The sequence below is a fragment of the Streptomyces africanus genome, from assembly GCF_030816955.1.
Lineage (GTDB): Bacteria > Actinomycetota > Actinomycetes > Streptomycetales > Streptomycetaceae > Streptomyces > Streptomyces africanus.
Genome location: NZ_JAUSYP010000001.1, coordinates 106,680 through 220,830, shown reverse-complemented (window position 1 = coordinate 220,830; position 114,151 = coordinate 106,680). Strand labels below are relative to the sequence as shown.

Genomic DNA, 114,151 nt, shown 5'->3' with positions numbered 1-114,151 from the left:
TGAGCTTGGGCCTGGACTTGGATCTGGTCGGCAGCATCGACCGCCGTCCCGTCTGCGGAGGCCGCCGGACTCGGGTTCCGGCGTGCGCGCAGGGCCCGGACCACCATGTAGACGCGTATCGCGGTGAACAAGAGGAACACCATGCCGATACCGGCCGCGACCCGATCGTGATCGTGAACGGCGAGATACATGATGCGTACGCCGAGAACGGATCCGACCGCGATGAGCAGGGGCTCGCGGACCCAGAATGGCAGGAGACGGAAGAGGAAACCGAGCATCTGGTGATCTCACCAGGCCACGATCACATTCACCGTGGTGGAAGCCACAGTTCCGGGCACGTGCCGGTGCTGATCGGAGGTCAGCCGCCGGTGAGGTGTGCCGTGAGGTGGGTCGTGCCCGCGGACACGGCGAGAAGCGTGCCGAGCGCGGTCCGCTCCGCGGACGCCGGCGATCCGGTGTCGCCGGGTTCCGCCCGCGCTCCGACCAGCAGCACCCGCCACGGCCCGGGCGCCCCCTCCGCGGCGACCGTGACCGTGTCACCGTGGCGAGTCGTCCGGAAGACGGCCGCCGAGCCGTCCCGGGCGCCCCGGTCTGGGATCCGTGTCGTGACCGTCGCACCGTCGACGGGCGTGTGGACCCGCAGTGTCACCCCGTGCGCCCAGTCGTACTCCGCCGCGTCGTCGCAGTCGCCGTAGGGGATGACCGAGCCGGGCCGGGCCAGCAGGGGCAGGCTGTCGTAGCCGTACCGCTCGCGCCGCCAGCCCGGCCCCTGGACCTGTTTCCCCGACAGCAGGTGCGTCCAGGTGCCGTCGGGGACGTAGTAGTCGACGACGCCGTCGGCCGAGAACACGGGGGCGACGAGCAGGTCGTCGCCGAGCATGTACTGCCGGTCGAGGGTGTGGCAGGCCGGGTCGTCGGGGAACTCCAGGACCATCGCCCGCATCATCGGCGTGCCGCGCTCGGCGGCCTGTTGTGCCGCGCGGAACAGGTAGGGCATGAGCCGGTGCTTGAGGCGGGTGAAGTCGCGGGTGACCGCGACCGCTTCCTCGTCGTAGTCCCACGGCACCCGGTACGACTTGCTGCCGTGCAGCCGGCTGTGCGACGACAGCAGCCCGAACTGCACCCACCGCTTGAACACCTCGGGCGTCGGCGTGCCCTCGAAGCCGCCGATGTCATGGCTCCAGAAGCCGAACCCGGACAGGCCCAGCGACAGCCCGCCGCGCAGCGACTCGGCCATCGCGCCGAAGTGCGACTCGCAGTCGCCGCCCCAGTGCACCGGGAACTGCTGTCCGCCCGCCGTCGCCGAGCGGGCGAAGAGCACGGCCTCACCGGCGCCCCGGGCCTCGCTCAGCACCTCGAAGACCGTCTCGTTGTAGAGCTGCGTGTAGTAGTTGTGCATGCGCTCCGGGTCGGAGCCGTCGTGCCAGACCACATCGGTCGGGATCCGCTCGCCGAAGTCGGTCTTGAAGCAGTCGACGCCCTGCGCGGTGAGAGCGCGCAGCTTGCTCGCGTACCACTCGCGCGCGTCCGGGTCGGTGAAGTCGACCAGGGCCATGCCGGCCTGCCACAGGTCCCACTGCCACACGTCGCCGTCGGCCTTGCGGACCAGATAGCCGTGCCGCTTGGCCTCCGCGAACAGCGGGGACTTCTGCGCGATGTACGGGTTGATCCACACCGACACGCGCAGGCCGTGCTCCTCCTTCAGCCGCCGCAGCATGCCCTCCGGGTCCGGGAACACCTCCGGGTCCCAGGTGAAGTCGCACCACTGGTACTCGCGCATCCAGAAGCAGTCGAAGTGGAAGACGCCCAGCGGGATGTCGCGCTCGGCCATCCCGCGCACGAACCGGTTCACCGTCTCCTCGTCGTACGAGGTCGTGAACGACGTCGACAGCCACAGCCCGAACGACCAGGCGGGCGGCAGGGCCGGGCGGCCGGTCAGCGCCGTGTAGCGGTCCAGGACGTCCTTGGGCGTCGGACCGTACACGACGAAGTACTCCAGCGACTGGTCCTCGACGCTGAACTGCACCTGCCCGACGGCCTCCGAGCCGACCTCGTAGCTCACCTTGCCCGGGTGGTTGACGAAAACGCCGTAGCCGCGATTGCTGAGGTGGAAGGGGACGTTCTTGTACGCCTGCTCGCTCGCGGTGCCGCCGTCGGCCTGCCAGATGTCCACGCTCTGGCCGTTCTTCACGAACGGCGTGAACCGTTCGCCGAGCCCGTACACCAGCTCGCCGACGTCGAGCGTGAGCTGCGCCAGCGAGTGGTGGCTGCCGTCGCCCAGGACCGCGAAACCGGTGCCGCGCGCCGTCGCCGAGGTGAGGACGCGACCGTCCGCGGTGAAGTCCAGCCGCCACGGGGCCGCGGTGTCCACCCGCAAGGACAGCTCCCCGGCCGTGAGTTCCAGCAGCGAGCCCTCCCGGGTGACCCTTGCCGCGTGGCCGGGCTCGGTGCGCAGCGCGAACTCCGGGCCGCGCTCGGCGGCGCCCGCGTGGTGGGTGGAACGGATGCCGATCACGCCTTCGGCGGGGGACCAGCACTCGACGGTCAGCAGCGGGCTGTTGAGGGTCTGGCCGCGGCGCGTCACGTGCCGCACGGGCGCGTAGAGCGTGCACCGGTCCTCGTCGACGCGGACGTCGGCGACCTCCGCGGCGTACGACGCCTGGACCCCTTCGCGCATCATCCAGTAGCCGTCGGTGAACTTCATCGGGGGTCCTCACCAGGGGTGGTACGGGCGCGGTGGGCGGCGATCAGCCGCTGATACCAGCGGTAGCTGTCCTTGGGCGTGCGTACTTGCGTGTCGTAGTCGACCCGGACGATGCCGAAGCGCTGTCCGTAGCCACGGGCCCACTCGAAGTTGTCCAGCAGCGACCACACGTAGTAGCCGCGCACGTCGACGCCCGCGCGCAGGGCGGCTGCCAGCGCGTCCAGATGGCTGCGGAGGTAGTCGATCCGCTCCACGTCGCGGACCCGGCCGTCGGCGTCGACGGTGTCCGCCTCCGCCGAGCCGTTCTCGGTGATCAGGAGCGGCGGCAGCGCGGGGTAGCGCTCGGCCAGGTCCAGCAGCAGATCCGTGAAGGTGTGCGGGACGACGGGCCAGCCCATGGTGGTGTGGCGGACGTCGTCGCGCCAGGTCTCCTCGGCCCGGACGTCGACCGCGGTGCGGGTGGCCGGGTCCGCATCGCGGTACGGGGCATCGGCGACGGTGATCGGCCGGTAGTAGTTGATGCCGACGAAGTCGAGCGGTGCGCCGATGAGGTCGAGGTCGCCGTCGAGGCGGTACGAGCCGTCACCGGAGGGCAGCAACTCGCCCCAGGTCTCGGCTTCGTGCTCCGGGTAGCGCCCGGCGAACAGCGGCTCGAACCACACGTCGTTGTGGAGCGTCCCGACGCGGCGTACGGCGGCCAGGTCGGCGGGGGAGTCCGTGGCCGGCAGCAGCCGGTCGGGGTTGAGCGTGATCCCGACCTCCCGTGCCCCCGCCGCGCGCAGCGCGTGCACGGCCAGCCCGTGGCCGACGAGCAGATGATGTGCGGCGGCCAGCGCGCCGCGGCCCTCACGGGCGCCCGGGGCGTGGGCGCCCGCCGCGTAGCCCACGAAGGCGCTGCAGAAGGGCTCGTTGAGCGTGATCCAGCGGTCCACCCGGTCGCCGAGCCGGGCGGCGACCACCCCGGCGTACTCGGCGAACCGCTCCGCCGTCTCGCGTACCCGCCAGCCGCCCCGCTCCTCCAGGGCCTGAGGCAGATCCCAGTGGTAGAGGGTGGCGGCGGGGGAGATGCCCGAGGCCAGCAGTTCGTCCACGAGCCGGTCGTAGAAGTCGAGCCCCGCCGCGTTGGCGGGGCCGGAGCCGGCCGGCTGGACACGCGGCCAGGCGACGGAGAAGCGGTAGCTGTCCACGCCCAGCTCGCGCAGCAGCGCGATGTCCTCGCGGTAGCGGTGGTAGTGGTCGCAGGCGACGTCACCGGTGGCGCCGTCCGCGACGCGCCCGGGCCGGCGGCAGAAGGTGTCCCAGATGGACGGGCCTCTGCCGTCCTCGTCGTACGCGCCCTCGATCTGGTAACTGGCCGTGGCGGCACCGAAGAAGAAGCCGGCCGGGAACTCGGGGAATTCGGTGGACTCGGAGAGACTCACAGGAAGGCACCTGCCTACTTGACCGACCCGCCGGTGATCCCGGCGGCGATGTACTTCTGGGCGACGACGAGCAGGATCGCGGCCGGTACGGCGGAGAGCACCGCGGTCGCCATGACCGCGCCCCAGTCGCTGACATGCGCGCCGACGAACTGGTAGATGCCGAGCGTGATGGGCTTGACGTCGTCCGTGGTGTTGAGGGTGAGCGCGAACATGAAGTCCGACCAGGCGAAGAGGAAGGTGAACAGCCCCGCAGTGATCAGGGCGTTGCGGCTCATGGGCAGCACGATCCGCACGAACGCGGTGAAGCGGTTCGCCCCGTCCACCATCGCGGCCTCGACGACATCGCTCGGGATCGACACCATGAACGCCCGCAGCAGCACGACCGCGAACGGCAGGCCGAGCGAGGCGTCCGCCAGGATCAGCCCCAGATAGGAGTTGACGAGGTCGAGCTGCGCATAGGCGCTGTAGAGGGCGTTGGCGATGACGATGCCCGGAACCATCTGCGTGATGAGCGTCGCGAAGACGATGCCCTGCCCGCCGCGGAGGCCGAACTGGGCGAGCCCGTACGCGGCCGGCGCGGCGAGCGCGAGGCAGACCACGACGGCGCCGAGTGCGACGACGAAGCTGGTGAGCAGCGAACCGCCCTGGGTGCTGATCGCCGTGTCGAAGTTCTTCAGGGACGGCGAGAGAGGGAACCACTCGGTGGCGGCGATGCTCGACTCGGGCTGGAGGGCGGTGTTGAGCATCCAGTACACGGGGAAGAGCAGCACGGCGAGGATCAGCAGCGCGGCGGCGGTGTTCCACACCGACCGCATACGGAGAAGGTTCGCCGGTCGTTTCATCGGTCGGTTCATCGCCGGTCACTTCCCCTTGCCGAAGTCGGCGCGGTTGGCCCGCAGGTACAGCACGGCGAAGACCGCGCTGATGAGGATCAGGACGTTGCCCACCACGGCGCCCTGGCCGAAGTCGAGCTGAAGGAAGGAGAGCTGGTACGTGACCGTGCCCAGGGTCTGTGTGGAGTCCGCGGGCCCGCCCGAGGTCAGCGCCAGGATCAGGTCGAGGATCTTCACCGTCGACATGAAGCCCAGCACGAGCACGACGGTGATCACCGGGCGCAGCATCGGCAACGTGATGCTGCGGAACGTCCGCCATGGGCCGGAGCCGTCGAGCGAGGCGGCCTCGTACAGGTCGCGCGGGATCTCCTGGAGGCCGCCGTAGAGGATGACCATGTTGAACGGGATGCCGATCCAGATGTTGACCAGGATCGCCGACAGCAGCGCCACACCGGGGCTGCTCAGCCACGGCACGCCGTCCTGCGGGACCAGGCCGATCGCGTGCAGGGCGGTGTTCAGCATGCCGTGGTCCTGGTCGAGGATGCGCCGCCAGACGACGGCGGAGACGACCATGGGCACGAGCCACGGCAGCAGCAGGACGGCGCGCACGAAGCCGGAGAGCCGGAAGCGGCGGGAGAAGAAGACGGCGAGCGCCAGGCCGATGGTGAACTGGCCGAGCAGCGAGCCGGCGGTGAACAGGGCCGTGTGCCACAGGGCGTCGGTGAACAGCTCGTCGGCGAAGACGGCCCGCCAGTTGTCGAGGCCGTTGAACGGGGCCTCGCCGGTGAAGTACGTCTTCGGCGTGTAGTGCTGGAAGCTCATCACGATGTTGCGGACGAGCGGGTAGCCGAAGAAGAGCGCCATGTAGGCGAGCGCGGGAGCGACGAAGAGCCAGCGCAGCAGCCCGCGGCGCAGCGGAGCGCGGCCGGTTGCGGACTTCACCGGGGCGGCGCCGGCGGCGTGCGCCGGGGAGGTGATGGTGGTCATGGCCGGTTCCTCACTTCCCCGCCGAAGCCTGCTGCTGGGCCCGGTGCAGGGCCTGTTCCGGACTGGTCCGGCCCGTCAGCACGGACTGGAAGGCGTTCGCGAGCGCGTCGCCGACGACCGGCCAGCCGGTGCCGACCTTCGCCGTACGGGAGCGGGCGGTGGTGACGAGCTCGGCGAACGCGGCGAGCTTCGGGTTCTGCTGCGCGTACGCCTGTGCGGCCGTGGCGCGGGTGGGCACGTTGTTGACCGACGCGCCCCACTGGAGCTGGTTCTTCTCGGAGTTGAGGCAGTTCAGGACCTTCCCGGCGTTCTTCTCGCGGGCCGGGTCCTCGTCGTTCTTCGGTACGGCCATGACGGTGCCGCCGATGGGCGGCACCGCCGGCTTGCCCGCCTCGGGCACCGGAATGCTCGCGACCGCCCAGTCCACGTTCTTCTGGGCGCTGAGGACCGGCACCTGCCACGGCCCGTTGATCATCATGGCGGCGCGGCCCGCGACGAACTGGTCGTTGACGTCCTGCTGGTTCCAGTTGACGACGGACCTGGAGGCGGAGCCGTCCGCGACCAGGTCCTTCCAGAGCTGGAGCGCGGCCTCGCCCTTGCCGTTGTCCATCTCGGTCTCGTCACCGCCCGCGGACCAGAAGAACGGCAGGAACTGGTAGACGCCGTCCGCGTTCGGGCTCGCGCTGAAGGCCATCCCGTACGTGTCGCCCGAGGTCAGCTTCTTCGCGGCGGCCCGCAGCTCCTTCCAGGTGGTGGGCGGGGCGATGCCCGCGTCCTTGAGGAGCTCGGTGTTGTAGATCAGCGCGAGGGAGTTGACCGAACGGGCGATGCCGTACTGGGTGCCGTCGTACGCGCCGAGGGACTTGGCGCTCGCGGAGAGGCCGGAGGTGTCGACCCCGACCTCGTCGAGCGGGCGCAGGCCCTCGGTCTGCGCGAACTGGGGCAGCTCCGAGCCGTCGAGCTCCAGGATGTCGGTGAGCGAGTCGGACGACGCCATCCGGAGGGCCTTGGAGGCGATCTGGTCGGCGGGCACGCTGATCTGTTCGACCTTCAGGCCGAGCGGCTTGCCGCAGCGGTCGAAGAACCGCTGGTTGGCGGTGTGCTCGGCGGTGTCGGTCGCCGAGTTGAGCACGGTGACGGTGCCCGGGTCGGGCTGCGCGGCACAGCCGGTCAGCCCTGGCGCGACGAGGGCACAGGCAAGGGTGACGGCGAGCGCGGGAACGCGTCCGCGTCTTGTTCTGGTGCGTCCTGCTAAGAACGGCAAGGCTGGTCCTCCGTAACATGTGCGGCTCTGGACATGCGGTGTCCGGCGATGGGGCGTCGCCGGCCGTGCCGTACGGGCGGTCCGAGTGGTCAGCCGGGCGACGGCGGGGCGATGACGGGCCCGGCCATCCGCGGCTGGATCAGGTGGTGCGGCGCACCGGACGGCATGTTCGAGACAGGTGCCGCAAGGGACTCCCGCGCAGTCGATGACCGGCCGTCGCGGCCGGGGCCGATCGCGTCGATGGCGAGCCGGGCCACGGCCGTGGACATCTCCGCGACGGGCAGATCGATCCGCGGCAGATGCCGGATGCCCAGCTCGTCCGGAAGGCTGCCGACGAGCACGACGACCAGATCGCGGGGGACCCGCAACCCGGCCTCCGCCACCGCATCCAGCAGGCGGGGGAGGAGGATCAAGTGCTGGACGACCAGCGCGGTCGGGACAGGCCGCGCGGCCAGCGCCTCGCTCAGCCGGCGCGCGAGGACGTCCGGGTCGCGGTGGGACGGGATCACGCGGACATCGGCCGCGGTCTCGACGGCCGCTCGCCGGGCGCCGTCGAGACCGTGCAGGGCATAGCCGCGGCGCGCGGCGACCTCGTGCTCGGCCGACGAGAGGAAGAGGATCCGCCGGTGGCCGGCCGCGGCCGTCTCGCGCACGGCGAGGGCGACGGCTGCCTCCCAGTCGAGGTCGGTCCAGGGCAGCGCCGCGTGATCGTCGTGACCGAGCAGCGCCCCGGGGAAGCCCAGTTCACGCAGGACCTCGACACGGGGATCGCGGTCCTCGACCGCCATCAGCACCGCGGCGTCCGCGAGCCTGCTGCGGGCCACCCGGCGCAGCCCGCCGACGCCGTCGCTGTCCGTCATCAGCAGCACGTCGTACCCGTGCACCCGGGCGGCGTCGGTGACGTCGATCGCGAACCGCCCGTCGATCGCCCGGTACGCCCCGGGCACGCGCGGCGCGGCCAGCGCGAGCACCCGGGTCCGTGCGCTGCGCAGCGTACGGGCACTCGCGCGCGGGTGGTATCCGAGCTCGTCGATCGCCATCTGCACCGCGCGCCGGGTGTCCTCGGAGATCTTGCGCGACCCGCTCAGGACGTACGACACGGTGCTCGGCGCGACGCCTGCCCGCTCGGCGACGTCCTTGATCGTGGTCATCCCCACCTCCACCCGGCCCCTCCCGGGCCCGCCGGCTTCCTCGAATCCATCAATCGAATCGATTCGACAAACGGGGTGACCTTAAGCACGGGCGGTCGGGAAGGGCAATACCTTGGCGGTCAGGCGATGGAGGCCGATATGACGGCGGACACTGCGAGGTTGCAGGACGCCGTCACCCAGACCGCGGGATGAGGCTCCGCCTCGACCAGCGTCGCACCGAGACGCCCCGGCGTGATCAGGTCCACCACCAGGAACGCCGCGGCCATCATCACCAGCCCCAGCAGCCCGAACGCGGCGGTCGAGACCAGCCCCTTGCCGAAGTCCTCGTACGTCGTCCAGATGGACGTGAACACGATGCCGCCGATACCGAGCAGTGCGGAGCTGAGGACCATGGCGGCGTTGCGATTGCGCTGCTCCCAGATCTGTCGGCCGAGCTTTCCAGGCGTCAGCACGTCGACCAGGACGATGCCGAGGACCAACAGGACCAGCCCCAGGCCGCCGTACGCAGTGGCCCGACCGAATCCGTTGACGATGTCGCTCATGGGGTTGCCGACTCCGAAGGGTAGAGATCGTGAGTGATCGCGGTCAAAGAGAGGCAAAATCTAGTGCATGTGTTCCGCCTGCTGACCGGCGCCCCACACAGCGGAAAGGTGGCCTCGCTGGTGCGGACACCGAGCGACTGGCCACCCGCCGCCTTGAGCCGGTCAGGTCCGTGTGAGAGGTGAAGTTCGAGCGGCTCCGTCGGCACTTCCGTGACGGAGTCCGCTCGGCCGCGCTGACGAGGGATCAGGCCGTGTGCAGCATCAGCCCGTACCGGTTGAGGATCTCGTTGACGGGCTGGTGCCAGGTCTGGCCGCCGCCACTGCAGTTGCCCCAGCCGCCGGAGGTGACGCCCTGGGCCTGGTCGCCGCTGATGAAGGAGCCGCCTGAGTCGCCGGGTTCGGCGCAGACGCTCGTCTTCGTCATCTGGTGGACGGCGCCCTGGCTGTAGTTCACCGTCTCGTTCTTCGCCAGCACGGTGCCGCAGTGCCAGTGAGTGGTGGAGCCGGAACGGCAGATGGAGGCACCCACCGGGGCCTCGGCGGAACCGCGGACGAGCTGGTCGGAAACCGTGCCCCAGCCCAGCACCACCGGTACGGTCCACCAGCCGCTGCCCACGTTCACCCAGGCGTAGTCGTTGTCCGGGAACGACGACCCCTGGAAATTACCGATGTAGGACCGGTCCCAGCCGTACACGGCCGCACTCGGCGAGCCGCAGTGCCCGGCGGTGACGAATCCGCCGTGCACGGAGAAGCCGATGGAGCAGCGGACGTTGCCGGTGTAGTAGGGGTCACCGCCCACGGTGCCGGCAGCGAAAATGCGCGGTGCGGCAGGCGCCTGACGCACTGTCACGGGTCCCGCTTCGCGGGCTCGAGCGAGGAAGGCCCGGACATCGTTGTCGTCCCGGTGCCCGGCGACGGTGTTCACGACGACCTTGTTGGCTTTCGGATCCACGTGCCAACTGGCGACTCCGGCGGGCGCGGACAGCGCGTCGATGCTCTTCTTCGCCGCCTCGAGTTGCCGGGCGTCGTACCGCACGAGGCGTACGGCCGCTCCGGTCGCGCGTACGGCGTCGGCGTGCGCGGCGCGTGTGACGGCGACGGTGAGTCGGCCGCTGTCGGCGTCGAACCAGGAGCCGCCGTAGGCCGAACCGGCCGCGCTACGCGCCTTGCGTTCGACGGCCGTCGCGGTCTTCTCCGCGGCCAGGCGTGCCACGGCTTCGTTCCGCGTCAGCGCCAGGTCACGCTGCATCGCCGACAGGAGCTCGGGGGAGGCCGGTGCTTCGGTGGAGCGTGCGGGAGCATCCGCGGCGGAGGCAGGCAGTGCGCTCGCGGTCGCCCAGGTGCCGAGCAGAAGGAGTGCGGACAGTGCGGTGCGCAGAGTTGTCGTGCGTCTCAAGGGAATGACCCTTCGTTGTTCCAGCAGGGTGGGGGTGGAACAGCAGTGCTTGAGAGCGCTCTCGTGATGTGCGCGGCAGAGCCTAGCCCGTGCTCACATAAAGGTCTATGCCAATTCCGGCCGCGGTTGGGGGCGTGCCCCTATCGCGTCGACTCCTTCCTCCGCACGGGGCCGAGGTGTTGGAGAGCCGCCGTACACCCCGTACTCGCCGGTCGTGCACAGCAGGCGGCCGGCCGGGGTCGTGCTGATCCAGGTGGCGAACGGGTCGCGCGGGCCGTCGTCGTATCGGCGGCGCGGCATGCCGTGGTGCGCGGTCACCGCCGTGAGATCCGCGGTGTGGCGGCCTGCATCGGTACTTCCGCGCCTCGGGCGACTGCCCCAACGCCGGCTGCTCCGGCCCGGACGCGGAGTTGACCGATACCACACCACCCCTTCTCCGCACGGAAGCGATTCCAGACATCCTGCCTGTAACTGCTGCAGGCGGGGGCGGCCGAATTGGCTTGTCCTGCGAACACGTCTCGTCCTAAGGTCAGATCACTTCGACGAGACGTTCCCCAGAAGCACGCCGCAGAGCGGGAACGTCCCACCTCGCTGAGGTGCCGGAGGGGCGGCAGCTCTCTTTGTCGACCCTTCCTTTCGGAGGTCTTCTTCATGAACGTCGGTATCGGTCTGCCCATCGGCGACCCGGCCACCCTGCTCACCTGGGCCCAGCGCGCCGCCGCCGGGCCCTTCAGCACACTCGGCCTGCTGGATCGGCTCGTCTTCCACAACCCCGAACCCCTGGTCGCGCTCGCCGTCCTTGCGGGCGCGACCTCCCGCATCCGCGTCCAGACCGAGGTGCTGCTCGCCCCGCTGCGCGATACCGCCCTCCTCGCCAAGCAGGCCGCCACCTTGGATCGGATGACCGGTGGCCGCCTGGTTCTCGGGCTGGGCATCGGTGGCCGGGACGACGACCACCAGGTCACGGGCATCGACAAGCGCACCCGAGGCCGACGCCTCGACGAGCAGATGGCGGTGATGCGCCGCCTCTGGTCCGGCGAGCCGTACGGCGACGGCATCGGCCCGATCGGCCCTTCGCCTACCCGGCCCGGCGACCCCGAGGTGCTCTTCGGTGGATTCAAGCCCGTCGCGCTGGAACGTGTTGCTCGCTGGGGGGACGGCTTCCTCGCCGCCGCTGCGCCCTCGTGGGCAGGCGGTCTCTTCGACACGGTCCGCACCTTCTGGAAGGAGTACGGCCGCGAGGGCGAACCGCGCATCGTCGCACAGGTCAACGTCGCCCTCGGTCCTCAAGTCGTGATCGACGACGCCCGGGCCAACATGTACGCGTACTACACCTTCACCGGTATGGCCGACCGGATGGTCGCCGGATTACTCACCACGCCCACCGAGATCCGCGATGCGATCGCCCACTTCGCCGACCTGGGCGCCGACGAGGTGATGCTCTACTGCTACGGCCTCGCCCCGAACCAGGTAGACCGCCTCGCCGACGTCCTGTGACGGCTCAAGCGCGCATAATCGAGCGGTCTGAGCAAGTTCCCAGGTGGTCAGTGTCGTCCGCCCGCCCCCTGAGCCACTGGTTCGGGGTGAGCGGGCGGCCGCTCGGTGCCACGTCTTGTCCGCCCCGGAAACCCCGCAACTCTGGCTTCGTTCACGTCAAACAGCAGCGCTTGGCCGCCTGCGCTCGTGCGGGTGGCGGGTCGTGCGGCTGGTGGGGATCGGTGGGCCTTGTCAGCCAGCCGGTGGGGTGAGGCCGGTGCGGTCGAACGGACCGCCGTGCGCGGCGGCGTACGCGATGGCGTCGTTGACGTCATCGAGGTCGAACGAACGGACGCGTTCGGGCCGTCGGCCGGCGCGGACATCGCCGCGCGGTCGGTGGCCTCGTCCCCGGTCAGCCGGACCGGGCGCAGACGCGGACCGAACCGGTCGGCGAGGAGGTCGAGCGCGGCCTGGTTGCGGCCCCGGGCGACCACGCAGCCGGCGCCCATCGCGAGCGCGACCGCGACCGCGCTGCTGCCGAGGTTGCCGGTAGCCCCGCTGAGGAGCAGCGTCTCGCCGGCTGCCAGCCCGCCGTAGGGGATGACGTGCACGCTGAGTGCGGCCCAGCGCGCTGGATCCTCCCCTGCCATGGTGGGCAGCGGGAAGGCGTTCTCCGTCGGCACCCGCATGAGCTCGGCGAACGAACCGTCGTGCAGGTAACGGGCGAGCCGCGCGCCGCCCTCACCGCGCGAGCCCCAGCCCTGAAGCGTCGAAGGGGCCGCCCAGGGCGTCACCCTCCGCTGAGCCGACGACTGCACCAACGGCCCGCTGAATCCGCCTAATTCGCGCAGGATGTCTGTGCCGCGCCGACGGCAGCGCAGCCTATTTCCTTCTTCGGCTCCCGAACCATCGGCGGCGAACGCGTCTCGTCTACAGAGGCGCGCAGCCTGAGACACCTTGAGTCTGAGATACCCGTACAGGTCACACAACCCCGTCCAGCGCGGCCCCGTCCGGCAGTTGGGCTGCGCCGGGCACAAGCTCCGGGAAAGCCCGCCTCAGCTCAGTGCCGACGCGGCATCAGGGCGTCACCACGACAAGATCTGCCGGAGCGGTCGCGTTCACCGTTCCGTCCGCCGTGACCGTCACGTCCAGCCGGGCTCCGCCTACTTGGAGCCTCGTCACCGTGAGCGGGGCGTACGCCGCGGCGAAGGCCGGCGCCAGCGTGACCGTGCCGCCGGGGACGTCCGCGCTCAGGCCGAGGGCCGCTTGGAGCACGAGGAGCGCCGAGGTGGCGGCCCATGCCTGCGGTCGGCAGGACGCCGGATAGGGGGCGGGGTGCGGGCTCTGCCGGCTGCCGTGGCCGGCGAAGAGTTCGGGGAGGCGCGCGTCGAAGGCCGTCGACGCGGTCAGCAGGCCGGCTGCCAGAGAGGCGGCGGCGTCGGGGAATCCGGCCTTGACCAGGCCGTGTACGGCGATGGCCGTGTCGTGCGGCCAGATCGAGCCGACGTGGTAGCCGTAGGGGTTGTAGCCCACCGCGTCGCTGCTCAGGGTGCGCAGGCCGTGGCCTGCGTCGAGGTCGGGTGCGGCGATGCGGGCCGCGAGCAGCGCGCTCTCCTCGGCGTTGAGCAGTCCGGTGCCGAGGAGGTGGCCGAAGCCGGAGGTGACCGAGTCGACCGGCTTGCCGTCGCCGTCGAGGGCCACGGCCGGGTAGGGGCCACGTTCGTCGCTCACCCAGAACCGGTCGCGGAAGCGGGCGGCGAGCCGCTCGGCCCATCCCTCCCACTCGTCGGCTCCCGGGCGGCCGAACGCCCGCAGCAGCGCGGCTCCGCCGAGCGCGGCCTCGTAGGCGTACGCCTGCACTTCGCACAGGGCGATGGGTGCATGGGCGCGGCTGCCGTCGCGGTGGCGGATGGAGTCGTCGGAGTCCTTCCAGCCCTGGTTGGACAGGCCCTGGCCGGTCTGGTCCATGTACTTGAGGAAACCGTCGGCGGCTGCCTGGTCGCGCATCCAGGCGAGCGCGGACTCGGCGTGCGGCAGGAGCAGTTCGACCTCGGCCGGGTCGAGCCCCCAGCGCCAGGCGTCGTGGAGGAGGGTGATCCACAAGGGGGTGGCGTCGACCGTGCCGTAGTACACCGAGGGCAGGGAGAGCCGGTCGCCGAGCTTCAGGTTGTCGCGACGGACCTCGTGCAGGATCTTGCCCGGCTGCTCCTCCGTGGCCGGGTCGGTGACGGCACCCTGTCGGCGGGCGAGAGTGCGCAGCGTACCGGCCGCGAGGTCCGTGCCGAGGGGAAGCAGCATGCGGGCGGCCCACAGGGCGTCGCGCCCGAAGAGCGTCAGGAACCAGGGGGCGCCCGCCGCGAGGAACTGGTCCGGCCGGTCCTTCCGCGACCGCGGGTCGGTCAGGCGCAGGCCGTCAAGGTCGGCGAGGGACTGCTCAAGCCAGCGGTCCAGGCCGCGGTCCGCGCTGCGCAGTCCGGGGATGCTCCACGGCACCCGGTCCGCGGGCGGGGGCGGGAACTGATCGCCGTCGGCGTACGCGGCCGTACAGGACAGCGTCACCGACCACGAGGCGCCGGGGTCCAGCTCGACGTCGTACGACAGCCGTCCGGCCGGCACTTCGAGTACGTCCGGCGCCGGCTCGCTGACCAGGCGGGCGGTGAAGCCGTCGCACGCCCAGGCCAGGCCGATGGCGTCGCTGTCCGCAGCCCGGGGCGGCACTTCCTCGGGAGGGCATCCCGACTTGACCTGGTCCATGGTGGCGAGGTCCGTCCCGGCGGTCACGGTCAGGCGGAGGCGGACCTGCCGGCTGCCCGCGTTGGTGACCTCCAGCCGCTCCTCGAACCGTCCTGCCGTCGTGCCGCGGCGGCGCTGCAGGGCCACGGTCGGGTCGGCGGTGACCTCGCCGAGGCCGCGCAGGACGGCCCGGAACTGCGCACCGTCCGCACCCCGCAGGCCCCCGGCGACCGGCGCCGACGGGATGCCTTCGGCGGCGACGGTGAGGCGGGACAGCGCCCGGCGGTCGCCGTGGTAGAAGCCGTCCGCACCCCCGTTGAGCTGCCCGTCCGCATGCGAGATGACGAGGCTCGGGGCGTGCAGCGTGACGACCGCGTCATGCAGGAACGGCTGCAGGCCCGCGCTCGCGGACGGGTCTGTGGTGACCGAACCGTTGGTGTCCTGGGGGTTGACAGTCGTGTCCAAGGAAGTACAACCTCTCAGCATTCGAACGTTCCAAAGACAGTAAGCACTCTTCAGAGCGATGACAACGGCTTTGGAACGCTAAAACCGAGAACACAAGATCCTCTGCACGTCGGAGAGCCGCATGCCCCGCTCCAGTAAGAACTCCTCGCCCAACGGCGGCCCGGTGACCCTCGCCATGGTCGCCGCCCGGGCCGGGGTCTCGATGCAGACCGTGTCCAACGCGATCAACTCGCCGGACATGCTGCGGCCCGAGACCCTGGAGCGGGTCCGCCGCGCGATCGACGAGATGGGCTACCGGCCCAGCCGGGCGGCCCAGACGCTGCGCAGCGGTTCGAGCAAGCTCATCGGCTACGGCATCCAGCCCACCCCGCCCGGCACCGCGGGCGCGGTGATGGACCGCTTCCTGCACGCCCTGTCGGATGCCGCCGACGAGGCGGGGTACCGGATCCTGCTGTTCGCCTCCCCGCCCGGCGGCCCGAGCCTGGAGGGCTACGAGGAACTGCTGGCCCAGCACGAGGTCGACGGCTTTGTGCTCAGCGGCACCGAGCGCGGCGACCCACGCCAGTCATGGCTGGCCAAGCGGGGCGTGCCGTTCATCGGGTTCGGCCGGATGTGGTCGGGACGGCCCCTCGGCGACTGGGTCGATGTCGACGGCGCCTGCGGCACTGATGCGGCGGTCGAGCACCTGGTGGCCCTCGGACATCGCAGAATCGCCTTCCTCGGTTGGGAGCGCGGCAGCTCCGGCGCGGGGGACGACCGTGCCGAGGGCTGGCTGCGGGCCATGCGGCGGCACGGACTTCCGACCCGTGGCCGGCGCGGGCAGAGCATCGTGAACGACATCGAGGCTGCGCGTGCCGCGGCGAAACCGCTGATCGACGGCGGCGCGACCGCGGTCGTCGCGGCGAGCGACGTGCTGGCCCTCGGCTGCTACCAGACGCTGCGCGAGCGTGGCCTCGCCCCGGGCCGTGACGTCGCCGTGGTCGGCTTCGACGACTCGCCGACCGCGGAGCTGCTCTCGCCGGGCCTGTCCTCCGTCGCCCAGCCGCTGGAGGAGGTCGGCCGGGAGTGCGTACGACTCCTGCTGGCCCGGATCGCCGCCCCCGACTCCCCGCCCGAGCGGCTCCTGCTGGAGCCGTCCCTGATTGTGCGCGACAGCGCCGGCGCGCCGCTGCCCGACCGGGCCTGACTCCCGGCCGACCGGCCTGCCTTCCCCTGTCCGGTCGGTCCCACCCCACGTCGAAACGTTTCTTCTCCTCCACCCCCACACCCCTGGCCCACGGCTTCGTGTGCCCGGGAGGAGCCGCACGCACCACCCCGTAACCCTCGGAGGAAGCATGCCCCACCGCACGGCCGTCGCGGCCCTCGTCACCTGCGCGGCACTCCTTGCCGCCACCGGCTGCTCGTCGAGTTTCGGCAGCGACAAGAAGACCACGCAGGACACCGGCTCCAAGCAGCACCTCACGGTGCTGATCGCCTCCTCCGGTGACGCGGAGACCAAGGCTGTCAAGGCCGCGGCAGCCGCCTGGGCCGAGCAGTCCGGCAACACGGTGACCGTGGACGTGGCCAAGGACATCAACCAGCAACTCGCCCAGTCCTTCGCCGGGCACAAGCCGCCGGACGCCTTCTACGTCGACTCCAGCCAGTTCGCCAACTACGCCAAGGGCGGCTCCCTCTACCCGTACGGCGACCGGATCAAGGACGCCGACGACTTCTCCGCCCAGCTGCGCACCTCCTTCACCTACGACGGGAAGCTGGTGTGCCTGCCCAAGGACACCTCCACCCTCGCCCTGGCGATCAACACCGGCCTGTGGAAGAAGGCCGGGCTGACCGCCAAGGACTACCCGACCACCTGGGCCCAGCTGAAGACGGTCGCCGGCAAGCTGACCAAGGGCAACGTCACCGGACTGGTCATCAACGGCGAGTACGCGCGCATCGGTGCCTTCATGAGAGAGGCCGGCGGCTGGATCACCAACAGCGACCAGACGAAGATGACCGCCGACAGCCCACAGAACACCAAGGCCCTCGACTACGTGCGGTCGCTGCTGAAGTCGGGCTCCCTGAAGTACGCCACCCAGGTCGACACCACCTGGGGCGGTGAAGCCCTCGGCAAGGGCAAGGCCGCCATGACCATCGAGGGCAACTGGCTTACCGGCGGCATGAAGGCCGACTACCCGGACACGAAGTACGCGGTGGTCCCGCTGCCCGCCGGCCCGGCCGGAAAGGGCACGCTCGCCTTCAGCCAGTGCTGGGGCGTCGCCCAGGAAAGCGCCCACCGGACGGCGGCCGTGGACCTGGTGACGTACCTGACCACCAGCGCCCAGATGCTGAAGAACGCGGACTCCTTCGGCGTGATGCCCTCCCGCACCAGCGCCCTCGCCGAGTACGCGAAGAGGAACCCGTCCGCCAAGGCGTGGGCCGACGCCACCGCCTACGCGCAGGGCCCCGTGACCGTCGCCGGCTTCGACAAGGTCCTCACCCAGTTCAACACCGACCTCGCCCAGCTGAACACCGGCGACCCCGAGAAGATCCTCGCCGGCCTGCAGAGCAACGGCGAACAGGCCCTCACGAAGGGCAACTGAACCGCCATGTCCCCGCGTATGTCACCGACCCCCCGCCCGGCTTCCCGCGCGGGCGGGGGTCCCCGTACAGCCGTCCCGCCGGGCGCCCCTGACCCGCCCGGCGGGACGGCGGCCCCGGCCGCGGCGCCCCGCGCCAAGTCCGCCCCGCGAGCGGGGCGCCGCACCGAGGGCGCCTGGGGCTGGCTGTTCGTCAGCCCCATGGTGATCATCCTCGGCCTGTTCCTGGTCCTGCCGATCCTGATGGCGCTGTGGGTGAGCCTGCTGCACTGGGACGGCCAGTCCAACCCCTTCAGCGGCCAGACACAGTTCGCCGGCCTCGACAACTACCGGGCCCTGCTCACCCGGAACGGCCTCGACCGCACCCTCTTCGCCACCTCACTGCGCAACAACTTCTACTACGTGCTGCTGACCGTGCCGTTGCAGACGATCCTGGCGCTCACGCTGGCGCTCATCGTCAACCAGCGCATGCTGCGCGGCCGCAGCGCCCTGCGCACCGCGTTCTTCTTCCCCTCGGTCACCAGCTCCATCGCGGTCTCCACCGTCTTCCTCTTCCTGTTCCAAGGCAGCGGCGCCGTCAACACCGTGCTCTCCTGGATCGGAGTGCGGGGCCCGAACTGGTTCAACGACTCCCGCGGTGTCCTCTCCCTCCTCCTCGGCGGCCTCGGCATCGTCGACACCGGCCACCCCACAGGCGCCCTCGCCGACCACTCCTTCATGGGCCTGTCCTGGTTCGAGTGGCTGTCCGGACCGTCCGTGGCGATGTGCACGATCATCCTGCTCGCCGTGTGGACGACCTCCGGCACCTTCATGCTGATCTTCCTCGCCGCCCTCCAGGACATCCCGCGCGAACTGGAGGAGGCCGCCGCCATCGAGGGCGTCAGCCGCTTCCAGATGCTGCGGCATGTGATCCTGCCCGCGCTGCGGCCCGTGCTCTTCCTCGTCCTGACCCTCGGCCTCATCGGCACCTGGCAGGTCTTCGACCAGGTCTACGTCATGGGCCAGGGCGCCCCCGGCAACACCACCCTCACCCCGGCCTTCCTGTCCTACTCGTCCGCCTTCGACGACGCCGACTTCGGCCAGGGCGCGGCCATCGCCTTCATCCTGCTCACGCTGATCCTGACCATGACCGCCGTCCAGCGCTTCCTCTTCCGGGAGCGCACCCCCCGTACCCGGAGGACCCGATGAGCACCCACTCTGCGGCCGCCCGGGCGCAGGCGAACCCTGTGATGGGCCGCTTTCGGCCACCGCTGCGCATCCTCGGCTACACGACCGTGGCCGCGCTCGGCCTGCTGTACGTCATGCCGTTCGTCATTCAGCTGGTGACGGGGTTCAAAACCGACCCGGACGCGGCGGCCCACCCCCTCGGCCTGATTCCCACCACCCCCACGACCGCCGCCTACCAACGCCTGTTCGGACTCAGCCACGACGGCGACGGCGTGCCGTTCCTGCGCTGGCTGGGCAACTCGGCCTTCGTCACCGTGGTCGTCACCGCCGGACGCGTCCTGTTCAACTCGATGGCCGGCTACGCCCTCGCCCGGCTGCGCTTTCCCGGCCGCACCCTGCTGTTCGGCTTCGTCCTGGCCGTGCTGGCAGTGCCGCCCGTAGCCCTGCTGATCCCGAGATTCCTGGTGCTGAACACCTTCGGGCTCTTCGACACCTACGCCGGCATGATCCTGCCGCTCATGGTGGACGCCGCCGGCATCTTCATCATGAAACAGTTCTTCGAGTCGATCCCCCGGGAAGTGGAGGAGGCCGCCCGCGTCGACGGCGCCGGTGTCTTCCGCATCTTCTGGTCGATCGTCCTGCCCATGGCCCGCCCGGCCCTCATCACCCTGACCATCCTGTCGTTCCAGGGCTCGTGGAACGAGTTCACCCACTTCCTCGTGGCCACCCAGTCCAGCCAATACGAAACCCTCACCACCGGCCTCGCCCGCCTCGTCTCCGGGGGCCTGGGCGGCGGCACCCAGTACCCCCTCAAGCTGGCCGCGGCCCTGCTGGCCACCCTGCCCGTCGCCGCGCTGTTCTTCTGCTTCCAGCGGTACTTCGTCCAAGGCGCCAACGCGGGAGCCGTCAAGGAATAGCCACGCCGAAACGGTGGCTGCGACGGGCCGGCACCGTGTCGGCAGGATGCCGGCCGTCCGGCGCGGCTGTCGGTGATCCGTAGGCGATGTGTCGGGGGCCCCTGGAACCGTGGGCGTCGAGCTGCCTCGCAGGGCAGCCTGAGCCGCCTTCCACAGCAAGGGACCCCCGCCGTCATGTCGTCCACGTCATCCATCACGCCCTGGGATGTTCACCGGCTGCCGCATGCCGATGGCAGCGTCTTTCTGGTCACCGGCGGCAACGCCGGAATCGGGTACTTCGTCGCGGAGCAGCTGTCCGCGACCGGAGCCACTGTCGTACTGGGCAGCCGGAATCCCGCGAAGGCCGACGTCGCCGCGGCCTCGATCCGCTCGCGTGTCCCTGGTGCGCGGGTGCGGACCGTACCGCTGGACCTCGCCGACCTCTCGTCGCTCAGAACAGCGGCGGAAGCACTGGACGTGGACTGCCTCGACGCGGTGGTCCACAACGCCGGCGTCGCGCTCGACGACCCGCCGCGCCGGGAGACCGGGGACGGTCACGAGCTCATGTTCGGCACGAACCACCTCGGGCACTTCGCGCTGACCCACTGGCTGATGTCGCTGTTGTCGGCCGCACCGGCGGCCCGCATCGTGACCATGGGCAGCTTCGCGGCGAAGTCGGAACGGCTCGACCTCGACGACCTGCAGTCCCGGAACGACTACCGGCCCAAGCGCACCTACGGACGCTCCAAGCTGGCGCAGATGCACTTCGGCCTCGAACTCGACCGCCGCTTGCGCGCCGTCGGCAGCACGGTGGCAAGCGTGGTGGTCCATCCCGGCGGGGCGCTGGACTCCCTGACCCCGTCACGACCGCCGGTCCATGTACGGACCGCCGGTGCGCGGCTGCGCGGGGCACCAGCGGCCCTCCTCGTCCAGGGCAAGCACGCCGGCGCATGGCCCGCGGTCCGAGCGGTGCTCGACCCGACGGTGCGCGGGGGGCAGTTGTGGGGACCACGCGCCTTCAGCCTGCGCGGCAAGCCCCGACGTGAACCGGTGTGGAACCACCTCGCCGACACCTCCGTCGCGACGCGGGTGTGGGACGCAAGCCGTGACCTGACCCGCGTCGACCTCGGCTTGTAGTGCGCAGGCACCAGGACAGGTGAGTGGCTGGTCCGGGTGCACCAGGCCAGGACGGCTGCGGGGACGATGCCCGCCAGGGCGCCGGAGGGAAGTGTGGGAGGCGCGCGGGATCTCGCGCATCCCTCTTCTCTCGTGGTGTCTGGAGTGATCAGCAGGTGGCGACTTTTCCGGCGCCGAGTCACAGCAGGCGCTCGACCTGCTGGACGAGCGCTTCCCCCAGGCCAACTCCCAGGGCGCCGAGGCCCGCTTGGCGTTCGCTGCCCCGGACGGGCAGCGGGTGATGGCCGGACAGAACATGGCGGCCATCGAGGACACACTCGGCCCGCTGGACGGGAGCGATCAGGTCGCGTCGACCACCGACCCCCATGAGACCGGCGCCGTCAGCGAGGACGGCACCATCGCCTACTCCACGATCACCTACACCGCGGACGCCGTCGACCTGACCGATCCGACGAAGAGCGCTCTCGAGGACGAGCGGAGGAGGCCGCCGGCCGGGCGGTCGGCACGGCCGGGCCCGCCGTCGGCTTCGCCGGCGCGACCGTCTTCATCGCGCTGGTAGGACTGGGGGTCGCGCTGTTGATCTCCGTACTCGGTCTGCCTACGACCTGCTGTCGGAAGGCTTCGACCCCGATCATGATCAGCGTGTTCGCCGGATTCATCGGGATGAGCAGCCCGACCATCCAGACGATGGGCGTCGGTCTGGCCGCCGCCGTCGCCTTCGACGCCTTCTGGTCCGGATGGCGATCGCACCCGCGGTCCTGGCACTGCTCGGCCACCGGGCCTGGTGGCTGCCTCGTATCCTGAACCGTGTGCTGCCGAATGTCGATATCGAGGGTGAGGCACTGAGCAGGCGTGTCCCTGCCTCCGCGACCGCGCCGGACGCAACTGTGCGGCGGCTCCCCGTCGGCCGGGACTGAGCCGGCCATGACGAAACCGGGTGGCGGTGGTCCGCGACCACGCGGCGCGTGGTGGCGGGAGGCGGCGATCACGGCGACGGCGTTCGCGTTCTGTCTGCTCGGCGGCGTGATGCAGGTCGACGACACGCTGTCGGCGCCGCCCGCTGCCGCGTACGTCATCGCCGTGGTGTCCTGTGCCGTGCTGCCGGTGCGACACCGGGCACCCCTGGCCGCCCTGGCGGCCACGACCGCGGTCGGCGTGCTGGTGCCGCCCCTGGGCCTCCTGCTCACCCCGCTCATCGTGGCCCCCGCCGTGATCGGCGCCTACTCCTACTCACTCGCCGCGCGCACCGAACGGCGCGCGGCGAGCGCGGTGTTGCTCGCTTCGGTGGCGCTGGCCACCTCCATCCCTCTGTTCGAGGACTTCTCATGGAAGGACGCGAGCCGGATGGGAGTGGTGGCGGTGTTCCCGCTGGTGGCCGGCGTACTCGGTCACTCGGTGCGCAACCGACGGGCCTACCTGGCGGCCGTGGAGGAACGGGCCCGGCGGGCCGAGGAGAGCCGGGACAGCGAGGCGCGCCGGAGGGTGGCCGAGGAACGGGTCCGCATCGCCCGGGAGTTGCACGACCTGGTGGCCCATCAGATCACCCTGGCCAACGCGCAGGCCACGGTCGCCGCCCACCTCTTCGACGCCCGCCCGGAGCAGACCCGCAAGAGCCTGAAGGAACTCGTCGAGACCACCGCCGACGCGCTCGACGACCTGCGGGCCACGGTCGGTCTGCTGCGTCAGTCCGGGGACACGGCCACGCCCGCCGAACCGGCACCCGGGCTGTCCCGGCTTCCCACGCTTGTGGAGTCCTTCCGCCGCGCGGGCCTTGAGGTGTCGGTGCACCAGGAGGGCCCGGCCAGGCCGCTGCCGCCGGGAGTGGACCTCACCGCCTACCGCATCGTCCAGGAGGCCCTGACCAACGTGACCAAGCACGCCGGCACCCAGAGCGCCCGGGTCCGCCTCGCCTGGACCCGCGACCGCGTGACCATCACCGTCGCCGACGACGGAGGAGGCACCCGTACGACGCCGAGCGCGTCCACGGGACCGAGCGCGTCCACGATGCCTGACCGGCCGCCCGGCTACGGTCTGATCGGGATGCGTGAACGTGCCACGGCGGTCGGGGGACACCTCTCCGCGGGCAGGCGCCCGGAGGGCGGTTTCCTCGTCTCCACCCAGCTGCCCCTCCCGCCCGTGAAGGACGCGACACGCGACGCTGACAGAGCGACAACCACCGATGGGGGACGGATGGCCGACAAAGCGACAGGCGACGGACGGACCGGCGACGGAGAGGCCGAGGAAACGCCGTGACGCTCAGGGTTCTCCTCGCCGACGACCAGGCCCTGCTGCGCGGCGCCTTCCGCATGCTTCTCGACAGCGCCGACGACATCACCGTGGTCGGCGAGGCCGGCGACGGCCGGGAGGCGGTGAGACTCACCCGCCAACTGCGCCCGGACGTGGTGGTCATGGACATCCGTATGCCCGAGATGGACGGTCTCACCGCCACGTCGGAGATCTGCGCGGACCCCGAACTGCGCGCCAGCCGCATCCTGATCCTCACCACGTACGAGACCGACGAGTACGTCGCCCAGGCGCTGCGCGCGGGGGCCGGCGGCTTCATCGGCAAGGGCATCGGGGCCGAGGACCTGGCGGACGCCGTGCGTACGATCGCCGACGGCGACACTCTTCTGTCCCCCGCAGCGACCCGCTCCCTGGTCGCCCGGTTCCTGGCCACACCGGACAACGCCACGCCGCACCACTCCGAACAGCTCGCCGTCCTCACCCCGCGCGAACGCGAGATGGTGGCCCTGGTCGCGACCGGCCTGTCCAACCAGGAGATCGCCGAGCGGATGTACCTCAGCCCCTTCACCGTCCGCGCCCACGTACAGCGCGCCATGACGAAACTGGAGGCCCGCGACCGGGCGCAACTCGTGGTCATCGCCTACCGGACGGGCCTGGCCCACGCCATCCCCGACGGCGGCACCGACCGCCTGCCGTAGTCCGATACCGGGAGCCCCTCGCGGGACGGTCCGCCACGACCGTCCCGCCCCCTCCGCGTAAGGGAGAAGTCCGCGGGAGTACTAGGTCATCGCAGCGGGGCGAATTCGGGCAGCCTGAGAGCTGAGTGGGCCGGTCGTGCTGTCGCGGAGGGCAGGGTGACGAGGTCACGCAGCATGGTGTTGCGTTGCTCCAGGGCCCGCGCCGTGGTGGGGAACAGCGTGGCCGCACCGTTGTCGACCAGTGCCTGATTCATGGCCACGAACTCGCGCGTGTCGCGTTCGTAGGCGGCGAAGGCCGAGCTGTGGTCCCGGTTCGTGGCTATCCCGTTGGCGAGCATGTAGGCACCGACCAGTGCAAGGCTCGAGCCTTGTCCGGTGAGGAAAGAGGGTGCGTACGCGGCGTCGCCGACGAGCGCGACGCGGCCGCTGGACCAGTGGGGCATGCGGATCTGACCGGCCGTGTCGAAGAACAGGTCATCGGCGTCGCGCATGGTGTTGACCATGGCAGGGACCTCCCAGCCCGCGCCTGCGAAGACCGAGGCGACCAGGTCCCGCTGGGCGTCGGGGTCGCGGAGGGCATCGAACGGCGGTTGCGGTTGGTGGAAGGTCAGGAAGGCGTGCAGCTCGTCGCTGTCCCCGACGGCGTAGAGGGCCGCGGCTTTCCCCGGGGTGTTCCACACCATGACCTCGTGGGAGAGCCCGAAGCTGTTCGGCATGGTGAATATGGCGAAGCAGTACCCGAGGTAGCGGTGGAACTGTTCCTCGGGGCCGAACAGGGTCTCCCGGGTACGTGAGTGCATACCGTCGGCGCCGACCACCAGGTCGAACGTGCGCTGTTGCCCACTGTGGAAGGTGACGTCGACCCCTTGTCCGGACTGGTCGAGAGTGTCGATGGAGTCGCCGAACAGGAATTCCACGTCGTCACGGACCAACGCGTAGAGGATCGCGGCCAGATCCCCACGCCGCACCTCGAGGTCCTGTCCCTCGACCCCGCCCGCAACGGCACGTGGGCTGAGCGAGGCCACTTCACTGCCATCGGGGTCGAGGAAAGTGCAGCGCCGCGAGTCGATGTGCGCGTCCTGCAATTGCGGCAGTATCCCCATCCGCCGGACCACCTCTACCGCGGTACCGCGGACGTCGATCGGGTAACCACCGTCGCGCAGTGCGCCTGCCTTCTCCACCACGGTGACCGCGCATCCGGACCGGTGCAGCCAGTACGCCAACGCGGGCCCGGCGATACTGGCCCCCGAGACCAGAACTGTGCGCTTCGCGGTAGTACTCACGCCCGTCGACAGACCGGTCGGTGTCATGCCTGGACTCCTTTCTTCGTGATACGGACAACGAGCAGGGACAACGCGGCGACGAGGCCGGCCACGGCGAACCCTGTGACGAAAGCCGATTCAGTCGGTCGGCCCGTCATCGGCTCGGCCCCGGCGTCGAGGATCGCGCCGGCGACCTGGGCGCCCAGGGCGACGCCGACCACGCGAGTGACGACGAGCAGGCTGGTGGCGATGCCGATGTCCTTGGTCTCGATGGCGGTGGCGGTGCCGGCGAGCAACGCCGTGGTACCGACGCCCGCGGCGAACGCGGTCAGCACCTTCGCGAGGACGAGCTGCCATTCCGCGGTGTGCAGCGACGCCAGGGCGATCATCGTGGACGCCGTGACGACCGTGCCCACGATGACCACGGCACGCGGACCGAAACGCCGCGCCGCGATCCCGCCGACCGAATCGCTCACCGCCCCGGCGATGGCGCCGGGCAGCAGGAACAGTCCGATGTCGGTGGTGCCGGCTCCGAAGCCGTACCCGTCGCCCGACACCGCCAACAGCTGCGGGAGGAGAAAGAGCACCATCCCGGAACTGGCGGTGATGACGAAGGTGAGCACACACGCGTTCCACATCGCGGGCTTCGCCAGCATGCGCAGATCGACCATCGGCGAGGGTGCCCGGCGCTCGACGACGACCCACCCGGTCGCGAGTGCGGCCACCACCACCGCGATGGCACAGACAACGAGCGACGGCACGCCGCCGTCCCTCGTCACCGTCACGAGCCCGAGCATGAACGCGAGCAACGTGCCACTCAGCAGAACCGTGCCAGGCCAGTCGATCCCGCTGCCCGACGGGATCGGCGGATCATGCGGCATCAGCCGAGCCACGACCAACGTCGTCGCGACGATCGCGATCGTCGGTAGGGCGAACATCCACCGCCAGGACAGGCCTTCCGCGATCGGCCCGGCAAACAGCATGCCCACCATGCCGCCGCCCGTGAACAGCGCGACGACCAGCCCGATGGCCGCTTGCGACTGTCCCGCCGTGAGGTGTTTGCGCACCAGGATGAACGAGAGGGGCAGCGCACCCACCATGACGCCCTGCAACACCTGTCCGAGCAACAACACCGGCAGGTTCGGTGCCAGACCGGCCGTCAGTCCACCCACCGAGACCACGGCCATCAGCCGGACCAGCACCCGCTTTCCGCCGTAGCGGTCGCCGAGTTTGCCCGCGACGGGTGTGATGACCGCGCCGGTGATGAGGAGTGCGTTGCCGATCAAAGCCCCTTCGGCAGGGCTGACTCCCAGCTCACGTTGGAGCAGCGGGAGCGCGGGCTCCACCACTGACTGCAGGGTGCCGAGGGCGAGTGCCAAGATGCCGAGCGCACCGATCGACAGCCACCCGATGCGGACCGGGGAGACCACGGCTTCGGATAAGGACATCCCTTTCACCGGCGCTCCTCCAGCAGTTCGAACACCTTCTGCGAGTCGGTGCCGGACATGGCCAGGACGGCCAGCATCAGGGCACCCAGCCACAGACCACTCACCGGCCGGCGCCGCCGGAAGGCCCACCGTCCGATCCGATAAGGAAAATTCGCCACCTGCTGATCACTCCAGACACCACGAGAGAAGAGGAATGCGCGAGATCCCGCGCGCCTCCCACAGTCCCCTCCGGCGCCCTGGCGGGCATCGTCCCGCGCAGCCGTCCTGACCTGGTGCACCCGGACCAGCCACTCACCTGTCCTGGTGCCTACGCACTACAAGCCGACTCGGGCCGGGCCCGATTAGTGATCACCGGTGCGATGTGGGATCGGATCAAGCCGTTGATGCCGGCGGATCCCGTCCGCGGGCGGGATGGGTGCCGGGACCTGGCCGAGGAGTTCGGCCCGTACGACATCGACTGGACGGTGTCGGTGGATTCCACGGTCGTCCGGGCTCACCAGCACGCTGCCGGAGCGCTCAAGAGGAGCGGCCTACTCGGGCGAGCCCGCCGGTCACGCGCACGGACGCTCCCGCGGCGGGCTGAGCACAAAGGTCCACCTGGCCGCAGACGGCCACGCACGGCCTCTCGCCTTCACCGTAACCGCGGGCCAGGCAGGTGATGCACCCGCCTTCGAGACGGTGATGTCCCGCATCCGCGTGCCCCGCAGGGGACCAGGGGACCGGGCAGCGTCGGACCCGGCCCCTGGCCGTTCTGGCCGACCGCGCGTATTCCTCCGGTGAACTGCGCGGCGAGAAGGTGCCGGTGAAGCTGGACCGGCCGGTCGCCGAGCGCATTGTCCTGGATGCCTTCACGGGCCGCCCGGTGCCGTACAGCCAGTGGCCCAGGACCTCGCGTAGCTGGAGCTGATCCGCCTCTGGTGGCGGATGCCGGCGAACTGCACGGGGGCGCCCGTGCGGTAGCAACCCGACGAGACCTCGCCGGTCAGTCCGGAATCCGCGCCCCGTACGCTCGTCTGTCAACAGGCCGACGTAGACGGAGAAAGAGCGCATGGCAACGGACAGGGACCTACGCGGGCCGGCGGCAGGAGCCGACCGAACGGCCCAGCCGGCCGAGAACGTTCCTCCTCGACGCCGTACGGGCCCGATCCACTGGTTTCTGTTCAACAGCGCGTGCGTAGCGGCCTCGGTGGCCCTGATGTGGTTCGCGCCGGTGATACCCCTGCCGGCCTTCCTGCGCGGCCCGGCCTTCGCCACCTCCGCGCTGGCGATACCCCTGGCGCTCATCCTGGTGCCCGGCGTCCTGCTCCGCCACGTCACGCACAGGAAGCCGCCGAAACCGGCCATCGTGGCGATCACCGTTGTGCTCCCTGCCGCGATCGTGCTGGCGGTCGTCACCCGAGAGGCCGGCGAAGAGCGGGGGCTGGAGAAGAGGGGCCGGTGGACCGAGGCCGTCGTGGTCGACGTCGACAACGGCAATACCGACAAGTGCACGCTCCGCACCCGCGACGGCCGGGAGATCTCACCTCGGATGACGGACGGCTGCGACCCGGACACGGTTGAGCCAGGCGACACGCTGCGCGTGCTGTACGACCCCAAGGGCGCAGCCGGTCCGTTGGAGGGCGAGGACACGGAAGTGGACCTGGACCCCGGCGCGTACAAAGGGGTGATCGGCGGCCTGGCAGCGCTGATCGTCGTGACAGGCACGTGGGGCTGGGCACGGGTGAGTCGGGGGGAGAGGTAGGCGGGAGACACCCCCTGGACACGGCGGTGGGCGGCACGACGGATCGGGCTTGGGATCATGCCAGCCCGGTTGCTGAAGGTCGGCGAGCTGCGCCGCCTGCCCGGGATGCGTACGCGCACCATGACAGCGGATACCCGCACGAGCACGGTCCGGCGACCCACGACGAGTGGCACGAGGTGGGGGAGTACTACTCCTACGCGGACTGGATGCTGGTGCACCACGCCCCAAGCTCGCACCTCACCCTCACCCGCCCGGCGAGGGGTCTGAAGGGGCAGCCTTCCGCCCATGGTTCCGCTCGCCTCAACCGTGGGTGACTCACCAGAGGTAATCGGAGCGTCGGCGTCGCCTTCGCGCCCTTGACGCTCACTCAGTCGCCCGCGATGTCCCCATACGGTCCAAGGTCTGTACTTGTGGGGTGGATTGCGTAGGTGCTGCGAATGAAGGGGCGAAGGTCACAGAGGCGTATCGGTCGTTTTCGGTCTTCGATCTTCACGGAAGGCTCACAAGTTGGCTAAGTTGACCACTGCGTACACGACTTCCGCCGATAGGCAGGTGGTTTCGTGCGCTCTCGGACGGAAGGAGCGCCCTTTTCCATGGCGATGGAACGAACCTCGCGCCCCGGAGTGACCGACTCCGCGGGCAAGGCCGACTCCCTTGGCCCGGAGGCCTTCACTGTCGAGGCCCGGCTCTCGCTGACTGCTGGTGCCCGCGTTGGCGAGTGAGAGCGAAGGGCCGAGCCCTGACGAGGTCCGGCGGCGGATCGACAGCCTCTACGACCGGGCCGAGAGCGACACGGGTACCTTCAACGCGACCCGCTTCGCTGCGATCCCGCGCCAGCGGGGCGCGGGCGCCCGCGGCCGGTCCCAGGGGGAGACGGAGCCCGCGGTCGGAACTCTTGCCCGGCAGTGGTTCGACGCCGCCCGCGCCAAGCTGGGCCCGACCGTGCCGGTGTCGCAGCCGGACAGGAGGTTGCCGGCCCGTCCCGACCGCGCGCCCCAGGCGGCACGGCCCGGGCGCCCGGCGGAACGTCCTGCGGAACCCCGCGCTATCGAAGCGCCCCAGGCGCCCATCGGCGTTGCGGGGGAGTTGACCGGCGGATCAGCCCAGGCACCGGCCACTGGAGTCCTCCCGGAGCTCTCCGGCCGGCGGGTCGCACCGGCTGCGGCGGGCGAGTCCCGGTGGGACGAGAGTGCCTGGCGCGCCGGTGGACAGCCGGTCCTCGGCGACGTGGGGGCGCGACCGCTGTACGAGCCCGCACCAGCGCCTGCCCCGGAGTCCGGTCCACTGCCCGGTCCGCAGTCCGCCGCAACGCTGCCCACCGTCCCGCACCCCACCGCGGGTATGCACCAAGTGGATCTTCCGACGGGCGGGTTGGAGACGTACGGTGCCGGTCCGACGGCCGGCGCGACCGAACCGTATGCCATGGCGGTATCAGCCGATCCCGCCGCGTACTACACCTCCGGTCCACCGGCCGACGTGACCACCGCGACCTATGGCGCCGGTCTGCCGAGCATCCCTGCATCTGCACTGGCGGCCCCTGTTGCGGCGGTGCCCGCCGAGCCGACCACCGCACCCGCCCTCGCTGCACCGGCAGCGGCTGCCGTCCCGACGGGACCGGTTACCTCAACGGCAGTCGAGACTCCGTCCACCACCTTCACGCCCGCTGTCCACGGTGCATCCTGGCTGTCGCCGGACGTCGGCCACAGCACCCAGGCCGAGCGGGTGGTCGCCTTCGCCCGAGCGCAGATCGGTCGGCCCTGTGTGTGGGGCGCGGTCGGGCCGGGATCGTACGACGCCCCCGGTCTGACCCAGGCCGCGTGGAAGGCTGCCGGCGTCACGCTTCCTCGGACGACCCAGGCCCAGTGGGGAGCGGGAGTGCAGGTCTCGCTCGCTGACGCCCAGGCCGGGGACCTGGTCTTCTTCCACGACGACCTCGGTCACGTCGGCATCTGGAGCGGCGACGGCATGCTGATTCACGCCCCGGGCCCGGGAGCGCTCATCCGTGAGGAGTCGGTGTTCTTCGCCGGCCAGTCGGCGATCAAGGGCGCGGTCCGCCCGGCCTGACGCCCCTCTCCGGCCGGTTGCTGCGGCGGGGTCCCACGGGGCCGGGCAGGGCGGCCGTGCCGTGAGGCCAGCCCTCGTCAGGCCGCGTGTGCCTGATCTTCCGTGTCTTCGCGGACAAGGAGACACTCCTGGACGCATGCGTGATGGAGGCGCTCAGCCCGGCCCACGCCCTCGACGAACTCGCTCTGGTGTCCATGGACCAGCCGCTCGTTGCCCGTACGAGTGGATGCCGGACGCCATCTCAGTTGATCTGGTCCGGTTGCTCAGCCTTCCGGATGCCGTCGAGTTGGAAGTGCCAGACGACCGCGATCGGGGAATCGTCCAAGGCCGCGGCCGACGCTTCCGGGCACCAGTGCAACAAGTCCCAGGACACATAGGCCGGGAGTGGGTCCGGGGCGGTGTCGGGATCGAGGGAGTGGCGCGGGCGGCGGGGTTCCTCGCATTGCCGGACTTGGAAGCCCAGTGGAAGGGCTGCGGCGAGGTAGGCGCTGAGCGGGCGGTGGTGCTCGGCGAGGAGGGACGGGCGGCCGTCCGTTCCGCGACGGCGGGCCAGGGTCGGCCGGAGGTAGGACACCAGCAGGTGTGCGTCCGAGATCACGAGGCTTCCGCCAGGGCGCAGGACACGCGCGAACTCCGCCAATACGGCGGCCAGATCGGGGACGTGCGTCAGGGCGAGCGCGCAGACGACGGTGTCGACCGCGTTGTCGGGAAGCGGCAACCGGTGCAGGTCGGCCTCGTGGAAGGCAACGTCTGGCAGGCGCTTGCGGGCCTGGGCGAGCATTTCCGGTGAGGCGTCGACACCGATCACGTCGTGTCCGAGTTCCCGCGGTAGGTGGTATGACGGCCGGTGCCGCAGGCCGCGTCCAGGGCCGTGCCGACGGGCAGGCCGTCCAGGATGCGCCGGACAACGGGCTGCTCAACGTCGATCATCTGGTTGCCAGGGGCGTCATAGTGCGGCGCCCAGGATTGGTAGACGTCGGTCACGCTGATCGTGCCCGGACTGGCCGTGACCCCCTCGGCCTGCGCGAGGGCGGGCGTGTCCAGCAGGGCGCGGATCTCAGCGATCCGGGTTTCGACGAACGCTCGGTCGGCGCTTCCCTCCCTGAAGCCGCGCAGCAAGGCGGCACCCTCAATGCCCAGCAGATATCCCAGGGGACTCAGATAGGTCATCCCACGGACGGTACGGACACATACTCCGACCCCTCCACCGGTTTTCCTGTGCTTCGAGGGATTCCATCGTCAGGCACTGGTGTGGAATTGGCAGCAGGTGGGGCCGACGGCGTCCGTCCCAGCTGTCGGCTCGTCCTCTGCCCGGGCGGGGGCGACGGCGTCGGCGGGCAGCCGCTGACTCGCGAGGCGATGACAAGGTGGCCAGGAAGAACGGGACATCATCTGCGACAAGACGTTCACGGCCGATAAGTCCACTCCGGATCCCCAGTGCGACGAATCGCCCCTTCGCCAAGTCGAAGCAGATCGGCGCCAGCTGGCCATCGAGGCTGGATCGACTGATGACGACCAGCTTCAGGCCGTCCTGAGTGCTCTGTGGTCCGCCGCAGACGTTGAGGGGTGCTTTGGACAGAGAGACCGTGAACCTGAGGAGCAGGATCCCGTGCCGTGCACGGTTGGCTCTCTGATCGAGTTCGGCCACCTTCAGGGTCAGGTCCGTCTGCCGACGGGCCAACTGGTCGTGTGCGGTTGTGTGGCGATCCGCGGCGGTGATGGAAGCAGCGACTGGCTGGCTGCCATCGGGACCGAGACGTGCAAGACCGCTGCCTTCAGCCTCGGGGTCATCGGCTTCGAGGTCTCTGGTTGCACCGACGCATCGACATTGGCAGGAAAGTTGCCGCAGACGCGGAACGTCGGATACCTGCTTCCACAGGGCGACGTCCTGCACCATGGCGCCGCCAACACCTGAGTCTTACTGCGCCGGTTGCAGGCGCTGCTCGTGGAGGAGATCTCGATGCCCTTGCGGCGATGCGGTGGGTGTTGCAGGTCCCCCTTTTTCAGGGCTCGCATGTTCACCGAGCCGAACCCAGCGAGGAACCACTACAGGTGGCTGGTCGGCAACTCGCCCGCCTCGTACGCTCGCACGAGGTCCAGCCGCCGCCAGCAACAGCAGACGTGGATCGGAGAAACAGCGCCTAGAGGGTGTCTCACGTGGCAAGTTTCGCGAGCTTCCTGTAGCAGGTCAGGGCGGCGGCCAGGCCGAGGAAGGCGAGGAAGTGCGAGCCCTTTGGTTCGTATCGGACGGTGAGGCGGCGGTAGCCGAAGAGCCAGGCGATCGACCGTTCGATCTTCCAGCGGTGCCGACCGAGGCGTTCGCCGGACTCGATGCCGGGCCGCGCGATGCGCGCGACGAGCCCGCGCTCGCGCAGCCAGGCCAGGTGTTCGGCCGAGAAGTACGCCTTGTTCGCGCGGAGTTCGACGGGTCGGCGCCGCCGTGGTGCCCGGCGGGACCGGACGGGCGGGTATGCCGCGGATGAGCGGCTTGAGGGCGAGGCTGTCGTGCATGTTCGCGCGGGACACAACGACGGCGAGCGGGATGCCCTGGGCATCGGACAGCACGTGCAGCTTGCTGCCCTTCTTGCCGCGATCGGCCGGGTTCGGCCCGGTCAGCGATCCCCCCTTTTGGCGTGAACGGAGGCCGCGTCGACGATCGCCGAGGTTCAGTCCACCTCGCCCCGGGCCCCGAGTTCGTCCAGCACCGCCCGGTGCAGCCGACGCCACAGGCCGGCCTCGGTCCATACCGTGAAGCGGCGATGCGCGGTGGCGGGCGACGTGCCGAACGTCGGTGGCAGATGCCGCCGGGCACAGCCGCTGGTCAGCGCGTACACCACTGCCGTGAACACGGTCCGCTCGTCACACGGAGCGGTCCCGCCACCTTGCGGACGAGCGGCGAACGACGGCAGCAGCGGGGCGGCCGGCTCTCAGAGTTCATCAGGAACCAGACGCTTCGATAGATCAGCACCCACGACCGGCACCATGCCGCACGAACATCAAGTCACGTGAGACAACCTCTAAGCCTTGACTGGTGCGGCCGACCTGGCTGCCTGCTCGATCTTCGCGCAGTAGGCTGCACGGGCTTCCTCGTCGATCGGCTGCTCGTTTTCGGCGCGCACCCCGGTCCGGCCGTCGAGGCCCTCGCGCAGGATATCGGCGTGCCCGGCATGCCGGATGGACTCGCCGAGGACATGGACCATGATGGCGAACAGGTTCGTGTTGGGATAAGGCTCCGGCCACCACGGCACGTGGCCGGGGGCGTCGAGGGGAAGCTCGTTGATCGTGGCGTCCGAGTGTTCCCACGTGCGTCGGTAGAACCCGATGATCTGATCGCGGGTCTCGTCCTCGGTCGCCCACAGATCGCTGCCGTTGTAGTCCTGCCATCGGGGCAGCGGTTCCGGGGAAGGACGGTCGAAGACCTCGCCGAAGTACCTGGCCTCGACGGTGGCCACGTGTTTGACCAGGCCGAGGAGGTTGGTCCCGGTCGCTGTCAAAGGCCGGCGGGCGTCGTATTCTGACAAGCCGTCGAGTTTCCAGAGCAGCGCCTTGCGGTCCCGCCGCAGTCTCCCGTGCAGGTTGTCTTTCGCGAATTCAGCGATCATGCGGCATGAGCCTGCCATGGGCTGCTCGTGGTCTCAAGATCCCGTACGTGGTCCGCAACGACTGGCAGAGCCGAGGCCTGGCCAGCCTGTACCGGAACCGGACCGGGGCGCCGTGGCGGGATCTGCCTGCGCGTTTCGGCAAGCGGAAGAAGGGCCAGTGGGCGGAGTCCGCCCTCACCGGCAAGGTGGATCTTGCGGGCGAACGATCAACGCGCTGAAGAACTCCCACGGCACCGTCACCGTGGCTTCGATCCGCCTTTGGCTCAAGCCCTGATCACTTGGCTTTCGTGACAAGCTCTGGGCGTGACGACGTTGTTCCTGACGGTCGGCCTGCCCGGGGCCGGAAAGACCACGAGAGCGCGGCAGCTGGCCAAGGAGCACGGCGCGCTGCGGCTGACGCGTGATGAGTGGGTGCTCCCGACAAGTGTGCCCGTGCCAGCATGCCGAGGAACCAGAACGAGGGCGTGGGGGCGATCGGGGCCGGCTCACGCCGTATCAAGGAATCCGACGGGGTATCACAGTGACCAGCGACATCTTCCCTAATCGTGGGCTCTATCAGTTCGGCTACTGCGCTGTGTTCGTCAGAGGCATCGCTCCCGCTGAACTTCTGGTGCGGGTAGGAGGTGCAGGTCTTCGTCCTGTCGCCTTGACCCGCTTGGACACAATGACCATTGAGGCCCTCGGCGAGGACATCGACGAGAATGACATGCCGGAGCTGGACCTTGAGCAGCTGCAGGACAGCGGAGTGCTCGTCAGCGATGGTCCCGTTCTTCGGGCCGGCGAACACGGCGGTTGGTCATTCGTGATCGAGCCCGAGGAGTCCTATCTGGCGGCAGACGGCATCGTGAAGTCGGCGTCCCGTAAGACAGTGGCGCTCTCACTGAGGGACAGCGAGTCAGGCGCGTGCTGGATCTCCTACGCCGAGGACGGCGAGATCCTCTCATCCTTCGATCCGCTCTTCCCTGACATCGACTCCGGTGCGCGGCCTGAAGTGCTTGAGCGGCTCACCGGGCACGTCGCGGCCATCAACAACGGTGAGCGCCACGATGCCTACGCGAATGCAGTGCGAGCGATCCAGCAGCGGCTGAAGTGCACGGTGCCCCAGGAAGCCGATGAGCGCCGCCTTCTTACGATCAAAATCGCTGACGGGTACTGAGTCGGTGCGATGCGGCCTTCCCAGCGCGGCCGACCGCATGCCTCCTACACCGGCGCCGGTGGCGACGAGGACACCGAGCATCAGAACGATGGCACTGGGCAGGCCGAGCAGTGGTCCTTCATCGCCGGGTGCCGGGTTGTGCGGGGGTGGGGCCGGCCGGGCCTGCTGATGGGGAAGGGCCTGCGGGGCGTGGCCGGGATGGGTCAATGACACGCGGATGTCCGCCGAGGTTCTGCGGGATGGTGGGGTTCGCCCGACCGAGTCGGAACCGCGCTGCGCTCTGGCCTGGATAAGCGCGGCGGCTACGCACTCTCCCGACGCCTTCGTCACGGCGACGTTGTCGTGAAGGGGACGCCGGCGGGGGAGAGGTCGGGGCGAGGGCGGTGCAGCGTGCCGGGTGACGCCACCGCCCGCCGGCACCGCGGGCGACGTCGACGTCGACGTCGACCACCAGCTATGGGCGCACGAGCGCGCCGGTGAGCGTCCCTGCGTCACGTCACGCGAGTGCCCTCGCGGACTTCGAGGGCGCTGATGGCGCTTGCGGTGAGGCTGTGGGTGATGTGGCCTCGCATCAACTGGGCGGCTTCGGCGGCGCGGCCGTCCACGATGAGGGAGACAACGCGCACAGTCCCCCGCGCTGCAGCCTGCAGTCTCGGCGTGCCGCTGCCTGCGAGCACCCGCAAGCCTGCCGGCACTCGCAGGGCGCATCCTGCACCCGGCCCTGACGCCGGCTGCCTTGCGTGGCCTGCCGTACTGCGCTGCGCTGCTGCCGCCATGGCGGTGATTGCGCGCCATGGAGAGGAACCGCCTTGCCCGGCACCGCATCACCCTTCACCGACATCGCGCGCTCCCGACGCTCGCCCCGGCAGTTCCTGCCCACCGCCCTGTCCCCTTCGGACATCCGCGCGTGCTGGAAGACGCACGGACGGCCCCCTCGAACAGCAATACCCAGCCGTGGACGGTGCGCGTCGTCTCGGGTGCGGCGCGGGACGCCCTGGCCAAAGAACTGCTCCAGGCCGAGGAGGAGGACGGACCTACGCGCAGAACTTCCTGCTCTCGCTGGCGGCCCGAGGGCTGGCCGGCATCCCGCAGACCCTACTCGGCGTCTACGCCGACACCGTCCGCGAGTTCCTGGGCGTCCCCGCGGAGCTCAAGCTGCTGTTCGGCATCTCCTTCGGCATGGCTGGCCCGGCGGCACCGGTGAACACACTCCGCACGGAGCGGGTTCCGCTGCAGCGGAGCGTGTCCTGCATGACACCCCGGGAGTCCTCGACAGGCAGTAGTTCCTCCGCCCGCGGAACCATCCGGCGCCGGGCCCGGCGCCGGGAGGATGAGGTTGTCCGGGGCGGTGTGCTCGTTCGACCGGGTCCCGCCCGGCACGCACTGGCGGCGCTGGCGCCCGGTGAGGCGGAACGCTGACACCACAAGACGGACGGCCGGCCCCTCCTCGTAGAAGCGACGCGGGCAGGTCCGGGACGCGAGCTGCCGCTGAGGCGTCAGTCCTTGGCCTGTTGCCACTGCCGGTAGAGCTTGTCGTAGCGTGCTGCGACCGGGGCCTGGGGGAGGAACCGGCGCACAGGGGGTGCCCTGCGGGCCTGGGCTGTCGGCAGGTCGGGTTCCAGGCCTGCGGCGACCAGGGCGAGCAGGGCGGCGCCGTGCAGGGTGGCGTCGGCCTCCGAGCTGGCGTGTACCGGCCGGCCCAGGACGTCGGCCCGCAGCTGTGCCACGTCGGGTGAGCGTGATGGTCCGCCGGTCAGGATGACGGGCACGTCCGGAGCGTCGTCGGCCATGAGGATGTCCACGGCCTGGCGTACGACATAGGCGGCGGCCTCCTGCGCGGCGCGCAGCACGTGGGCGGCGGAGTGGTGTTCGCCGAGGCCCCAGAGCCTGCCCCGCTCCCTCTGGTTCCAGCCGGGGAAACGGCTGCCGGTGAGCAGCGGGGACATGGACAGCCCCGCGCTGCCGGGAGGGACGGCGCGGACGTCGGGACCCAGCCGGTGCAGCGCGGTGGCCGGGTCGCCGAGTCCCAGCAGGCGGACCCAGTAGGCCAGCGCTCCGCCGGTCATCCCGGTCGCCCCGCCACAGGTCCACAGGCCGGGAGCGAGGTAGGGGTTGAGTACCGCGGCGGGGGGACGTTCGTCGGGGGAGGTGATCACCCGGGTCAGTACGTCGGTGGTGCCGGCCACGTCCACGACGGAGCCGGGGGCGGAGCCTGCCACGGCGGCGGCGCCGACCGTGCCGTCGGGACCTCCGGCGGCCACCGGCAGGCCAGGAGGGAGGCCCGTGGTGTCGGCGGCGGCCCGGGTGACGGCACCGACGATGTCCGTCGCCGCGTGTTGCGGGGGGAAGTGCTCGGGACCCTTGCCTCCCACGGCGAGCAGCCGGGGGTCCCAGACCTGGCGGGTGACGTCGCTGCCCAGCGTGTACGCCGCGCTGGTCACGTCCGTCGCGGCCTGCCCGGTCAGGCGCAGGACGAGGAAGTCCTTGGGAGCGAGAACCCACCTGATCCGCCGGTGCAGTGACGGGTCGTTGTCCTTCAGCCAGTGCAGCAAGGGGACCGCTCCGCCCGTCATGGCGGGGCGGCCCGTCAGGTGGAGGGCGGTGGCCGGGTCGGGCCACCGGGCCGCGACCTCGCGGACGCCGCGTGCGTCGGCCCACCCCCCGGCCCGGCCCAGCGGACGGCTCCGCTCGTCGACCAGGACCTGGCCGACATGTCCCGCGAGGGCGAGGCACCGCAGGCGGGAGCCCACGGGGGCACGCGAGGTGACCCGGCGCAGAACGTGGCAGAGCCCGTCCCACAGGCGCTCGGCGTCGAAGGTCTCGGCGCCCTCGTCGGGGCCTCGCTCCCCGCGGGCGTCGAGCAGCCGGTGTCCGTCGCGTGTCACCAAGGCGGCCCGGACGGCCGATGTGCCGACGTCGACGGCACACACGACGTCGTCGCTCGCCATCCCACGTCACCTCCCGAGCCTGATGAGCAGCGGGAACTCGGGCCGGCTCCAGCTGTGCGCGAACTCCACCGGCCCGGCCCCGTCGCTGTGGGTGAGCCGGGTGATGGCGATGAGCGGCATGCCCGGTGCGACCTGGAGCAGCGCGGCCTGCTCGGCGTCGGCCGCGGCGGCCGACACCTCCTGCTCGGCCCAGGCCAGCCTGATGCCGAAGCGGTCGGCCAGAGTCCGGTACAGGGACCCGCCGAGCAACTCCTCGTCGGCGAGGGCGGGCGCCAGCCCGTAGGGGATCCAGGAGTCCTGGATGGCGGCCGGCTGGCCGTCGACGACGCGCACCCGCAGCAGCCGTACCACCTTCTGCCGGGGTTTGAGGCCGAGTCGGTCGCTGACCTCCTCCGGTGCGTCCGTGACCTCACGGACGCGGACCAGGGTGTCGACGGCGGCGTCCCCGCGGCCGATGTCCTGGCTGAACGGCCCGAGCGTGTGAACCTTGCGGTACGTGGCGTGATGGTCGGCCACGAAGGTGCCGGCGCCACGGCGGCGGACCAGCCGGCGTTCGTCGGTGAGACGGCCCACCGCCTGCCGCACCGTCATTCTGCTGACGCCGTAGTGGTCCGCCATCTCGCTCTCGGACGGCAGCCGGTCACCGGGGCCCAGCGTGCCGCAGGACAGCTGCCTGTCGAGGTCACGGTAGATCACCTCGTACATCGGCAGTCGTGCCATGCGGTGCCTCCCTCTGTCGCTGGCCGCACGCCGGGTCACCCGTTGCCCGTGAAGGGCAGGATCCCACGCGCCGGCCGACCGGTCGGGACCTCGCCACGCGCCCAGCCGACCGCGGCCAGGCTTCCGTCGCCGCGGCGCACCCACACGTCCAGACCGATACGGGTCCGGGAGCCGTCATGCTCCACCTCGCGCACCGCGCCCGCGGCCTCGACGCTGTCGAAGGCGCTCACCGGCCGCAGGAACTTCACGCGCAGCCAGCCGGTGCGGAACCACTCGGCGCCGAAGGCACGGGTGAGCAACTCGGCCAGGTAGCAGACCAGTTGCTGACCCTGGACGATCGGTACCGCCAGACCGGCGGCCCGTGCGGTGACGAGACTGTCGTGGATGTTGGTGACGAACTCGCCGATCCGGGAGAACACGGCCATCTGCTCGAACGTGATCTCCTTACGCAGCGGCTCCAGCCCCATCCCGGTCACCGTCCCGCCGCCCAGCCGCTCCGCGAGGGGCACGGACGTGTCGTAGGCGTCGCTGACCCTGCGGCCGCTCCCACCACCGGCCGAGCCGCGGCCCGCCACCTCTCCCGGCGTGGTCCGCATGATCTCCACCCCGCGGTGGCGGACCAGCGTGCGTCCGTCCTCGTCCCGGGCGTCGGCCTCCATCACGACGTAGCCCTGCCCCCGGCGCTCGTACGTGTCCACGTAGCGTCCGGCCAGCCGCACCCGCTGCCCCACCAGGACGGGCCGGTCGAACCAGAGCTCCTCCTCCGTGTGCAGGCCCACCACCTGGCTCGCCGCGTAGTGCAGGGTGAACAGCTGCAGCAGGTCGTTGGCGAGGAGTCCGGCGTGGCCGATGCGCGGGCCGTCGGGGCCGGCGCGCAGGTACCAGTCGCCGTGATCGTCCTGCGTGAACGCGAAGCGCTTGACCTTCAGGTCGTCCACCACCACGTCGACCGGGCCGAACTCCTCGGGGATGACGATCTCGTCGAACACCGGCGGTTTCCGGCCCGCCTCGAGGTCCTCGTCGTGTACGGCGCGGGACGGGTCGGTGAGGTTGCGGCCGAGGACCGCCGTGCGGTGCGCGGTCATCGCGGTGCTCCGTCCACGACGGCCACCGCGCGCAGCGGGGAGCCGGTGCCGCGCGCGATGCGCAGCGGGAACGCCAGGAAGAAGGAGAGCGGGGGCAGCCGGTCGAGGTTGGCCAGGTTCTCGATGATGAGCACGCCGGCGGACAGCAGCACGTAGTGCGCCGGGAGTTCGCCGCGTCCGCCGTCGCCGCTGTCGAGGCTGACGCAGTCGGTGCCCACGGCCCGCACGGACCGCTCGCGCAGCAGCTCGGCCGTCTCCCGCGCGATGCCCGGCCAGTTCTCCAGATGGGCGAAGCCCTCCTCGTGCAGCCCCCAGCGAGTGCGGGCCCACTGGAAGTCCAGCAGCACGATGTCCCCGGCCCGCAGCGGCCCGTTGTGTTCCTCCCAGTCACGCAGGGGCCGGGGGCCGACCATCTCGTCCGGTCCGGGTGGCGGGTCCAGGGTGACGGTCGCGCAGCGTCCGGTGAGCGCGGTGAGCGGGAGCTGACCGACGCTCACGTCGGCGTGCGGGCCCTGGATCGGGAAGTGGCAGGGGCTGTCGACATGGGTGCCGGTGTGCTCGCCGAGCACCAGCTGGTTCATGCGGGCGACGTCGCCCATCGACAGCCACCGGTTCTGGAAGTACTTGGCGTGGGTGGGGTAGGTGGGCATGCCCTCTTCCAGGGTCCGGCTGAGGTCCACCAGGCGGGCACCGGCGAGTACCTCGCCCAGTGCCCGGACGGTCGTCGGGTCCTGTCCAGCCGTCGTTGTACGCATCCCGTCCTCCTCGGGTCAACCGGTCCGCACCTGGCGGGTCTCCTGCCGCGCCACCAGGACGGCGATGATCAGCACGCTTCCGTTGAAGATGGGCTGCACCCAGAACGGCACGCCCAGCAGGCTCAGTCCGTTGAAACCGATGGCCAGCAGGATGATCGCGACCAGGGCGCCCAGGACGTTGTAGTAGCCGGGCCGGTAGGTGGCCACCCCCAGGAACGCCGCGGCGTAGGCCGGCAGCAGCAGCTCGGGTCCGTAGCCGGGGTTGGCCGAACCGGCTTGTGCCAGGGCGAAGTTGGCGGCGAAGCCCACGATCACCCCGGCTGTGGCGAAGGCCGTCATCCGCATCCGGTTGGTCCGGACACCGGCGAGGTAGGCCACGCGCTCCGAGCCGCCGATGGCGTACCAGAAGCGCCCGAAGGGGGTGTGCTCCAGTACGTAGAAGAGGACCACGGCGAGCAGGAGGGTCAGCCACACCGCCAGCGACAGGCCCAGGAAGTCCTCGGACGCCAGGGTCGTCACGGAGGACGGGATGTTCTCGAAGATGACCTTGCCGTTGCTGATGCCCTGGGTCGCGCCGCTGAGCAGGATGCCGACACCGAGGGTGGCGATGAACGAGCTGATCTTGAAGTAGACCGTCAGCAGCCCGTTGACGAGACCGACGAGCAGGCCGACGACCGGACCCGCGGCGATGATGATCCCCGGATTGCTGGTGTGCTGGGCGACGAACGCTTCGAGCATGACCAGGAACCCGATGAGATACCCGACGGACAGGTCGAACTCGCCGATGATCAGCGGCATCAGCACGGCGAGGGTCATGGTCGCCGTGACGGCCTGCACCAGGGCCACGTTCTGCAGGTTGTCGGCCGTCAGGAACCGGTCCGAGGTGAGGGTGAAGACCACGATGAGCAGGCCGAGGAGTACGAGCGTCTCGTAACCGCTCACCCAGGAGAGCAGCCGGGCGGGACTGAGGCGTTCGCGCGTGCTGCGGCCGGACGCCGGGGCACCGATGTGCCGGATGGTCTTGTCGGTCATCACAGGGCCTTCGTCATGAGGTTCTCGGCGGTCATGGCGGGTCCGGAGATCTCCTCGGCGACGCGCCCGTCGCGCAGCACCAGGACCCGGTCGCACAGGCCCGCCATCTGCTCGGGTTCGGTCGAGGTCATCAGGACGGCGATGCCGCTCGCTCCGGCGTCGCGGATGGCGTCGAACATCACCTCGCGCGCGGCGGGGTCGACGCCGTAGGTGGGGTCGGCCAGGACCAGGACACGTGGCCGCATGCGCAGCAGCCGGCCGAGGACGACCTTCTGCTGGTTACCGCCGGACAGCCGGCCGAAGACGGTCGACGGGTCGGTGGGCCGCACGTCGAGGTAGGAGACGACCTGCCGGACCGCCGTACGCATCTGAGCCCGCCGGTGCCAGAACGTGCGTGCCTCGGGCAGGATCAGGTTTTCGGTGACCGACAGGTTGTGGATGCCCCCTTCGCGGAGCCGGTCCGCGGGCAGGAACACCAGGCCCTGACGGATCGCCACCCTCGGCGGCAGCGTCGAGGGCAGCCGGCGCCCGGCGACCTCGACGGTGCCGGCGCGGCGCTGTTCGGCACCGGTGAGCAGGCGCGGCAGCTCCTCCAGGCCGCTGCCGCGCACCCCGATGACGCCGACGATCTCGCCCGGCGCGAGGGCGAGGTCGAGTCCGTCGACGTCGTTGCCGCGCAGGTCCCGTACCTGGAGCACGGGGCCGGCCGGCGGCCGCGCCGGGGGACCGCCGTCCCGGCCGCCGGCCTCGCGCCGCCACAGGGCGGCGATGCCGGTCCCGCCCCGGGCGGGGTCGTCCCCCGCCCCGGCGCGGGCGCCGCCGGCCGAGCGGGCATCCGAGGCGGTGCCCCGCATGACCCGGATGATCTCGGAGCGCTCCACCTTGGCGGCGGGGCCCTCGATCACCACACGGCCGGCGTCCAGGACGCTGACCCGGTCCGCGAAGGGGAGTTCCGCGAGCCGGTGGGTGACGGCCAGGACCGGCAGGCCCCGGTCGGCGATGCCCCTCACGTGCCGCAGGAAGGGCTCGGCCTCGGCCTCCGGCAGGGCCGCGGTGGCCTCGTCGAGGACCAGCAGCCGCAGGTTCTCGCCGGCGGTGCGCACGGCGAGTTCCACGGTGAGCATGGCCCGCTCGGCGCCGGTGAGGCGCCCGGCCAGCTCCCGGCTGCGCCGCTTGACCGACAGGTCGTCGAGCAGCCGCTGGGTGTCGGCCCGCAGCCTGCGCCAGGCGATCCGGCCCAACAGGCCCCGCGGGTAGCCGGCGAACAGGGCCACGTTCTCGGCGATCGACAGCCGGTCCACCAGCGGGGCCTCCTGGTGCACGACCCGGACCCCGGCCGCCGCGGCGGCGGCCGGGCTCCATCCGCCGGTGACGTCCCGGTCGTCGATCAGGATCCGCCCGGCGTCGGGTACGTACACGCCCGTCATCGTGCGGACCAGGGTGGACTTGCCGCTGCCGTTGGCGCCCAGCAGGGCGTGGATCTCACCGTCCTCGACGGTCAGGGAGACCTCGCTCAGGGCCGCGAAGGTCCCGAACCGTTTGGTGACGCCGTGCAGCGCGGCAGTCATCGGGCCTCACTTCCACAGTCCGTCGAAGGTGTTCGGGTAGTCGAAGGAGGCGTGCCAGTCGGAGCCGGCCTCGGGCACGTTGTCCTTGTCCAGCACGACGAACGGCAGGTTCTCGCCGTGCGGGTCCGCCAGCGGCTTCTTGGTGAGCAGCCGGGACGTCTGGTCGAGCATCGCGTAACCCATGTACCGGTTGTCGTACGCGGCGTCGGCGACCTGGACCTGCCCCTTGCGCACGAAGTTCAGGTTCTCCTGGCTGCCGAGCACACTGATCAGGCGGACCCGGTTGCCCAGACCGGCCTGGGCGATCGCCGGCACCACCGCGGCCGCCGCCGGGTCGTACGGGATGAACACGTAGTCGACTTCAGTGTGCGACCGCAGGTAGCTGACGACCGACTGCGGGAGCACCTGGGCCACCTGGTTGCCCGTGAAGTAGCGCAGTGGCTGCACGGTGCAGTCCTCGCACTTCTTCAGCTGGTCCAGCAGTCCCTTCTGCAGGGCCAGTACGGACGGGAACTCCTTGTCGGAGTAGACGACGATGTTGGCCTTGCCCTTGGAGTCGGCCTGCACCCACTGGGCGGCCTTCTTGCCGAGCGCGGCGTAGTCGGGGCCGACGTCGAAGGCGTAACCGAGATTGCTCCCGGTCGGCTTGATGGGCGGGTTGGGCGAGTCGAGGCCGTTGGATCCGGCGCCCACCGGCACGCCGGCCCGCTTCGCCGCCCTCAGCCCGTCCTGGACGGCGTTGGGGTCGATGGCGATGTTGAGGATGATCTTGGCGCCCCAGGAGAGGGCGTTGAGCATCTGGGCGTTCTGCTTGTCGGGCGTACCGCCGCCGTCGAAGACCCTGACCTGCCAGCCGAGATGCTTCGCCGCCTGCTGGGCGCCCGTGGCGGGCGATACGCAGCCGCTGAGGATGCTCAGGCAGGTGATGACGGCGACCTTCACGTTCTTGGGCGCGGTGACCGACTGGGTGGGGCCCTGGTACTTGGCGGGCGATTCGGTGGTTGCCGCCTTGTGCAGGTCGTCCCACTGGTCGGAGCGTGGCCCGGCCATCGCGGCGGCGTTCTGGGCGTCGGCACCGGCACCGGAGTCGTTCTGCGCGGAGGAGATCCCCGCGCAGGCGCTGCCCGCGGCGAGGACCGCCGCGACCGGAAGAGCGAGCACGCAGTGGCGAATGCGGCGTCCGCGTGTGGTGGTCATGATGTCGCTTCTCCTACGACGGACGGATGGTGGATCAGGCGATCGCGACAGGCCGCACGGGCGAGCCGGTCGCGCCGGTGATGGGAAGAGGCAGGCACAGCAGCAGGAACTCGTGGACCGCCGCGGCGGCGAGTTCCTCGAGGTAGACCCACTCCATGAGCGGGATGCCGAGGTCGCGGATCAGCAGGCGGTGCACCGGCTGGGGTTCGCCCGCGACCCCGGAGGGGGCGACCTCGACGGCGGCGGTGTCACTGCCGACGGCGGCGGGCCGGTGCCGGGCGAGCAGCGTTGCGCCGTCCAGGTCCAGCCCGGCCCCTTCGACCGCGGTCATCGCCCGCGTGTCCGGCCAGTGCTTCATGGTTCCGGTGCGCAGCAGCACCACGTCGCCCTCCCTGAGCCGCACGTCCTGCCGTGCCAGCGCCAGGGAGATCAGGTCCGCATCCACGGGCTGGTGGGGCCGCAGGGTGTCCTGTCCCAGCGCACGGGGGGCGTCCACGAGCACCGCCCTGCACACCAGCGGTGGCAGCGTCGACGCGTCGTGGGTGAGGGGGCCGTGGTCGCCGAGGTGTTCGCGCGCGGAGTAGCCGCCGTACCACTCGTCGTTCTCCCCCGACGTGATGTGCGCCAGGGCGTCGATGTGGGTGCCGGAGTGCGCGCAGAAGGAGAGGATCTCGGAGATGAAGCCGAAGCGGGAGGTGTTGTCCCCGAGCCACTCCAGATCTCCCCGGGGACCCTGGGCGCGTTCCCCTGCCGGTGTCCTGAACGTGAGGACCTGGAACGGCGGGTGACCGGGCGCCAGCGGCATGCCGGGCCACCACCCGGAGGACAGGTCGAACACGCGGCCTTCCCCTGCCAGGGCCAGAGCGGACGGGTCGACGCGCAGGTGGGTGGGGCGGTGCGTCAGTACGCTCACTCAGATCACCCCCAGGGACTTCAGGCGGGCGATCTCCTCGTCGGACCGTCCCAGCAGCCGCCCGTAGACGTGGTCGTTGTCCTCGCCCACCAGGGGCGGTGCCTTGCGGACCGACCCGGGTGAGGCGTTCATCTTGATCGGGATGCCGGGCAGCCGGAGGGTGCCGAGCGCGGGATGGTCGACGTCGAGCATCATCTCCCGCGCCTTGATCTGCTCGGACTCGACGACCTCGGGGATCTCGCTGACCTTCCCGAACGGGATGCCGGCCTCCCCGAGGACGTGTGCGATCTCGTCACAGGGGCGGCCCTTGGTCCAGGCGGCGACGGCTTCCTCGAGCTCCTCGATGTTCGCCATGCGGCCCGGAACGGAGGAGAACCTCTCGTTCTCCGCCAGGTCCTGACGGCCGATCGCCCGGCACAGCCGGGGGAAGAGGGGGTCGGTCCCGGCGTGGATGTAGACGTAGCCGTCGGCGGCGGGGAAGACGTTGGCGGGTCCGGTGAGCAGGTCCCGGGAACCGTTGCGCCGGGGGTGCTCACCCAGCATGGCGTAGGCGCTGGGCCGCGTCCCCAGGGAGGCGAACAGCGCGTCCAGGGACGCCACGTCGACGTGCTGTCCGTGCCCGGTGCGGTCCCGGTGCAGCAGGGCGAGCAGCGCGCCCATCGCGCCGTGGAATCCGGCGATGTAGTCGGCGATGTACGTGCCGGCCAGGGTGGGCTCTCCGTCCGGCGGGCCGGTGAGGCTCATCAGCCCCGACGTGGCCTGGGCGATGGCGTCGAAGAGGGCGCGGCGCGCGAGCGGCCCGGTCTGCCCGAAGCCGGAGATGGACACCAGGATGATGCCGGGGCGCAGCTCCTGCAGCCGCGGGTAGGGCAGGCCCATCGCCTCCATGGTCCCGGGGCGGTAGTTCTCGACCACGATGTCGCTGCGCCGTACGAGGTCCTCCAGCAGCGCCCGTGCCTCGGGGCGCCGGGTGTCCAGGGTGGCCCCGTACTTGTTGCGGTTGTAGACCATCGTGTAGACGCTGTGCTGCCGGTGGAACGGCGCGTGCTTGCGGGCGTCCTCGCCGCTGGGCCGCTCGATCTTGACGACCTCGGCGCCCATGTCGCCGAGGATCTGGCAGCACAGGGGTCCGGCGATGAACCGCGACAGGTCGAGCACCCTGATTCCGGCGAGTGCCCCGGTGCCGTCGGTCATGATCAGCCCTCCTCCGGCTCGTAGGGACGGAAGGCGGGATACGTCCAGGCGTTGACGCTCTGGTCGATGGGGACGTCGAAGAGGGCGGGGGAGTGGCCGGCCCCCACGTCCAGGGTCTCCCCGACGCGTTTGGCGAGCTCTTCCAGGCCGGTGATCCGCTCGGCGGACAGGCCCAGACCGCGGGCGACCACGGCGTAGTCGGACGGTCCGAAGTCCACGCCGATGGTCCGGTTGCCGTAGTGGACGATCTGTTCCTGGCGGATGTTGCCGTAACCGGAGTCATTGAGGACGACGACCGCGACCCGCCCGCCGACCCGCACCAGTGTCTCCAGCTCGGCCAGACTCATGCCGAGCGAACCGTCCCCGACCAGGGCCAGCACGGGGCGCCCGGGATCGGCCACGACGGCCGCGACGGCGGCGGGGACGGCGAAGCCCATGTTCCCGAAACCGACCGGCTTGATGTAGCTGCCCGGCTGCCGGATCTGCCACAGGTACGACCACACCCCCGGATTGCCCGCGTCCGGGATGAGCAGGGTGTCGTCGGGCGCGGCCGTGCGCAGCCGCCGCACGACCTCCGCGGGCGACAGGCCGTCGGCTCCCGTGGGCGCCTCCACAGCGGCCCGTTCCTGCCACCACAGATCCTCGGCCTGCTGCAGCTCGGCTGTCCAGGAGGAGCGGGCCGCGGACAGCTCGCCGGCCCGGTCGGCCAGCAGACCGTGCAGATCCTCCAGTGTGGCCCGGGCGTCCGCGACGACGCCGGTCGTCCGGCGGCCGTAGTAGCGGCCCAGCATGGCGGGGTCGACGTCGATCTGGATCACATGCGGCAACTCCATCCGCCACCGGCCGGTCGAGACGGCGTTGAGGCTGTTGCCGACCGCGAGCACCAGGTCGGCGTCGGCCATGACACGGCTGGACAGCCGTGTGCCCATCCGGCTCAGCGCGCCGAAGACCAGGGGGTGTGTGGTGGGGACGGTGCCGATGCCGTTGAACGTCGTGATCACCGGTATCCGCAGTGACTCGGCCAGGGCGAGGGCGGCCTCGCCCGCACCGGAACGGTTGCAGCCGTTGCCGAGCCACAGCACCGGGCGCTCGGCCTTGGCGAGCCGGGTGGCGACGTCGGCCAGCGCGTGGGCGTCGGCGCGTGGACGCTGGGTGACCCACCGGCACATCGGGTGCTCGCCCTCGGGTACGGCCGCGTCGGCGTCGGCCACGGGCCCCTCGATCGTGTCCCGGGCGAAGTCCAGGTGGGCCGGCCCCGGGTTGCCGGACATCGCGTTGAGATAGGCCTCCTCCACGGCCTGCCGCAGTGCGCCGGCGTGTGCCACGAGGCGGCTGTACTTGGTGAGGGAGCGGAAGAGCTCGACGTGGTCGGCGTTCTGCGCATCGTCCCGGTGGATGTTCTCGCCGGCGTTGTTGCAGGTCAGGACAAGGACCGGGCTGGAGTCCCGCGCCGCTCCGCCGATCCCGGTGAGAAGGTTGGTCGCACCGGGCCCGGTCGTCGCGAGGCAGACGCCGGGCGTCCCGGTCAGCCGGCCGTAGGCGTCCGCCATGACCGCTGCGGCGTTCTCATGGCGTGCGGTGACGAAGTCCATCACCGGCGACGACAGGATCGCGTCGGTGAGGGCCAGCGTCTGACCGCCGGGCACTCCGAAGACGGTCCGGATGCCCAACGACTCCAGCATCCTCACGACCAGCTGTCCGCCGGTGACTGACCGAGACATGCCCCATACCTTCGCTCTGCCCTTTTTGGAGTAGAAATGTATCTAGTTGTCTAGATATTTCCATTGAGCGAGCAAGAGAGACGGATGTCAAGAAGGCATCGGGGAGGGGGCAGCGCGCGCGAGCTGGAACAGGGCGTCGACGAACGCCGTGGCGGCACTCGGGTCCAGGCCCGGGTGCTGCCCTGCGACGAGGTCTTCCGTCTGCCCGAGGGCGACTCCGCGCCGGTGATCATGGCCAGCGCGGGCACCGGTCCCGCTCCCTTCCGCGGGGCCGCGCGGAGTTCGAGGCTGCCGAGGCCACCGGAGCCGTCAGCATGCGGCCCACCTACAGCTGCGCACCAAAGGACGGTGCCCGCTTGGTCCAGGACCGCATCGCCCAGGAGGGTGACGAGGTCTGGGCGGCGCTGGAAGCCGGCGTCGTCGGGTGACGCGATCGTCGAGCAGGCCGACGGCCTCGGTGCCACAGAGCAGCAGGTCACGCTCGTGGTACCAGTCCCGCAGGCGGTCACCGGCGGCCTGATCGGTGTGACCGCCGGTGAACGGTGGGAACCACTCGGCCGGGTCCAGGTCCAGGTCCACCCTGAAGACGCATCAGGTTATTTCGATGTTGGCCATCATGCCCATGTCCTCGTGTTCCGCGTTGTGGCAGTGGAAGAGGTAGCGGCCGCGGTAGCCGTCGAAGCGGGTGATGATCTCCGCTGATTCGCCCGGTCGCAGCGAGATGGTGTCCTTCAGTCCGGCATCGTGCGGCAGGGGCGCGCGCCCGCCGCGGGACAGCACCCGGAATCCGACCAGGTGGAGGTGGACGGGGTGGTGGACGTCGGCGACGAAGCGCCACACCTCTACGGCCCCGAGCCGGGTGCGGATGTCGGTGCGCGCGGGATCGAAGGCTCGCCCGCCGATGACCCAGCCGCGGCCATGCTGCATCTGTCCGGCGCGGAAGACGAAGTCCCGGACCGCGGTTGCCTCGGAGCGCCGCCAGGTGGGCAGGTCGTCGGCGAGTCGTGCGGGGATGTGGGTGGATTCCCGGGCGCGGCGCGCGATACGGAAGGCCATCACCTCGCGGGTGCGTCCGGTGCCGAGCCGGTTGATCAGGCGCACCCGGCTGCCGGCCGGCAGACCCGCGAAGTCGACGACCACGTCGTAGCGTTCCGCCGGTGCGATCGGCACGGTGGTGTGGGTGACGGGAGCGGCAAGCAGGCCCTGATCGGCGCCGATCTGCACCAGATCCAGTCGGCGTCCGTCGTCGGTGACGGCCTGGAGCTCGTAGTGGCGGGCGTTGGAGGCGTTGAGCAGCCGCAGCCGGTACCGGGATGTGACCACCTCGTGGATCGGCCACGGGGCGCCGTTGACCAGAATCACGTCGCCGAGCACGCCGGCCGCGTAGGGCGCCCTCACGCCGGGCCGCTCGCGCAGTGCGGGGTCGAGGGACGGGTAGGCCAGGGAGCCGTCGGAGGCGAACGACCGGTCAGCGATCATCAGCGGCAGTTCGCGTTCACCGCGGGGCAGATCGAGGGCGTCCTCGGTGTCGTCACGGATGATGTGCATCCCGGCCAGGCCGCGCCAGATCGCCGGGGCGGTGAAGTCCATGCGGTGGTCGTGGTACCAGAGCATCGCCGCGCGCTGGTCCATCGGGAAGGTGTACTCACGCGTGATCCGGCTGATGACCGCGCGGGGGTCGGGCATGGCGTGTGCGCCGTCGTCGTGCTGGTCGTGGTGCGCTGTGGGGGCGGGCCAGCTCTGGGGGAGGACGAGGTCGGTGGGGTAGCCGTCGGAGGCGGCGGGGGTGCGCCCGCCGTGCAGATGCACCACGGTCGGCACGGGCAACTCATTACGGTGCGCCACGGTGACGGGTCGTCCGCGGCGAGACTCGATCGTAGGCCCGGGGAAGGTGCCGTCGTACGTCCACAGCCCCGTTCGGATCCCGGGCAGGATCTCCGCGGACACCTGACGCTGGGTGATGTCGTACCGGTCGGAGCCCTTGGAGGTGCCGGACGGTTCGAGGACGGGCGGGATCGGCAGCGGCACGGTGTACGGCTCGGGCAGCGGCACGGCGCTGCGCAGCTGGTTTCCGGTGCTCGCCGGACGGTGGGCCATCGCCCCGGACAGCGCGAGTCCGCCCGCCGTGGCCAACACCAGTGCACCGCCGAGTCCGAACACGCGCCGACGGGGCCACTCCGTGCTGCTCCAGCCGTCGTCACGGATGAGTCCCGGTCGCTCAGACATGGGTCTCCTCCCGCCGCGGCCCACCCACATCTCCGGCCCGCCTTGCCACGGCGCGGTTCGGCAGCGGCCGCACCCAGACCGCGGCGGACAACACGGCCAACGCGGCGATGATCATCACACCCAGAGGGAGGTGCACCCACAGCAGACCGGACAACCCCGCCATGTACTGCCCCGTCTCGGTCGCCACGATCAGCACCGATACGGCTAGCGGCCACCAGCGGCGCATCCGCGCCCAGGCCGCGGCGCCGACGGCGGCTTGCAGCAGTCCGAGGGAGAACACGACGTCGGCGCCGCGGGCGTGCCAGTCAAGGCCGCCGATCTCCCCAGTGAGATAGACGCCTGCGAAGACCGGCTGCCCGAAGGCCGCAACGGTGTGCACGGTCACCGCCGCCCGGAACAGCAGACCCGTAAGGCCCGAGCGTCGCAAGCTTGTTGATGGTCTTTCATATGTGGTGGTCACGCCATCCACAGTCATGCGCGATACGGCATCACGTCAAAGATCAATATGGCTATCCTGTTATGCGATCGGTGCTATGAGAGGAGAGAGCGGCGATGGATCTGCATGCGCTCCAGCAGTTCCTCGTGGTCGCACGGCTGGAGCACCTCAGCCGGGCGGCCAGGGAACTGCGTGTCGCTCAGCCGTCGTTGAGCCGCACCATCGCACGGCTGGAGTCCGAACTCGGCGCGCCGCTGTTCGACCGGGCCGGTCGTCTGCGGCTCAATGAGTCGGGGCGGCTCTTCCGCGAGCACGTCGAGCGCTCCCTCGGGGAGCTGGAAGCGGGACGCCGGGCTGTCGCCGAGGCGGCCCGCGGCGGCGTCGGCGGCGTACGGCTGGCCTCGGAGACGTTCTTGACGATCACCGGCCCCCTGGCCGCCTACAAAGACGCCCACCCCGATATCGACGTCGAACTCCACCAGATGCCCGCCGCGGACATGCACCGCGCCCTGCACGCCCGCGAGGTCGACCTGTGCGTCGCCTCCCAGCCGATCCCGGGCGACGGACTGGACAGCGTCCACCTGCACGACGAGCCGGTCTGGCTGGCCGCGCCGCCCGACCACCGGCTCGCCTCCCGCTCCTTGGTCAGTGTCGAGGAACTGCGCGAGGAGCCGTTTGTGATCTCACGGCCCGGCCACTGGCAGCGCCGCCTGCTCGACCGGCTCTTCGCCGACCGGAATCTGACCCCGCGGATCGTCTGCGAGGGCGACGAGCCGGCCGCCCTCGCGGGCCTGGTCAGCGCCGGCATAGGCCTCACCCTCATCCCAGCCATGGCCCGTGGTGCCGAAATCAGCGCACCAGGCGCCTGGATCGGCATCGACGACCCCGCCTGCCGCCGCACCCTCACCCTGCACCGGGCCGCCGACAGCCGTCTCTCGACCGCTACTCGGCTGATGCGCACCACCCTGGTCACCTGGCCCTGGAACACCACAGGCGGCCGGCAGCACCGATGACCCACCGGCCGACCCCGTCGTCCAAGCCTAGTGAGCCGGGGCCGACCGATACGATTCGGGCGCGGTCGACGCCGAGGGCCGCTGGCGGCTTGAGTTCCGCGCGTACGCGATCCGCGGCGACAAAGGCCTCACCGTCGTGGACGCCGGGATCGCTCCGGCGGACAGCCCGGCCGCCTCGTGGGCGCCGGTGCAGGGTGTGCTCCCCGAGTCGCTCGCCGCCGCGGGCATCGGCCCGGCCGAAGTCGACACCGTGGTGCTCACACATCTGCACACCGACCACGTCGGGTGGGCGGTCGTCACCGAGGCGGCCGTCCCATCAGCGGGCAGCGCGGTGGACGGCAACGCTCCGACTGGCGGCGCGACCAGCGACCGCCGCCCCTATTTCCCGAACGCCGAACACCTACTCCCGGTTATGGGCGCTCTTCTGTCCTGACGGTGAACGGTCCGGTGGCGGGGGCTACACACGGGGTGACTTCCGTTGTCTCGCCCGCCGCCAGACCCGCCTCGCACAGCTGGCCGCCATTCTCGCGCAGGTCGAGGTAGAAGCGCGTGGTCTCGCCGTCCTGCTTGAGGCCGTGAATGCGTTCGTCGATGTAACCGAGGCTGTTCAGGGTCTTCCGGACCTTGGCGGGGGTGGGCTCCACGACCTTTTGCAGCGCCTCGATGATGCGCTGTTCGTGGTGGACGCTCGTGCACGAATCGTGCCGGTCCAACTCGGCCGCAGGCCCTGTGGGAGGGCCGGGCTCGATCGGGTCAGTTGGGGGCGTTTCCCCAGGGGCGAGACTCCGCACCGGTTCCGGACTGGTCGACTTTCCGGGCGGTGCCGGCGGGACCCCGTCGGACGGGGGACACGCCTGCGCGTACATATCCAGCATCGCCGCGAACGCCTCCTGCTCGGGGGATGGCTGTGTGGGTCTCGCCTTAGAGGCGACGCTGGTGACCGGCTCATCCTGTGGGCCACTGCCCTTCACCTCACTTCCGCAGCCGGTGAGTGCCAGACAGGCGAGAGCGGCAGCCGCGAGGCCGCGACGGTGATGGGCGAATGCGCTGATGGAGGCACGGATGTGGGTCATATGCAGAGTCTCGGGTCACCACCGCTCGCCCTGCTTGAGTACGCGTACTTACCCACATGGGTACTCGACTCCAGCAGCCGACGGCTGTTCCGTGCTGCGACGACTGCGACGTCAATCGATCACCTAGCCTGTGGTGTCCTGGACAGCGGCCCGGGCTTGGGTGATGGCGAGGCGGTAGGAGCCGGTGCCGGTTTGGGCTGGTCGTGGGCTCCGCCTGCCGGAGGTCGAGGCCGACGACCACGTAGGCGATGAGTTCGATCGTTTCCGTCGGCACGGTTTCCTGCTGTGGTCGCAGTAGGCGAGTGAAGAGGGGACTGCCTGGGTCAGGCGGGTGGGGCCGGGCCGGGCCACGTGGCTCGACTTGCTGAGCTCACCTGTTGGATCTCTGTGGGCGAAGGGGAAGATCAAGCACGGAAACCCCGCTCGCGCTCAACGTCGGAGACCTGCCTGCGGTGCCAGGCGAGTTCGGCCTGGGCCGCGCGGGCGTAGTGGTTCATGACCGTTTCCCCGAGTGCGTCGTACACGACCTTGCTGCCGATGAAGCTGTCCATGGCTTCCGTGAGGTCGGCTGGCACGGGGGCGGCGTCGCTTGCCGTGTAGGCGTCACCGCCACAGGGCGCCGGAAGCTCGGGGTGGTCCTGGATACCGTGGATGATCGCGGCGCAGGCGGCAGTGAGGGCGAGGTAGAGATTGGCGTCGGCGCCCGGCAGGCGGACTTCGAGGTGGGCGCTCTCGCCGACACCGGTGACGCGAATGGCGCAGGTGCGGTTGTCGAAGCCCCAGGTATAGCTGGTCGGGGCGAAGGTGTGCGGAGCGTACCGCTTGTAGGCGTTGGGGGTGGGGGCATACAGCGGAGCCAGGTGTGGCATGCCGGACACCAGGCCGGCAATGGCCCGTTCCAACACCGGAGGCAGGTCCCCGCTCCCGTGGTAGGCGAACTCGTTGCCGCTGGCGGACCACAGCGACAGGTGCAAGTGCAGGCCGCTGCCAATGCCGGTCGCGGGCGCCGCCATGAACGTCGGAGTCATACCGCCCCGCTGAGCGAGGTCCGGCACGATGAGCCGGAAGGCGGTGTAGGCGTCGCACGCCGACATCGCCTCGCCATAGGCGAAGGTCACTTCGACCTGGCCTGCCGCACCCTCGGTCTTGATCGCCTCGACGGGAACGCCCGCTTCCCGCAGGGCATCGTGGAGGCGCTGGAAGAAGTCAGCGACTTCCGGGGGATGGCTGAGGGCGTAGTCGAGGTCGCCAGACCAGGCCGGGCGCAGACCACGGTATGCCGACCTGTGCGCCTCCTGGCCAGTGCCCTGGTACAGCACGAATTCAACCTCCGTGCCCAGCGCCACCTGACAGCCGAGATCGGCCAGGCGCTCCAGCTGAGTGCGCAGCATGTGGCGGGGAGCGACCTCGACGGGTCGGCCGTCGTGGTGGAAGACGTCCCCCATGATGAGGGCCGTGCCGGGCTGGTGGGGCAGGAGGCGGATGCTGCTCGGATCCGCCTTCACACCGAGGTCGCCATAACCCTGCTCCCAGCCGGTGAGGGCGAAGCCATCGAGCGGGGTCATGTCGACGTCTGTGGCCAGGACGTAGGCGCACATCCCCGCTTCGGAGTTCATCCGGTCCACGAAGACGGGAGCGGTGAGGATCTTGCCCTTGGGCCGGCCCTGCATGTCCGGCACGGCGAGTCTCACCGCTGTGATCTCCCCACTCCGGACGGATTCCTTGAACGCCCCCAGCGTGACGGCTCCAGTGGGCCAGGGCCTGAGTGCCGTGGGTTGCTCGTCGCGCTGTTCGTGGTGGCTGTTGTGCATCAGACGTCCTCCTTCAGTCCGCCCTGCTGGGCGGTGCTGGCGTGGGTGGTGAGCTGGTAGTCGGGCTCATTCCGCCGGCGAGGTTGCAGATGACGGAGAAGCTGATCGCGAAGTTGCCGAACACGCCCGTCTTTCGGGCGAGTTCGGCCTTGACGCCGAGCAGGGCCACGATGGCGTCATCGTGGGCCAAAGGAGGGGCCCCTGTTCTGCGAGACACAGAGTTCTCTGAAGATACGGGGGACGAAAAGAGGACGGAAGGAGGCACTCTCAGCCAAGGGGGTGACCGGCTGCTCATCGGTAGCGCGCCCCCTGCCGGCAGGCAGCGTCACGAAGTCGCCGGAACCGTCCTCGAACACCGGGTTCGCGCCTGCCTCACCGCAGATGACCAGCGCGAGTGGTGCGCGGCGCGGGCGGTGGTCCAAAACTTGAGAGCGCCGCCCTGCCCGTTGCCGTGCTGGCTGATAATCCGCGACGAACGCGTAGAGGGGCAGAACAAGCAGCGAGGAGCCGTCCGCCGCATGTGACGTGTCGACGATCACGTAATTCCGCAGGTGGTGGCCGTAGCGGCAGTCGGGCCCCGCTGGTGACGCGGGGTACGACGGGTCAGTCCTGCCAGTCCAGCTGCGGCTCGGGGATCCCGATGGAGCGCGCGTAATCCTGCGCCTGCCGACGGCCTTCCGCTTGCTTGCGCGGATAGCGGAAGACCTTGCCGGCGAAGACCACGAACGCCTCCGCGGTTGTGTTGTAGTTGACATACCAGCCGCCGGTCGGGGCCAGGCAGCCAGCCAGCTGCTCGGCCAGACGCACGGCGTCGGCCTCCTCGGCAGCGAAGTCCACGAGAGTCCACTGCTGCGGCTGCTCGGCAGTCGTATTGTTCACCTCCACTCTCGCAATCTTGGTGACGTGCAGCGGGACTCCGGCCAACTCGGTTCCGACCCGCAGACTTTCCGTGATCAGCACGCCTTCAAGCACCCGATCCTCCTTGATCTCGACCCGGTGAGAGTAGCGAGGACCTGTGACAGCAGTGACCGTCGCGCTAGCCGTTCGAGCATGCCCGGCTTGTCGGTGGGGCCCTTCGGCTCTTTGTTGGGCCGGTAGCTGGGGCCGTTCATGATGACTTGGTGTCTGGCGTTGAGCAGGCGATCCAGGAGCGACTCGGCGACAACCGGGTCGGGCAAGAGCGGATACCAGTCGCTGGGTGCCGTGTTGCTGGTGATGACCAAGGACCGGCCCTGCCGCTCGGAGACGAGTTCGTAGAGGCCATCGGCCTGGGACGCGGACAGCTGGCGCATGGCGAAGTCGTCGAGGATGAGCAGGTCGGGGCTGATGAATTCGCGCATGCGCTTGTCCCAGGTGCGGTCCGCGTGGCTGCCGGCGAGTTCTGCGCATCCGCTGGGAGACGCGACGGCATCCATGAAGCCTTCCTCGGCCTCGCCACCTGCCTGATCACCCACCGCCAGGGTCCAACGCCTTTGTTTGACCTTTTAGACGTTGTTTCACTTGGTGAGTCGGCGAGAGTTGATGAGGCTGGTGGGGGTTGGTGATGGGGGCGAGGATTGACCGCCGCCGGCGCTCGTCGCTTTCGACCGCAGCTGCCATGCCCGGGATACACTGCTCCGCTCGGCCCTGACTGGAGGTCACCTGAGTGTTCCCCGCACGGATACTTGCCGGTGCTCCGGTGGTTTTGGTGATTTTCGCCCTGTCCGGTTGTTCTTCCCACTGGGGCTGCACCGACACGACTGCGGAGCGCGGTGAGGCGGGTGTCAGGGTGCAGGTCGAGGACACGTCTGGGCGGCCTTTCGGCGTCACCGCCGAGGTCGTTGACTGGCGCCTTGAGCCTCACCCGCAGGCGCCCTCCGAAGGTGACCAGGTCCACTTCCGCTACCGCTTCGACGGTGCCGACGAGATATCCGGCCCTGCAGTGGACGCCTGCGCGGTCGATAGGGAGCGCGTGGCGTTGGGGTGTCAGACGGTCTATTCATCCCAGGCGTTCGGGCCGGACGGTGCCCTCACGGGCGACGACTGGCTCGCCGTCGAGCACCCTGAGCAGGTTGCCGGAGTGCTTTTGATCCCCAATGACCAGTCCTACGACGGACGAACCTGCGAGCAGGACATCAAGGACGGTGGCGGGCCGCATCCTCCGGAACCAGCCAGCAGGGGGGACCAACTGTAAGCCGTCATTGCGTTGGTGAGCCGGCGGTGGCATATGAGGGCCGTGCCGATGGCGGTGAAGGCGAGGAAGTGTTCCGGCTTGCGCTCGTAGCGGCGGTGGAGGCGTCGGCAGCCGGACAGCCAGGACATGGTCCGTTCCACATCCAGCGGTGCCGCCCAGTCGTTGGGATGACTCGATGCCTTTGCGGGCGAGGCGCTGCCGGATGCCGCGGGAGGACAGCCAGCGCCGCAGGTGCTGGTAGCCGTAACCCTTGTCGTGGCGTGCTGACACCCGCCGACAGGGGTCCCGACGGCCGGGTGAAGAGGCGGCACGCGAGCGAGGATGGTCCCACCAGAACTGGGTTTCAGACGGTTGGTACACCCGAACCTTACTCCGTCGTGCTCCTCGCCGCCGGAGCACACTGCGTGCGCGTCCAGCTCACCGACTGCCGCGGCTCACGGCTGCCGGAATCAGCCCCTGCTCAGGCGCAGCAGCAGCAGTAGCAGTAACACATCAGCGCGCCGTAACGGCCGACCTCGAAGGAGTACTCCATGCCCGCCGGGATGTACATCCAGTCCCCGGCCGTGAGCTCATGGCCGTTGTAGACGATCGACCCGCCCGCGATGAAACGGACGCCGGCGCCGTCGTTGTGCGCGTGCGGGGACGCCTGGGCACCCGGCTCGCCAACCGTGATGAACAGCTGGGATTCACAGGCCATGTACACCGGAAGCTGCCACTTGCGGAAGCCCGGCGGGACATTGTCGACCTCGAGAATTTTGAGCGCCTTCTCGACCCCCGGGTCCCTCGACGTGACGATGCGGCTCTCGACGTCGAATCCGCTCTCACGGACCGCGTTCTTGATGCGCTCCACCCCCTGCTCGAACGTCAGCCTGTTGGGATCGAAGGTCTGCTGCGCCATGGAACTCTCCTCGTGTGCGACCGTCCCGTCCGTAGGGTCAGAAGAGTGGATTCCCCGTCTTCTCCGAGACCTACGGCAGCTGGGGACGTTTCACCGTGAAAGCGGCATTGAAGTAACCGTGTGGCGCAAGCCCGGCCCTCGCCGAGACGCCCGAGAACCGCTGCCCGTAGCCCTCTGACCCTGCTGACATCTGCGGTACCAGTGGGAGTCGGGGGCTGTTTTACTGGTGAAGCGGCGGTGTTCTGGTCTTGCACTCTTCATGTGACCGCTTGCCGGTCGAGGGCGAGCTCTAGCTGTGCAACCAGCTGCCGCAAGGTGAAGTGGCCACGAGTTGGTACAGCCCGAGAGCGGCAGCTCCGAGGACAGGATCGCACCGAAGAGGCCGACAACACCCCTGACGACGGCAGCCCGCTGGACCCTACGAGCCCTGACCCTGCGGCCTCCTGGTCCGAGATTCAGTGCAATCAAGCCCGTTTGTACTTCCGCCACCCGCGCACGGACGGCTCGTAACGGCTGTCCAGCCGCTTGTAGACCACGCCCTCCATGCCGACCGCCGCCTGCGGCCCAGCCGGGGCGCAGTTCGGACTCGGGCAGGGGCGAGGTCAGCATCGGTTCCGGCAGCGTCCACGTCACGCGCCATGCCTTTCACCCGGGCCATCGGCCGCCCGGGTGACCGCCGTGGCCGGACCGGTCTCGGTCAGGCCAGTGGCAGCATGCCGAAGACCTCGTCACCCGGCTTGAACGGGGTGGTTCCGGCGCCGACGACCTCGACGACTCCACAGATGTCGTCCGGGCACCACGTGCCGCCCGATCCCGTTGTCGCCGCCGTGAGGAGTCCGTCTGCCTTCGTTTTCGGTCGGTCTCACAGTGCGCCCTTCAGCGCCCGTGCCTGACTGTGCCAGAACTCCCGCGAGACCTCGGCCTTGGGAAACACGAGGTCGAAGCCGTGGAAAGCGCCGGGGACGACGTCGAGGTCGCGGGGGACGCCGCTGTCACTGAGCCGGCGCGCGTACTCGACGTCTTCGTCGTGGAAGAGATCGAGGGTGCCGACGCCGATCCAGGCCGGGGGAAGACCGGTGAGATCCTCGCGGCGGGCGGCGGCCGCGTACGGGGAGACGTCGGGGCCCGCGACCGCGTCGCCGAGGTAGGACGACCAGCCGTACCGGTTGCTCTTGGGCGTCCAGACGCGCACCTTGAGGGTGTCCAGGTCGGTTCTCGTCGTCGTGCGGTCGTCCAGCATGGGGTAGAGGAGCAGTTGAAACGCCGGACGGATCTCGGCCCGGTCATGGGCGAGCAGCGCTAGGGCGGCGGCGATTCCGCCGCCTGCGCTGGCACCGCCGATCGCGATGCGATCGATGTCGATGTGCAGGTCGCTCGCGCGCTCGGCCAGTCCTCGCAGCGCGGAGTAGGCGTCCTCGACCGCGGCGGGCGCGGGATGGTCCGGCCCCAGTCGATAACGAACCGCGGCGACGGTGATGCCGAGCTCGCGGGCGAAGGCGATGTTCGTACGGTCGTCCTGCTCGGGTGCGCCGAAGATCAGCCCGCCTCCGTGAATCCAGAGCAGCGCCGGAGCCGCTGTCTTCAGGCCGGTCGGCTGGAAGACGCGAAGCGAGACGGGCGGTGCGTCCTTCGGCCCAGGAACGACTATCTCCTGAACCGTGACGTCCGGCCCTGGATCGGTCGAGCGCCACTTCACGCTCCGCACGATGCGCGACGACAGACGCCCGTAGGAAACATTGGGGATGAAGCGACCTCGTTTGAGATCGGGGTGGAAGGTACTCATCGGGTCCTCGTTCTTTCCCCTCATCGAGGGGTGTAAGGAATCGTCTGGCCACCCGGCGGGCGGTCGGCGTCGAGAGTGGGGAGTGGGGACGGTTGTGAAGCCGGTGCGACCGACGGATGGAAGGCCGGCGCGCAACTGCGTGAGACTCTCGCGGACCGGAGCGGACCTGCGCGCCACCGCAGGCCATGTTCGCGTCCGTTCCCCCCCGTCCCGACCCGGCAGGCTCGCGACTGTTCCGACTGCCGCACCCGGACCGCTCGCTCAGATCTTGGTCTTCTCCCGGACCCAGGCGCCGATCCGTGCGATGGCGGCGTCGGTCTCCGGAATGCGGCCGGCGCCGTAGACGTACGAGTGCTGGCCGCCGGGGACCACGACGGTCGTCGTGTCGATTCCGGCGTCCTTGACGCGGGCGGCGAACTCCTCGTCCTCGCCGGCCAGGACCTCGTACGTTCCCCAGGAGACGAGGGTCGGGGGCAGGCCGCTCAGGTCCGCCCGGTTCAGATTGATCCGGACGTCTGTGAACTCGATGCCCGTGCCGCCGATCCAGGACTCCCGGAAGAACTCCAGCAGTTCCTTGCTGAGTATCTTGTCCGTCCCGGCGTTGGCCGCGATGGTCTCGTTGGCGATCTCGAGGTCGCACCAGGGGGAGATCGACACGATGGCGCCGGGCAGCGGCTGCTTCTTGTCACGGAGGCGAAGCGCCAGGGCGACGGCGATGAACCCGCCGATCGAGTGGCCGATCGTGATGATGTTTCCCGGCGCATACCCTTCGGACAGCAGCCAGTTGAAGGCCGCCTCCGCGTCGTCGACCTGGGCCGGGTACTTGTGTTCCGGCGCTCGCCGGAAGTCCAGCACCAGTACGGGCGCCCCTGCGGCCTTGGCGATATGGCCGGCGAGCTTTCGGTCGACGAACGCCGACGACAGAACGGAGCCCCCGGCGTGACCGTGCAGGAGGACGTAGTCGGTGTTGGCGTCGACGGGTTCGCACCAGATGCCCAGCACACCACCCGCGTCCACCTCCCGGTAGATGACGCCTTCCGGCTCCCGGGCCGCGAGATGGACTTGCTCCGCCTGGATGCGCGCGGCATCCAGCTCGGACGGGGGATTCGCCCCCGTGGCCAGCCATTCCGCGAATCGGATCGCCTCCGGGCTCAGTTCAACAGCAGCGTGCTCAGACATGTGGTACCTCCATGGGGCTATTTGGCATACCGGCCTGCCAGGGCCGGTGTCGCTGGGGTTTGTCAGGCGGTGAGGGTGGGGTAGTCGGTGTGGCCGATCTCGTCTGCCAGGGCGGTGGCGACCTCGACGGCGAAGCGGATGCGGTTGTCGGGGGAGCCGCCGACCTTGTTCGACCGGACCGCTTCTGATCAGTACGCGGATGGCGTCTCACTTGTGCTGCTCGGCATCCAGCAGGGCGAGGGCGTTGCGGATGCCCTGTTCGAGGAGTTGGTCGGCGAGCTGCCGGTCGGTCAGGGCACGAGAGAGTTGCAGCGTCCCGGCCAGCATGCCGAGCAGGCCAAGTGCTTTCAGACGCGCCGACGACGGATCGTGGGGCGCCAGGCGGGCGGCGAAGTCGTCGACGAGGACCAGCGCGCCGTCGGTGTACGCCTGCCTGGTGGGATCCGTGGAGCGTGCGATCTCGTCGAGCAGGGCGGCGTTGGGGCAGCCGTCCTCGATGCTGTCGCGCTGCTCGGGGGAGAAGTACCAGCGCACGATCTGCTCGAGTCCGGCACGGCCGGGCGCCGCCTGGGTGACGATGTTCGCGTGCTGTGCGCGCATCTGATCGGCGACCGCGGTGGCGACGAGTTCGTCCTTGGACTCGAAGTAGGCGTACAAGGTGCCGTTGGTCAGGCCCGCGTCCTTCATAAGCGTGGCGACTCCGGAGCCGTCGATGCCATCGCGCTTGAGCCGGCGGCCGGCCGTCGCAATGATCCGCTGCCGTGTCTCCTGCTTGTGTTCTTTCGTGTACCGCACGATGTGTTCCTCCATGGGAGCCGGGGCTTGCGCCGCGGCTGCCACCCTGGCCAGGTCAGCGGGCCGCGCCTGCAAGAAGAGCGGGGAAGCTGATCCTGGCGGTCTGCAGTTTGGGGTCGTGGGGCGCGGGGACCCCGCCGTCGGTTTCGGACGGGTTCGGGCACGCGAAAGGTGAGCGTCAGTTCGGCATCCGGTTGAACCTGCGGACGATGCGGTCGAAGATCCGGGCCGGAAGGACGCGGTGGAACAAGCTGATGCTTGCGGCCGTCGAGCCGGCGGTGCGCCGCAGTTTCGGGTTCCGGTCGGTGGCCGCCGCGACGATCACCTTGGCCACGACGGAGGGATCGTCGCCGCCGGCTGTGTTTTTCGCCAGCACCTCGTCGAAGGTGCGCCGTCCCGACGTGTAGAGCGGCAATGGGGTGTCGCCCTGCACGCTGTGGTCCCCGAACGGGGTGTTGATCGGCCCGGGCTCGACGAGCAGGATCCGGACGCCGTGCTCGCGGACTTCGTGGTCCAGCGACCCGGAGTAGCCCTCGACCGCGTGCTTGGTCGAGGTGTAGATGGCCATGAACGGGCTGGGGACGAACCCGCTGAGGGAGGAGACGTTGATGACGCGTCCGCGCCGTTGCGTGCGCATGTGCGGCAGAACCGCCTTGGTCATCCGCATGATGCCGTAGACGTTGACGTCGAAGACCTCCTGCGTCCGGGCGACGGAGAACTCCTCGGCGGCGCCGTTGGCGCCGACGCCGGCATTGTTGACCAGGACGTCGATGCGCCCGAACCGGTCGATCACCTGCTTGACCACGGAGGCGACCGATTCGTCGCTGGTGACGTCGAGGTCGAGGTAGGTCACCCCGGTGGGCGCGGTGACTCGCGCGGTGTTGCGAGCGGTTCCGATCACCTCGAAGCCCGCCGTGGCGAAGGCGCGGGCCGTCTCCTTGCCGATTCCGGATGAGGCACCTGTCACTAGTGCCACCGGCCGAGTTGCCGCCATCGCGAGCTCCCTTGGATTTGAAGTACGTCCGTATGTCTTACGTTCGTATGTCTTATGTTCGTACGAACATACGGAGGTCGCCGGTCGATGGCAAGTGGTCGTCCGGCGATTCGAGAAAGATCCGGGAAACATGGGGTGCAGTACGGGAAAGGCCACGAGCGGACGACGAGCCGGCGCAGACGGAGATCGGGCACGGGGGAGCTCGGCATCGGCTCCTGCAGTGGCCACGACATGGCGTGCGGCACGGTGCAGGGTCAGGCGGCGCTCTTCTTCCGGCGGCGTCCGGCGCGGGCGAGGGCATCGATGAGTTCCTCGCGGGGCATCTTCGACCGGCCGGGGAGGTCCTGCTCGGTGGTGGCCCGCTCGTACAGCTCCGCCTTGCTCAGCTGCCGCAGCTCGCTCTTGCCCGTGCCGCGCCGGCTGCCGGATGCGGACGGTGCGCGGGCCGTCTTCGGCGGCGCCTTCTGGGCGACGGTCTTCTTCGCGCCCTTCCCGGCGGGCTTCCGGGCCGTCTTGCGGGCGTGGCCTGTCTTCGTCTGCCGTGGCTCGCCGCCGGTGCGGCCGCCGCGGGCGGCGTCGATGCTGCCCTGCAGCACCTGTATCAGGTCGACCACGTTGGTCGCCTGAGGCGGCTCTTCGGCCACGGCGATCTCCTGGCCCTCGGCCTTCGCCGTCACCAGCTCCCGCACCTTCTCCTGATAGGTGTCGTGGTGGCGGGACGGCTCCCACGGCCCGCTGAGGGAGTCGATCAGCTGGAGCGCCATATCCAGCTCCTTGCCCTTGCCCGCACGTCCCGAGGGCAGCTCGGGCAGCTCCTGGCCCGGATCGCGCACCTCGTCAGCCCGAGGGTCTGGAGCACCAGGACGTTGTCCTCGGCGCGCAACGCGGTCAGATATTGCTTGCCGCGCATCACGAACGTGGCGATGCCGGCCATGTTCGCCCGGGCCGGCGCCGCCCGCAGCAGCTCGTGGACCTTGGTGTACTCCTGGCCGCACGGGCGAGGTCGTAGGTGCGGTCGAAGTGGACCGGCTCGATCTCCTCCAGGCCGACGAAGTCGGAGACCTCGATGGTCTGGGAGCGGCCCGGCGCGATCTGGTCCAGCTCGTCCGGATCCACGATCACGTACTTACCCTCGCCCACCTCGAATCCCTTGACGATGTCCTCGCCGGCGACTTCCTTGCCGGCGCGCTCGTTCACCCGCCGGTTACGGATCCGGTCGGAGGTGCCGCGCTGGAGCTGGTGGAAGTGGACCGTGTGGCCGCAGGCGATGGTGGCGCCGCCCATCACCCCCAGCTGGAGGCAAGCAGCAGCACCGTAAGCGAGCCCCGCCCCGCACCCGGAGTGCCCTTCGACGTCGCGGCGTCAGCGGACATCACGGTGCCGTGGTCAGGGCGGTGCGCAGGTGCCAGCGGCGGTATCCGCACGGCCGCACACCCTCGATCTCACCGGTGATGCGGCTCCGGATGCGCTGCGGGTCGTCGGCAGTAACGGCGTCGATGTGGGCCTGCTCATCCGTCCACTCCGCATAGTTGAAGACCCGGGTGCCATCGGTGCTGGTGTGAAAGTGCGCGGCGATCGAACCAGGCATCGGCGGCACGTCCTTGATCATCGTGAACACCTCGTCGATGAAGTGCCGCTGCCGCTCCGGTCCATCCACATCGAACACCGGGGTGACCACACACCCGACCTCAGCCTGCCCGGCCACGCCCACATGGGAGCGGTGCACGCGGTAGCGGACCGGCGCGGACGGCTCAGTGCCCACGATCCCCGGCACGTACGGCGCCGGTGAGGCCAGAGCCGCATCGAGGGATGCATCGTCGACCCACTGCTCGTACGCCATCAACGCCTGCCCGTCGGTACTTGCGAATAACGACCAGCTCAACAGCCCACCCGGCCAAGGCTCCTGCTCCCGGCCGGCAGCCGCTGCCTCGGCCAGGGCCTGCTGGCGCGCGGCGCCGCCTGCGTGCCGCAGGGTGATCACCACCGTGTGCGCATCGGCGCGGGTGATCTCGGGCGGAGTTTCGGTACGGAGCATCACGACAGCTCTCCCCACACGTCGAACGGGCGGGCAGGGCTGAGCCCGGCCCACACTCAGAAAGTGAGACTGAGTCCGAGCCTGTCATGGGTGCCGAAATGACTCCAGTGCCATTCAGGCCCGGGTCCCGCATCGGTAATCTGGCCTCGTGGCCACCGACGCCCCCGCCCCCGACGACGACAGCGCCTTGCCGTTGCGTGAACGCAAGAAGCAGCGCACCCGCCGCGCTCTCGCCGACTCCGCGCTGACCTTGTTCAGCGAGCGTGGCTTCGACCGCGTCACCCTCGAAGAACTGACCGCCCACGCCGAGATCGGCCGCAGCACCTTCTTCCGCTATTACGGCACCAAGGAAGACGTCGCCATGGCCGCCGAGGGCGAACTCTGGGACGCCTACCCCGCCCACTTCGAAGCGCACACCGCCCCCGGGCCGGCACTTGACGCGCTGCGCACCTCGCTGACCGCGGCCCTCTTGTCCATGCCCGACGAATGGGACCAACGCTTCCTGCGCACCCGCCGCCTCGCCGCTGGCACCCCTGTCCTGCACGACCACAGCCTGGTGTCCTCCATGAAGGTCCAGCAGCGCCTGGTGGAGATCCTCGAAGAACGCCTCGGCACCGACAGCCGTGAGGACGTACGGCTGCGTCTCCTCGGCGAGTTCGCCCTCAGTGCTTGGCGCTGCGGCGCCCGCAACTGGGTCGCCGGCCGCGGCCCTGACGGCTATGACAAGCGCCGCGGCCACGGCGGCAGGAAGACCCTGGCCCGCCGCGTTGAACAAGCCTTCGACGCCATCCCGGCGAGCCTTGCCCTGGATCTGCACTCCGCCCCAGCGCCGCAGTAACGGTGACCCATCAGGTAGTCATCCGCGCTGGTCAAGGCCCCGGGCCAGCTCACGGTTCGCGCTGCGGGCCGCTTCCAGTCTGCGGCGGCGCCCGGGGTCAGGAGTCGTCACTTGAGGAGTCGGCGCCATGGTCGAAGCCGCGCAGGATGGGCGTGAGTTCCTGGGCGCATCCGCATAGCGTGCGTGCAGCACCCCGCCGGACGGGCCGCGACCGTCACCCAGCTTCTGGAGCACCCATCCCGAAGGCCGGCACTCCTCGAGCCCTCGTGGACGACCGACTGCTGCGGCGGTTTCAGGTGCTCGGTGACGACTTGGTCGTAGTCGACGCCGTCGACGGGACGCACGTGCTCCGGCGCGCGCCCCCACACCCGGTACTCCGCGGCTTCCCCACCGCCGTCCAACTGGTGGAGGGGCAGTATTACGAGGATGCGCTGTTCGGGACTGGGATCCCTGATTGGCCGCTGCGGGAGGTGCACCTTGTCCGCGTTGATGATGATGACGAAGTCACCAGCGTCGACGTGGGGCGCACCAGCGACACCCCTGGCGGCTACTGAGCCCCGTCGATCACTGCACGCGCGGTCGGTACAGCCGCTTCGGGCTCGTCCGGCACGGGCCCCTCCTCTGCCGTAGTCCGAGCGGTCGCAGTCCCGGAAGGCTCGCTTCCCCTCGCGCCCGGATTCGCCGTGGCCTCCTGTCCCCGCTCGATCATGCCCAGCGCCACCCCGACGATGATGATCATGCCGCCCGTCACCTGGGCGAGCCGGATCGACTCCCCGTTGATCACGACGGCGCCGATGACGCCGAAGACCGGTACCAGGTTGAGGATGTTGACCGCGACGCTCGACGCCATCCTGCGCAGGCCGTAGTTGTAGAGCAGGAAGCCGCCGACCGAGCATGCCACGGCCAGGTAGACCAGCAGTGATGAGGCGGTCGCGCCCGGCATCCGCCAGTCGTCGGCCTCCAGCAGGGACGCGAGCAGGAAGCCGGCCGCGCCCGCCAGGGTCTGGTAGTAAGTGACGCTCGCGGCGTCCTGGCCGGCGCTCGCGCGCTTGCCGAGCACGTTGTAGCCGGCCCAGGCCAGCCCGCCGAGCAGCAGCAGGATGTCCCCCAGCCAGCGCGAACTGCCGCCGACCTCGGCCCCGTTGCGCACGACGAGGAAGGCGCCGACGGTGGCCAGCAACACGCCCGTCACACGCGGCAGCGGCATCCGGGTGCGCAAGACGACCAGTTCCACCAGCATCGTCATCAGCGGGTACGTGGCCACGATCAGCGACGCGTCGGACGCCGTGGACAGGTCGACGCCGACGTTCTCGAGGATGAAGTACACGGTGATGCCGAGGAACCCGCTCAGGTAGAGCTGCCGCCGCTGCCGGGGGTCCGGACGGGCCGGGCGGTGCCTGCTCAGCCGTACCATCACGCCCAGAAGTAACGCCGCGAGGGTGAACCTGATGGCGCCGATACTGAGCGGGCCGACATCCTCCAGCACCTGCTTGGTCACCGCGTACGAACTGCTCCAGAACAGCGCGGCCGCCATGACCGCACACACCGCCCACACCGTGGGTCCTCGTTCGCGCATAGCAAGTCGCCCCTCTCTGCCGCCCATCGCGCGGTGACCGAACAAACATCGGTCAACTAGGCTGGAGGTTAACTAGATCATCGAAGGTGATGCGAAGAGTCCGAATTACCTTCGGAATCCGGCGGAGTGAGGCAAGCGTGGACGAACTAGATTCGGCGTTGGTGCGGATGCTCCAGGAGGACGGTCGGCGCACCAACCGGGACATGGCCCATGAACTCGGCATCGCCCCGTCCACGTGTCTGGAGCGAATCCGGTCGCTGCGCAGGAGCGGCATCCTGACGGGATTTCATGCGGAGGCAGACCTCGCGGCGATCGGCCGCGGGTTGCAGGCGGTGATCGCCGTACGCGTCCGCCCGCCGACACGTGCTGTGATCGAGGCCTTCCAGAGCTTCTTGGAGGGGATGCCCGAGGTCATCTCGATCTTCGTCCTCACCGGGAACGACGACTTCCTCGTGCACGTCGCCGTCCGGGACACCGACCATCTGCACGCAGTGGTCCTGGAGAAGCTGGCGAAGCGCCCGGAACTCGCCGACGTACGGACGTCGGTGGTTTATGGGCACATGCGCAAGAAGGTCATCGGTCCGGCGTGACACCGGCGCGGCCCCCGCTCGCGGCGGGCCACCGCCCGCGGTGCGGTCGACGGAGACCAGAGCCCGGAACCCGCCCCACTTAGGTTCTGCGGCCCAGCCGGGCCGCAGATCGGGATCGGGCACGGGGGAGCTGAGCATCGGCTCCGGCAGCGTCCATGACAAGCACAAAGGCCGGGCCGCGCAGGAAGGCCGGCAGGGGCACCACCGGCGCGAACCACATCAGGGCCACCGAGGCCGCTACGGACGCGCTGTTGAACAGATCCAGCAAATCGGGCCCTTACGGCGCGGGCGTCGGGAAGGGGCGTTCTCGGCCGGCTGGGCCGCTCGGTCGGCTCCTGCCGCGAGCCCGCGTATGTCCCTACCCGTTGCCATGCGCTCTCTCCGTCTACGTCGGCCTGTCGACGGACGAGCGTACGGGGCACGGAACACAGCTTCTGACCCGAGCCTCCCGGCAGCGGGGGAGGGAGGTGCCCAGGGGCACCGGGGCAAGCCCTCGTTGTCGGTGGCGGCTGCGAGGCTGAGGGGCATGGACAGCGACGATGAGCAGCTGCCGCGCGGCCGGATCTACGGCACCGACCCCGACCACCCGGGCCCGAAGCCGGGACGGCGCTACGCCGAACTCGTCGGCGGCCGGCTGGACGCATTGCTGCTCTTCTCTGAACTACCCAGTTGAGGCAGTAGTTTGGTCCGATGACCGATGCTGTGCCGCCCGGCGGGGCTGTCCTTGATGCGGACGAACTGGATGCTCGGTGGGCGAATGCCTGGCGGCCGGAACAGGTTGCGGAGCGGTTGGCTGGTGTCAGTGCGCCCTGGTGCGTCGCGGCAGGGTGGGCGCTGGATCTGTTCCGCGGAGGCCAGACGCGGCCCCACGGTGATCTGGAGATCGCGGTGCCCGCGGCGGGGTTCACGGAGGTTCGGGACCGCTTCCCCCAGTACGTGTTTGACGCGGTGGGCTCGGGACGGGTCTGGGTGAGGGCAGGAGCTGAGGTGCTCGCGGCCACGCACCAGACCTGGCTGCGGGATCCGGTGAGCGGTCAGTTCCTGTTCGATGTCTTCCGCGAGCCGCATGAGGGTGGGACGTGGATCTGTCGGCGGGACGAGAGCCTGCGGTTGCCGTACGACGCGATTATCGAGTGGACTGCAGACGGCATCCCGTATCTGGTGCCGGAGCTGGTGCTGCTTTTCAAAGCGAAGGCGTCACGACCCAAGGATCAGGCGGACTTCGACGGGGTTCTGCCGTTGCTGAGCCAGGCGCGGCGCGATGTTCTCAGCGGGTGGCTAACGCGCGTACATCCCGGACATCCATGGCTGGCGAAATTGGCGAGGCAGTGAAGCAGGCTCTGCATGGGGAACGCCACGGACGAGCTGTGTGCACTGAGTGCTGGGCGGTGGCGGTCGTGATGATTCCCTTCAGGGCCCACCGATCGATGTGATGGCGTCTTTGCGAGCCGGGCCGCGTACTTTCGCGTCGCTGTGCGAGCGACGACCTGGTCGCATTCACCACCCGGCCCCCGGCTGCGGGCGCCCGGATGCCTCTGCGAGACACGGAGACGGCTCTGCTGCGCGAATGGCTCCAGCGCCTGGCAGGCTCAACCGGCCGCGCGTTCCGCAGGCGGTGGGCGCAGTCGGTTACGCCAGCCGCGCGGTGGGCGTTCAGTCGCCTTCAGCGATGAAGTCGGCTAGAGCGGTAGCGACGGCGTCAGGCTGTTCGTCCGGGATGAAGTGTCCTGCGTCCGGCACAACAATCCCGGTGGTGTTGTCGGCCCACGGCTTGAGGGAAGCTGCCATGTCTGGGATGGAGCCGTGGCTGCTGGCAATCCCGAGAACCGGCACCCTCAGGTGTTGTCGTTCAAGGGCCTTGTGGTTCTTTCGCGCCGATTCAGCGGCGTCTCGATAGTAGGCCAGGCAGGCGCGGAGTCCGCCGTCAGCGGCGATGGCCGCGGCGTACTGCTCGATCTCGGCGTCGTCGAAGGTGTCGGGGGAGAAGGTCTTGACCTTCAGGAACCAGCCGACGTACTCGCGTTCGCGGCCTGAGAGCAGTGTCTCGGGCAGGTCGGGCACGAGATGGAAGGCGAAGTGCCAAGTCTTCCACGCCACCTCGGGGTCGGTCGGGATGGCGTCGGGGAGTGTGATGCCCGGGATTCCGGCGTCGAGCAGCGCGACGCCACGCAGCCGGCTCTCGTACTTCAAGGCGAGGGAGAAAGCGACCCACGCTCCGATGTCGTGGGCGACCAGCCAATATGTCGAAACTCCGAGCGCTTTCACCGTGGCGTGGACGTACGCGGCGACCGTGTGCGTGTCATAGCTGGCGTCCGGGCGTTCGGAGTGCCCCTGCCCTGGCAGGTCGATCGCGATGACGTGGAATCGATCGGCCAGGCGGGGCATCACCTGTCGCCATGCCCACCAGGTCTGCGGGAATCCAGCGAGCAGTACGACGGCTGGGCCGTTCGGCTGACCGCCCTCAACCGCATGAAGTCGGATGCCGCCCGCGTCGACCCAGCAGTGGGTGAAGCCGGCCAGGTCGCGCAGTGGCAGGTCGCGGACAGGGTTGTCGGAGACCCTGGCGGTGATTGCAGGGTGAGTCATGGTTTTCCTCCATCGGTGTTGGGGGTGCTGGTTCGGTGTGTCGGCCGAGGCGAAACCCGCGACAGGATCTTCACGCTAACCATCTTGGATCGATCGGTCAAAGATGATGCGACCGATCGATCCAAGATGCGAGTAGGCTCACAGCAGAGACGTGACAGGGACGTGAAGGAGGAGGTGCACGCCGTGTCCGGCCGAAAGCAGTTCGATATCAGTGCGGCGCTGGACCAGGCCATGCGGGTGTTCTGGCAGCGCGGGTACGCGGACGCCTCACTCGATGCCCTCGGTTCGGCCACCGGCCTCGGCCGCGGCTCCCTCTACGGCGCCTTCGGCAACAAGGACGCGCTCTTCGGCAAGTGCCTCGACCGCTACTCGTCGATCTACGGCGCACAGTACGAGCAGGCGCTCGCGGCGCATCCCGGTGATCCGGTGCGCGCGGTCGAGGCGTTCTTCGACGTCATCCTGGGCCGTATCGCCGACCCGTCGGTCCCCGTGGGGTGCCTCATCGCCCAGTCCGCCGCGCAGTCACTGACGCTGAAGGAGGAGAACAGCGCGCAGGTGCGTGGCCTGCTCGACACACAGCGCCAACGGGTACGTGCGGCACTGGCGGACTCCTCGGCCGACAGCCGAACACTCGGCGAGCTCGCCACGTTTGTCGTCGCTGTCAACCAGTCGCTGGCCGTACTGAGCCGGGCCGGCGCCTCGGATGCCGAGCTGCGCTCCGTGGCCCGGCTCGCCTGCACGACGGTGGCGGACACCCTCTCCCGGGCGGCATTCGAGGATGTCACCCAAAGCTGACGGGCGCCGACTCCGCCAGGACGCTGCCTAACTCCATGCAGCCTTGACAAGGTTGATTCCACAGAATGCAGACGTGGCTGATCCTCTCCCTGGAGGGGTGCGGCAGCAGATCGCGGACGCAGAGCGGCGCGAGGAGGAACTCCAGCGCGGCATCGAGGGTCCGCCGCCGGGCAGGGCGCGCAGCGTGAGTTCGCTGGGGCCGGACTGGCCGGGTCGGTGAAGGCGTCGGCGACGCACTCGCCGAGGACGGTGACGCTCCTGGGGAACCCGGGTCGGGCCATGATCGCTGTCTGCCTCTCTCAAGAAGGGTGTGGGCTGCCGCCTTCACGTGTCTCCGGCCGGGGCGGGTCGTCCCGCGTCCGTACCGGGGAAGGGCACCGGGCTGGTGGCTTGATGCAGCCCTTGCACAGGTATTGACATGCCGTTCAAGGCGGACGTAACTTCCCTGCCACAAGGAAGTAACGCGCGTTATTAAAGCGCGAAACCGGAGGCGTTGTCTCGCCTCCGGCTGGCCGAAAGGGACTGGCAGTGGCCACGAACAAGACGCATCGCGTGACCATGAGCGATGTGGCCCGCCATGCGGGTGTCTCGCGGACCACGGTCTCCTTCGTCCTCAACGACAAGCCCGGCGCCGCCATCCCCGAGGAGACCCGTCGGCGGATCCTGGAGGCGATCGACGAGCTCGGCTACCGGCCCAACGCCGGGGCGCGAGCGCTGGCCGCGAACCGCAGCGGGTGGTTCGGGCTGATCACCGAGATCGTGACCGGCCCGTTCGCGGGCGAGGTGATCACGGGCGCGCAGAGCCGCGCCTGGGGTGACCGGAGGTTCCTGCTGATCGCCGCGAGCGAGGGCGACCCCGCCCAAGAGGCCGCCGCGCTCGACCAGATGCTGGAGCACCGGGTGGAAGGGCTGCTGTACGCCACGACCTGGCACCGCGCCGTCACGCTCCCCAAGGCCGCCCGCGAGGTGCCGACGGTGCTCGTCAACTGCTACGACGCGGACGGGGAGCTGCCGTGCATCCTGCCCGACGAGGTGTCGGGCGGATACAAGGCGACCCGCCGGCTCCTGGACGCCGGTCACACCCGCATCGGGTTCATCAACCTCGACCCGGCGATCCCGGCCGCCATCGGCAGGCGCGAAGGGTACGAACGTGCCCTGCGCGAGGCCGGGATCACCCCCGACCCCTCCCTCGTCGTCCCCGGCTGGGCGACCGCCGACAGCGCCTACACCGCCGCCTGCGAACTGCTGGACCGCCCGGCCGGCGACCGGCCGACCGCGCTGTTCTGCGGAAACGACCGGATGGCGATGGGCGCGTACGACGCGATCAAGGAACGGGGGCTGCGCATCCCGCACGACGTGGCCGTGGTGGGGTTCGACAACCAGGAACTCATCGCCGCCTATCTGCGGCCGAAGCTGACGACGCTCGCCCTGCCTTTCGAGGCCATGGGCACCAAGGGCATCGACATGCTCGCCGCTCTCGCAGCGGGGCAGCCGCTCGACACCCCTCAGGTGACGATCGACTGCCCGCTGCTCGAACGCTCGTCGGTCTGACCGCTAATCAGTCCGCCGAGGAATCCCATCCCGTCTTCGCCCTGTGTGTTGAAGAGAGGAAAAGAGTCTCCATTATGGCATCCTCCCGCATACCTTCACGGCGGCCCCGAGCCGTCCTGAGAGCGGTCACCGCGACCGCCGCCGCGGCCCTGGTCCTGTCCGCCTGTACGGGTGGCTCGGGCGCCTCCGGCACCGGTGACACCTCCGGCAACCAGCTGCTCACGATCCCGCGCGAGGATCTGGCGACGTTCACGCGCAATTTCAACCCGCTCTCCCCGCAGGCCGCCCCCATGACCCTCCAGGCGATCTACGAGCCGCTGGCGGTGCACAGCATGGCGGACGCCAAGGACACGCCCTGGCTGGCCACCAAGTGGGAGCAGGCCAAGGACGGCAAGTCCCTCACCTTCACGCTGCGCGACGGCGTCAAGTGGTCGGACGGCCAGGCGCTCACCGCCGACGACGTCGTCTACACCTTCGAGCTCCAGAAGAAGGTGCTGGGTGGCTTCGACTACCTGGACAAGGTCACCGCGGTCGACGCCCACACGGTGAAGTTCTCCTTCAACAAGGCGTTCTCACCCGCCTTCTACGAGATCAGCGGCCACTACATCCTGCCGAAGCACATCTGGTCCAAGGTGAAGGACCCGGCGAAGTTCACCAACCCGAACCCGGTCGGCACCGGCCCGTACACCAAGATCGAGAAGTTCCAGAGCCAGTCCTACGAGCTGCGCAAGAACCCCGACTACTGGCAGCCGGCCAAGCAGCGAATCGCCGGCATCCAGATGCTCGCCTTCTCCGGAAACGACAGCGCCAACATCGCCTTCACCAGCGGCGAGGTGGACTGGACGCAGTCGTTCATCCCGGACATCGAGAAGTCCTTCGTCGCCAAGGACAAGAAGCACAACCACTACTGGTTCCCGGCCACCGGCGCCATGATCAACTGGCAGCTGAACACCACCAAGGCCCCCTTCAACGACCCGGCCGTGCGCAAGGCGCTCAGCATGGCCGTCGACCGCGACCAGATCACCAAGGTCGCCATGAACGGCTACGCCGAACCCGCCGACTGCACCGGCCTGGCCCGCACCTACGACAAGTGGCGCGACACGTCGCTGGCCGCCTCCTGCACCTGGACGAAGTACGACACCGACGCGGCGGCCAAGGCCCTCGACGCGGCCGGCTACAAGGAGAGCGGCGGCAAGCGGAAGCTGAAGAACGGCAAGAACTTCACCCTCGACATCTCCGTCGGCTCCGCCTCCTCCGACTGGATCTCGGTCGCCAACATCATCAAGCAGGACCTGGCGAAGGTCGGCATCACCGCCACCGTGAAGACACCCGACTGGTCGGCCGTCCAGTCGTCGTACAACACCGGCACCTTCGACACCGGCATTGTCTGGAGCAACAACGGCGCCACCCCGTACGAGTACTTCCGCGGCGTGATGTCGACCAAGATGGTGCAGCCGGTCGGCAAGCAGGCCACGGAGAACTACCACCGCTTCGGCGACAAGAAGGCCGACAAGCTCATCGACGCCTTCGCCGCCGCAGCGGACGACAAGACACAGCGCGAGCAGATGAACGGCCTGCAGGAGCTGTACAACGAGGACGCGCCCGTCGTCCCGCTGTTCACCGGCCCCGAGTGGGGCGCGTACACGGACGCCCGCTTCACCGGCTGGCCCACCGAGAAGAACCCGTACGCCACCCTCGGCAACCGCAACGGCAGCACGATCCTCGTGCTCACCTCGCTCAAGCCCGTCAAGGGCTGACGCCCCCGCGGACCGGCGGCCGCCCTCCTCCCCGGACGGCCGCCCCCGCGCACCGAGCCACACGTTCACCCCCCACTGACAGGGAGCACGACCCGTGCGTCTGATCCTGCGCAACCTGGGGTTCTATCTGCTCGCCTTCTGGGCCTCCATCACCCTGAACTTCGTTCTCCCGCGCTTCATGCCGGGCGACCCGGTCTCGCGCATGTTCGCGCAGGCCCAGGGCACCATGCAGCCCGACCAGATAGCCCAGCTGCGGAAACTCTTCGGCCTGGACAACCGCCCCCTCTGGGAGCAGTACGTCTCCTACGTCAAGAGCGTCTTCACCGGCGACCTCGGCATCTCCATCAGCCGCTTCCCCACCCCGGTCTCCGACGTGATCGGCTCGCAGATCGGCTGGACCCTGCTCCTCGGCGGCATCGCGCTCGTCATCGCCGCCGTCCTCGGCAACCTGCTCGGCATCGTCGCCGCCTGGCGGCGCGGCGGAGTCCTCGACTCCGCCTTCCCGCCCCTGCTGATCTTCGTCGGCTCGTTCCCCTACTTCTGGCTGGCCATGGGCGCGCTGTACCTGTTCGGGGTGAGCCTCGGCTGGTTCCCCATGCGGCACGCCTACGACGTCGGTCTGACCCCCGGCTTCAACGGCGAGTTCCTCTCGAACGTCGCCACCCACCTGGTGCTGCCCGCGCTGACCATCGTGCTGGTCTCCATCGGCGGCTGGATGCTCGGCATGCGCAACACCATGATCGCCACGGCGGCCGAGGACTACATCACCATGGCCGAGGCGAAGGGGCTCAGCCCGTCGCGGATCATGTTCCGCTACGCCGCCCGCAACGCGCTGCTGCCGTCCGTCACCAACTTCGGCATGGCACTCGGCTTCGTCGTCGGCGGTGCCCTGCTCACCGAGGTCGTGTTCGCCTACCCCGGCATCGGCTACCAGCTGCTGATGGCCGTCCAGGGCCTGGACTACCCGCTGATGCAGGGCATCTTCCTGACCATCACGGCGGCGGTGCTGCTCGCGAACTTCCTCGTCGACCTCGTCTACGTCCGCCTCGACCCGCGCGTCCGCGTCCGCTGAGGAGGCTGCCGACATGACCGCCATAGAAATCGCGACGGCCACCACGCCGACAGCCCCCGCGCGCCCTTCCCGCCGGCGCGGACTGCTGCGCCAGCTCATCGACAGCAAGAAGGCGTTGACCGGGCTGATCCTGCTCGCTCTCTTCGCGCTGCTGGCCCTGCTCGCGCCCGTCCTGGCACCGGGCGACCCGTCGCTCATCAACTCCACGGGCAGCCAGGCTCCCTCGGCCGCGCACTGGCTCGGTACGACCGCCAAGGGACAAGACGTGCTCGCCCTCACTCTGTGGGGTGCGCGCAGTTCCCTCTTCGTCGGGTTCACCGTGGGGCTCGTGGCGACCGCGGTCGCCATCGTCGTCGGTCTCGCGGCCGCGTACTTCGGCCGCGTCGTCGACGACGCGCTGACCCTGGTCACCAACATCTTCCTGCTACTGCCCGGCCTCCCGCTGCTCATCATCCTGGCCGCGTTCCTGCCGCCCGGTACCTCCACCGTGATCCTGGTCCTCGTCGTCACCGGCTGGGCGGGCTCGGCCCGGGTCCTGCGCGCGCAGGCCAAGTCGATCCGCGGCAAGGACTTCGTGGCCGCCGCCGTCGTCACCGGAGAACGACCCTTGCGGATCATGTTCCGCGAGATCCTGCCCAACATGGCGTCCGTCGTGATGACCACGCTTCTCGGCTGCGTGATCTTCGGCATCGGCGCCCAGGCCGGCCTGGAGTTTCTCGGCCTCGGCGACAGCAGCGTCGTCAGCTGGGGCACCAACCTGTACTGGGCCAGCAACGACGGCGCGCTGATGACCGGAGCGTGGTGGGCCTTCGTCCCCTCCGGACTGTGCATCGCCCTCGTCGCCTTCGCGCTCGCGCTGGTCAACTACGCGGTCGACGAGATCACCAACCCGAGGCTGCGCAACCGCCGTGCCCGCCGTGAGAGGAGGGGCTGAGCCATGGAACCCGTACTTGAGGTGAACGGCCTGCGCGTCGAATACCGCAGCGACGGACGATCAGTCGTGGGCGCCGACGACGTCTCCTTCTCCATCGGCGCCGGAGAGATCTTCGGCCTCGCCGGAGAGTCCGGCTGCGGCAAGTCGACCATCGCCAACGCGGTGATGCGGCTGCTGAAGCCCCCGGCGGACATCACTGCGGGCAGCATCCGCTTCCAGGGCAGGGACGTCCTCGCCCTGGACGCACGGGAGCTGCGCGCCTTCCGGTGGCGGGAGATCGCCATGGTCTTCCAGTCGGCGATGAACTCGCTCAACCCCGTCCTGACCGTCGGCGAGCAGATCGTCGACATCTTCACCACCCACGAGAAGATGAAGAAGCGGGTCGCGCGGGAGCGGGCCGGCGAGCTGCTGGAGCTGGTCGGCATCGACCCGGGAAGGCTGAAGGCGTACCCGCACCAGCTGTCCGGCGGTATGCGCCAGCGCGTGGTCATCGCTATGGCCGTGGCCCTGAAGCCAAGGCTGCTGATCATGGACGAGCCGACCACCGCGCTCGACGTGGTCGTGCAGCAGGAGATCATGGCGCAGATCCGCGACCTCCAGCGGGAGCTGGGCTTCTCCGTCCTCTTCATCACCCACGACATGTCCCTGATGGTCGAGCTGTCGGACCGCATGGGCGTGATGTACGGCGGACGGATCGTCGAACTCGCCGATGCCAAGGACCTGTTCGCGGGGCCGCTCCACCCCTACACCGAGGCGCTGATGAACGCCTTCCCGCCGCTGACCGGCCCGCGCCAAGAGCTCACCGGCCTCTTCGACGCTCCGCGCACCGCCGACAGCTGCGGCTTCCACGTCCGCTGTCCCGAGGACCGCTCGGACTGCTCCATGAACATCCCCGACCTGCGCGAGATCGCCCCCGGCCGCTGGGTGGCCCGCAGTGCGGCCCGCAGTCCGGAAGGAGCCTCCCGATGACCGAACCCCTGCTGTCCGTACGCGGCCTGACCAAGGACTTCCAGGTCGGTACCGTCTTCTCACGGCGCCGTGTCCGTGCCGTCGGCGACGCGTCCTTCGACCTCCGGGCCGGCCGGATCACCGCCCTGGTCGGCGAGTCCGGCAGTGGCAAGTCGACCATCGCCCGCTGCCTCGCCCGCCTCGAACAGCCCACGTCAGGCGAGGTGTTGCTGGACGGCGAGGACATCCTGCGCACCGAGCGGCGCCGGGCGTCACGGGCGTACCGCCGCAAGGTCCAGATGGTCTTCCAGGACCCCTTCGGCTCACTCAACCCCGTCCACCGCATCGAGCACTTCCTCACCCGGGCCCTCGTCCTGCACGGCCACCCCGCCACCGGCGAGGCCCTCCGCGACCTGATGGCGACGGTCGGCCTGACCGAGGACATGCTCCAGTCCTACCCGCACGAACTCTCCGGCGGCCAGCGTCAGCGCGTCTCCATCGCTCGCGCGCTGGCGGTGGAGCCGCGCCTCATCCTGGCCGACGAACCGACGTCGATGCTGGACGTCTCCGTGCGCGTCGGCGTGCTCAACCTGATGCGGCGCCTGCGCGAAGAGCGGAACATCGCCATGCTCTACATCACCCACGACCTGGGCTCCGCCCGCTACCTCGCGGACACCACGATGGTCATGTTCGCCGGCGAACTCGTCGAGGGCGGCGACGCACTGGCCGTCATGGACGCCCCCGCCCACCCCTACACCCGCCTGCTGCTGTCCGCCGTACCCGACCCCGAACGGGCCGGCAGCTACGACCCCGTCGAGCGCGCCAGGCTCCGCGAGGCGATCCTCAACCCCACGTCCTGCCCCTACGGCGACGACGGCACGTGCAGCCACACCGAACCCGTCCGCCACATCGTCGGCGAAGACGACGGACAGCCCCACTGGGTGCGCTGCCACCTGCGCGCACCCGCCTCCGACATCGCCCGCCGCGTCCTCAAGGCCACCGACCGGCCGGACGACGAGGCCACCGACGCCACCGAGAAAGCGGAGACCACCGCCGCATGACCCACGACCTCACCCTCCCCTCCGGCAGCCACACCGCCGAGGGGCTGGCCGAACGCGCCCTGCGCGACCCCCACCGCCCCCGCTTCCACTTCACCTCGCCCGGCGGCTGGCTCAACGACCCCAACGGGCTGAGTCACTGGAACGGCGTCTACCACCTCTTCTACCAGTACAACCCGCTCGCCGCCGCCCACCACCGCATCCACTGGGGCCACGCCACCAGCCCCGACCTCGTCCACTGGACCGACGAACCGGTCGCCCTCGTCCCCGGCACCACCGGCCCCGACCGCGACGGCTGCTGGTCCGGCGTCCTCGTCGACGACGGGGGAGTGCCCACGCTCGTCTATTCGGGCAGGCACGGCGAGCATGAACTCCCGTGCGTGGCCAGGGGATCGGCGGATCTGAGGTACTGGACCAAGGACCCGGCCAACCCGGTCATCACCGCCCCGCCCGAGGGCATCGACATCACGGCCTTCCGCGACCACTGCGTCTGGCGGGAGGGCGAGGTGTGGCGCCAGTTGGTGGGCTCCGGAATCCGGGGCGTCGGCGGAACGGCTTTTCTGTACGAATCCGACGACCTGCGCAGCTGGCGCTACGTCGGCCCCCTGCTGACCGGCGACGCCTCGCAGAATCGGGGCGAACTCGACTGGACCGGCACGATGTGGGAGTGCGTCGACCTCTTCCGGCTCGGCGAGGACGAGGAGGTCGGCAGCACCGACGTGCTGGTCTTCTCCGCCTGGGATGAGGGCACCACCCACCACCCCCTGTACTGGACCGGCCGCTACCAGGGCGACACCTTCAACCCGACTGCCCTCCACCGACTCGACTACGGCGGCCGCTACTTCTACGCCCCCCAGTCCACCCGCGACGAGCACGGCCGCCGCATCATGTTCGGCTGGCTCCAAGAAGGCCGGACGGACGAGGCGAACGCGCAGGCCGGCTGGTGCGGCGTGATGTCCCTGCCGAGGGCCGTCACGCTCGCCACCGACGGCGGCCTGCACCAGACCCCGGTGCCGGAGCTGACCGGGCTGCGGCGGGAGCGCGTAGAGGTGGCTCCGGGCCGGCTGGCCGACCCGTACACCCCGCTGCCCGCCGTGCGCGGGGACCAGCTGGACATCGAGACCACCCTGCGTCTCGCTCCCGGAGCGACCGCCCGGCTCGTGCTCCGCGAGACACCGGACGGCGCGGAACGCACGGTCGTGGAGGTGAGCAGGGCGCCCGACGGAGCGAGCGGCACGCTCCGCCTGCGCCGCGAGACCAGCAGCCTCGACCCGACGGTCGACACCGAACTCCGGCATGGCGCACTGCCGTTGGTCCCCGACGGCCGGGTCGACCTGCGCGTCCTCGTCGACCACTCCGCACTGGAGATCTTCGCCAACGGGCGTGCCCTGACCGCCCGCATCTACCCCACCCGCCCGGACGAGGCCGTGGGCGTCGGTATCGGTGCCGACGGCGACGCGGCCCTGGAACGGTTCGACGCCTGGCAGATGGCGTCGGCCTTCACCGACGGACCCCGGCCGCTGTGGCCGTGACGGTCTTACACACGACCACGGCCCGCGGGGTGGACGTCACCCCGGGCGGTGGCCCACCGTCCCCTGCTCTCCTCAGGAGCTGCCATGAGCGTGTCCCGCCGTACCCTCCTGCTCGCCGGAGGAACCGCCGCCACCCTGCTGCCTCTCGGAGGCATCCTCCCCGCAGCACAGGCCGCCACCCCGAGCGCCGCCGGAGCGACCCCCGCCGTCACCCCGATTCCCGACCCCATCCCCGTCACCGGCACCTGGACCCGCACCTCCGACGGCGGCCAGAAGGCGGCCGCCGGCCGTCGCGGGCCCGCCGTCGCCCTGTCCGAACAGCAACTCGCGGCCAAGGGCACGTACGCGGCCCGCGTCACGCCCCAATCCTCTTCAGCCGTAGGCGCGTTGGTGTTCCGGGCAGCCCTGGACGGCTCGACCGGATACGCGGTCGCCCTCGACCCCGGCCGCTCCCGCATACGGCTCTACGACCTGGCCGGCGGCGACACACTCGCCACCGCTCCACTTCCGGGTGCGCGGGCCGGACATCCCTATGACCTAGAAGTGGCAGTCGACGGACCCGAGCTGACGGTGCATGTCGACGGCAAGCGGCTCCTCCACACCGAGGACCACCGCCACGACACCGGCTCGGTGGGCCTGCTCGCCCAGGACGGCACGGTCACCTTCGGCCCGCCCTCCCTCTCCTCGGTCACCACCAACCTCACCGGCTGGACCACCAGAGGCGGCACCTGGACGCCGAGTCCGCTGGGCTGGCGCTCCGCCCCAACCCAGGGAGCCACCGCCCGCGCCATCACCACGACCAAGGCGTACGACACCGCGCTCCAGGCCGACCTGCTCCTGCACGACGCTTCCGCCATCGCCTCACTGCTGGTGCGCACCGACGCCACGGCCACCCACGGCTACGGTGTCCAAGTAGACGCGGACCAGGGCAGGCTGAGGCTCTACCGCATCGACGGCAACGTCACCCTCGGCACCTACGCGACCACCATCAAGGCCGGTACGGTCTACCGCCTGCGCGTCGAAGCCGAACACGACGAACTGCGCGTGCACTGGCAGACCAACTTCCTCTCACCCGACGGCTACAGCCCCGTCATCACCGCCCAGGACTCCACCCACACGAAGGGCCGACTCGCCGTCACGGCATCGGCCGGCGCGGTGTCCTTCGAGAACATCGCCGCGGCCGACCTCGCCACCGGTCTCCAGGGCTGGACGGCCCGCTCCGGCACCTGGACCCCCGACCTGCGCGGCATCCGCGGCGAGAACGGCCTGCGCACGGCCCCCTTCACCGACGGCGACCTGGTGGCGAGAGCCGACATCACACCCGCCGGCACCTCATCCTCGGCCGGCCTCCTCCTGCGTGCGTCCACGAACGGCTCCGGCGGCTACGAAGCCCGGCTGGAAGCCGGCCGCAACGCCGTCGTCCTGCTGGACCACTCCTCCGGCGCCCGCCTCGCCTCCGCCTCCGGCCCGGTCCGGCGCATCGCGTCCGGCGGCACCTATCGCGTCGAGGCCCGCGCGACGGGCAGGACGATCGAGGTGTACGTGGACGGCGTACGGGCGCTGAAAACTCGCGTGTCCCGCACCACGGGCGCCACCGTCGGCACCACGGCCGCACACGGGACGTCGTACTTCCAGAACGTCGAGGTCACCGGCACCGCCGACTACTTCACCGAGCCGTACCGCCCCATGTACCACTACTCCCAGCTCACCGGCTCCACCAGCGACCCCAACGGCCTGGTCCACTACGACGGCGAATACCACCTCTTCCACCAGGACGAGGGCCGCTGGGCGCACGCGGTCAGCACCGACCTCGTCCACTGGCAGGCCCTGCCGATCGCCCTGCCCTGGAACGAGTACGGCAACTGCTGGTCGGGCTCGGCGATCGTCGACGCGGACGACACCTCCGGCCTCTTCGACGGCGGATCGGGCCTGATCGCGTACTACACGAGCTACCACCCGGACAAGCCAGGCGGAAACGCCGGCGTGCGCATCGCCTACAGCAAGGACAAGGGCCGCTCCTGGCAATGGCACGGCGGCTCGAGTCCGGCCGTGCAGAACCCGGGGGGCCCCGACGCCGGCTGGACCTTCCGCGACCCGAAGGTGATCCGCGACGAGGCCCACGACCAGTGGCTGATGGTCGTCTCCGGCGGCGACCACATCCGCTTCTTCACCTCCACCGATCTCCTCACCTGGACCCAGGTGAGCTCCTTCGGCTACGGCGACTGGGCAACGCCCGGCGTCTGGGAGTGCCCCGACTTCTTCCCGCTGCCGGTCGACGGCGACAAGGACAAGGTGAAGTGGGTCCTCACCCTGAGCACCGGCGCCGTACGCGCCACGAACGGCTCGGCCGCCCAGTACTTCACGGGTGAGTGGAACGGCACCGGTTTCACTCCCGACCAGAAGGCCGGCACGGTCCTGCGCGCCGACTCCGGCCGTGACTACTACGCCGCCATGTCCTTCTACGGCCTGCCCGACGACCGCCGCGTCTGGCTCGGCTGGATGAGCAACTGGGACTACCCCTTCAGCGCCCCGACCGGCGCTTGGAACGGCCAGCTGAGCATCCCCCGAGAACTGACCCTCACGGACACCGCCGACGGGGTGCGCCTGGCGCAGTGCCCGGTCCAGGAGCTGGTCACACTGCGCACGTCCACCACGACCCGCAAGGACCTCGCCGTCGGCCCCGCCTCCGCGAACCCGCTCGCGGGCGTCACCGGCATCGCCTACGAGATCGAGGCCGAGATCACCCTTGGCACCGCCACGGAGATCGGCTTCCGGCTCCGGACCGACGACGACCAGCACACGGCAGTCGGATACGACGCCGAGGCGCAGGAGCTGTTCGTGGACCGCTCGGCATCGGGTCTGAGCGACTTCACGCAGTACTTCGCGGGCCGCACCACCGCGCCGATGAAGACGACCGGCGGCCGCGTGACCCTGCGCGTGTTCGTCGACTCGTCATCGGTCGAGGCATTCGGCGCGGACGGACAGGCCGCCGTGACCAGCCTGATCTTCCCCAGCCCGGACGCCGAGGGCATGGCCTTCTACGCCAAGGGCGGCACCGCACATGTCGAATCTCTCAAGGTACACAGGCTGGACAGCACCTTCCGCCTGGTGGACCGGATGAAGCCGCTGGTGGCCGCCCCGACCGGCGGTGAATTCCGCTCGGACCTCGGCAAGTTGACGATCACCCCCGCCGGCCGCTGGTCGACGGAGAGCGCGGGCCGCGCCGCAAGCTTCGACAAGGACTCCAACGCGATCTCGGCCCGCACGGCGACGGACTTGGACCTCACCACCCTGGTCCGGCTCGGCGGCCCCGACCCGGACACGGGCGGCGCCCTCTCCCTCCTCTGGCGCGCCTCCTCCGACGGCACCGATGCCTACTGCCTCAACATCGACCCCGACCTACGCATGATCCGCCTGGTCGCCAAGGCCAACGGCTTCTTCGACGACAGCGCCGCCCTCGCCCGCGTCCCGGCCCTGCTCCGCCGCGGCACGACCTACCCCGTCCGCATCCTCACAGAGGGCGACCGCATCCAGGTGTTCCTCAACGGCACACGGATCATCGACGTGACGGACACGACGTACACGAGCGGACACATCGGCCTCAACGTGTTCGGAGGGAGGGCGGCATACCAGGGCACGTACGCGAAGGAGCTGTGACCGCCGGTCATGCCGACAAGCAACCGATCGAGACTCCCGTTCGACGCACAACCCTCAAGATCGGAACGACAACAGCTACTCAGCCCGCAGCCGGGGATCCACGACCTGGACCCCCTGCTGGCGCGGGTCCGCTCAGCGGGGCTGGCGGTGACCTACCGGAGCGTGGGCGATCTCGACACATTGGGCAGCGGCGTTCAGCTCACCGTGTACCGCATCGTCCAGGAAGCCCTGACCAACACGCTCAAGCACGCCGGCACGGGCACCGCCGCCGAGGTCACCGTCACCGCCGACGCGGGCACCGTCCGCATCCGGGTCACGGACACCGGAACACCGCCTGGGACGCCCGTGCTGGCGGAGCCGGAACCGCGGACCGGCGACACCGGACACGGCCTGATCGGCATCCGCCAGCGGGCCGCCATGTACGGCGGAGACGTCACCATCGGACCCCGCGACACCGGCCACGGCTGGATCGTGGACATCGTGCTCGACGTGCCTGCCGCACCCACCCCGTCGGCATCAGGAGAACACCTGCAGTGACCACGGTACTGATCGCCGACGACCAGCCCCTGCAGCGCATGGGCTTCCGCATGCTCATCGAGGGCACTCCCGGCCTCACCCCGGTCGGCGAGGCCGAACACGGCGCCGAGGCGGTCCGCCTGGCCGCCGAACTGCGACCCGACGTCGTCCTCATGGACATCCGCATGCCCGGCATGGACGGCATCGAAGCGACCCGCCGCATCACCGCCACTGGCGGCCGCACCCGCGTACTCATCGTGACCACCTTCCATCTCGACGAGTACGCCTACGACGGCCTGCGGGCCGGAGCCAGCGACTTCCTGCTCAAGGACGCCCGGCCCGAGGAACTCGTGGCGGGCATCCGGGCCGTCGCGAGCGGCGACGCCATCGTGGCCCCGAGCCTGACCCGGCGTCTGCTGGACGCCTACGCCCACCAGGTCCTCGCCCGAGCTGGCGCCCCCGCGCCCGCCGACCCCCGGCTCAAGACGCTCAGCGACCGCGAACGCGAGGTCCTGGTCACCATCGGCCGGGGCTGGACGAACGCGGAGATCGCCGAACGACTCCACCTCACCGAGTCCACGGTGAAGCTGCACTCGGCCGCCCGAAGAGCACGGTCGCGCACCACGTGAGCGGAGTGGGCCGGAGAGGCCACCCCGGCCTGGCAACCGCCACGACTGCTGGGCCTGGGGGGGGGAATCCGGAGCGAAGGACGCCGTCGACGCCAGTACTGCTGGCCGGAGGCGGGGTGCCGTCAGGCCCTCACCGACTGGGGTATCGCGCCTGGCGTCGTCCCGGCCGCGCGCGAAGCCTCCCGCGCGGTCGTAGGTGACCCTCCGGCCGGTGCGCAGTACCGGCACATGGTTCGGTGCTGTGGTCCCGAGCGGCTGACGGCCGTAAGTGCTCTGCACCGCAGCCCGATGATGGCCCACTCGCGGCGAGTGGCCTGGCTGACGACGTCGCCCCATTCGGTGACAAGCCGGGAGAACGACGGGAAGTCCTGGATCCAGCCGATGGGTTCGGTGAGGTGGCGGTCGAAGGGCTCGCGGAGTGAGCCCAGGTGCGGCTCGACCTGCCCCCAGTGGCGATGCAGCGCCGCCACCTTCTCCGACAGCAGCCAGAGCATGACATCGAGTCGAGAGGTCCAGTCACAGGTGTCCGGCTCGACGGTCGGGGAGAAGCCTGAAGTCTGGGACGCGTAGGTGGAGCCGTCCCAGAACAGCGGGGGCGCTGAACTGGTCGAGAGCGTTGACCGACGCCGCGGCTCGCGTCGGGACCCGCGACCGCCTGCGCGGCCTCCGACACGACCATGCGGACGAGGTCACCAGCCTCAGCGCGCACGACCCGTGGGAGCTTTCCCGACACGCCGCCCCGGGCACGTCACCTGAGGCGTGAAGCGCCGAGCCAAAGAAGAACAGCGCCATTCCTGCCCGATTCCGGGCAGGATTGTAGATCTTTCGGGACTCCGGGCCTAGGGTGATCAGTCATGATCACCCTGGATGCCATAGGAGCTTTCACGCTGATAGTGGGACTCCTCACCCTCACTCCTGGACTGGATACCGCACTCATCCTGCGCACCGCGGCGTTCGGGCACCACCGTCGCGCCTGGGGTGTGGTCCTCGGCATTCAGAGCGGCACGTTGGTGTGGGGCACGCTCGCCTCGCTCGGTGTGACCGCGCTGCTGACCACGTCTCACCTCGCCTACCAGACCCTTCGTTGGGCCGGAGCCGCGTACCTGGTGTGGATGGGCGGCGTGATGCTGCGGGCCACGTGGCGCCGCTCATCGAGCGAGAGCCCGCAGGCGGCAGGGGCCAGGGCCAGGGCCAGGACCGAGGCCCGGACAGGCGCCGGTGACACCCTGCTCGGCGGCTGGCGGCAAGGGACTGCGACCAATCTCCTCAATCCGAAGATGGGCGCCTTCTACGTCGCGGTTCTCCCGAACTTCATCCCCGCCGGGACCTCGCACCTCGGTGCGGGCGTGCTCCTGGCCGGCGTGCACATCCTCCTGGCTGTCGCCTGGGCCTGCGCGCTGATCGCCTTCGCGCGCGTGCTGCGCGACCGCCTGCGCCGGCCCTCGGCCCGCCGCTGCCTCGACCGCATCACCGGCACGGTCATCGCCGCTTTCGGCATCAGGCTCGCGCTCGGACAGTGAGCCGCGCGATCCACGCATCCTCCCGAGCGAAAGGACATCTGCATGCGCCCGCTCCCCACCAGCGCCGAGGCCGTGGTCTTCGACTGCGACGGCCTGCTGGTCGACACCGAAGCCTGCTGGAGCGTCGCGGAATCGGCCATCTTCGCGGCACACGGCCATCCCTTCGGTCCCGAACAGAAGGCGCTGGTCATCGGCCGTACCGTGGAGGCCGCCGGAGAGGCCATGGCGCACTACCTCGGGCGTCCCCGCGCCGGCGCCGAACTCGCCGCCGAACTCCTCGAAAGGGTCCGCCAAGAGCTGTCCCGAGGTGCCGCGGCCCTCCCCGGGGCGGTGGAGCTGGTGCGCGCCTGCCGGGCGGCCGTACCCATCGCCGTGGCCAGCAACAGCCCCCGGGAAGTGCTGGACGCGGCACTGGGGTCGGCCGGTCTCGTCGACTACTTCACGTACTCCTTCGCCGCCGACGAAGTGCGCTCCCCCAAGCCCGCACCAGAGCTCTACCTCACGGCATGCGAGGCACTCGGCACGAATCCCCAACGCTCGGTCGCCTTCGAGGACTCGGCCACGGGCGTCGCCTCGGCGCGTGCTGCCGGGCTCTACGTCGCGGTGGTGCCGTCACTTCCCGGAGCCGACTTCGACCACGACTGGCGGGGGACCAGCCTACTCGAACCCGAATTGCTGGCCTGGGCCGGAGGACTGCGAGACGGCGCGGCCCGCTGATCCACTCATCCTGGCGCACACGGGCAGGTAGCTGCGGCAAGTCGGCGAACCGGCTTACGCCGTTCCGTTCCGTCCGGCGGGCCGACGTGACAGGGGGCACGGCCCCACTCCCGTTCTGCCTGACGACCGCGCCGCAATCGTCCCAACTACAGGCGAGGCGATCTTCCGGTGTGACACTGCGCGCCGGTTCCTTGCGAGTGGAACGGTCGTTGTGCGGGGGCCTTCACGGCGATGTGCCGCAGGCACAAAAGGATCACCACCTCCCGGTGCTTGCCGAATCGCGTGGTGCTTAGGCGTTTTGTTCGCACCCCCGCAGCAGACATAGCAAAGACCACCGTGAACGCTCTGGTTCCGCGGGCGGCCCTCGTAGGCGTGACAGCCGGTCAGTGGCTGCCGGTGAGTTCGCCTCTGAGCTTTTCGTGGATGTGGGCGCTCGGCTCGTTCAAGCCGATGATCTCGACGCTCTTGCCGCGCTGTGCGTACTTGGTCTCGATCGCATCCAGCGCGGCGACGGAGGAGGCGTCCCAGATGTGGGCGGCGCTCAGATCGATGACGACCTTGTCGGGGTCGGTGGCGTAGTTGAACTGGCCGACGAGGTCGTTGGAAGAGGCGAAGAACAGTTCGCCGGTCACGGAGTAGACGACGCTGCTGCCATCGGGGTCGGTGACCGCCGTGACGTTCGCGAGGTGGGCGACGCGCTTGGCGAAGATGACCATGGCGGTGACGGAGCCGACGACAACGCCGATGGCCAGGTTGTCGGTGGCAACCACGCAGGCGACGGTGATGACCATCACGGCGATCTCCCCGGCGGGCATCCGCTTGAGCGTCTTCGGGGCGATGGAATGCCAGTCGAAGGTCGCGAACGACACCATGACCATCACCGCGACTAGGGCCCCCATGGGGATGTCGGAAACGACCGGCCCGAAGAGGATGCACAGCACCATCAGGAAAGAGCCCGCCAGGAACGTGGACAGGCGGGTACGGGCGCCGGACACCTTCACATTGATCATCGTTTGGCCGATCATCGCGCAGCCGCCCATGCCGCCGAAGAAACCGGTGACGATGTTGGCGATGCCCTGCCCGATCGATTCTCGCGTCTTGGAGGAGTGCGTGTCGGTGATGTCGTCGACCAGCTTGGCCGTCATCAGCGACTCCATCAGACCAACCAGCGCCATCGCAAGCGCGTAGGGAGCGATGGTGGTCAGGGTGTCCATCGTGAACGGCACATCAGGCAGGCCAGGCGCGGGGAGGGAGGAGGGCAGTTCGCCCTTGTCGCCCACGGTCGGCACCGCGATGCCGGCGGCGACTGTGATCACGGTGAGGATGACGATGGACACCAGCGGCGCCGGGATCACGGTGGTGATCTTCGGGAAGAACACCATGAGCGCCAGCCCGGCGGCGATGAGCGGATAGACGGGCCAGGGCACGTCGTGCATCTCGGGCACCTGGGCCATGAAGATCAGGATGGCGAGGGCGTTGACGAAGCCGACCATTACGCTGCGGGGCACGAAGCGCATCAGTTTGGCCACCCCGAGCGCGCCGAGGACGATCTGGAAGACGCCGGCCAGGATGACAGCGGCGACCAGGTAACCCAGCCCGTGCTCGCGGTTCAGCGGAGCGATCACCAGGGCGATGGCCCCGGTCGCGGCGGAGATCATCGCGCGGCGGCCGCCGACGATCGAGATGGTCACGGCCATGGTGAAGGACGCGAACAGGCCGATCGCCGGGTCGACCCCGGCGATGATGGAGAACGAGATCGCCTCCGGGATCAGCGCGAGCGCGACCACCAGGCCGGCCAGCACCTCGGTGCGCCAGACCTTAGGATCACGCAACCAGTCGGGCCTGAGGCCGCGCAGCCAGGCGGCGGGGGACAGTACGGAGGAAGACAAGGAAACAGCTACCTGTCGTGCTCGGGCACACCCCCGGGCAGGACGAGGCGTGCGAAAGACGGCGCGGAAGGCCAGACGGGCATCCCACGATCGGCCCGCAGACGGGCCGGAAGTCTCAGGACAGAGCCGAAGGACGCGAACGAGTGCGCGTCGGGGCTCTGGTCAGGGGCGAAGGGTCACGGCGGACAGGCGGCGGCGCCGGGCACCACGGACTCACGCACGCTTCTCTCCTGCAACCTCGAAATTCCTCGCCGGGAGCGGCATCGGCCCCGGCACGGCAGCGGCCGGGCCATGCAGCCCGCACCGCACAGAAACGGAGGACGGCACAGGCCTTCCCTCATACCCACAACTCTACCCTAACGTTAGTGTAGAGACTGGCGGGATGCTTCAGACAAGGTCAGGGCAGGGACGTGGATGGCAAGCACATGCAGATCGGCGAGGTCGCCGCGCGGACCGAGCTGTCACTGCGCACCATCCGGCACTACGAGGAGACCGGACTGGTCGTCCCTTCGGCCCGCTCGCAGGGCGGCTTCCGTCTCTACACCGAGCGGGACGTCGAGCGGCTGATGGTCATCCGCCGGATGAAGCCGCTCGGTTTCACGCTGGATGAGATGCGCGAGATGCTCGCGGCAACCGACCGCCTCGACGCCGGTGACGAACTGGTTGCCTCCGAGCGGGAGCAACTCCTGGAGCGAGTGCGAGGTTTCGAACAGGCCGCGCAGCGGCGCGTGGAGGACCTGCGCACCCAGTTGGAGCGCGCCGAGGACTTCGCCGCGACGCTGCGCGACCGGCTCCACAGCGCCAGCGGGCCAGGAACTGCCGCAGAACGCTGACATGCGGCGGAATGCAGAGCACGGCGGTTCGGTGGACACGCCGCGGACGAGGCTGGGTGCGAGGCGCACCTCGGTGGAGGGCGCGTGGTCGTCTTGCGGTGGCCTGCTCAGGCTAGACGCCCCGGCACAATCAGCTGCTGGTCTGCGGTTACAAGTGCCTCGGTCATGCCAGGGAACCGGCGGTCCGGCCCTCCTTGCGCGGCCGCATGTAAGAACGGCGCCTGGTGGTGCTGCCGCGCAGGATGCCGGTGTGGCGTGAGGGCTGATGACGCCACCCGGCAGATCGGCCGCGCGATCGGCCTGCCGTCCTGATCAGCGCTGCCCGTTCGGTCTGTCGCTCCGCTCGCTCATTTGCCCAGGAAGAACCAGAGACCTTCAAGGGCTGGCGTTACGGCGGCTGAAGGTCTCTGGCGCAGGACTCGCTGTTGTCCAGGTCGTGATCAGCACCCTTGGGGTAGCAACCCTCAGGAGGCGTGTGCGCGTTTGGTGGCGATAGCGGCCAGGGTTCCCAGGGCGAGACAACTGCTCATCACGGCTGCCATGGGCGCCGGGCTCTGAGTACCGAATAGCCCGACCAGGGGGGAGGCGGCCGCGCCGAAGAGGAACTGGCTTCCGCCCAGGAGAGCGGAGGTAGCTCCCGGGGCAGCGCGTCCGCGGCTCTGAGCGACGGTGATCACGGCTGGGAAGAAGATGCCGAATGCACTGATAGTGATCAACAGGCATAGCCAGGTCAGCGGCGTGGTGCTGCCAGTGGTCGCCTGGATGAGGAGTAGTGCTGCCGCCCCCGTTGTCGCCAGCGCCGCGCTGATGATGAGGAGAGCCTCGGGGGTCCGACGTTTGGCCAGGTGGCCGTAGGCCAGGCTCCCTGTCATGTTGCCGACGGCGTTGACGCCGTAGACGAGGCTGGAAAGAGCTGGGGAGAGACGGTAGATGTCCTGGAAGACGAAGGTGGTTCCGGCGATATAGGCGAAGACGGCGGCCCCACCGCAGGCGAGGGCCAGCACCGGTGCGAGGATGGCGCGCTGTGCGGCGACCTCTGCGATGGCGCGCAGGCTGGCGGTCATCCCGCCGGTGAGGCGGGCGTGGGGCGGATGGGACTCGGGGATCCAGCGCCATACGCCCAGTGACAGGAGTAAGCCCATGAGGGCGAGGACGGCGAAGACGTAGCGCCAGGACACCGCGAGCAGCAGGGCGCCTCCGGCCAAGGGTGCCAGGACCGGGGCCGTGGCGGTGATCGCTCCCAGGCGGGAGAAGACCAAGGGAAGTTCACGGTCGTCGTAGAGGTCGGCCACGACAGCACGGGAGACGACGATCCCGGCCGCTCCCGCGATGCCCTGCCCGACTCGTGCCGTGTTGAGCACCTCAACCGTGGGCGCCAGGGCACACACGGCGGAGAAGACAGTGAACAGCACGGATCCGCCGATGAGGACGGGCCGGCGGCCGACCGCATCACTGAGGGGGCCCAGAACAAGTTGCCCGACGATGATTCCGGCCAGGAACCCGGTCAGTGACATTTGCGCGCCGGAAGCATCGGTTGCCAAGGATCGGGCCAGGTCGGGGAGGGCGGGGACGTACATGTCTGTGGCCAGCGGGCTTGCGCCGCTCAGTCCGGCCAGAACCATCAACAGCGGGAGCCGTTTCAGAAGTTCGGGGGACGGGCGCTGATGACCGGCTGATGCCTTACCGGTTGAGTGAGTAGTCATAGCGCCGGGGCCGCCCCCTCGACCTGCCCTGACGCCTGCGCCGTCCCCCGGCACCCATTGACGGCCACCTCGGCCTCCGCCACCTGCTCCAGTAGCCCGGCGGCGATCTGCAGCACACCGCGCTCGGCCGGTGACAGCGTCTGACGCAGTGCCGCCGCCAGCCAGGCGTTGCCGTCCCGCACGTGCTCCCGCAGCGCCTCCCGCCCCGCTTCCGTGACCTCGATGTTCTGGCGACGGGCATCCACCTCGCTCTTCGACCGGCGAATTCGCCCCTGTTCCTCCAACTCGTTCAGCACCCGGGTCAGTGACTGGGTCTGCAGCCCTTCTATGGCGGCCAGTTCCGACGGGGTCAGTGCGCCGCTGTGCCGAAGGTTGGCGAGCACGGATGCGGCCAGCCGCGTCAAGGAGCGGCTGTTCCCCGGCTGTTCGGCGCGCAGGCGGGAAGCCAGGCGGGACACGCCCCACCGCAACGCCTCGGCCAAGGCCAGATCCTTCGATGCTTCTTCTGGAACATCAACCATACTTGGCAAGCTAACGCTTAATATATAGCTCTTCAATCCCCTGCAACTTAGCTCATTTATTAAGTGTCAGCTTCTCACTGGGCGGTCTGTCGACACGTGCTGCACCAGATGCATCATCGTGACGTCGGTCACTGCTGGCGGCAGAGAGCATGGGAGGTTGAACTCGGTCTTGGCTACGAGGCCGTCGATGAGACAGGAGCGGTATTGCATGCGTTTGAGCCAGGTCTTCACCAGCTCGGTGAGGTTGATTAGCGACCTCTTCAGGAGCGACCACACACCCTCTACCGGGTTGAGGTCGGGCGCGTACGGCGGTAGTTGGTAGACGGTCAGCCATAATCGGGCGGCGATCCTCGCGCATGGTGCGGCTGACGTGCGTGTTCAAGTTGTCCCACACCAGCACGATCGGTCCGCCGAGTTGCTGGTGGGCGGGCGTCCAGCAGGCGGGCATGGTCGGTCTCGGTGAAGCCCTTGCGGCGGCCTTTGGCGGGGCCGGTCGAGGTGGGTGCAGTAGATCAGCCGCGGCCGGTGGCCGGGCTTGGTGCAGATCAGCGCCGTCATCGAGACACGTTTGGTGCCTGCGGCGGTGACTCGCACCAGAGGCGTGTGGCCGCGTCGAGCCCAGGTGCGGCCCTTGGGCGGCCTCAGGCCCTGGCCGGCTTCGTCCTCGAAGCAGAGTCAGGCGCCCAAGTCACCCTCTTTTCATGACGGGCCACTGCTCGTCCTTCCAGGCGTCGATCTTCGCCTCGTCCTGCTCGGTGGGCCCTGCGAGAGGGGACCTGCATGCTCCAACCGATGCGGTGCAGCAGCAGGTCCAGCCCCGCCAGGGTGTACTCGACACCGAACCGGCGGCGCACGACCTCGGCGATCCTCGCCGGCGTCCAGCACTGGTCACTCCAGCCAAAGGCGGCCGGGCCGGCGTCCAGTACCGACTCCAGGTGGCGGAGTTGTCCCGCGTCGAGCTGCAGCGGGCACCGCCGGGGTCCTTGGAGGCCAGGGCCTGCCGCCCGCCCGAAGACAACGCCCGCCGCCAGCGGTTCGCCGACATCCGGGTCACCCTGAACCGCCGGGCCACCTCCCGGTCGCTGGCACCCGCCTCGACCAGGTCAGCGGCTGCGAGCCGGACTCGCTCACGCCGAGCCCGCTCCTCGGCCGTCAGTCCACCACCATCGGGATACCTCACCCTCCTGGCATAGCGCGGCCCACGACACAGCCGTCACGACCCGGCGTAGCCCGCACTGTCAAAGATCTCTAGCGCCACTCTGCCGGTGCATGGCGATGTTGAAGATCCAGGCGCGTACTCTGGTGCGGTTCGCGCGTCCGCAGGATGGCGAGGCGACAGAGAGGAACCTGGCGGTATGGCGCAAGAGCGGCACATGCAGATCGGTGAGGTCGCCGAACGGACAGGGTTGTCGTTGCGCACGATCCGGCACTATGAAGAAGTCGGCCTGATCGTCCCCTCGGCCCGCAGCAGAGGTGGCTTCCGTCTCTACACCGGGGCCGACGTCAGTCGACTCATGGTGATCCGCCGCATGAAGCCACTCGACTTCTCCCTTGAGGAGATGCGCGACCTGCTTGAGATCACCGACCGGCTCGGCGACCTCGACGATCCGCCCTCGCCGCAGGCACGAGAACGTCTCCGTGAGCGACTCGACGCGTATCGCAAGGTGGCGGATGCAAGGTGCGAGACGCTGCGTGCGCGACTCACGATGGCCGAGGATTTCGCCGCCACACTGCGAGAACGTATGAGCGCGGACTCCCGAACTCAGGTGAGCGGCCGGATCGGCGCCGAAGGGGCGTCTGCGCAAGCTCCGGCGCGCGACTGACGCGCGCCGGCCTTGCCGGTTACTCGTACGGCGGTCAGCGTGGCACACGGCGGGAATCGCCACCAAGACGCACAATCTGCGCCATGTGGACGAGTCACGTCCGGCTTTGCATCGGTAATCAGACAAGCTGCGTCATGCTCCTGACCTGCCCCGCAGTCGATGCTGCCCGTGGCGTTCGAGTGCAGCTTCCCCTCTCGCTGGCAAAGCTCTGACCTCGAATGACCTGGTTCCTGCCACATCGTGGCGACGGCAGGCGCTCCGGTGTGAACCGGGGTGACCAGAGGGGCGCCATCACCTTCAGGAGCAAGGGCGCCAGCGGCGTCCCGCGCCGTGTCATCGGCGACGATGATGTCCTCGCGCGGCTCGGCGTGGCCGTCCTGGGTCATCCGGAAATGGGCAGAGGAACCGGCGCACGCGCCCGATCCGATGCACAGTGTCGTGTCCACTGCCAGCCGCCGACGGCGGGCAGTGGCAGGCTCGCCGGTCACCACGTCACCGGCAGGGTCTTCGGTCCGCGGACCTGCATAGTTGGTCCGCGTCGCCGGTGTCCGTTGGAGCGTCGAGGAGTGCTTCCAGGCCGCCAAGAGGCAGGTCGGCCTGGATCACTACCAGGTCAGGCACTGGACCTCATGGCACCGGCACATCACGCTCGCCATGCTCGCCCTGGCCTTCCTGACCGCCCTCGCTGCCGACGCGAACCCCACCCGGCCTGCCGACCCGCTCCATCCCGCCCGCAGCCACGACCCGATCACGCTGAGCGTCCCAGAGATCCGCCACCTGCTCGCCGCCGTCTTCGTCCCACCGGCCTTTACTGCCGCCAGACTGCTGCACTGGTCCACCTGGCGCAGACGCCACCAGGCCGCAGCCCGACGCAGCCACTACCAACGGCGGTCCGTCGACGAACCTGCTGGATAGATCACGAAACCGCACTGGAGTATTAGGGCCTCTTATGCATACGCCCACCCGCTGGAGTCACGGTCGACGAGGTCCAGCGGCCTGGGCGCCGACGGCTCCGGACGGCTGATGCCGCGGATCGAGGAGGTCCACGCCGAGTCGGGGACACCTATGGAGCCCGTCGGGTCACCCGGGCGCTCGGCGCAAGGGCGTCGAAGTGGCCCGCTGCACCGTTCGTCGCGGAGACGGCGGGCTGACTTCGACCCCTTGTTGCGGGCGAAGTACGTCGACGGCGACAAGTCCAGCACTCGGCATACGGGATCGACCAGAGGCTGGCTTCTGCCAGGTGGTCGCTCTTCCCCGGAGGCACCCCCAGTTCGGCCTCGCCCGGGAACGGTCGATCTCCCGGGCAAAAACACGCTCGCCGCTTTGAGGATCTCGTTCGCCCGCCTGAACCTGGCGCTTTCCTTGCGGATTTGCTTCAGTTCCTCATGCTCGGTGGTGGTCAACCCGTCGTCCCGCTCGCCGCGGTCGACCTCGGCCTGGCGGACCCAGCCGCGCGGAACTTGTTTCCGTGCGGCTTCGGACGGCTCAGATCTCCTGGGGCTTGTAGGAGCTGGGGGCGCGCAGGATGACGCGGCGCAGGAGATCGACGGTTTTGGTGACGCCCTCGACGGGGGCCACAAGAACGTCCTCGTGCTCGATGCTCAGGACGTCGTCGTAGCCGGCGCGGCGCAGGGCGAGGCAGAAAGCGCGCCAGAACGCGTCGTCGTGGCCGTAGCCGAGGGTGACGTAGTTCCAGGAGCGTGCCTTGGCGGCCATGACGGGCAGCGTCTCCAGCCTGCTGGTCAGCGCCTGCCGGGAGGGTTCCAGCCGGGGTGTCCTTGGCGTGCACGTGGTAGATCGCCTCGCCCAGGGCCTCGATGGCGGCCAGCGGGTCGGCCCCCATCCACATCAGGTGACTGGGGTCGAAGTTGGCCCCGACCACGGGCCCGACCTCCTCGCGCAGGCGCAGGAGGGTGGGGACGTTGTAGACCGCCTGGTGGGCGTGCATCTCCAGAGCGAGTTTGGGTACGCCCCGGTCACGGGAGTGGGCGACGAGGTCTCGCCAGTACGGGAGTACGGCTTCGGACCATTGCCAGTCGAGGATCTGTGTGGTCTCCGGCGGCCAGGAGACCGTGATCCAGTTGGGGTTGGCGTCGCCCGGCCCGCCCGGCAGCCCGGACATCATCACCACGCGGTCGACGCCGAGGAGCGAGGCGAGAGCGATCGTCCTGCGCGCGACCTGGTCGTGCTCGCGGCCGCTGGGCCCGGGGTGCAGGGGATTGCCCGAGCAGGTGAGGGCGCTGATCGTGAGCCCTCGGTCGGCGACCTTGGCCAGCAGTTCGCGGCGCGCGCCGTCGCTGTCGAGAAGCCGGTCAATGTCGATGTGCGGGGCCGTGGACCAGGCGCCGGTGGCGAACTCCACGTGGTCCAGGCCGAGTTCGGCGGCCAGATCCAGGGTCTCGTCGAGCGTGAGCTGCCCGACGCTGTCGGTGTTCAGACCGATCTTCATGATGCGTCCCGTCTGCGGTGTGGTCGGGCGGGGAGCGGTCGTTCCCCGCTGGTTCGGTGTGCCGGCGGTGGGGGTCAGATGTAGAGGGCTGGGCGCTCGGCCAGTTCCACCTCGACGCGGCGGCCCTCGGTCTGGGCGCGGATGCCCGCCTCGCAGACCGAGGCCACGGCGTAGCCGTCCCAGGCGCTGGGGCCGGTGACCTCGCCGCGTCGGGTGGCGTCGACCCATGCCTGGACCTCGCGGTCGTACGCTTCCTCGAACCGCTCGACGAAGCCGGGGGTGACCGTGCCGCCCCAGCGTCCGCCGGTGCTGACGAGCATGTCGTGCAGGTCGCCGATGCGGGCGGTGCCGTGCTCGCACACCGCCTCGGCCTGGACCTGGTAGCCGTAGCGGGCGTTGACGTAGATCTCGACGTCGACGAGGGCGCCGCCGTCGGTTTCGAAGACGACGAACTGGGGATCGGCCAGTCCTTCGGGCGCGTTGCCGGAGGGCCGCGGCCGCATGACGGTGACGGAGGTGATCTCCTGGCCGAGCAGCCAGCGGGTGATGTCCATCTCGTGGGTGACGGAGTCGTTGATGAGCATGGCGCTGGTGAAGTCCGGCGGGCAGGACGGGTTGCGGTGCCGGTTGTGCAGCATCAGCGGCCGGCCCAGTTCCCCGCTGTCCAGCAGCGCTTTGAGCTTGATGTACTCGTGGTCGTAGCGGCGCATGAAGCCCACCTGCACCCGGCGGTGCCCGAGCCGCTGCTCGGCCTCCAGCACGCGCAGAGCGGAGGCGGCGTCGGGGGTGAGGGGCTTTTCGCACAGGACGGGCAGGTCGTACTCGAACGCGGTGAGCAGTGCCGCCTCGTGGGCGATGCCCGGGGAGGCGAGCACTACGGCGTCGACGTCGGGTGAGGCCATCGCTTCGGCGATGTCGCCGTAGGCCGCGCATCCGTCGATGTCGGCGGCGACCGTCTTGGCGCGATCGATGTCGACGTCGACGACGGCGGCCACATGGGCGCCGCTGGTCACCTCGCTGATCCGGCGTACGTGGTCGGCGCCCATGCGGCCGGCGCCGATCACGGCGACTCCAAGGGAGGTGTGGTGGGTCATGTGGTTCCTTGCCTTGGGGGGTGGGGGTGGCGGTGACGGTCAGCAGTGGGCCGGCCGGACCCACACGGGTCCGGCCGTGACCCGGGTCGTACGCGTCACCGTGTTCCCTTGGCGGCGTACGCGGCGACGGCGGCGACGTTGGACTTGTCGACGAAGGCCGGGCCGGTCAACACGGGCGCGACGCCACCGCCGCTGTAGTTGCCGTTGTTCTTGTAGAGCCAGAGGGAGTCGACCGCCAGGTAGCCCTGCAGGTAGGGCTGCTGGTCGACGGCGAACTGGATGCTGCCGTCCTGGATGGCCTTCACGAGTTCCTTGTTGAGGTCGAAGGTGGCGACCTTGGCCTTGCTGCCGCCGTCGGACACCGCCTGTGTGGCGGTCAGCGCGACCGGGGCGGCGAGGGTGACGACGTAGTCGATGGAAGGGTCCTGCTTGAGCTTGGCGGTGATGGTCGACTTCACGGACGGCATGTCGGCGCCGTTGACGAACAGGTTTTGCGTCGTGCCCGAGAAGCCCTTCTTGACGCCCGCGCAGCGTGCCTCGAGGGCGACCTGGCCCTGTTCCTGAATGACACAGGCGATCTTCTTGGCCCCGAGGGAACTCAGCTTCTTCCCGACCGCCTCGCCCGCGACGGTCTCGTCCTGGCCGAAGTACTCGAGCAGGCCCTGCTTGTTCCAGTCGTCCACACCGGAGTTGAAGCCGACCACGGGTATACCGGCCTGCACCGCCTTGGCCACGGTGCCCTTCATGGCGTCGGGCTTGGCGAGGGTGACGGCGATGCCGTCGACCTTCTGGTCGATCGCGTTCTGCACCAGGTTGGCCTGGTTGCCCCCGTTCGGGTCGGAGGAGTAGACCAGCTTGACGTTGTCCTTCGCAGCCGCGGCCTGGGCGCCCTTGCGGATGGTGTCCCAGAACGTGTCGCCGGGGACGGCGTGGGTGATCATCGCGATGGTCATGCGGGGCGTGGTGGCCTTGCCGGCAGAGACGCCACCGGCGCTCTCCTCCGACTTCTTGCCGCCCGAACTGCTGGAGCAGCCGGCGACCGTGAGGACGGTACTGGCGGTCAGAGCCACCAGGACGGTGAATCTGCGGGAGCGGGAGGGAAGCGAGCGGTTCATTTCGGCACCTCACTGTGCTGACTTGCGGGAAGGGGTGATCCACCGGCGAGATGCAAGGCATCCCGTCGTGGGTCGGACGGGGAGCTACTGGGTGGCCGGCTGTGCGGCTCGGGGTGGGGATCAGAGGGTGAACGCGGCGCGGAACCGGTCCATGGCGGTGTGACTGTCGCCAGAGGGCCATGCCTCCAGGGCGATCGTGCCGTCGTAGCCGAGGTCGGTAAGGGCGCGGGCGACGGCCGGATAGTTGATCTCTCCGGTGCCGGGTTCGCAGCGGCCGGGCACGTCGGCGACCTGGATCTCTCCGATCAGCCCCGCACCGTGCGCGCGGCGGACAAGCTCGATGAGGTTTCCCTCGCCGATCTGGGCGTGGTACAGGTCCAGATTCATCCGCAGACCGGGCCGATCGACTGCCGCGACCAGGGAGAAGGTGTCGGCGGCCCGCGCGAACGGGACGCCGGGGTGGTCGACGGCGGTGTTGAGGTTCTCCAGGGTGAAGGTGACGCCCGCGCTCTCACCCAGTTCGGCCAGGCGGGTGAGCGTGCGGTGGGCGGTGATCCACATCTCGCCGATGGCGTCGCCGGTCACCGGCACCACGGGCAGGCCCTCGCTGTCCAGGCCGGTGCCGTGCAGGTTGAGCCGGGGGCAGCCGAGATGCTCGGCGGCCTTGATCGACTCCTCGGCTGTGCGCAGGAGTTCGGCTGCGCCGTCCGAGTCGGCCAGTGTGCCGCGGATGTGGCCGGTCATCGAGGAGAACTCGGCGGCGGTCCGGACCAGTGCGTTCAGGTCGTGCCGGGTCCAGTCCCAGATCTCCACCTGGAAGCCGGCCTCGTGGATGCGCCGGGCCCGCTCCTCGATCGGCAGGTCCCGGAAGACCAGCTCGGCACAGACCGCCAACGTGTACATCGCAGCTCCAGACTTATAACGTTCTAAGAGAACAGGAGCAGTACGCCAGGCGCCAGGCGGCCTGTCAAGGGTTTGTGCGGACATTTGATTTATAACGTTGTAACAACGTTGACCAGTGCGTGTCCTGCTTGGCTCGGTCTACGATCACCTCGGAGAAGACCCTCGAGCAGGAAGGCCGACGGTGCCATCGCGCTCTGCCGTACCGGACGGAAAGCGGCCGACGCTCAGCGACCTCGCGGCGCGGGCAGGTGTCTCCGTGCCGCTTGCTTCCATGGTCATGCGCGGTGCCAAGGGGCCCAGCGCGGCTAGTCGCGAGCGGGTGCTGCAGGCCGCGCAGGAGATCGGCTACCGGCCGGACAGCAGGGCCCGCCTCCTGCGCAGCAGCCGCTCGCACCTGGTGGGAGTGCAGTTCGACCTGCAACAGCCCTTCCACGCCGACATGGTTGAGGCGCTCTACGCCGCGGCGGGAGCGGCCGGCTATCAGATCGCGCTCAGCGCCGTCGCCGCGAGCCGCAGCGAACAGGAGGCGGTGGAGACGCTGCTCGCCGACCGCTGCGAGGCACTGATCCTGCTCAGCCCCCATGCCCCGGCGGCCCGGCTGGCAGAACTCGCGGCGCAGCTGCCCGTCGTCTCCGTGGCCCGTCGGCTGCGCCCGCTCGCCGACGGCGTCGACGTCGTTCGCGCGGCCGACGACGAGGGCGCCCGACAGGCGGTCGACCACCTCGTGGCACTGGGCCATCGCGACATCGTCCACATCGACGGGGGCAGGGCGCCGGGCGCGGCGGACCGGCGCCGCGGCTACAAGTCGGCCATGAAGCACCACGGCCTCACCGACCGCGTCCGCCTCGTGCCGGGCGGGCTGACCGAGGACCACGGCGCGGCAGCCGCACGAACACTCCTCGCCGCGGCTGTCCGCCCCACCGCCGTCCTCGCCTTCAACGACCACTGCGCGATCGGCGTCCTCGACACCTTCCTGCGCGCCCGTATCCCTGTGCCCGACGAGATCTCGGTCGTCGGCTTCGACGACAGCCACCTCGCCCGCCTCGCCCACGTCCAACTCACCACGGTCGGGCAAGAAGCCCGCCAGCTGGCGCGCCGGGCCGTGAGCCGGGCCGTCGCCCGGCTGGAGGGTGGGGCGACGGACGACGAACGAGAAGTCGTCGTCACACCACACCTCGTCATACGAAGCACCACCAGGGCACCTTGCCGCTCCTGACCCGCGCTGCTCCACGTCGCGGCTCGATCTGGTCGAAGTTCCACCGCGCCCCCAAGGGACCACCCGCGGCTGCCCGCCGAGGAACCCGCCTCCATCCAGGCGGACGCGCGAGCCAAGGAGGCAGGCAAGCGGACGAACGCGAGCCGCTGCCGTGGATCGCGCTGTTCAGACACCGCACCACCTGGGGCATCAGGTGCCGTCGAATGTCTCTTCAGCAGCAATCACGGGAGCTCGTGCCTTTCCGGTGCGGTGTTGTACGTACTGACCGCGGTCATGCGGTCCTCCACAGCGTCTGGTTCTGAAGCAGCTCTCCGTCGGCAGGCTCGCTCTGGTGCCGAGCCGCGTGCTGCTGCCCCATGAACGTACGACCGGATACCTGACATGTGCCGTCAGGTCTATCTGGGACTTTTTCGGCCTTCGACCCGCCGCCGGCCTCCGGCGTCGACCCGTACATCCTGCTCGCCCCCATGTGGAAGATCACCGAGGCGGGTCTTCGTCCGGTGTGCAAGGACGAGGCCGGGGTCAGTGGCATCGTGGACGTGCTCACGCGTCGACGCATCCGGGCGGTGACGCTGTCAGCCTGCTGGGGCGCCGTCGTACAGGGCGATGGTCTCCTGTGCCCTGCGGACCAGTGCCTCACGCAGTTCGGCCGGCTCCAGGACTTCAACGGCGGGGCCGAAGAGGAGCAGCTGCTCAGCCCAGCCCAGCGAATGGAACCTCACCTCCAGCTGCACCGGATCGGTGCTCTCGGCATCGGCCGGCTCCTGCGGCGGGGCGGCGAGCTCCGCGCCGTGCAGAGCCAGGAATTTCGCCAGCATGGGGCGCTGGACCTTCACCGTCACGCTCACCGGTGCGGGCACGTTGTCGACCACATCGCGCAGGGTCTCCCACAGTTCGGCCAGCTCCACCCCGCTGCGCCGCTGGACGGGATCCTCGGTGACCGTCGCCGAAAGCATCCGGTCCGCCCGGAACATCATGGGCTTTTCTCGGTGATCGGCGATCAGGTACCAGATGCCCGTCTTGCTCACCAGCCCGTACGGATCAAGGGTGTAAGACCGGACCTGGGCATCGCGGCCGTGACGGTAGCGCAGTCGAAGCCGTCGGTCATTGAAGACCGCGGCCTGGAGCACGCCGAGGTCGACGGTGAGCTCCTGGGGCTGCTGCGCCAGCGCACCGGGTCGATCAGGATGCGGCGGCTGGCGAGATCGGCGTCGCCGCGAAACGGCGCGGGCACAGCGGCCATGACCTTGCGCAGTGCCGAGCCAATCGCCGGGCCCAGCCCCAGGTCGGCGTGGGCCCGGTCGGTGACCAGGACGAACAGGGCGCGGGCTTCGTCGGCCGTCAGGCCGGTGACATCGGTGCGGTAGCCGGGAAGCAAGGCGATGCCTCCGCGGCCACGTTTTTGGTGTTGGGGGCGAGGAACTGGTGGATCAGGTAGCCGTTCGCCCCGTGGATCTCCACGCCGTCGAAACCGGCGGCGATCGCGTTGCGCGCGGCGTCGGCGTAATCGGCGATCGTCTGGGTGATGCCGTAGGGGTCCAGTTCCTTGGGCGTGACGTAGTCCCGGGGCCCTGTTATGGATGGAGTTTCGTTCTGTCCGTTGTCCGCTGCGGGCATGGGTCAGGGCCCTCCGGCGTGAAGGGCCCTGGACCAGTGGTGGCGTCGGTCGGGGAGCCGTTAACGAGCGGTGAATCAGGTGCCAAGTAACTCGTGAACCGCCTCCGAGGCCGCCGCCGCAAAATTTCAGATGGACGGCGAAGTCCAACCTGGTGGCGCCGCTTTGTTCCGTAACCAGCCCGCCTCGTCGCCGGACAGGGTGAAGTAGTCCACCACCCCGTCCAGACCCAGATCCCGCCCCACCGACAGCCCCTTTCGTCACCCCCGTTCCCAGCGTTCGGGCTGGACGGTATGGGCGCCGGTGTACAGCGGGGACGGATATCGGCGAAGGACGACTCCCTTACGGAAGGCGGACCTGGTAGATGGGCCGCCGCCGGAAAACTGTCATAGGCGTCAGCTGTGGCCGAAGGCCGCCGCGGTGGCCACGCACGAGAGCGATGTGCTCGACGAGGTCACCGAACGCAGGCTGCTGACCAGGAACCTGCGGACCGTCAACGCCCTGACGGACCCGACGGTACTCGAGCCGGTGATCGCCGGCGTGACCGCGGGCTCAGAGGGGCGGGCACAGTGTCGCCGGTCGGGCGCCTGTCCATGTGTGTGGGGCTCCCGCATGGACAGGCGTGACCGTGGGCCTCAAGCCGCTTCGAGGAAGGGGTAGTCGGTGTAGCCCTCGGCGCCCGGCCCGTAGAACAGTTCCGGCCGCGGCTCGTTCTCCGGGTGGCCACCCTGCCAGCGCTCGACCAGGTCGGGGTTGGCGATGAGGGCCCGGCCCACGACCACGGCGTCGGCGTGGTCGGCCTCGATCTGCTGGAGCGCCTGCTCGCGGGTGGTCTGGCTCTCGAAGCTGTTGTTGACGATCAGCTTGCCGTCGAAGCGCCGCCGCAGCTCCTGTACCAGCTCGCCGCCCGGATCGCCGTGCAGCATGGAGAGGTAGGCCAGGCCCAGCGGGCGCAGTTGGTCGAGCAGGGTGCCGTAGGTGGCCAGGACGTCGTCCCGGTCGGTCTCGAAGACGTCCCCGATGGCGACCTCCGGCGAGATCCGCAGCCCGACCCGCTCGGCACCGACGGCCTGGGCGACCGCCGTGACGACCTCGACGACGAAGCGGGCGCGGTTCTGCGGCGAGCCGCCGTATCCATCGGTGCGCTGGTTGGCCGCCGGGGAGAGGAACTCCTGGAGCAGGTAGCCGTTGGCGCCGTGGATTTCCACGCCGTCCGCTCCCGCCTCGATGGCCCGGCGGGCCGCGGTGACGAAGTCCTCCAGGGCTGCACGGATCTCTGCGGTGGTCATCGCTTCCGGTACGGGGTAGGGCTGCTCGCCCTTCTCGGTGAACGTCTTGCCGTCGATGGCGATCGCGCTGGGGGCGAGGATGCGGCGGCCACCGTTGATGTCGGGGTGGGTGCCGCGGCCGGCGTGCATGATCTGCAGGACGATGCGGCCGCCCTCGGCGTGCACCGCCTCGAACACCCGCTGCCAGCCGGCCGCCTGCTCGTCGGTGGCGATGCCCGGCTCACCGACATACCCCTGCGACGCGTGGTCGGGGTAGGTGCCCTCGGTGATGATCAGGCCGACGCTCGCCCGCTGCCGGTAGTACTCGACCATCAGATCCCCGGGAATGCCGGAGGAACCGGCCCGGACTCGGGTCATCGGTGCCATGACGACGCGGTTGGCGAGCTCGATCTTCCCGAGGGAGACGGGGGAGAAAAGTGACGGAACCGGCGAAACTTCTGAAATGTTGACAGGCATGGGTTTCTTTCTGCAATACGGAGGAAAGCGAGATGAATGTCTGCGACGCAGGGGGTCCACGCTGTCCCGGCGGAGGCCCGGATGCGGTCCTCGGGCAGGCGCGGGCCCGCTGACGGTGACGCGGTTCCAGGACCGCGATCGGGGTGTGGGTGGTGTTGGCGGCGAACGCGATGAGAGCCGCATGCCGTCGGCGTCGGTGTCGGTGTCGACGCCGGTCAAGCGCAACTGCCCGCCGGAGTACGGGCGTTCGCTCCTCGCGCACGATCAGCAGCCAGCCAGGTGACGAAGTCATGGGTGCCGCCGCCGGAGTCGGTACGGATCGGTGTCTGCACCCCGCGCCGCGACCGACTCCCTCGACGCGCCCCCGCGAAGAGGACCGATACACGGCTTCACCTGGAACGCGCTTCCGGCGGTGGCGGGAACAGCGATCTCAGCGATCCTCATTCTCACCGGCCTGAGGCACTTCCGCCGGCCGATCGCCCATCGGACAGCGTGCTTCACGAAAGCGCGAGGCTAGCTGAGCGGTACGTCCGCGACAGCCTTGAGGTGGCTGAACGTCTCGAGGGAATACCGACCGTGGTACCGACCCATGCCACTTTCGCCGACGCCACCGAAAGGCAGGCCGGGCATGAGCAGTTGCATCACCGGCTGGCCCCAGGCGACGCCGCCGGAGGAAGTCTCGTTCACGAGGCGCGACTTGGTGGCCTCGGACGTGGTGAAGGCGTAGAGGGCGAGTGGCTTGTCGCGTTCGTTGATGAAGGCGATGGCGGCATCGAGGTCGTCGACTTCGACGACGGCGAGGATCGGACCGAAGATCTCCTCCTGCATGACCGGCGATGCGGGGTCCACATCTGTGAGCACCGTCGGTGCGATGAACAGGTCGTCACGGTCGTGCTGGCCTCCCACCGCCACCCGGCCGGAATCCAGCAGAGCGGTGAGCCGGTCGAAGTGCCGCTCGTTGATGATCCGGCCGAAGTCGGCTGCGGTCTGCGGGGTGGTGCCGAACTGGGCTTCGACCGCCGCGCCGAGGGCGGGAACCAGTGCGGCGGCGGTGGCAGGATCGGCCAGAACATAGTCCGGGGCTATGCACTGCTGCCCCGCGTTGCCGAACTTGCCGCCGACCAGCCGCTTCGCGGCCTCGTCCACGTCAGCGTCGGGCGCCACGAAGACCGGCGACTTCCCGCCGAGTTCGAGCGTGACGGGGGTGAGGTTCTTGGCGGCTGCGGCCATGACGATCCGGCCGACCGCGCCGTTGCCCGTGTAGAAGATGTGGTCGAAACGCTGTGCCAGGAGGGCCGTGGTCTCCTCGGCGCCCCCCTCGACCACGGTGAGCACGTCGGCGTCGAAGTACTGGCGCAGGAGGCGTGAAGCCACTGCCGATGTGTGCACCGAGATCTCGCTCGGCTTGGCCACCACGGTGTTTCCGGCGGCCAGGGCGCCGATGATGGGGTCGATGAGAAGGTGCAGCGGGAAGTTCCACGGGGCGATCACCAGGACGACCCCGAGCGGGTCGTACGTGGTGTAGGCCGTTGTTGTGGGGCCGAAGTGGGCGGGAACCTCCACCGGGCGAGGCTGAAGCCAGTTTTCGAGATTCGCCAGCGTCTCGTCGATGTCGGCGACGGTGAAGTCGATCTCCTGCGTCTTCGCCTCGGCGGGGTTCTTCCTCAGGTCCGCCCAGAGCGCTTCGATCAGTTCCTGCTCGTTTTCGACCAGCAGTGCCCGCAGCCGCTGCAGTTGGCTGACGCGCCAGTCCAGTCCGCGGGTGACGCCGGTGTTGAACGTCGCACGAAGGCGGCCGACCACCTCCGCGGCCGTTTCCGTCTGGTGGGTTCTCGACTCGGTCGCCTGTGTTGTGGTCATGGGGTGTGCTCCGTTCTTGATGCAGGCCGCGCCGTCAAAGGCGTTGGTGGCATGCCGTGGTACCGGTGATGGGCAACCCGGTGGATGACGGATGAAGGGTCAATCCGCGCCTTCACTCTAGCTCATGTACGCGTTAACGCGAACATAGAGCGGGGTTATTCTTTCCTTATGGCCAGTCGCACCGCGTCACCCCTCGTCCACCCCGACACGGACGACCTCGACCTCTTCAAGATCATGAGCGCGCTGACCGACGAGACCCGGCTCACCATCGTCGTCACCCTCGCCGCCTCCCCTGGTCTGGCCTGCAGCGGCTTCACGCGGGACGTCACCGCGTCCGTACTCACCCGCCACTTCCGCGTCCTGCGCGAGGCCGGCCTCATCCGGCAGCACGACGTCGGCATCCGCCGCATCAACACTCTGCGCAAGGAAGATCTGGACCAGCGCTTCCCCGGACTGCTCGACCTCGTCCTCAAGGAGAGCGTCGGCCGCGTGGAGCCCTACACGAACGCCGACAGCGCCTGACGCTCCGGGGCACCCCTCCGCGGCCGCGGCGAACCGGGCCCGCCGCAGCCAGGTGTCCGGCTTGCGGCCGGCTTCGATCAGGTCGAACGACACCCCGGGCACAACGTCGACCAGGTCACGGCCGAGTTTGGCGAGGGGGGCCTCCCGCCCGACGCGCGCCCGCCGAGTGGCAGTAGCCCGTGCACCAGCAAGGCGATAGGCCACCCGCCCCGCCGTACCACTTACGCAGACTGGTCACCGACCGCCTATACGCAAATGCGGATCGGACCGGATCGACTCCATCGGCGCGAAGGCTCGGATCTCGGTGGCCTTCGCCGTGTGCAGCGGCGGTTCCCGCTGCAGGTGGCGCGGTGCTTTCGAGGATGGCGAGCTGAGCGGGGCGGCGACAATCGTCAGCCCCACTGCCTGCCAGGAGCTCACTCGCGGGTCGGATATCGGCTCACTCCTCTCGGCGAAGGGCTGTGCGACGTCCTCGATGCCATGGCCGGCTGAGCCCCGGCCGTCCCCGGCGGCGAGCCAGCACTCAGCGTGTGACTGTCGGAGTCAGCCGACAAGTCCACCTGAATCCGCTAGAGACCGCTACTTGCCAACGGCAGCTTCGGGAGAACAGGGCCGTGTTCTCGCGCGTCGTCGACCCTCCTGCCGCGGCGACAACGCGTTTGCCCACCGGCTCGCGGTGGATCTCGAAGCGCGGGCTGATGTCCATGACGACCTCCAGGCCGTGTTGCCCGACACGCCACGGATCCGCCGCATGGATCACGGGCATCTTCGGCTCGTTGTCACGGACGCTCACCTCCACGGTGCTCGGAGAGCGAGGGCCCCGGCGGATGATCCGCCGGGGCCCTCGTGCGTGCGATGGGTCTCAGATGGTCGCGTTGTCGATCACGAACCGGTACCGCACATCGCTCGCCAGCACCCGCTCGTACGCCTCGTTGATCTCGGAGGCGGCGATCCGCTCGATCTCCGCGCCGATCCCGTGCTCGGCACAGAAGTCCAGCATCTCCTGGGTCTCGGGGATGCCGCCGATCATCGATCCGGCGAGGATCTTGTTGCCGCCGATGAGGGAGAACGGGTGGAAGGAGACGGGCTCCTCCGGGACGCCCACGTTCACCAGGGCGCCGCCATGCCCGGCGGACCGGACGTGATCCCTCTCCGCAGAACCCCCTGACCAGTGCCTGGACGATCGATCTCTGGGTGGGCCGCCGACCTCACGGTCGGCGGCCCACCTCAGCCGTTGCCAGGCTCATGCTCCTAGCTGCAACGCCTTCCTGAGGGCGGCAGTTCGGGCAAGTCGCACCTCTCGTGGTGCTTCACGCAGTGCCGGGTCCGGCATGCGAAACCCGTCGTTCTCGAACCGGGGGACGACATGAACGTGCACGTGATGAAGTACCTGACCTGGGATGTGGTTGTTCTGGGTCATCGTGCTTCCTACAGCCCCATAAGCGTCCTTCACCGCCGAGGTCACTCGGGCTGTGACCTCGAAGATCTCATGCAGGAGATCAGTTGGTACGTCATGCAGGTCGGTCACGTGTGACACAGGCAGAATAAGGGCGTGACCAGGGTTGTTCTGCCGCTGCTTGAGCGCAGGGACGACGAATACGTTTCCCGAGCGATAGGCAACCAAGTCCTCATCGATCTCGCCCTGCCCGATCCTGCAGAAGGCGCAGTCACTCACTCTGGAGACCTCCGAAGTCGCCTCACGCTGGCCCTACCCAGCTAGATCGACGAGTCTGGCAGGCCATCGCACAGACAGACATCTCCATCGGGTGCAGATCTTCTGAGGGTGCCTCGTTGGGGTGATTCGTCGAGGTTCGGGATGTAGCTGGGGGTGTCGACTTCTACCGTCGCCGAGGTCGAGCCCGCCGTGAGGCGTGCGGGTGCTGAGTGAGGGTGGGTGTGGTGTGCCGTCGTTGTTGGAGGCGTTGGAGGCCAGGCGGGCTGAGGCGCTGGACGAGGCCGAGCGGCTGCGTGAGCAGATCGCTGGTCTGTCTGAAGAGTTGTCGCGGGCCGAGTAGCGGCTGGCGCGGTTGCAGATCGCGCGCGAGACGGTGGAGGAGGTGCTGGCCGCGCCGTCTTCGCCGGTGCCGGACGCGGACGCCGCGGGCGGGGATGCCGGTGGTGGGATCGCCGTGGCGCTGGTGAAGGCCGAGGCGGGGTTGGATGTGACGGTGATGTCGCCGGAGTATCAGGGGATCATCGCGTTGTCCGCGACCTCGGGGGCGGCGATGCGCTGCAAAGAGGTCTGCCAGCACCTGCGTCTGGGGACCGAGCCGCGGCATGTCGAGGGGATGCGCTGGAAGTTGAAGAGGCTCGTGGAGCGCGGGATCCTGGCGGAACCTTCGTCCGGGCTGGTCAAGGTCGACGGCAAAAAGCAGGGGTGGTGAGCATGGTGGGGCCGGCCCGGGGTGCGCTCGCGGAGTGTGAAGACGCCTTTGCCGCCTCGGCGGGTCTGTTCGCCGCGGCGTGTGCGGAGTTGGCGGCCCCGGAGGCGGCGGTGATGACGCACGCGCAGTTGGAGGATCTGCTGGGGGCGCGGATGCGCGAGGTCACCCGGCAGTTGTTCCAGGACCACCTGACCCTGCGGGCCAGGGACGAGGCCCGTCGTGAAGAGGTCGTGGACGCCGCCGGTGTCCGGCGCTGCCGGATCGAGAGGGGCCGGCACCGGACGCTGGCCACGGTATTCGGCAAGGTCACCGTGGTCCGGATCGCCTACCGCGGCACCGGCGTGCGGACCTGCACCCGGCCGACGCGGTGCTGAACCTTCCGGACCGAATGCACTCGCACGGGCTGGCCAGGCTCGCCGCGATCGAGTCCGCCCGCGGCAGCTTCGCCGACGCCTGCGAGCGCATCAACGCCGTCACCGGCCCCGGCATCGGGCATCGGCAGGTGCGGCGGACATCGACGCGTTCTACGACGCTCTCGTGCCCGCTCCCTGCACCGACGCCACACCGCTGATCTTGTCGGTGGACGGCAAGGGGCCCTCCCGCATGAGCGGCGAATTCATCCGCCGCGCTCTGGCCGAGGTCCTCGCCTTCGTCGGCCTCACCGACACAACCGGCCGTCCCATGGATTTTGCCCCGCACGACTTCCGGCGCATGTTCATCACCGATGCCATCCGCTCCGGCCTGCCACCCCACATCGCCCAGGTCATCGTCGGCCACACCAACATCAACACCACCATGGGCTACAACGCCGACTACCCCACCGAGACCATCGAAGCCCACCGCGCCTTCATCACCCGCCGCCGCACCCTGCGCCCCGCCGAGGAGTACCGCACCCCCACCGAAACCGAGTGGGAGGAATTCCTCGGCCACTTCGAACGCCGCAAACTTTCCGTCGGCACCTGCGCCCGCGCCTACGGCACCGCCTGCATCCACGAGCACGCTTGCGTCAGATGCTCGCTCCTTCGGCCTGACCCGACCCAGCGGGCGCGGCTTGCCGAGATCCGCGACAACTTGATCGACCGAGTCGCCGAAGCCGGGACGGAAGGCTGGCTCGGCGAGGTCGAAGGTCTCCAGGTCAGCCTGGCTGGCGCCGAGGAGAAGCTCCGCCAGCTCGATCGGGGCCACGGGCAGCATACGGCCGTGGACCTGGGCATCCCCACCACGCGTGGTGATCGATGAACCCAGGAAGGTGGACTGCAGCACGGCCCTCAACCAAGATCGAGAACAAGTTCAAAGAAGCGCGTATCAAACGCCCTTCAGAACACGATCAAGTGCCGCCCGGCCTACAGGTCCCCAGTTCGGCTTGCCGCCGGGAAGGCCCCGATCTCCGTTCTGCCCCATGAGCATCAGGAAGAGGCTCTTCATAGTGGCCAGCCCGCGGGCACGCCGGATCGCCGCCTCGTCCGCATGCGCGTACATGTCGAAGAAGCGTGAGGCCGTGCCCGCGGGTAGCAGCACCCATGCGGCGGCGAGGTCCCAGGCCGGGTCGCCAGCGAACATGGCACCGAAGTCGACGATGCCCGAGAGCGTTCCGTCCGAGACGACGACGTTCGCGGGATGGAGGTCGCCGTGCACCCATACCGGCGGGCCCTCACACTCGGGGTCGCGACGGCATCGTCCCAGACGGCCCGGACCTCGTCGGCAATGCCGCCGGGGACAACGGCTTGAAAGAAGTGGTCGAAGCCGTCCGTGCACTTCTTGGGATAGGCGCCGAAGTCCGAGCTGGTCGGCGCCTCGGCGGGCGCCTCCACATGGAGCGCCGTGAGGAAGCCCGCCAGTGTGTCGGCCGCGTGGGCGCTGCGACTGATCGAGCCGTGGTCCAGCGGCTCGCCGGGAACCCACGTCATGACGGTCCAGTGCTTGGGGAAGCGCTCGGACGGTTCGCCGAACCGCACCGGGGTCGGTACTGGGAGCGGCAGGCGGGGAGCCAGCACGGGTAGCCACCGCCGCTCCTTGAGCTGGAGCTCCGGGGCGGGGTCCATGCGCTGCATGCGCACGGCCAACTCGTCCGGAACGGCCGCAAGTTCAGAGAAGCTTGTGTCAGATGCTCCCTCCTTCGACCAGACCCCACCCAGCGGACACGGCTGGTCGAAATCCGCGACAACCTCATCGCCCGCATCGCCGAAGCCGAGCGCGAAGGCTGGCGCGGCGAGATCGAGGGCCTCAAAGTCAGCCTTGCCGGCGCCGAGAACAAGCTCAAGAAACTTGATGCCCAAGTATCCCAAGCCCAGCGTGCCGTTCACCTCGGAATGCCCGGTTGAGTCTCCCGTGGGGGGAGACGTCAAGCTGGGGGCATGGACAGCGACACGCTCTATTCCATCGGAGAACTATCCCGCCGGACCGGTCTGACGGTGAAGACCATCCGGTACTACTCCGACCAGGGCATCGTCCCGCCGACCGACCGCAGCCCGGCGGGCTACCGGCTTTACGGCCTCGACGCACTCGCACGCCTGGATCTGGCCCGCACGCTGCGCGATCTCGGGCTCGACCTGGCGACCGTGCGCAAGGTGCTGGACCGGGAGGCATCCATACCGGAAGTCGCCGAAGCACACGCCGACGCCCTGGACGTACAGATCCAGACCCTCCGCCTGCGCCGGGCAGTACTACGAGCAGTCGCCAGACGCGGCCCCACCACCATGGAGATGGACCTCATGCATCGACTCGCCACGCTGTCCCAGTCCGAACAACGCCGGCTCGTAACCGACTTCATCGACGACGCCTTCAGAGGGTTTGACGCCAACCCGGAGTTTGTGACCCTAATGCGATCCGCACTGCCCGAGCTCCCCGACGATCCCACGCCTGAACAGGTCGGGGCCTGGGTGGAACTCGCCGAACTCTGCCAGAACCCAGACTTCCGTACCGCGGTACGGCGCATAGCTGAGGAGCAGGCGAAAGAGCCATCCCAGCAGGACGTCAGCAGTCTGCACGACGTTCTCAACCAAGCGATGCGTGAACGAATCGACGAAGCCGTATCCGTCGGCATCCTCCCAGCCTCCTCCAAAGCCGCACCCCTTGCCGAATCACTGGGCGGCCTTTACGGCCACGCATTCGAGCGTGCTGGCGACGGCGATCTGCGCCGCTGGCTCGTCGCCCGCCTGCAGATGACCGTTGACCCACACGCCAAGCGCTATTGGCAGCTGCTGGCGACGATCAATGGATGGCCTGCATCACCAACACTCGCTCCCGTTTACACGTGGTTCACCACCGTTCTTCGCGGTGCTTCAGCCGCGGCAGCGACATCTTGAGCGCCGGAGGGCATCACGTGAAGTACGACGTCTTACAGATCCTCGGTGTGGCTCTCATCGTCCTTGGGGGGCAGGGAGCGATCCGCCAGCTTGTCGACCGCAGCAACGTCGGCCTACTCGGCTGGCTGCCAGGCGGATTCGCGGCGAGCATCACCGTCTACCTCGTCGCCGTCGCCATCGGCGCGGTTGTTGCGGGCTGGGCGCGCGGCCAAGCGAAGGCAGTCGGGCGCAGGAGCTGACGGGGCGACGGGAAAGCGCACTCGGTCGTCATTCGTTCATCAGTGGAGCAGCCTCCCGCGCGGCGCGGGGGCCAAGCCTTAGTTCAGAGAAGTGACCAACCCGAAGCTGATCGCGCCGCTCCAGATGTTTCGGGGCATGGCAGACCTCCGGAGCTACCCCGAGCAACACCAGGTTATGAGGGCACCGGCAGCCGCGCACGTGCAAGGGCGCCCAGCCGCGGCTCGTGGGTGAGTACACCGCACACGTTCGCTACCTGAGCTACCGCCCTGGGCGCCGGTGCATGCCTTGGTGCGGAGGGTGGGGGAGGGGCTACGTGTGCACCTACCCAGAGATCAACTTCGGCGGCCAGCCCTGGGTGCGGCGTGCCGTGGACGGCAGCGTGAAGGACCTGCCCACCGCGATCCGTGACCGCGGCAAGCTCGATCCGCAACAACTCCGACCGCACCGCCCGCGTGTACGAAAAGCGCAACCACAGCGGCCGGCACGTGTGCGTCACCCGCAGCGGCGGCTCCATCCGACCTGCGCGGCTACAACCTCAACGACCAGACCCGCTCCCTGAAAATCAACCGCAACGACTGCGGCTGACACGAAGGCGGCCTCCGTCTGATCCTGTGCTCCGTCACAGAGTGGATCAGCGCGAAGGCCGTGGTCGTGAGTTTGATGCATCAGGACGTCCTGCGGGATGCGTTCGCGGAAGTGTCACACTTCCGGTCGGAGCTGTACGCGTGTCTGACCGCGCGGGGCGACGCGGTGCGGACGCTGGTTGATCTCGCGCTCGCTCCTGAACACCGTCGTGGGCACGGGGCTCTGTACGGCGGGCTCAACCAGGGCCGGATCGACGTCGCCCGGCTGCGTCGGGCCCTGGTCAAGCTGCCGTTGCCGGGGGCGGCGGATGGTCGGCTCGTACTGGCGGTGGATGTCTCGCCGTAGCTGCGTCCGGACGCCAACACGTGTGCTGACCGGTCCTTTTGCCACACGTTCGGCCGGGGAGAGGGCAAGCGCCAGATGGTGCCCGGTTGGCCGTGCTCGGTGGTCGCTGCGCTGGAGACCGGCCGCACGTCCTGGACGGCCGTGCTGGACGCGGTCCGCCTGGAGCCCGGCGCCGACGTCGCCGCCGTGACCACGGTCCAGATCCGCGAGGTCATCGAGCGGCTGGTCGCCGCCGACCAGTGGCGGCCGGGTGACCCGGAGGTCCTGATCGTGCTGGACGCGGGATACGACGCTCCGCGCATCACCCACCTGCTGGCTGGGCTGCCCGTGGAGATCCTCGGCCGGCTCCGTTCGGATCGGGTGATGCGGCGTCCGACACCCTCCCGCAAAAGAGTCAACCTGGCCAACCCCAAGGGCGGCCGACCGCCCAAGCACGGCGGCGAGTTCGTCTTCGGCGGCCCCGCAACCTGGGGCACCGAGCAGGCCGTGACGACCATGAACACCCGGCTCCATGGGAAGGCGACCGCGCAGGCGTGGGACCGGCTGCATCCGCGGCTGACCCGCCGGGCCGCATGGCTCGACCACGACGGGCCGCCGCCGCTCATCGAGGGCACGTCATCCGCCTGGTCGTGGAGAAACTGCCGTCCGGTGGAGTCAACAAGCCGGTCTGGCTGTGGTGGTCAGGCACTGGCGCCACCGAAGCGGACGTCGACCGCTGCTGGCAGTCCTTCCTCCGCCGCTTCGACATCGAGCACACCTTTCGCCTGTTCAAACAGACCCTCGGCTGGACCAAGCCCCGGCTCCGCAGCTCGGAAGCAGCCGACCGGTGGACATGGCTGGTGATCGCCGCCTTCACCCAACTCCGCCTCGCCCGCCTCCTGGCCACCGACCTCCGCAGACCCTGGGAGAAGCCAGCCGAGCCGAACAAACTGGCGCCCTCCCGCGTCCGCAGAGGGTTCAGGAACCTCTGCACGAAGACCGGCTCACCGGCCGATGCACCGAAACCATCCCGTCCCGGACCTGGCCGGCCACCGGGTTCGAAAAACCGCCGCCCCGCCACCCGTCACGACGTGGGCAGAGTCCTCGCCACCGATGAGGCATTCAGCCGCCCCGCCCACCACAAGGTCGGCACAAAACCGCGCCACTGGCTAAAGACAAGGCTAGGTGCACAGCAGTGCGGCGTGGATGCGGGCGATGGCCCGCAGCACCTCGTCAC

102 protein-coding genes and 15 pseudogenes (2 of these 117 only partly in view) are annotated in these 114,151 nt (G+C 69.5%); 53 read left to right on the top strand and 64 right to left on the bottom strand.

What is annotated here, in order from left to right; translation table 11 throughout:
• The 9 genes from QF034_RS01310 to QF034_RS01270 form a co-directional block, all read right to left on the bottom strand.
• Positions 1-278 carry the beginning of a DUF6215 domain-containing protein gene (locus QF034_RS01310; RefSeq protein ID WP_307173128.1) on the bottom strand. 751 nt of this gene lie to the left of the window's left edge, so 278 of the gene's 1,029 nt are visible here — the first part of the coding sequence; its start codon is at positions 276-278; the stop codon falls past the left edge of the window.
• Positions 279-358: 80 nt separating this feature from the next.
• Complete coding sequence (gene yicI, locus QF034_RS01305) at positions 359-2,704, bottom strand: alpha-xylosidase (RefSeq protein ID WP_307173127.1); 2,346 nt, start codon at positions 2,702-2,704, stop codon at positions 359-361.
• On the bottom strand, positions 2,701-4,125 hold the full coding sequence (locus QF034_RS01300; protein WP_307173126.1) for a GH1 family beta-glucosidase: 1,425 nt from the start codon (positions 4,123-4,125) through the stop codon (positions 2,701-2,703). Before QF034_RS01300 ends, yicI begins: the two co-directional genes overlap by 4 nt.
• A 14-nt stretch (positions 4,126-4,139) precedes the next feature.
• Positions 4,140-4,967: a carbohydrate ABC transporter permease gene (locus QF034_RS01295; RefSeq protein ID WP_307173125.1), complete on the bottom strand. Its 828-nt coding sequence runs from the start codon at positions 4,965-4,967 to the stop codon at positions 4,140-4,142.
• Positions 4,968-4,985: 18 nt separating this feature from the next.
• Entirely contained in the window at positions 4,986-5,945 is a 960-nt protein-coding gene (locus tag QF034_RS01290) for a carbohydrate ABC transporter permease (protein ID WP_307173124.1), read from the bottom strand.
• Between the two features lie 10 nt (positions 5,946-5,955).
• Positions 5,956-7,209, bottom strand: coding sequence for a sugar ABC transporter substrate-binding protein (locus tag QF034_RS01285; protein WP_307173123.1), 1,254 nt, complete (start codon positions 7,207-7,209; stop codon positions 5,956-5,958).
• A gap of 89 nt (positions 7,210-7,298) precedes the next feature.
• Positions 7,299-8,360, bottom strand: a complete 1,062-nt coding sequence (locus QF034_RS01280; RefSeq protein ID WP_307173122.1) for a LacI family DNA-binding transcriptional regulator — start codon at positions 8,358-8,360, stop codon at positions 7,299-7,301.
• 119 nt (positions 8,361-8,479) lie between these two features.
• Entirely contained in the window at positions 8,480-8,902 is a 423-nt protein-coding gene (locus QF034_RS01275; RefSeq protein ID WP_307173121.1) for a DUF350 domain-containing protein, read from the bottom strand.
• 244 nt (positions 8,903-9,146) lie between these two features.
• Positions 9,147-10,298: an alpha-lytic protease prodomain-containing protein gene (locus QF034_RS01270; protein ID WP_307173120.1), complete on the bottom strand. Its 1,152-nt coding sequence runs from the start codon at positions 10,296-10,298 to the stop codon at positions 9,147-9,149.
• Positions 10,299-10,949: 651 nt separating this feature from the next.
• Here QF034_RS01270 and QF034_RS01265 point away from each other — a divergent pair.
• Complete coding sequence (locus QF034_RS01265) at positions 10,950-11,795, top strand: LLM class flavin-dependent oxidoreductase (RefSeq protein WP_307173119.1); 846 nt, start codon at positions 10,950-10,952, stop codon at positions 11,793-11,795.
• Between the two features lie 47 nt (positions 11,796-11,842).
• Here the strand turns inward: QF034_RS01265 and QF034_RS01260 are convergent, their stop codons facing one another.
• Together QF034_RS01260 and QF034_RS01255 are read right to left on the bottom strand one after the other, a co-directional pair.
• Positions 11,843-12,568, bottom strand: coding sequence for a hypothetical protein (locus QF034_RS01260; RefSeq protein WP_370880756.1), 726 nt, complete (start codon positions 12,566-12,568; stop codon positions 11,843-11,845).
• A 283-nt stretch (positions 12,569-12,851) separates the two neighbouring features.
• On the bottom strand, positions 12,852-14,972 hold the full coding sequence (locus QF034_RS01255; RefSeq protein ID WP_307173118.1) for an amylo-alpha-1,6-glucosidase: 2,121 nt from the start codon (positions 14,970-14,972) through the stop codon (positions 12,852-12,854).
• Positions 14,973-15,093: 121 nt separating this feature from the next.
• Between QF034_RS01255 and QF034_RS01250 the strand changes: the two genes are divergently transcribed.
• The 9 genes and pseudogenes from QF034_RS01250 to QF034_RS01210 all read left to right on the top strand — a co-directional run bounded on the left by QF034_RS01250 (position 15,094) and on the right by QF034_RS01210 (position 23,690).
• Positions 15,094-16,158, top strand: a complete 1,065-nt coding sequence (locus tag QF034_RS01250; RefSeq protein ID WP_307173117.1) for a LacI family DNA-binding transcriptional regulator — start codon at positions 15,094-15,096, stop codon at positions 16,156-16,158.
• A gap of 148 nt (positions 16,159-16,306) precedes the next feature.
• Complete coding sequence (locus QF034_RS01245) at positions 16,307-17,551, top strand: sugar ABC transporter substrate-binding protein (RefSeq protein ID WP_307173116.1); 1,245 nt, start codon at positions 16,307-16,309, stop codon at positions 17,549-17,551.
• Between the two features lie 18 nt (positions 17,552-17,569).
• Positions 17,570-18,736 (top strand): carbohydrate ABC transporter permease, encoded by a 1,167-nt coding sequence (locus QF034_RS01240; RefSeq protein WP_307173115.1) that lies wholly within the window; start codon positions 17,570-17,572, stop codon positions 18,734-18,736.
• Positions 18,733-19,632 carry a carbohydrate ABC transporter permease gene (locus QF034_RS01235; RefSeq protein ID WP_307173114.1) on the top strand — a complete coding sequence of 300 codons (900 nt, stop codon included), beginning with the start codon at positions 18,733-18,735 and terminating at the stop codon, positions 19,630-19,632. The genes QF034_RS01240 and QF034_RS01235 overlap by 4 nt, the downstream gene beginning before the upstream one ends.
• A 174-nt stretch (positions 19,633-19,806) precedes the next feature.
• Positions 19,807-20,748, top strand: coding sequence for an SDR family NAD(P)-dependent oxidoreductase (locus tag QF034_RS01230; protein WP_307173113.1), 942 nt, complete (start codon positions 19,807-19,809; stop codon positions 20,746-20,748).
• Positions 20,749-20,929: 181 nt separating this feature from the next.
• A pseudogene (locus QF034_RS41725) lies at positions 20,930-21,172 on the top strand (MMPL family transporter); the annotation flags it as partial.
• A 194-nt stretch (positions 21,173-21,366) separates the two neighbouring features.
• Positions 21,367-21,665 (top strand): annotated as a pseudogene (locus tag QF034_RS41720) (MMPL family transporter); the annotation flags it as partial.
• A gap of 7 nt (positions 21,666-21,672) precedes the next feature.
• Positions 21,673-23,001, top strand: a complete 1,329-nt coding sequence (locus tag QF034_RS01215) for a sensor histidine kinase (protein ID WP_307173111.1) — start codon at positions 21,673-21,675, stop codon at positions 22,999-23,001.
• A complete protein-coding gene (locus QF034_RS01210; protein ID WP_307173110.1) occupies positions 22,998-23,690 on the top strand; it encodes a response regulator transcription factor in 693 nt (230 codons plus the stop codon). The genes QF034_RS01215 and QF034_RS01210 overlap by 4 nt, the downstream gene beginning before the upstream one ends.
• Before the next feature lie 86 nt (positions 23,691-23,776).
• On the opposite strand, the gene QF034_RS01205 is transcribed toward QF034_RS01210, so the two are convergent.
• Positions 23,777-25,000 carry an FAD-dependent monooxygenase gene (locus QF034_RS01205; protein ID WP_307173109.1) on the bottom strand — a complete coding sequence of 408 codons (1,224 nt, stop codon included), beginning with the start codon at positions 24,998-25,000 and terminating at the stop codon, positions 23,777-23,779.
• On the bottom strand, positions 24,997-26,400 hold the full coding sequence (locus tag QF034_RS01200; protein ID WP_307179768.1) for an MFS transporter: 1,404 nt from the start codon (positions 26,398-26,400) through the stop codon (positions 24,997-24,999). Before QF034_RS01200 ends, QF034_RS01205 begins: the two co-directional genes overlap by 4 nt.
• A 458-nt stretch (positions 26,401-26,858) precedes the next feature.
• On the opposite strand from QF034_RS01200, the pseudogene QF034_RS01195 reads away from it, so the two are divergent.
• The 4 genes and pseudogenes from QF034_RS01195 to QF034_RS41395 all read left to right on the top strand — a co-directional run.
• Positions 26,859-27,187, top strand: a pseudogene (locus tag QF034_RS01195) (transposase); the annotation flags it as partial.
• 261 nt (positions 27,188-27,448) lie between these two features.
• Positions 27,449-28,141 (top strand): hypothetical protein, encoded by a 693-nt coding sequence (locus tag QF034_RS01190; RefSeq protein WP_307173108.1) that lies wholly within the window; start codon positions 27,449-27,451, stop codon positions 28,139-28,141.
• A 593-nt stretch (positions 28,142-28,734) separates the two neighbouring features.
• On the top strand, positions 28,735-28,863 hold the full coding sequence (locus tag QF034_RS01185) for a hypothetical protein (protein WP_307173107.1): 129 nt from the start codon (positions 28,735-28,737) through the stop codon (positions 28,861-28,863).
• Positions 28,864-29,563: 700 nt separating this feature from the next.
• A complete protein-coding gene (locus QF034_RS41395; protein WP_370880755.1) occupies positions 29,564-30,205 on the top strand; it encodes a C40 family peptidase in 642 nt (213 codons plus the stop codon).
• A gap of 241 nt (positions 30,206-30,446) precedes the next feature.
• Here the strand turns inward: QF034_RS41395 and QF034_RS01175 are convergent, their stop codons facing one another.
• Positions 30,447-31,013 (bottom strand): class I SAM-dependent methyltransferase, encoded by a 567-nt coding sequence (locus tag QF034_RS01175; RefSeq protein ID WP_307173106.1) that lies wholly within the window; start codon positions 31,011-31,013, stop codon positions 30,447-30,449.
• Complete coding sequence (locus QF034_RS01170; RefSeq protein ID WP_307173105.1) at positions 31,010-31,375, bottom strand: class I SAM-dependent methyltransferase; 366 nt, start codon at positions 31,373-31,375, stop codon at positions 31,010-31,012. Before QF034_RS01170 ends, QF034_RS01175 begins: the two co-directional genes overlap by 4 nt.
• Before the next feature lie 439 nt (positions 31,376-31,814).
• Here QF034_RS01170 and QF034_RS01165 point away from each other — a divergent pair, with 439 nt between their 5' ends.
• Positions 31,815-32,120: a hypothetical protein gene (locus tag QF034_RS01165; RefSeq protein ID WP_307173104.1), complete on the top strand. Its 306-nt coding sequence runs from the start codon at positions 31,815-31,817 to the stop codon at positions 32,118-32,120.
• A 238-nt stretch (positions 32,121-32,358) separates the two neighbouring features.
• Here QF034_RS01165 and QF034_RS01160 read toward each other — a convergent pair.
• Both QF034_RS01160 and QF034_RS01155 read right to left on the bottom strand, forming a co-directional pair.
• A pseudogene (locus QF034_RS01160) lies at positions 32,359-33,117 on the bottom strand (IS5 family transposase).
• A gap of 105 nt (positions 33,118-33,222) precedes the next feature.
• A complete protein-coding gene (locus QF034_RS01155) occupies positions 33,223-33,807 on the bottom strand; it encodes a DinB family protein (protein WP_307173103.1) in 585 nt (194 codons plus the stop codon).
• A gap of 5 nt (positions 33,808-33,812) precedes the next feature.
• Between QF034_RS01155 and QF034_RS01150 the strand changes: the two genes are divergently transcribed.
• The 3 genes and pseudogenes from QF034_RS01150 to QF034_RS01140 all read left to right on the top strand — a co-directional run bounded on the left by QF034_RS01150 (position 33,813) and on the right by QF034_RS01140 (position 34,963).
• A complete protein-coding gene (locus tag QF034_RS01150; RefSeq protein ID WP_307173102.1) occupies positions 33,813-34,025 on the top strand; it encodes a hypothetical protein in 213 nt (70 codons plus the stop codon).
• An 85-nt stretch (positions 34,026-34,110) separates the two neighbouring features.
• Positions 34,111-34,227 (top strand): annotated as a pseudogene (locus tag QF034_RS01145) (P-loop nucleotide/nucleoside kinase family protein); the annotation flags it as partial.
• 100 nt (positions 34,228-34,327) lie between these two features.
• On the top strand, positions 34,328-34,963 hold the full coding sequence (locus QF034_RS01140; protein WP_307173101.1) for a DUF6461 domain-containing protein: 636 nt from the start codon (positions 34,328-34,330) through the stop codon (positions 34,961-34,963).
• A 491-nt stretch (positions 34,964-35,454) separates the two neighbouring features.
• Here the strand turns inward: QF034_RS01140 and QF034_RS01135 are convergent, their stop codons facing one another.
• Positions 35,455-35,589: a hypothetical protein gene (locus QF034_RS01135; protein WP_307173100.1), complete on the bottom strand. Its 135-nt coding sequence runs from the start codon at positions 35,587-35,589 to the stop codon at positions 35,455-35,457.
• Positions 35,590-35,756: 167 nt separating this feature from the next.
• Between QF034_RS01135 and QF034_RS01130 the strand changes: the two genes are divergently transcribed.
• Positions 35,757-36,167 (top strand): nitroreductase family protein, encoded by a 411-nt coding sequence (locus tag QF034_RS01130; RefSeq protein ID WP_307173099.1) that lies wholly within the window; start codon positions 35,757-35,759, stop codon positions 36,165-36,167.
• Positions 36,168-36,459: 292 nt separating this feature from the next.
• Here the strand turns inward: QF034_RS01130 and QF034_RS01125 are convergent, their stop codons facing one another.
• From QF034_RS01125 to QF034_RS01065, 12 genes are all read right to left on the bottom strand, one after another.
• Positions 36,460-37,911 (bottom strand): xylulokinase, encoded by a 1,452-nt coding sequence (locus QF034_RS01125; RefSeq protein WP_307173098.1) that lies wholly within the window; start codon positions 37,909-37,911, stop codon positions 36,460-36,462.
• 6 nt (positions 37,912-37,917) lie between these two features.
• Positions 37,918-38,631 carry a GntR family transcriptional regulator gene (locus tag QF034_RS01120; RefSeq protein WP_307173097.1) on the bottom strand — a complete coding sequence of 238 codons (714 nt, stop codon included), beginning with the start codon at positions 38,629-38,631 and terminating at the stop codon, positions 37,918-37,920.
• A 35-nt stretch (positions 38,632-38,666) separates the two neighbouring features.
• A complete protein-coding gene (locus QF034_RS01115; RefSeq protein ID WP_307173096.1) occupies positions 38,667-39,716 on the bottom strand; it encodes a hotdog family protein in 1,050 nt (349 codons plus the stop codon).
• On the bottom strand, positions 39,713-40,471 hold the full coding sequence (locus QF034_RS01110; protein ID WP_307173095.1) for a cyclase family protein: 759 nt from the start codon (positions 40,469-40,471) through the stop codon (positions 39,713-39,715). Before QF034_RS01110 ends, QF034_RS01115 begins: the two co-directional genes overlap by 4 nt.
• Before the next feature lie 15 nt (positions 40,472-40,486).
• The gene (locus tag QF034_RS01105) at positions 40,487-41,503 is read right to left on the bottom strand and encodes an ABC transporter permease (RefSeq protein ID WP_307173094.1); all 1,017 of its coding nucleotides are present in this window, start codon (positions 41,501-41,503) and stop codon (positions 40,487-40,489) included.
• On the bottom strand, positions 41,503-43,071 hold the full coding sequence (locus QF034_RS01100) for an ATP-binding cassette domain-containing protein (RefSeq protein ID WP_307173093.1): 1,569 nt from the start codon (positions 43,069-43,071) through the stop codon (positions 41,503-41,505). The genes QF034_RS01105 and QF034_RS01100 overlap by 1 nt, the downstream gene beginning before the upstream one ends.
• Positions 43,072-43,077: 6 nt before the next feature.
• Positions 43,078-44,268, bottom strand: coding sequence for a sugar ABC transporter substrate-binding protein (locus QF034_RS01095; protein ID WP_307173092.1), 1,191 nt, complete (start codon positions 44,266-44,268; stop codon positions 43,078-43,080).
• Positions 44,269-44,302: 34 nt separating this feature from the next.
• Positions 44,303-45,181: a cyclase family protein gene (locus tag QF034_RS01090; protein ID WP_307173091.1), complete on the bottom strand. Its 879-nt coding sequence runs from the start codon at positions 45,179-45,181 to the stop codon at positions 44,303-44,305.
• On the bottom strand, positions 45,182-46,375 hold the full coding sequence (locus tag QF034_RS01085) for a CaiB/BaiF CoA transferase family protein (protein WP_307173090.1): 1,194 nt from the start codon (positions 46,373-46,375) through the stop codon (positions 45,182-45,184). It abuts the gene before it with no gap.
• A gap of 2 nt (positions 46,376-46,377) precedes the next feature.
• Positions 46,378-48,096, bottom strand: coding sequence for a thiamine pyrophosphate-binding protein (locus QF034_RS01080; protein ID WP_307173089.1), 1,719 nt, complete (start codon positions 48,094-48,096; stop codon positions 46,378-46,380).
• A 591-nt stretch (positions 48,097-48,687) separates the two neighbouring features.
• Complete coding sequence (locus QF034_RS01070; RefSeq protein ID WP_307173087.1) at positions 48,688-50,322, bottom strand: multicopper oxidase family protein; 1,635 nt, start codon at positions 50,320-50,322, stop codon at positions 48,688-48,690.
• Positions 50,315-50,782 (bottom strand): hypothetical protein, encoded by a 468-nt coding sequence (locus QF034_RS01065; RefSeq protein ID WP_307173086.1) that lies wholly within the window; start codon positions 50,780-50,782, stop codon positions 50,315-50,317. The genes QF034_RS01070 and QF034_RS01065 overlap by 8 nt, the downstream gene beginning before the upstream one ends.
• A 92-nt stretch (positions 50,783-50,874) precedes the next feature.
• Here QF034_RS01065 and QF034_RS01060 point away from each other — a divergent pair, with 92 nt between their 5' ends.
• On the top strand, positions 50,875-51,771 hold the full coding sequence (locus tag QF034_RS01060) for a LysR family transcriptional regulator (RefSeq protein ID WP_307173085.1): 897 nt from the start codon (positions 50,875-50,877) through the stop codon (positions 51,769-51,771).
• Between the two features lie 34 nt (positions 51,772-51,805).
• A pseudogene (locus QF034_RS01055) lies at positions 51,806-52,177 on the top strand (MBL fold metallo-hydrolase); the annotation flags it as partial.
• 4 nt (positions 52,178-52,181) lie between these two features.
• Here QF034_RS01055 and QF034_RS01050 read toward each other — a convergent pair.
• From QF034_RS01050 to QF034_RS01030, 5 genes and pseudogenes are all read right to left on the bottom strand, one after another.
• Positions 52,182-52,844, bottom strand: a complete 663-nt coding sequence (locus tag QF034_RS01050; protein ID WP_307173084.1) for a hypothetical protein — start codon at positions 52,842-52,844, stop codon at positions 52,182-52,184.
• Positions 52,845-53,248: 404 nt separating this feature from the next.
• Positions 53,249-54,514, bottom strand: a complete 1,266-nt coding sequence (locus tag QF034_RS01045; protein ID WP_307179767.1) for a glutamine synthetase family protein — start codon at positions 54,512-54,514, stop codon at positions 53,249-53,251.
• 154 nt (positions 54,515-54,668) lie between these two features.
• Positions 54,669-54,845, bottom strand: a complete 177-nt coding sequence (locus QF034_RS01040; protein WP_307173083.1) for a hypothetical protein — start codon at positions 54,843-54,845, stop codon at positions 54,669-54,671.
• A 413-nt stretch (positions 54,846-55,258) separates the two neighbouring features.
• Positions 55,259-55,627, bottom strand: a complete 369-nt coding sequence (locus QF034_RS01035) for a hypothetical protein (protein WP_307173082.1) — start codon at positions 55,625-55,627, stop codon at positions 55,259-55,261.
• 83 nt (positions 55,628-55,710) lie between these two features.
• Positions 55,711-56,040: pseudogene (locus QF034_RS01030) on the bottom strand (ATP-binding protein); the annotation flags it as partial.
• 260 nt (positions 56,041-56,300) lie between these two features.
• Here QF034_RS01030 and QF034_RS01025 point away from each other — a divergent pair.
• The gene (locus QF034_RS01025; protein WP_307173080.1) at positions 56,301-56,828 is read left to right on the top strand and encodes a hypothetical protein; all 528 of its coding nucleotides are present in this window, start codon (positions 56,301-56,303) and stop codon (positions 56,826-56,828) included.
• Between the two features lie 11 nt (positions 56,829-56,839).
• On the opposite strand, the pseudogene QF034_RS01020 reads toward QF034_RS01025, so the two are convergent.
• The 9 genes and pseudogenes from QF034_RS01020 to QF034_RS00980 form a co-directional block, all read right to left on the bottom strand.
• Positions 56,840-57,086 (bottom strand): annotated as a pseudogene (locus tag QF034_RS01020) (transposase); the annotation flags it as partial.
• A 202-nt stretch (positions 57,087-57,288) separates the two neighbouring features.
• Positions 57,289-57,726 carry a cupin domain-containing protein gene (locus tag QF034_RS01015; protein ID WP_307173079.1) on the bottom strand — a complete coding sequence of 146 codons (438 nt, stop codon included), beginning with the start codon at positions 57,724-57,726 and terminating at the stop codon, positions 57,289-57,291.
• Positions 57,727-58,588: 862 nt separating this feature from the next.
• Entirely contained in the window at positions 58,589-59,509 is a 921-nt protein-coding gene (locus tag QF034_RS01010) for an alpha/beta hydrolase (RefSeq protein WP_307173078.1), read from the bottom strand.
• A gap of 261 nt (positions 59,510-59,770) precedes the next feature.
• The gene (locus QF034_RS01005; RefSeq protein WP_307173077.1) at positions 59,771-60,688 is read right to left on the bottom strand and encodes an alpha/beta hydrolase; all 918 of its coding nucleotides are present in this window, start codon (positions 60,686-60,688) and stop codon (positions 59,771-59,773) included.
• A 207-nt stretch (positions 60,689-60,895) separates the two neighbouring features.
• Entirely contained in the window at positions 60,896-61,486 is a 591-nt protein-coding gene (locus QF034_RS01000; protein ID WP_307179766.1) for a TetR/AcrR family transcriptional regulator, read from the bottom strand.
• 175 nt (positions 61,487-61,661) lie between these two features.
• Positions 61,662-62,477 (bottom strand): oxidoreductase, encoded by an 816-nt coding sequence (locus tag QF034_RS00995; RefSeq protein WP_307173076.1) that lies wholly within the window; start codon positions 62,475-62,477, stop codon positions 61,662-61,664.
• 254 nt (positions 62,478-62,731) lie between these two features.
• Entirely contained in the window at positions 62,732-63,310 is a 579-nt protein-coding gene (locus QF034_RS00990; RefSeq protein ID WP_307173075.1) for a Ku family protein, read from the bottom strand.
• Between the two features lie 76 nt (positions 63,311-63,386).
• Positions 63,387-63,761 (bottom strand): Ku protein, encoded by a 375-nt coding sequence (locus tag QF034_RS00985; RefSeq protein WP_307173074.1) that lies wholly within the window; start codon positions 63,759-63,761, stop codon positions 63,387-63,389.
• Between the two features lie 88 nt (positions 63,762-63,849).
• Positions 63,850-64,512: an antibiotic biosynthesis monooxygenase gene (locus QF034_RS00980; RefSeq protein WP_307179765.1), complete on the bottom strand. Its 663-nt coding sequence runs from the start codon at positions 64,510-64,512 to the stop codon at positions 63,850-63,852.
• 148 nt (positions 64,513-64,660) lie between these two features.
• On the opposite strand from QF034_RS00980, the gene QF034_RS00975 reads away from it, so the two are divergent.
• Positions 64,661-65,350, top strand: coding sequence for a TetR/AcrR family transcriptional regulator (locus tag QF034_RS00975; protein WP_307173073.1), 690 nt, complete (start codon positions 64,661-64,663; stop codon positions 65,348-65,350).
• A 266-nt stretch (positions 65,351-65,616) separates the two neighbouring features.
• Complete coding sequence (locus tag QF034_RS41390) at positions 65,617-65,904, top strand: hypothetical protein (RefSeq protein WP_370880754.1); 288 nt, start codon at positions 65,617-65,619, stop codon at positions 65,902-65,904.
• Here the strand turns inward: QF034_RS41390 and QF034_RS00965 are convergent.
• Complete coding sequence (locus QF034_RS00965) at positions 65,898-66,926, bottom strand: DMT family transporter (RefSeq protein WP_307173072.1); 1,029 nt, start codon at positions 66,924-66,926, stop codon at positions 65,898-65,900. The two genes, QF034_RS41390 and QF034_RS00965, sit on opposite strands and share 7 nt — an antisense overlap.
• A gap of 137 nt (positions 66,927-67,063) precedes the next feature.
• Here QF034_RS00965 and QF034_RS00960 point away from each other — a divergent pair, with 137 nt between their 5' ends.
• The 3 genes from QF034_RS00960 to QF034_RS00950 all read left to right on the top strand — a co-directional run bounded on the left by QF034_RS00960 (position 67,064) and on the right by QF034_RS00950 (position 68,848).
• Positions 67,064-67,516 (top strand): Lrp/AsnC family transcriptional regulator, encoded by a 453-nt coding sequence (locus QF034_RS00960; protein WP_307173071.1) that lies wholly within the window; start codon positions 67,064-67,066, stop codon positions 67,514-67,516.
• Positions 67,517-68,042: 526 nt separating this feature from the next.
• Positions 68,043-68,189 (top strand): hypothetical protein, encoded by a 147-nt coding sequence (locus QF034_RS00955; RefSeq protein ID WP_307180112.1) that lies wholly within the window; start codon positions 68,043-68,045, stop codon positions 68,187-68,189.
• Between the two features lie 17 nt (positions 68,190-68,206).
• Positions 68,207-68,848, top strand: coding sequence for a nucleotidyltransferase domain-containing protein (locus QF034_RS00950; RefSeq protein ID WP_307173070.1), 642 nt, complete (start codon positions 68,207-68,209; stop codon positions 68,846-68,848).
• 321 nt (positions 68,849-69,169) lie between these two features.
• On the opposite strand, the gene QF034_RS00945 is transcribed toward QF034_RS00950, so the two are convergent.
• On the bottom strand, positions 69,170-70,102 hold the full coding sequence (locus QF034_RS00945) for an alpha/beta fold hydrolase (protein WP_307173069.1): 933 nt from the start codon (positions 70,100-70,102) through the stop codon (positions 69,170-69,172).
• Between the two features lie 183 nt (positions 70,103-70,285).
• Between QF034_RS00945 and QF034_RS00940 the strand changes: the two genes are divergently transcribed.
• From QF034_RS00940 to QF034_RS00885, 12 genes are all read left to right on the top strand, one after another.
• The gene (locus QF034_RS00940) at positions 70,286-70,897 is read left to right on the top strand and encodes a TetR/AcrR family transcriptional regulator (protein ID WP_307173068.1); all 612 of its coding nucleotides are present in this window, start codon (positions 70,286-70,288) and stop codon (positions 70,895-70,897) included.
• A 73-nt stretch (positions 70,898-70,970) separates the two neighbouring features.
• Positions 70,971-71,117 carry a hypothetical protein gene (locus QF034_RS00935; protein WP_307173067.1) on the top strand — a complete coding sequence of 49 codons (147 nt, stop codon included), beginning with the start codon at positions 70,971-70,973 and terminating at the stop codon, positions 71,115-71,117.
• A gap of 308 nt (positions 71,118-71,425) precedes the next feature.
• Positions 71,426-72,448, top strand: coding sequence for a LacI family DNA-binding transcriptional regulator (locus QF034_RS00930; protein WP_307173066.1), 1,023 nt, complete (start codon positions 71,426-71,428; stop codon positions 72,446-72,448).
• Positions 72,449-72,522: 74 nt separating this feature from the next.
• Positions 72,523-74,205 carry an ABC transporter substrate-binding protein gene (locus tag QF034_RS00925; protein WP_307173065.1) on the top strand — a complete coding sequence of 561 codons (1,683 nt, stop codon included), beginning with the start codon at positions 72,523-72,525 and terminating at the stop codon, positions 74,203-74,205.
• A 94-nt stretch (positions 74,206-74,299) separates the two neighbouring features.
• Positions 74,300-75,277, top strand: coding sequence for an ABC transporter permease (locus tag QF034_RS00920; protein WP_307173064.1), 978 nt, complete (start codon positions 74,300-74,302; stop codon positions 75,275-75,277).
• A gap of 13 nt (positions 75,278-75,290) precedes the next feature.
• Positions 75,291-76,211 (top strand): ABC transporter permease, encoded by a 921-nt coding sequence (locus QF034_RS00915; protein ID WP_307173063.1) that lies wholly within the window; start codon positions 75,291-75,293, stop codon positions 76,209-76,211.
• Between the two features lie 3 nt (positions 76,212-76,214).
• A complete protein-coding gene (locus QF034_RS00910) occupies positions 76,215-77,180 on the top strand; it encodes an ABC transporter ATP-binding protein (protein WP_307173062.1) in 966 nt (321 codons plus the stop codon).
• Positions 77,177-78,220: an ATP-binding cassette domain-containing protein gene (locus tag QF034_RS00905; protein WP_307173061.1), complete on the top strand. Its 1,044-nt coding sequence runs from the start codon at positions 77,177-77,179 to the stop codon at positions 78,218-78,220. The genes QF034_RS00910 and QF034_RS00905 overlap by 4 nt, the downstream gene beginning before the upstream one ends.
• Entirely contained in the window at positions 78,217-79,749 is a 1,533-nt protein-coding gene (locus QF034_RS00900) for a glycoside hydrolase family 32 protein (protein ID WP_307173060.1), read from the top strand. Before QF034_RS00905 ends, QF034_RS00900 begins: the two co-directional genes overlap by 4 nt.
• Before the next feature lie 84 nt (positions 79,750-79,833).
• Complete coding sequence (locus tag QF034_RS00895) at positions 79,834-83,406, top strand: glycoside hydrolase family 32 protein (RefSeq protein ID WP_307173059.1); 3,573 nt, start codon at positions 79,834-79,836, stop codon at positions 83,404-83,406.
• 147 nt (positions 83,407-83,553) lie between these two features.
• Positions 83,554-83,943 carry a sensor histidine kinase gene (locus QF034_RS00890; RefSeq protein WP_307173058.1) on the top strand — a complete coding sequence of 130 codons (390 nt, stop codon included), beginning with the start codon at positions 83,554-83,556 and terminating at the stop codon, positions 83,941-83,943.
• Positions 83,940-84,551, top strand: a complete 612-nt coding sequence (locus QF034_RS00885) for a response regulator transcription factor (RefSeq protein WP_307173057.1) — start codon at positions 83,940-83,942, stop codon at positions 84,549-84,551. The genes QF034_RS00890 and QF034_RS00885 overlap by 4 nt, the downstream gene beginning before the upstream one ends.
• 122 nt (positions 84,552-84,673) lie before the next feature.
• On the opposite strand, the gene QF034_RS00880 is transcribed toward QF034_RS00885, so the two are convergent.
• Entirely contained in the window at positions 84,674-85,045 is a 372-nt protein-coding gene (locus tag QF034_RS00880; protein WP_307173056.1) for a hypothetical protein, read from the bottom strand.
• A 360-nt stretch (positions 85,046-85,405) separates the two neighbouring features.
• On the opposite strand from QF034_RS00880, the gene QF034_RS00875 reads away from it, so the two are divergent.
• Together QF034_RS00875 and QF034_RS00870 are read left to right on the top strand one after the other, a co-directional pair.
• Positions 85,406-86,071: a LysE family translocator gene (locus QF034_RS00875; protein ID WP_307173055.1), complete on the top strand. Its 666-nt coding sequence runs from the start codon at positions 85,406-85,408 to the stop codon at positions 86,069-86,071.
• Between the two features lie 42 nt (positions 86,072-86,113).
• Positions 86,114-86,788 carry an HAD family hydrolase gene (locus QF034_RS00870; RefSeq protein ID WP_307173054.1) on the top strand — a complete coding sequence of 225 codons (675 nt, stop codon included), beginning with the start codon at positions 86,114-86,116 and terminating at the stop codon, positions 86,786-86,788.
• Positions 86,789-87,171: 383 nt separating this feature from the next.
• On the opposite strand, the gene QF034_RS00865 is transcribed toward QF034_RS00870, so the two are convergent.
• Positions 87,172-88,662: a SulP family inorganic anion transporter gene (locus tag QF034_RS00865; protein WP_370880928.1), complete on the bottom strand. Its 1,491-nt coding sequence runs from the start codon at positions 88,660-88,662 to the stop codon at positions 87,172-87,174.
• A 425-nt stretch (positions 88,663-89,087) separates the two neighbouring features.
• Here QF034_RS00865 and QF034_RS00860 point away from each other — a divergent pair, with 425 nt between their 5' ends.
• Complete coding sequence (locus tag QF034_RS00860) at positions 89,088-89,510, top strand: MerR family transcriptional regulator (protein ID WP_307173052.1); 423 nt, start codon at positions 89,088-89,090, stop codon at positions 89,508-89,510.
• Between the two features lie 464 nt (positions 89,511-89,974).
• Here QF034_RS00860 and QF034_RS00855 read toward each other — a convergent pair whose 3' ends face one another.
• From QF034_RS00855 to QF034_RS41715, 3 genes and pseudogenes are all read right to left on the bottom strand, one after another.
• A complete protein-coding gene (locus tag QF034_RS00855; protein WP_307173051.1) occupies positions 89,975-91,132 on the bottom strand; it encodes a multidrug effflux MFS transporter in 1,158 nt (385 codons plus the stop codon).
• 77 nt (positions 91,133-91,209) lie between these two features.
• Entirely contained in the window at positions 91,210-91,695 is a 486-nt protein-coding gene (locus QF034_RS00850; protein ID WP_307173050.1) for a MarR family winged helix-turn-helix transcriptional regulator, read from the bottom strand.
• 204 nt (positions 91,696-91,899) lie between these two features.
• Positions 91,900-92,914: pseudogene (locus QF034_RS41715) on the bottom strand (IS630 family transposase); the annotation flags it as partial.
• A gap of 175 nt (positions 92,915-93,089) precedes the next feature.
• Between QF034_RS41715 and QF034_RS00835 the strand changes: the two are divergent.
• Together QF034_RS00835 and QF034_RS41710 are read left to right on the top strand one after the other, a co-directional pair.
• Complete coding sequence (locus tag QF034_RS00835; protein WP_307173048.1) at positions 93,090-93,557, top strand: MerR family transcriptional regulator; 468 nt, start codon at positions 93,090-93,092, stop codon at positions 93,555-93,557.
• Positions 93,558-94,085: 528 nt separating this feature from the next.
• Positions 94,086-94,472, top strand: a pseudogene (locus tag QF034_RS41710) (IS701 family transposase); the annotation flags it as partial.
• Between the two features lie 570 nt (positions 94,473-95,042).
• On the opposite strand, the gene QF034_RS00820 reads toward QF034_RS41710, so the two are convergent.
• The 5 genes and pseudogenes from QF034_RS00820 to QF034_RS00805 form a co-directional block, all read right to left on the bottom strand.
• Complete coding sequence (locus QF034_RS00820; RefSeq protein WP_307173047.1) at positions 95,043-95,273, bottom strand: IolE/MocC family protein; 231 nt, start codon at positions 95,271-95,273, stop codon at positions 95,043-95,045.
• A gap of 49 nt (positions 95,274-95,322) precedes the next feature.
• Positions 95,323-96,006: pseudogene (locus QF034_RS41375) on the bottom strand (sugar phosphate isomerase/epimerase family protein); the annotation flags it as partial.
• 74 nt (positions 96,007-96,080) lie between these two features.
• Positions 96,081-97,100, bottom strand: coding sequence for a Gfo/Idh/MocA family protein (locus QF034_RS00815; RefSeq protein WP_307173046.1), 1,020 nt, complete (start codon positions 97,098-97,100; stop codon positions 96,081-96,083).
• A 95-nt stretch (positions 97,101-97,195) separates the two neighbouring features.
• On the bottom strand, positions 97,196-98,215 hold the full coding sequence (locus tag QF034_RS00810) for a sugar ABC transporter substrate-binding protein (protein ID WP_307173045.1): 1,020 nt from the start codon (positions 98,213-98,215) through the stop codon (positions 97,196-97,198).
• Positions 98,216-98,335: 120 nt separating this feature from the next.
• Positions 98,336-99,118 carry a TIM barrel protein gene (locus QF034_RS00805; protein WP_307173044.1) on the bottom strand — a complete coding sequence of 261 codons (783 nt, stop codon included), beginning with the start codon at positions 99,116-99,118 and terminating at the stop codon, positions 98,336-98,338.
• A gap of 181 nt (positions 99,119-99,299) precedes the next feature.
• On the opposite strand from QF034_RS00805, the gene QF034_RS00800 reads away from it, so the two are divergent.
• Positions 99,300-100,334, top strand: a complete 1,035-nt coding sequence (locus tag QF034_RS00800; RefSeq protein ID WP_307173043.1) for a LacI family DNA-binding transcriptional regulator — start codon at positions 99,300-99,302, stop codon at positions 100,332-100,334.
• A gap of 575 nt (positions 100,335-100,909) precedes the next feature.
• On the opposite strand, the gene QF034_RS00795 is transcribed toward QF034_RS00800, so the two are convergent.
• The 4 genes and pseudogenes from QF034_RS00795 to QF034_RS00780 form a co-directional block, all read right to left on the bottom strand.
• Entirely contained in the window at positions 100,910-101,464 is a 555-nt protein-coding gene (locus tag QF034_RS00795; protein ID WP_307173042.1) for a helix-turn-helix transcriptional regulator, read from the bottom strand.
• A 274-nt stretch (positions 101,465-101,738) separates the two neighbouring features.
• Positions 101,739-101,906: pseudogene (locus QF034_RS00790) on the bottom strand (oxidoreductase); the annotation flags it as partial.
• 678 nt (positions 101,907-102,584) lie between these two features.
• On the bottom strand, positions 102,585-103,694 hold the full coding sequence (locus QF034_RS00785; protein WP_307173041.1) for an alkene reductase: 1,110 nt from the start codon (positions 103,692-103,694) through the stop codon (positions 102,585-102,587).
• 513 nt (positions 103,695-104,207) lie between these two features.
• Positions 104,208-105,554 (bottom strand): aldehyde dehydrogenase family protein, encoded by a 1,347-nt coding sequence (locus QF034_RS00780; protein WP_307173040.1) that lies wholly within the window; start codon positions 105,552-105,554, stop codon positions 104,208-104,210.
• Between the two features lie 168 nt (positions 105,555-105,722).
• On the opposite strand from QF034_RS00780, the gene QF034_RS00775 reads away from it, so the two are divergent.
• Positions 105,723-106,076, top strand: a complete 354-nt coding sequence (locus QF034_RS00775; RefSeq protein WP_307173039.1) for an ArsR/SmtB family transcription factor — start codon at positions 105,723-105,725, stop codon at positions 106,074-106,076.
• Between the two features lie 862 nt (positions 106,077-106,938).
• Here QF034_RS00775 and QF034_RS00770 read toward each other — a convergent pair.
• Both QF034_RS00770 and QF034_RS00765 read right to left on the bottom strand, forming a co-directional pair.
• Positions 106,939-107,196 (bottom strand): annotated as a pseudogene (locus tag QF034_RS00770) (alcohol dehydrogenase); the annotation flags it as partial.
• A 123-nt stretch (positions 107,197-107,319) separates the two neighbouring features.
• Positions 107,320-107,751: an HIT family protein gene (locus QF034_RS00765; protein ID WP_307173038.1), complete on the bottom strand. Its 432-nt coding sequence runs from the start codon at positions 107,749-107,751 to the stop codon at positions 107,320-107,322.
• A 352-nt stretch (positions 107,752-108,103) separates the two neighbouring features.
• Between QF034_RS00765 and QF034_RS00760 the strand changes: the two genes are divergently transcribed.
• The 4 genes from QF034_RS00760 to QF034_RS00745 are packed head-to-tail and all read left to right on the top strand — an operon-like array spanning position 108,104 to position 109,699.
• The gene (locus QF034_RS00760; protein ID WP_307173037.1) at positions 108,104-108,460 is read left to right on the top strand and encodes a hypothetical protein; all 357 of its coding nucleotides are present in this window, start codon (positions 108,104-108,106) and stop codon (positions 108,458-108,460) included.
• A gap of 2 nt (positions 108,461-108,462) precedes the next feature.
• On the top strand, positions 108,463-108,834 hold the full coding sequence (locus tag QF034_RS00755; RefSeq protein ID WP_307173036.1) for a hypothetical protein: 372 nt from the start codon (positions 108,463-108,465) through the stop codon (positions 108,832-108,834).
• 14 nt (positions 108,835-108,848) lie between these two features.
• Positions 108,849-109,031: a hypothetical protein gene (locus tag QF034_RS00750; protein ID WP_307173035.1), complete on the top strand. Its 183-nt coding sequence runs from the start codon at positions 108,849-108,851 to the stop codon at positions 109,029-109,031.
• Between the two features lie 32 nt (positions 109,032-109,063).
• Positions 109,064-109,699 (top strand): tyrosine-type recombinase/integrase, encoded by a 636-nt coding sequence (locus QF034_RS00745; RefSeq protein ID WP_307173033.1) that lies wholly within the window; start codon positions 109,064-109,066, stop codon positions 109,697-109,699.
• Between the two features lie 66 nt (positions 109,700-109,765).
• On the opposite strand, the pseudogene QF034_RS41370 reads toward QF034_RS00745, so the two are convergent.
• A pseudogene (locus QF034_RS41370) lies at positions 109,766-110,595 on the bottom strand (aminoglycoside phosphotransferase family protein).
• Positions 110,596-110,814: 219 nt separating this feature from the next.
• Between QF034_RS41370 and QF034_RS00730 the strand changes: the two are divergent.
• From QF034_RS00730 to QF034_RS00720, 3 genes and pseudogenes are all read left to right on the top strand, one after another.
• Positions 110,815-111,765 carry a MerR family transcriptional regulator gene (locus QF034_RS00730; RefSeq protein ID WP_307173032.1) on the top strand — a complete coding sequence of 317 codons (951 nt, stop codon included), beginning with the start codon at positions 110,815-110,817 and terminating at the stop codon, positions 111,763-111,765.
• 17 nt (positions 111,766-111,782) lie between these two features.
• Entirely contained in the window at positions 111,783-112,004 is a 222-nt protein-coding gene (locus QF034_RS00725) for a hypothetical protein (RefSeq protein ID WP_307173031.1), read from the top strand.
• Positions 112,005-112,665: 661 nt separating this feature from the next.
• Positions 112,666-114,077 (top strand): annotated as a pseudogene (locus QF034_RS00720) (NF041680 family putative transposase); the annotation flags it as partial.
• A gap of 18 nt (positions 114,078-114,095) precedes the next feature.
• On the opposite strand, the gene QF034_RS00715 reads toward QF034_RS00720, so the two are convergent.
• Positions 114,096-114,151 carry the end of a hypothetical protein gene (locus QF034_RS00715; RefSeq protein ID WP_307173030.1) on the bottom strand. 262 nt of this gene lie beyond the right edge of the window, so the window shows 56 of its 318 coding nt (coding positions 263-318); the start codon falls outside the window, past its right edge — the gene reads right to left on this strand; it ends in the stop codon at positions 114,096-114,098.

Excerpts from the sequence above, each read along its gene's own strand:
- QF034_RS41395 (WP_370880755.1), top strand. The coding sequence starts at position 29,564 with ATGGCGGTATCAGCCGATCCCGCCGCGTACTACACCTCCGGTCCACCG.
- QF034_RS01045 (WP_307179767.1), bottom strand. The coding sequence starts at position 54,514 with ATGCAGGGCCGGCCCAAGGGCAAGATCCTCACCGCTCCCGTCTTCGTG.
- yicI (WP_307173127.1), bottom strand. The coding sequence starts at position 2,704 with ATGAAGTTCACCGACGGCTACTGGATGATGCGCGAAGGGGTCCAGGCG.
- QF034_RS00955 (WP_307180112.1), top strand. The coding sequence starts at position 68,043 with ATGGACAGCGACGATGAGCAGCTGCCGCGCGGCCGGATCTACGGCACC.
- QF034_RS01205 (WP_307173109.1), bottom strand. The coding sequence starts at position 25,000 with ATGACACCGACCGGTCTGTCGACGGGCGTGAGTACTACCGCGAAGCGC.
- QF034_RS01190 (WP_307173108.1), top strand. The coding sequence starts at position 27,449 with ATGGCAACGGACAGGGACCTACGCGGGCCGGCGGCAGGAGCCGACCGA.
- QF034_RS01105 (WP_307173094.1), bottom strand. The coding sequence starts at position 41,503 with ATGACCGACAAGACCATCCGGCACATCGGTGCCCCGGCGTCCGGCCGC.
- QF034_RS01080 (WP_307173089.1), bottom strand. The coding sequence starts at position 48,096 with ATGTCTCGGTCAGTCACCGGCGGACAGCTGGTCGTGAGGATGCTGGAG.
- QF034_RS01155 (WP_307173103.1), bottom strand. The coding sequence starts at position 33,807 with ATGATCGCTGAATTCGCGAAAGACAACCTGCACGGGAGACTGCGGCGG.
- QF034_RS00750 (WP_307173035.1), top strand. The coding sequence starts at position 108,849 with ATGCACTCGCACGGGCTGGCCAGGCTCGCCGCGATCGAGTCCGCCCGC.
- QF034_RS00900 (WP_307173060.1), top strand. The coding sequence starts at position 78,217 with ATGACCCACGACCTCACCCTCCCCTCCGGCAGCCACACCGCCGAGGGG.
- QF034_RS01240 (WP_307173115.1), top strand. The coding sequence starts at position 17,570 with ATGTCACCGACCCCCCGCCCGGCTTCCCGCGCGGGCGGGGGTCCCCGT.
- QF034_RS01275 (WP_307173121.1), bottom strand. The coding sequence starts at position 8,902 with ATGAGCGACATCGTCAACGGATTCGGTCGGGCCACTGCGTACGGCGGC.
- QF034_RS00950 (WP_307173070.1), top strand. The coding sequence starts at position 68,207 with ATGACCGATGCTGTGCCGCCCGGCGGGGCTGTCCTTGATGCGGACGAA.
- QF034_RS00965 (WP_307173072.1), bottom strand. The coding sequence starts at position 66,926 with ATGCGCGAACGAGGACCCACGGTGTGGGCGGTGTGTGCGGTCATGGCG.
- QF034_RS01115 (WP_307173096.1), bottom strand. The coding sequence starts at position 39,716 with ATGACCGCGCACCGCACGGCGGTCCTCGGCCGCAACCTCACCGACCCG.
- QF034_RS01280 (WP_307173122.1), bottom strand. The coding sequence starts at position 8,360 with ATGACCACGATCAAGGACGTCGCCGAGCGGGCAGGCGTCGCGCCGAGC.
- QF034_RS01050 (WP_307173084.1), bottom strand. The coding sequence starts at position 52,844 with ATGACCCACATCCGTGCCTCCATCAGCGCATTCGCCCATCACCGTCGC.
- QF034_RS00895 (WP_307173059.1), top strand. The coding sequence starts at position 79,834 with ATGAGCGTGTCCCGCCGTACCCTCCTGCTCGCCGGAGGAACCGCCGCC.
- QF034_RS00945 (WP_307173069.1), bottom strand. The coding sequence starts at position 70,102 with ATGACTCACCCTGCAATCACCGCCAGGGTCTCCGACAACCCTGTCCGC.
- QF034_RS00785 (WP_307173041.1), bottom strand. The coding sequence starts at position 103,694 with ATGCCTGTCAACATTTCAGAAGTTTCGCCGGTTCCGTCACTTTTCTCC.
- QF034_RS01235 (WP_307173114.1), top strand. The coding sequence starts at position 18,733 with ATGAGCACCCACTCTGCGGCCGCCCGGGCGCAGGCGAACCCTGTGATG.
- QF034_RS00745 (WP_307173033.1), top strand. The coding sequence starts at position 109,064 with ATGAGCGGCGAATTCATCCGCCGCGCTCTGGCCGAGGTCCTCGCCTTC.
- QF034_RS01110 (WP_307173095.1), bottom strand. The coding sequence starts at position 40,471 with ATGCGTACAACGACGGCTGGACAGGACCCGACGACCGTCCGGGCACTG.
- QF034_RS00855 (WP_307173051.1), bottom strand. The coding sequence starts at position 91,132 with ATGGTTCTGGCCGGACTGAGCGGCGCAAGCCCGCTGGCCACAGACATG.
- QF034_RS01150 (WP_307173102.1), top strand. The coding sequence starts at position 33,813 with ATGAGCCTGCCATGGGCTGCTCGTGGTCTCAAGATCCCGTACGTGGTC.
- QF034_RS01215 (WP_307173111.1), top strand. The coding sequence starts at position 21,673 with ATGACGAAACCGGGTGGCGGTGGTCCGCGACCACGCGGCGCGTGGTGG.
- QF034_RS00780 (WP_307173040.1), bottom strand. The coding sequence starts at position 105,554 with ATGACCACAACACAGGCGACCGAGTCGAGAACCCACCAGACGGAAACG.
- QF034_RS00805 (WP_307173044.1), bottom strand. The coding sequence starts at position 99,118 with ATGTACACGTTGGCGGTCTGTGCCGAGCTGGTCTTCCGGGACCTGCCG.
- QF034_RS01250 (WP_307173117.1), top strand. The coding sequence starts at position 15,094 with ATGCCCCGCTCCAGTAAGAACTCCTCGCCCAACGGCGGCCCGGTGACC.
- QF034_RS01095 (WP_307173092.1), bottom strand. The coding sequence starts at position 44,268 with ATGACCACCACACGCGGACGCCGCATTCGCCACTGCGTGCTCGCTCTT.
- QF034_RS01120 (WP_307173097.1), bottom strand. The coding sequence starts at position 38,631 with ATGGCACGACTGCCGATGTACGAGGTGATCTACCGTGACCTCGACAGG.
- QF034_RS01130 (WP_307173099.1), top strand. The coding sequence starts at position 35,757 with ATGGAGAGGAACCGCCTTGCCCGGCACCGCATCACCCTTCACCGACAT.
- QF034_RS00905 (WP_307173061.1), top strand. The coding sequence starts at position 77,177 with ATGACCGAACCCCTGCTGTCCGTACGCGGCCTGACCAAGGACTTCCAG.
- QF034_RS01060 (WP_307173085.1), top strand. The coding sequence starts at position 50,875 with ATGGATCTGCATGCGCTCCAGCAGTTCCTCGTGGTCGCACGGCTGGAG.
- QF034_RS01015 (WP_307173079.1), bottom strand. The coding sequence starts at position 57,726 with ATGGCGCAGCAGACCTTCGATCCCAACAGGCTGACGTTCGAGCAGGGG.
- QF034_RS01170 (WP_307173105.1), bottom strand. The coding sequence starts at position 31,375 with ATGACCTATCTGAGTCCCCTGGGATATCTGCTGGGCATTGAGGGTGCC.
- QF034_RS00820 (WP_307173047.1), bottom strand. The coding sequence starts at position 95,273 with ATGGCCGCCAAGGCACGCTCCTGGAACTACGTCACCCTCGGCTACGGC.
- QF034_RS00775 (WP_307173039.1), top strand. The coding sequence starts at position 105,723 with ATGGCCAGTCGCACCGCGTCACCCCTCGTCCACCCCGACACGGACGAC.
- QF034_RS01100 (WP_307173093.1), bottom strand. The coding sequence starts at position 43,071 with ATGACTGCCGCGCTGCACGGCGTCACCAAACGGTTCGGGACCTTCGCG.
- QF034_RS00910 (WP_307173062.1), top strand. The coding sequence starts at position 76,215 with ATGGAACCCGTACTTGAGGTGAACGGCCTGCGCGTCGAATACCGCAGC.
- QF034_RS01185 (WP_307173107.1), top strand. The coding sequence starts at position 28,735 with ATGGCGATGGAACGAACCTCGCGCCCCGGAGTGACCGACTCCGCGGGC.
- QF034_RS01230 (WP_307173113.1), top strand. The coding sequence starts at position 19,807 with ATGTCGTCCACGTCATCCATCACGCCCTGGGATGTTCACCGGCTGCCG.
- QF034_RS01070 (WP_307173087.1), bottom strand. The coding sequence starts at position 50,322 with ATGTCTGAGCGACCGGGACTCATCCGTGACGACGGCTGGAGCAGCACG.
- QF034_RS00915 (WP_307173063.1), top strand. The coding sequence starts at position 75,291 with ATGACCGCCATAGAAATCGCGACGGCCACCACGCCGACAGCCCCCGCG.
- QF034_RS01085 (WP_307173090.1), bottom strand. The coding sequence starts at position 46,375 with ATGACCGACGGCACCGGGGCACTCGCCGGAATCAGGGTGCTCGACCTG.
- QF034_RS01200 (WP_307179768.1), bottom strand. The coding sequence starts at position 26,400 with ATGTCCTTATCCGAAGCCGTGGTCTCCCCGGTCCGCATCGGGTGGCTG.
- QF034_RS01295 (WP_307173125.1), bottom strand. The coding sequence starts at position 4,967 with ATGAAACGACCGGCGAACCTTCTCCGTATGCGGTCGGTGTGGAACACC.
- QF034_RS00980 (WP_307179765.1), bottom strand. The coding sequence starts at position 64,512 with ATGCTCCGTACCGAAACTCCGCCCGAGATCACCCGCGCCGATGCGCAC.
- QF034_RS00835 (WP_307173048.1), top strand. The coding sequence starts at position 93,090 with ATGGCGCAAGAGCGGCACATGCAGATCGGTGAGGTCGCCGAACGGACA.
- QF034_RS01125 (WP_307173098.1), bottom strand. The coding sequence starts at position 37,911 with ATGGCGAGCGACGACGTCGTGTGTGCCGTCGACGTCGGCACATCGGCC.
- QF034_RS00730 (WP_307173032.1), top strand. The coding sequence starts at position 110,815 with ATGGACAGCGACACGCTCTATTCCATCGGAGAACTATCCCGCCGGACC.
- QF034_RS01265 (WP_307173119.1), top strand. The coding sequence starts at position 10,950 with ATGAACGTCGGTATCGGTCTGCCCATCGGCGACCCGGCCACCCTGCTC.
- QF034_RS00755 (WP_307173036.1), top strand. The coding sequence starts at position 108,463 with ATGGTGGGGCCGGCCCGGGGTGCGCTCGCGGAGTGTGAAGACGCCTTT.
- QF034_RS00880 (WP_307173056.1), bottom strand. The coding sequence starts at position 85,045 with ATGCTCTGGCTGCTGTCGGAGAAGGTGGCGGCGCTGCATCGCCACTGG.
- QF034_RS01245 (WP_307173116.1), top strand. The coding sequence starts at position 16,307 with ATGCCCCACCGCACGGCCGTCGCGGCCCTCGTCACCTGCGCGGCACTC.
- QF034_RS00875 (WP_307173055.1), top strand. The coding sequence starts at position 85,406 with ATGATCACCCTGGATGCCATAGGAGCTTTCACGCTGATAGTGGGACTC.
- QF034_RS00815 (WP_307173046.1), bottom strand. The coding sequence starts at position 97,100 with ATGACCCACCACACCTCCCTTGGAGTCGCCGTGATCGGCGCCGGCCGC.
- QF034_RS01005 (WP_307173077.1), bottom strand. The coding sequence starts at position 60,688 with ATGTCTGAGCACGCTGCTGTTGAACTGAGCCCGGAGGCGATCCGATTC.
- QF034_RS00810 (WP_307173045.1), bottom strand. The coding sequence starts at position 98,215 with ATGAACCGCTCGCTTCCCTCCCGCTCCCGCAGATTCACCGTCCTGGTG.
- QF034_RS00995 (WP_307173076.1), bottom strand. The coding sequence starts at position 62,477 with ATGGCGGCAACTCGGCCGGTGGCACTAGTGACAGGTGCCTCATCCGGA.
- QF034_RS00985 (WP_307173074.1), bottom strand. The coding sequence starts at position 63,761 with ATGGGCGGCGCCACCATCGCCTGCGGCCACACGGTCCACTTCCACCAG.
- QF034_RS01010 (WP_307173078.1), bottom strand. The coding sequence starts at position 59,509 with ATGAGTACCTTCCACCCCGATCTCAAACGAGGTCGCTTCATCCCCAAT.
- QF034_RS01290 (WP_307173124.1), bottom strand. The coding sequence starts at position 5,945 with ATGACCACCATCACCTCCCCGGCGCACGCCGCCGGCGCCGCCCCGGTG.
- QF034_RS00925 (WP_307173065.1), top strand. The coding sequence starts at position 72,523 with ATGGCATCCTCCCGCATACCTTCACGGCGGCCCCGAGCCGTCCTGAGA.
- QF034_RS00870 (WP_307173054.1), top strand. The coding sequence starts at position 86,114 with ATGCGCCCGCTCCCCACCAGCGCCGAGGCCGTGGTCTTCGACTGCGAC.